Source organism: Kurthia sp. 11kri321, assembly GCF_001534765.1.
GTDB classification, from domain to species: Bacteria; Bacillota; Bacilli; order Bacillales_A; family Planococcaceae; genus Kurthia; species Kurthia gibsonii.
Genome location: NZ_CP013217.1, coordinates 2,036,619 through 2,151,961, shown reverse-complemented (window position 1 = coordinate 2,151,961; position 115,343 = coordinate 2,036,619). Strand labels below are relative to the sequence as shown.

Genomic DNA, 115,343 nt, shown 5'->3' with positions numbered 1-115,343 from the left:
ACGCATTATCATTCACAATATGATAATAATGACACGTACAATAAAAAAGTAATGAAATATCATATGAATATGTACGGTACATTAGCGATGGCGTATGACAAACAAGCTGTGACTCCGCTTCACTTTACAACACGTCTAGATGAAATGGAAAAAAGCGTGAAAGAAAAAATCTATACGATGAGCGATGTCGACGCTAAAACATTATTAAATGAATTAGCAGAAACGAAAAAAGTGGCGAAAGAACTGAATGCCAAAGTAGATGAAGTGAATGCTTCATATGAAAAAGCTCATGCAGCAGGTGACACGAAAGAAGCCGATCGTATTTATAAAGAGAATGAACAATTAAATGACGCATTGCTTGCAGCATTTAAATCAGCACAAGATGATTTTGTACGTCTTACTTGGGAAGATGAAGTGATTTTCCCACATGAACATGCACAAAATAATATCGAAGCACTTCAACAAGCTAAACAAGCATTAGAAAAAGGGAAGGCTTCAAAAGCATTAGATGAATCATTGTATAAAGTAGATAATAACTGGTATGCATATGATTATGATCGTGAAGTATATGACTATTTTACAAACTATGTAACAGACCAACCAGCAGACCGTTTAAAATGGGGTGCAGGACGCGTGATGGGACATGAAGATTTATATGATGTCATTGCATCATTACAAGCTAAAAAAGATGGTGCCAACTTCACAAAAGAGATTAAAGCAATTGATGCGGCAATTCAAACGCAACAACAATTGTTAAAGAAAACAAATGAACAAGAAGTAAAAGCAGTACAAGCACTGCGTAAACAATTAGAAGCGATGTAATATCCACCCTGAATTTCTGTCATGTTAAATAACGGAAATTCAGGGTTTCTTTTTTTAGATGCTGCGTTGTTTAAGAATTTTACGTTCCTTCATAAAACTACAAGCAAAATAAAACAGACCTATGCTATAATTAATCTATTATGCAAAGAAGGGTGTGACTGACCTTGGTGCGAAGTATGACTGGATTTGGCAGGGGTGTCACAACGACGGAACATTTTAGATTAACCGTCGAAATTCGCTCGGTGAATCATCGTTTTTTAGAAGTATCGACGAAGTTCCCGAAAGAATGGATGGAAGCAGAAATTCATACAAAAAAGCTCCTATCAACTTTACTATCACGAGGTAAGCTAGATGTTTTAGTGAATTTGAAAAAAGAAGAGCAGCAAGCACCGAAAATTAATGTCAACATTCCCGTTCTTCTAGCTTATAAAGAAGCGAGAGAACAGGTAAGTCAAGTATTGCCTGTGGAAGAGGAATGGTCGATGCAAGAAATTTTAGGGTTGCAAGATGCTTTTTTAGTAGAATCAGATGAAATACCCCATGAAACACTTTTACAAGCAGTAAGTGAAGCGGTAACTGAAGCTGCAACAGCGCTTATTCAAATGAGAGAGCGAGAGGGTCAGGAATTATATGAAGCATTACAAGGCTTCAAACAAGAACTGATGCAAGAGATTGAACAGATTCGCAGCGTATCTTCTCAAGCAGTTGAAAAATATCGCGAAAAACTCCTGCAAAGACTACAAGATATCACTTCCTCCGAAGAAGTGGAGAGCCGTATTTTAACGGAAGTTGCAGTGTTTGCAGAAAGAGTCGATATTGCGGAAGAACTCGATCGATTGTCGAGCCATTTTGAACAACTCGATGAAACACTACGAGACAATCAACCAATTGGGCGTAAATTAGAGTTTCTCTTACAAGAAATACATCGTGAAATTAATACGATTGGTTCTAAAAATCAATCGTCTGTCGCATCAATTGCAGTAGTTCAAGCAAAATCGGTACTTGAAAAAATGAGAGAACAGGTTCAAAATATTGAATAATTGTTTTTTTAGTAGTATCATTAATTATTTGTAACGATGAAGGAGACAAAATGAGAAAAGAACGTGGATTATTGATTGTTTTATCAGGTCCTTCGGGTGTCGGAAAAGGCACTGTACGAAAGGAACTATTTTCGCAGCCAGATACGAATTATGAGTATTCAATTTCGATGACAACACGTAAACCGCGCGAAGGCGAAGTGGACGGTGTTGATTACTTCTTTAAAGAAAAAGAAGATTTCGAAGCATTAATTGAGCAAGGTAAGTTACTTGAGTATGCTCAATATGTAGGGAATTATTATGGAACACCGATTGACTATGTCAACCAAACACTTGATGCAGGACGCGATGTATTTTTAGAAATTGAAGTACAGGGTGCTACACAAATTCGTGAAAAAGTTCCAGATGGTCTATTTATTTTCTTAGCGCCTCCAAGTTTATCTGAACTGCAAAACCGTTTAGTCGGTCGTGGAACAGAGACGGAGGAAGTTATTGCAAACCGTATTGAAGCGGCAAATAAAGAGCTTGAAATGATGAACTTATACGATTATGTCGTTGAAAACGATGAAGTTACATTAGCGTGTGACCGTATTAATTCAATTGTCGTTGCGGAGCATTGTCGCCGCGAACGCGTAGAAAAACAATATTTAGCAATGTTGAAGGGAGAATAATCTACATGTTATATCCATCAGTAGATGTATTAAAAACAAAAATCGATTCAAAATATTCTTTAGTAAGTTTAGCTGCAAAGCGTGCACGCGCAATGCAAGAAGGTAAAGAAGAGCGTCTATCTTCTTATAAATCAGTGAAAAACGTAGGGAAAGCTCTTGAAGAAGTAGCTGCTGGCGTTTTAACGAAAGAAAAACAAGACGAGTCAGCTATTTACGAAGACGAAGTATAATTTTCTTCCCAAAGCTTCCAGAGAGATTTATTCTTTGGGAGCTTCTTTTTTAGGATAGATTGTGCATAGAGGAGAGATAAGCATATGTTAACAAATAAAAAGATTTTGCTCTGTGTAACAGGTGGTATTGCTGTTTATAAGGCAGTCGCACTTGTTAGTAAACTGACGCAAGCTGGAGCAGAAGTGAAAGTCATCATGTCAGAATCCGCAATGGAATTTGTACAACCACTTAGTTTTCAAGTCATGAGTAAAAATGATGTTTTTTATGATACATTTGACGAAAAAGACTCATCTGTCATTGCACATATTGATTTAGCAGATTGGCCTGATCTCGTATTAGTTGCACCAGCGACAGCGAATATGATTGGCAAGTTAGCAAATGGTATTGCGGACCAAATGATTACGACGACATTACTAGCAACAACTGCACCTGTATGGATTGCACCAGCGATGAATGTTCACATGTATGATCATCCAGCTGTACTACGTAATATCGACCGTTTAGCACAAGATGGCTATTCATTTATTGAGCCATCTGAGGGGTATCTTGCATGTGGTTATGTTGGAAAAGGGCGCTTAGAAGAACCTGAAAAAATTACAGCACTTGTGTCAAAGTTTTTTGAACCAAAAGAACAGCCTTTAAAAGGAAAAAAAGTTGTCGTAACAGCAGGACCAACACGTGAACGAATTGACCCTGTACGTTATTTAACGAATTTTTCATCTGGTAAGATGGGCTATGCGATGGCGACAGCAGCGCGTGATTTAGGAGCTGATGTAACACTTGTTTCAGGGCCTGTAGATTTACCTGAACCAACAGGAATGACCGTTGTTCAAGTGGAGAGTGCAGAAGATATGCTACAAGCGGTATTATCTGTCTATGAACAAAGTGATTTAGCGATTAAAACAGCCGCAGTGGCAGACTATCGTCCGAAAAATGCAATGAATCAAAAAATGAAGAAGCAAGAAGGCGACTCGGTTATTGAACTTGAGCGAACAACCGATATTTTAAAAACATTAGGCGAGAAAAAGACGCATCAATTATTGATTGGTTTTGCGGCTGAAACGAATGATGTCCTTCATTATGCACAAGGTAAACTACAAAAGAAAAATGCAGACTATATCGTAGCGAATGATGTATCACAAACTGACCGCGGTTTTGGAACAGATGAAAATACGGTGACACTCGTTGGACATGGTGATTATGTGAAAAGCTTCCCGTCTCTTCAAAAAGAAGCATTAGCAAAACAACTCCTCTTGCATATTTTAGAACGAGAAGGCCAGATGAAATGATTGCACAAGTCATTGTCGATGTTGCGGCGTATCCAGTCGACCGACCATTTGATTATGAAGTGCCCAAACAGATGGAATCATTAATTGAGCCAGGTAGTCGTGTGAAAGTACCTTTTGGGCATCGCGATGTACTTGGCTTTGTCATTTCTGTAACAGAGGAGACAGAGATTGCATCGAATAAGATGAAGTCGATTTCCACATTACTTGATTTAGAACCTGTTTTAACAGAGGAAATGTTAGAGATGGCGAAGTGGATGACAAAGCAGACACTTTGCTATGAAATTGACGCACTACAAGCAATGCTACCATCTGCACTGAGAGCAAAATATGAAAAACAAGTGGAATGTTTAGTAGAAGTATCCATGTTACCACCGTCTTTACAAGCTCATTTTACGAAGAAGATGCGTGTTCCGTATAAGTTATTTGAAACGGAAGCACTCTTACTTGAATTGAAAAAAGCAGTGAAGTCTAAACAAGTACAAATTGTGACGGTTGTGAAGCAACAAGGGCGTATTAAATCAATTCGTAAGTTTGAAGTACATGCAGACCTTACTTTTTTACAGCAAAAACATGAGGAACTTTCTAATCGCGCACGCAAGCAAAAGCAAGCGATTGAATGGTGTATGGAACATGTGGGTGAGCGTTTTTTACCACAATACCTAGCAGATGAAATTTTTATATCCGCTTCTGTTCAAAAAGCACTTGTGGAATTAGGTGTTGGGAATTTTGTTGAAGAAGAGCTATACCGAGACCCTTTTACGCAGGAGATTACGCCTTCTTATGCTTTGCAACTTACGGATGAGCAACAAGTGGCGCTCGATGCGATTACAGAGAAAATGAATGAACAGCAACCAGAGACCTTCTTACTACATGGCATTACAGGTAGTGGGAAGACAGAAGTCTACTTGCGTGCGATTCAACATGCACTCGATCAAGGAAAAGAAGCGGTTGTACTCGTACCTGAAATTTCACTTACACCGATGATGACAGAACGATTTCGCGCGCGTTTTGGTGAACTTGTGGCAGTCATGCACAGTGGTTTATCACAAGGCGAAAAATACGATGAATGGCGAAAAATGCAACGTGGTGAAGTGAAAGTAGTAGTAGGAGCTCGTTCGGCAATTTTTGCACCGTTTACGAATATCGGTTTACTCATACTCGATGAAGAACATGAAACAACATATAAACAAGAAGATACGCCGAGATATCATGCACGCGATGTAGCCATTTGGCGTGGTATGCACTATCAATGTCCTGTTATTTTAGGAAGTGCAACACCTGCATTAGAGAGTTTTGCACGCGCGCAAAAAGGTGTGTATCATCTATTAACATTGAAACAACGTGCAAAAACACAAGCATTACCGACTGTCCAAGTCGTAGATATGCGTGAAGAATTGCATACAGGGAATCGCTCGATGTTCTCAAGAGCATTAGCAGATGCTATAAGAGAACGGTTAGAGAAAAAAGAACAAATTGTTTTGTTCTTAAATCGACGCGGATTTTCTTCATTCGTCTTATGTCGTGATTGTGGTACAGTTGTTCAATGTGACAACTGCGATATCTCCATGACATATCACCGAAGTAGTGAAAAGTTAAAATGTCATTATTGTGGTGATGAAAAGCCTGTTCCGACCGAATGTCCAGAATGTCAAAGTGAACATATTCGCTTCTTTGGAACGGGTACACAGAAAATTGAGAGTGAGATTTATAAAGTGTTCCCAGAAGCACGCGTTATTCGAATGGATGTGGATACGACACGTCAAAAAGGTGCGCATGAACGTTTGCTGAATGATTTTGGTGAAGGGAAGGCAGATATCTTACTCGGGACACAGATGATTGCAAAAGGTTTGGATTTTCCGCGTATTACATTAGTCGGTGTTATGAGTGCAGATACATCACTTCGTTTACCAGATTTCAGAGCAGCAGAAAAAACGTATCAATTACTCACACAAGTAAGTGGACGTGCAGGTCGACATGAATTACAAGGTGAGGTGATCATTCAGTCGTATGAACCAGAACACTACGCGATTGAACTAGCAAAAGAGCAAATTTTTGAACCTTTTTATGAACAAGAGATGCGCATTCGACATCGTTTTTCATATCCACCGTATTATTATGTCGTCTTAATTCAGGTGAGCCATGAAGATGTTATGCTTGCAGCAGAGTATGCGTCTTTAGTACATGAATATATTGGGCAGCATCTATCGAACCAAGTACAAATTATTGGTCCAACTGCTGCTTCCATTAGCAGAATACAAAATAGATATCGTTATCAATGTTTGATAAAATATAAAAGAGAACCACAACTACATGATGTATTAAAACAATTAATTAAGATATACCGTACAGATTGGATGAAGAAAGGTGTTCTAATGACCGTCGATTTAGACCCGACATCCATCTAGCAGTAGAAAAGAGGAAACAATGGCTATTTTACCAATTATTAAAAATCCAGCAGATGTTTTAACAACACCTGCAAAAGAAGTAACACAATTTGATGAAAAATTAGCGACGCTTTTAGATAATATGTATGAGACAATGGTTGATTCAGATGGTGTAGGAATTGCCGCGCCACAAGTGAATGAAGGCATTAAAGCAGCTGTACTTGAAATTGGGGAAGAACGTGAGATTTTAGAAATCGTCAACCCTGAAATTGTCGAGTACTCAGTTGATACAAATGTTGATGTAGAAGGATGCCTAAGCTTCCCAGGATTATTTGGCGAAGTAGAACGCTCTAATGGAATTCGTGTAGAAGCGCAAGATCGCAATGGTAATCTATTTGAAATCGAAGCATATGACTATGATGCACGTGTTTTACAACATGAGATTGACCATTTAAACGGTGTACTATTCGATTCGAAAATTACACGTATCTTAACGGAAGAAGAACTTGAAGCACTTTATGCAGAGGAGGAAGAATAAATATGACATCGATTGTATTTATGGGAACACCTCAATTTTCTGTGCCAATTTTACAGATGCTCCATGCAGAAGATTATGACATTAAAGCAGTTGTCACACAACCAGATCGTCCTGTTGGTCGTAAACGGGTGTTAACACCACCGCCTGTAAAAGCAGCGGCAGTTGAGCTTGGTTTACCGGTTATTCAACCAGAAAAATTACGTGGTTCAGAAGAATTACAACAGATTATTGACTTAGGTGCAGACTTAGTTGTAACAGCTGCATTCGGCCAAATTTTACCGAAAGCATTACTTGATGCACCGAAGCTTGGTTGTATTAATGTCCATGCCTCATTATTACCGAAATATCGTGGTGGCGCACCTATTCACCAAGCTGTATTGGATGGTGAACAAGAAACAGGCGTAACGATTATGTATATGGCTGAAAAGTTAGATGCAGGTGATATCATTTCACAAAAAGCCATTCCAATTCACGATACGCATACAACGGAGCAATTATTCGATGAATTAAGTATTGTTGGACGTGATTTATTAAAGGAAACATTACCAGCGATTATCGCAGGTACGAATGAACGTATTGTACAAGATGAATCACAAGTGACGTTTGCTTCAAATATCTCACGTGAACAAGAGCGCATCGACTGGACAAAATCAGCGCGTACAATTTTCAACCAAGTACGTGGATTAAACTCATGGCCGGTTGCTTATACAACATTAAACGGTGAGAATGTGAAAATTTGGGCAACAAAGCCTTCAGAGCAAACAACGAATGAAAAACCAGGTACGGTCATTTCAAAATCGAAAAAATTCTTTACGGTGGCAACAGGTGAAGGACAAGCGATCGATATTTTAGAATTACAACCAGCAGGAAAAAAAGCGATGCCAGCAGTCAATTATTTAAATGGTGTAGGGTCGAAATTGGAGATTGGGGATCACTTTGAATGAGTAAAGCAAAAACAGAAAAAAAGCGTGCACGTCAAGCAGCCAACGGAAATAAAGGCGCACAAGCAAAAAAAGGTAAACCAGCTATTTGGGATGGCAATGTACGTGATGCAGCGTTAACAATCTTACTCGCTGTTGATCAAAATCAAGCCTATAGTAACCTTTTGTTACATCAAACAATTGAAAAATATAAAATTGATGCAAAAGATCGCGGTCTTTTAACCGAGCTAACTTACGGTACATTACAATATAAAATGACACTTGATTACTATCTTGAACCGTATGTTCGTGGTAAACTAGATGACTGGGTTCGTTGGTTATTACGTCTTTCTTTATACCAAATTGTGTATTTAGACAAAATTCCAGACCATGCGGCTGTAAATGAAGCGGTTGAGATTGCTAAACATCGTGCGAGACATCGCGGTGTCAGTGCAACAGTGAATGGTATTTTACGCTCTATTTTACGTGAAGGTGTACAAGATACGACAAAAATTGAAGATGTGGCAACACGTATTTCAATCGAAACAAGCCACCCAGAATGGTTAGTTCGTCGTTATATCGATGCATTCGGTGTAGAAAAGACCGAAGACTTATTAATCGAGAATAACTTCCCGCCATTACAAACTGTACGTGTCAATGCAACGAAAGCAGACACGACAAAAGGTCTTGAAACATTATGGGAAGAAAAATATGCGGTGCGCCGTAGTCAAACTATTCCAGAATGTTTACACATTGTAGAGGGACAACCGGCAAAATCACAAGCATTCAAAGATGGTGTCATTACGATTCAAGATGAGAGTTCGATGATTCCAGCATATGCACTAGATGTCGAACCAGGCATGCGTGTATATGATATGTGTTCAGCTCCTGGTGGGAAAACAACGCATATTGCAGAGAAGATGAATAACGAAGGTGAACTCATTGCGACGGATTTACATCAGCATAAGATGAAGTTAATTCAGCAAAATGCAGATCGTCTTGGTTTATCAATCATTCAAACACAAGTAATGGATGGACGAAAAGCGACCGAAGCTTTTGAAAAAGAGTCGTTTGATCGTATTTTAGTCGATGCGCCATGTAGCGGTTTAGGCGTTATTCGTCGCAAACCAGATATTAAATATACAAAAAGTGAAGCGGATTTTGCTTCATTACATGTGATTCAACTTGATTTATTAGAATCAGCATATGAACTATTAAAAGTGGGCGGTAAGATGGTCTATAGTACATGTACAATAGACAAACTAGAGAACAATGGAACGGTAGAAGCTTTCTTAGAGAAGCATCCAGACCTTGTACTTGCGCCGGTAGTAAATGCACCAGAAGCCTTAACGGAATTACGTGAAACAGGCATGATGCAAGTATTCCCACAAGATTTTAATAGCGATGGATTTTTTGTAGCAGCCTTTGAGAAAAAAGCATAAATGAAGTGCTGAACAGGTTATAATACCTCTAAGCCAAAACGTTAGGAGATTCCAACAGTGGAACAAGAAAATTTAAAACCAGTAACAGAAACAAAACGTGTAAAAAAAGAAAAACCAGTCTTACGTGAATCGATCTATTCTCTTTTACCAGAGCAATTAGAAGATTGGTTAAAAGCCAATGGTGAAAAAGCATTCCGCGCGAAACAAATCTATGATTGGCTATATGTAAAGCGTGTCGGTACGTTTGAAGAGATGTCGAATTTATCAAAAGGTCTACGTGATAAATTAGCTGCAAACTTTGAATTAAGTACATTAACAACATTAGTAAAACAAGAATCAACAGACGGTACGATTAAATTCCTATTCCAATTACAAGATGGTTATTCAATCGAAACGGTATTAATGCGCCATAATTACGGAAATTCAATCTGTGTAACTACACAAGTAGGTTGCCGTATCGGTTGTACATTCTGTGCCTCAACACTAGGTGGGCTAAAACGTCATCTATTAGCAGGCGAGATTATCGAACAAGTTGTTAAAGTACAACGTCAATTAGACGAAGTAGATGAACGCGTATCAAGTATTGTTATTATGGGGATTGGTGAACCATTTGATAACTACGACAATATGATGCAGTTCTTACGTGTTATTAACCATAAACAATCATTAAATATTGGTGCACGTCACATCACTGTATCAACTTCAGGAATCGTACCAAAAATTTATGAATTTGCAGATGAAGAATTACAAATTAATTTTGCAGTTTCATTGCACGCACCAAACCAAGAAGCACGTCAAAAATTAATGCCAATCGCAAAAGCTTATAAATTAGATGAACTGATTAAAGCTGTAAAATATTACACGCAAAAAACAGGTCGTCGTGTAAGTTTTGAGTATGGTTTAATGTCTGAACAAAACGACTCAGTTGAAATTGCGAACGAATTAGCTGACTTAATCCAAGATGTAAAATGTCATGTGAATTTAATTCCGATTAACTATGTACCAGAACGTGATTATATCCGTACATCACGTAACCGTATTTTTGCTTTTGAAAAAGCCTTAAAAGATCGTGGAATTAATGTAACAATTCGTCGTGAACAAGGTTCAGACATTGCCGCTGCTTGTGGTCAATTACGTGCACAAGAACGTACAGAAGAAACTGCACACTAAATGAGGTGAAAGTTGTGAGGTATACCGTTGAAAGTGATATCGGGCAAAGAAGGTCAGTCAATGAAGATCGCGCAACTGTCATTTCCCGCAGCAATAATCAAATCCACCTAGCCATCGTAGCAGATGGCATGGGTGGACATAATGCTGGGGATGTTGCCAGTACATTAACTGTAGAAGGTTTTAAAGAAAGATTTGAACAAGTCAATGACGACGAATTTTCAACCGCAGCAAATCGTAAAGATTGGCTCTTTGAAACAGTTGTTGATTTGAACCGTCATGTATATCAATATGCGATGACACACGAAAATTGTACAGGTATGGGAACGACGCTAATTGCTGCTGTAATTGTAGGAAATGAAGCGTCTATTTGTCATGTTGGCGATAGTCGTGCCTATCATATTGATGACGAAACGATTGAAATGATTACACGAGATCACTCGTATGTGAATGTTTTAGTCGATAGTGGTGAAATTAGTGAAGAAGAAGCTGAAACGCATCCGAAAAAGAACTATATTATTAAATCATTAGGAACAGAAGATGTAATTGAACCTGATTTTTATGAATATACATTTAAGCCGAACGAATATTTACTCATTTGTTCAGATGGCTTAACGAATAAAGTAAATCAGCAAGCATTACATAAAGTCATTACCTCTTGGCAATCAATCGACGAAAAAGGAAAAGAATTAGTGCAGCTGGCAAACGATCATGGTGGTGAAGATAATATTACTGTTATCCTTGCACAGCCTCTAGGAGATGGAGGTGCCGAAGTTGCTGATAGGTAAGAGAATTAATGGTCGCTATAAACTTTTAGAAGTAATTGGTGGCGGCGGTATGTCGAATGTGTACTTAGCACACGATATGATTTTAAATCGAGATGTAGCAATTAAGATTCTACATAATAACTTTAGTAATGAAGAAGAAGCACATCGACGTTTTCAACGTGAAGCATTATCTGCTACAAGCTTAAATCATCCAAATATTGTTAGTATTTATGATGTAGGAGAAGAAGAGGGGCTTCAATATATTGTGATGGAGTATGTTAAAGGAATGACATTGAAGCAATACATCACGCAATATGCACCGTTAGAGCCAGCACGCAGCGTTGAAATTATGAAGCAATTGACGTCAGCAATTGCGATGGCGCATCAAAATCAAATCATTCATCGCGATATTAAACCGCAAAATATTTTAATGGATGAAGAAGGTAATGTGAAGATTACGGACTTTGGTATTGCGATGGCATTGACTGCTACATCCTTTACAAAGACAAATTCAGTTTTAGGAACTGTACATTACTTATCACCCGAACAAGCGCGTGGTGGTATTGCGACAAAGAAGTCTGATATTTATTCACTCGGTATTGTATTGTATGAATTATTAACAGGTGAATTACCGTTCTCTGGTGAGTCAGCCGTATCAATTGCACTCAAACATCTACAGTCTGAAACACCGTCTGTACGAGCGATTGTACCGACGATTCCACAGAGTTTAGAGAATGTCGTTTTAAAAGCAACAGCTAAAGATGCACAACATCGATATTTTACTGTGGAAAAGATGCACGAAGATTTAGAAACAGTTTTATCGCCTGAGCGTATACACGAACCAAAATTCATGATTCCAGAAGATCATGATGCAACACGAGCGATGCCTGCGATTAAAGAACGTCCTATTCCACAAGATGAAGATTTAGAAAAAACAATCGCTGTATCACCTGAACCGACAAAAGAAGTAACACCGAAAAAGAAGAAAAAGAAAAAAGGTTTGTATGTTACATTAACTATTTTGGCTCTTATTATTGCAATTGGACTCGTTTTATTCATGAATCCGAGTATTATAACAGGTAAAAATGTTGAAGTACCTGATGTTCAAAATGCAACATTAGACGAAGCGATTGATTCACTACAAACTGCTGGTTTTACAATTGGCACACAAACAGCGCAAACCTCTGATACTGTCAAAGAGGGGGACATTGTCGGAACAGATCCAGAAGCAGGTTCAAAGCTTAAAAAGGGCACAGAGGTTAATTTAATCGTAAGTTCGGGCAAAGAAAAAGTAGCGATGCAAGATTATACAGGTAAAAATGTAGATCAAGTGAAAACATTACTAGAGAAAAAAGGCTTTAAACAAGTAACGGTTAAAAAAGCATATTCAACAGAGGAGTATGATGACGTTATTAAACATACACCTGCAGCAGGTAAAAAAATTGTACCAAGTGCAACAAATGTTATTTTAACAATTAGTCAAGGTGAAAAACAAAATGTCGTATCGAATCTCATTGGATTTGATGAAGCGGCACTTAAAACCTATGCAGATTCATCAGGCTTTAATATTAAAATCACTGGTGAAGATTATTCAGAAAATCTAGAAGCTGGAAAAGTGATGTCGCAAAATATTGAAGCGGGTACGACGTTAAAAGTAGGTTCAACAATCAATGTAGTACTTTCGAAAGGTCAAAAAGAAAAACCAGTAAAACTTTACATGAAGAAACTTGATCTTGATTTTGACCCTGAAGAAGATGAGAACGGACAGGAAGCGAGTTATCAAGTCGTTCAAATCTATTTACAAGATCGTACACATAACGGAGATAAAGTAGCGCAAGAATTCCGTATTAAAGATGATATGGAAAAACGCATTACACTTGAAATTGAAGAAGGTAAAAATGCATCGTATAAAGTATTAATTGACGGTGAAGTTGAATATGAAGAAACAATTGAATATGATGATGTATAAAAAATAGGGAGGTGCTGTATGGCAACAGGCCAAATTCGAAAAGCACTTAGTGGTTTTTATTATGTGTATGATGATGGACAAGTCATTCAAACAAGAGGACGTGGTGTATTTCGTAAGCGTGGAATTACTCCTCTTGTTGGAGACTTCGTCACATACGAAGTAGAAGGTAACAATGACGGGACAATTATGGAAATTGAAGAACGGAAAAATGAACTTGTACGACCGCCCATTTCAAATGTCGATCAAGCAATTCTAGTTTTTTCTGTTAAAGAACCTAATTTTAATACGATTTTATTAGATCGTTTTTTAGTTGTACTTGAGTCTTTCCACGTGCAACCCGTTATTCTTTTAACAAAGATGGATTTATTAGAAGAAGATGAAGTAGCTGCAATTCAAAGTTATCAAAAACAATATGAGGCCATTGGTTATGATGTGATGACGACATTTAAAGATGATTCTTCATTATTAGATAAGATTACGCCTTTACTAGCAAATCGTACAACGGTTTTAGCAGGTCAATCGGGGGTAGGAAAATCTACGTTATTAAATACACTTATGCCAGAGCTGGATTTAAAGACAGGGATTATCTCAGAACACTTAGGACGTGGTAAGCATACAACGCGTCATGTTGAGTTAATTGAAGTAGCTGGTGGGTTAGTAGCAGATACACCTGGATTTAGTTCATTCGATTTTGATACAATTGAGAAGGAAGAATTAACAGGATGCTTCCCTGAGATTCAACGTACATCAGAAGCATGTAAATTTAGAGGTTGTTTACACGTGAAAGAACCAAAATGTGCTGTAAAAGACGCAGTAGAATCTGGAGAAATTGAAGCAAGCCGTTATGAGCATTACCTTCAATTTTTACAAGAAATTATCGATAGAAAGCCGAGGTATTAAGGATGATTAAAATCGCCCCATCACTTTTAGCAGCAGACTTTGCGAAGTTAGGTGAAGAAGTAAGAGAAGTAGAAGCAGCAGGAGCAACATTATTACACATTGATGTAATGGACGGACATTTCGTACCGAATATTTCATTTGGTTCGCTTGTTATGGATGCAATCAAACCTTATACAAACTTACCATTAGATGTACATTTAATGATTGAGAACCCAGACCAATATATTGAGCAGTTCGCAAAAGCAGGAGCAGAATATATTACAGTACACGTAGAAGCTTGTCGTCATTTACACCGTACGATTCAATTAATTCGTTCATACGGCGTAAAGCCAGGCGTTGTTTTAAACCCACATACACCAATTGAGACAATTAAACATGTGTTAGAAGATATTGACCTTGTTTTATTGATGACTGTAAACCCAGGTTTTGGTGGTCAAAAGTTCATCGATTCAGTTGTTCCGAAAATTGCTGAATTATCATATATGATTAAACAACGTAATTTAGATGTAGAAATTGAAATTGATGGTGGAATCACTGCAGAAACAATTGTACCATGTGCAGAAGCGGGAGCAACAATCTTTGTAGCAGGTTCGGCTATTTTCGGTAAAGAAGACCGTCAAACAGCGTTACAATCAATTTTAAAAGCAGGAGAAGACGCAATCAAATGACCATTGCCTATGTTGTAGCAGGTGGTCCAACAGAGGAAATCGTTTTAGACGATTTCCTTTTTGCGCATGAAGATATATTATACATCGGTGCAGACCATGGGGCCATCACTTTATTAGAAGCAGGAATTACGCCATACGCAGCGGTAGGGGATTTTGATTCGATGACGAAAGAAGAGTGGCTTACTGTAAAAGAGAGTGTTCAGGAGATAGAGGGTTTTCAAGCTGAAAAGAATGAAACAGATACTGAACTAGCCATCTTAAAAGCGTTAGAATTTTCACCAACATGTATTTACGTAACAGGCGTGACAGGTGGACGTTTAGATCATTATGAATCGAATCTACACACAGTATATCGTATGCAAAAACAATTTCCGCAAACGCCGATTTATATTATGAATAAAACGAATCGTTTACAGTTTTTATTTGCAGGTACACATCAAATTACAAAAGATGCATCATATGATTATTTATCTTTCTATCCATTTGGAGAAGCAGTTGAAAAAATGACTTTACGTGGTGTAAAGTATGAAACGACAGATTTAGATATCCCGATTGGTTCAAGTCGTTTTACAAGTAACGAAATTTTAGCAGACTTTGCGACAGCAACGTTCACAAAAGGGACTTGTTTGATGATTCAAAGTAAAGATGCTTAAAAAGACCACAAAAAAGGAAGTCGCTCAGCAGAGTGACTTCCTTTTTTAAATAGAATTAAACGCGTTCTACTTTACCAGATTTTAAAGCACGAGCAGAAACCCATACTTTTTTCGGTTTACCATCAACTAAGATACGAACTTTTTGTAGGTTAGCACCCCAAGTACGTTTGCTAGAGTTCATAGCGTGAGAACGGTTGTTACCAGTACGCGCTTTACGTCCAGTAATTACACATTGTTTTGGCATATTATTTCCCTCCTATTATAAGAAGTTGAAAGTTCATGTTTCACTTCGATATTTCACATACTTTAATAATTTAACATACACGATATTACATTGCAACTGATTTTCGCAGCCTTTCAAGAAAAAAACCTTTACACCTAAAAAAAATTCAAAACTTCTTCCCTTTTCCAAGCAATATCCATTTTCTGTAGCATAAATTGTGACGAACGTCTTGTTTTTTTAGAAATTACTTTACGTTCTGTATGAATAAGCTTAATATATAGTATTTAGTGATGTATAATAGTCACTGTATGTCTAGAAGTTGTTGAATGATTGAAAAAAAGGGTACAATGACATTAGTTAATTTTTAATTCAGGGGGCAAAATCATGTCAGTAGAATTACAAAATGAATTCGGTAACATCGAGATTTCAAATGACGTTGTGGCACAAATTGCAGGCGGCGCAGCAATCGAGTGTTATGGAATTGTAGGAATGGCTAGTAAACATCAAATACGTGATGGCTTAACAGATATCTTGCGTAAAGAGAATTTTGCTAGAGGTGTAGTTGTGCGTCAATCAGGAGAAGAACTACACGTAGATATGTATGTCATTGTTAGTTATGGAACAAAAATCTCTGAGGTCGCATATCAAGTGCAATCAAAAGTAAAATATACGCTCGATCAAACAATTGGTATGTCAGTAAGCTCAGTTAATATTTATGTGCAAGGTGTTCGTGTAGCGAACGTGTAAGAGGAGGAACTTATTCAAATGAAGTCATTAGACGGAATAAAATTTGCGGAAATGGTACAAATGGGGGCGCATCACTTATCTCAAAATGCAGACTATGTAGATGCACTAAACGTATTCCCAGTACCAGATGGTGATACAGGTACAAATATGAACCTATCGATGACATCTGGTGCAAAAGAAACAGCCGCAAAAGTAAATGCAAGTATTGGAAAAACTGCACAAGCATTATCAAAAGGCTTATTAATGGGCGCTCGTGGTAACTCTGGTGTTATTTTATCACAGCTTTTCCGTGGATTCGGTAAAGCAGTAGAACAAGAGGATGTTTTAGATGCAAAGCAATTTGCACAAGCATTCCAACACGGTGTAGAAACAGCATATAAAGCTGTTATGAAGCCTGTAGAAGGTACAATTTTAACGGTAGCACGCTTAGCAGCAGAACAAGCAGTCAAATCTGCTGAGCAAACAGATGATTTAATTCAGTTAATGGAAGAAATCGTTGTAGCTGCACAGGATGCTTTAAATCAAACACCAGAATTACTACCTGTTTTAAAAGAAGTAGGCGTAGTTGATAGTGGCGGTCAAGGGCTTCTATTCGTTTATGAAGGCTTTTTAGCAAGCTTAAAAGGTGAAGCGCTACCAGCTAAAACAGAAATGAAGTCAATGGACGACCTAATTAATGCAGAACATCATACAGCACAAGATTTCATGGATACATCTGAAATCGTTTATGGCTATTGCACTGAATTTATGGTTCGTTTTGAAGATGATAAAAAACCATTTGATGAAGCAAAATTCCGAGAAGATATGAGTCACTTCGGAGACTCTTTACTTGTGATTGCAGATGATGAAGTTGTGAAAATTCACATTCACTCTGAAACACCTGGTGAAGTCATTTCATATGGTCACCAATACGGTAGCCTTGTAAAAATTAAAGTAGATAACATGCGTTTACAACATACAGCGATTGTAGGCGAAGAACATAAAGCCGTTAAAAAAGTGCCTTATGCTGTTGTAACAGTAGCGATGGGTAAGGGAATTAAAGCTTTATTCGAAAGCATGGGTGCTTCTTATGTAATTGAAGGCGGACAAACGATGAATCCTTCAACAGAAGATATTGTAAAAGCAGTTCAAGAGATTGGTGCTGAAAAAGTATTAATCTTACCGAACAATAAAAATATTGTCATGGCAGCAGAACAAGCGGCAGAGCTATTAGAGATTGAAGCTGCTGTTGTGCCAACAAAAACAATTCCACAAGGATTAACAGCGTTACTATCATTTAATCCAGAAGCTTCTGTTGCAGATAATCAACAAACAATGTCTCAAGCAATGAAAGAAGTAAAAACAGGTCAAATCACATTTGCTGTACGTGATACATCAATTGACGGTGTGGAAATTCATAAAGATGACTTTATGGCTATGGAAGAAGGTAAGATTGTCAAAGCAACACCTTCTTTACAAGAGGCAGCACAACATATCATTGATACAATGGTAGATGAAGATGCTGAAATCGTTACAGTTATTCATGGTGAAGATGTAGATGAAGAACAACTAGAAGCAGTTGTTTCATACATTGAAGAAAATTATGAAGATGTTGAAGTGGAAGTACATGATGGAAAACAACCACTTTATCCATTTATTTTCTCAGTAGAATAAAATGAACGAAATCAGAGGGGGAATCGTGCAATTGTGCGATTCCTCCTTTGTATTCTTCATTCTTCGCAAAAATAAGTGATATTAAAAAATTAAAAAACATAACTGAATAGTCTGAAAAAGTAAAAAAACTGCACATAATAGCGAAAAGTATAGAAAAAAACGGATTTTTAAGACTGGATTTGTCTAAATTGTTTGGGTTTTAAGTGCATATGTTGTAATATGAGTAAGAGAATAGACATGTAAGGAGGAAAAATTATGAAGTTCACATCGGTTTTTGACGTAATCGGACCCGTTATGATTGGACCGTCCTCATCACACACAGCAGGAGCAGCTCGCATAGGACGTGTAGCAAGAGATTTATTTGGCAAACAGCCAACATGGGCAAAAATCCATCTTTATGGATCATTTGCTGAAACATACAAAGGACATGGAACAGATGTTGCAATTATTGGTGGTTTGCTTGACTACGATACATATGATGAGCGCATTAAAACATCATTTGAAGAAGCTGAGCGCTTAGGTTTAACATTTGAATTTATTCCTGAAACAGGCAGTGTGGAACATCCCAATACAGCACGCATCGAAATTGGTGATGGTGAAAAAGAAATGAGTATGGTCGGTGTATCTATTGGTGGCGGTTCGATTGAGATTGCTGAACTGAATGGTTTCCCATTACGCATGTCAGGCGGGATGGCTGCAATTTTAGTTGTACATGAAGACCGAGCAGGTACAGTAGCAAATGTTGCAGTATGTTTAGCAAAATATGCGATTAATATTGGACATATGGAAGTATCTCGTAAAGAGCGTGGCAATATGGCTTTAATGGTCATTGAAGTAGACCAAAATGTATCACCAGAAATATTAGCTGAAATTGAACTATTACCAAACATCACAAAAGTGACGAGAATTAAAAATTAGGAGGCGTTCATAATGGAAGTACTATTTCGTAATGTGCGTGATTTAGTTGAGCGCGCAGAAAAAGAAAATAAATTGATTTCTGAAATTATGATCGAGCAAGAAATAATTGTCTCAGAACGTACACGTGAAGAAATCATGGAACAAATGAGCCGTAATTTAGAAGTTATGGAAGCTGCAGTTGAACGGGGACTAAAAGGTGTTCAATCTGTAACAGGCTTAACAGGAAATGATGCGGTCTTAATTCAAAATTACATGAAGACAGGTAAAGCACTTTCAGGTGATTTTTTATTAGATGCAGTGAGTAAAGCGGTTGCAACAAATGAAGTGAACGCAGCAATGGGGACAATTTGTGCAACACCAACAGCAGGATCAGCTGGTGTTGTACCAGGTACACTTTTTGCGGTAAAAAATAAATTAAACCCAACGCGTGAAGAAATGATTCGCTTCTTATTTACTGCAGGAGCATTCGGTCAAGTGGTTGCAAATAACGCGATGATCTCAGGTGCAGCAGGTGGTTGTCAGGCTGAAGTAGGTTCAGCGGCAGCGATGGCAGCAGCAGCAATTACGGAAATGGCTGGCGGTACACCACAACAATGTGCACACGCATTTTCAATTTCTTTAAAAAATATGCTTGGTCTTGTTTGCGACCCAGTAGCAGGTTTAGTTGAAGTACCATGTGTTAAACGTAATGCGATGGGTGCAGCGAATGCGATGGTCGCAGCCGATATGGCTTTAGCAGGTGTTGAAAGTCGTATTCCAACAGATGAAGTGATTGATGCGATGTATAAAATCGGTCAAACGATGCCTGTCGCTTTACGTGAAACAGCACAGGGCGGATTAGCAGCGACACCAACAGGTAAATGGTTAGAAAAACGTATTTTCGGAGCAGCAACAGCGAGTCGTGGCTAACGAATTAACACAATCAGTTACTGAATTGAATGGTGTCGGAAAGGCAGTAGCTGAACAACTAGAACAAATGAATGTCCATACGATTGAAGATTTAATTTGGACATTCCCTTATCGTCATGAAGATTTTCGATTAAAAGACCTAGCAGAAACACCGCATAATGAACGTGTGACAGTGGAGGGGCGTATTGAAAGCGTCCCAACTGTCTTATTTTTAGGTCATAAAAAATCGCGGCTACAAGTACAAATGTTAGCAGGTCGACATTTAATTAAGGTCGTATTTTTTAATCAAGGTTATTTGAAAAACAAATTAGAGCCAGGTATGACGGTCACTGTAACGGGAAAATGGGACCGAGGTCGCCAAGTGATTAATGGCACGAAGATTACATTCGGTACAAAAGATGAACAAGCTGATTTTGAACCTGTTTATAGTGTGAAGGGCAAATTATCGCAGACGAAATTTAGACATTTCATGCGACAGGCGCTCGACCAATATGGCTGTTATATAGAAGAAACACTACCTACTGAATTACTAGAACAGTATCGTTTACAAACAATTCAACAAGCACTCGAAGGTATTCACTTTCCAAAACAACTCCAAGATACAAAACAAGCGAGACGACGTTTTGTTTACGAGGAATTACTTCATTTTCAATTGAAAATTCAAGCACTTCGTAAAACGCGTAAAGAAGACGAAAAAGGTATTGCTATTGCATATGATGTAGAAAAATTACGTGAATTTTTTGATTCACTACCATATGAATTAACAGGTGCGCAAAAACGCGTTGTTAATGAGATTTGTACCGATTTACGTACACCTCACCGAATGAATCGTCTACTTCAAGGTGATGTTGGTTCGGGTAAAACAGTCGTAGCAGCAGCCATGCTCTATGCCGCTGTTACAGCAGGTTTCCAGGGTGCATTAATGGCTCCAACTGAAATTTTGGCAGAACAGCATGCAGAGAATTTAGCGATGTGGCTTGAACCTTTCGGTGTAAGACTGGCATTATTGACAGGTTCTACTAAGGCGAAAGCGCGTCGTGAGATTTTAAGTCGTTTAGAGAGTGGAGAAATTGACATTCTCATGGGAACGCATGCGTTAATTCAACCAACTGTTATTTTTAATCGTCTCGGCTTAGTCATTACAGATGAGCAGCATCGTTTTGGTGTGGAACAGCGTCGCATTTTAAAAGAGAAGGGTGATAATCCCGATGTTCTCTTTATGACAGCAACACCTATTCCACGTACATTATCGATTACTGCTTTTGGCGAGATGGATGTATCGATTATTGATGAATTGCCAGCAGGTCGAAAACAAATTGAGACCAATTGGGTGAAGCATGAACAATTTAATCAAGTCCTACAAAAGATGGCACATGAATTACGAGCGGGAAGACAAGCATATGTCATCTGTCCTTTAATTGAAGAATCAGATAAGCTTGATGTGCAAAATGCGGTGGATGTCTATCAACAACTTGCAACGGTATTCCATGGACAATACGAAGTAGGGCTCATGCATGGGCGTTTGAAATCAGAAGAAAAAGATGCTGTGATGCGTGAGTTTAGTGAAGGAAAACTTAATGTATTAGTTTCTACAACCGTTGTCGAAGTTGGTGTGAATGTTCCAAACGCAACATTTATGGTCATTTACGACGCTGAACGATTTGGTTTAGCGCAACTCCATCAGTTGCGAGGACGTGTAGGGCGTGGAGAACATCAATCTTATTGTATTTTACTGGCTGATCCAAAAAGCGAAGAGGGTAAAGAACGTATGATTTCCATGGTTGAAGTGACAGATGGTTTTAGATTAGCTGAGAAAGATTTAGAGTTACGTGGACCAGGGGATTTCTTCGGACGTAAACAAAGTGGTTTACCAGAATTCAAAGTAGCAGACTTAGTACATGACTATCGTGCGCTTGAAACGGCAAGACAAGATGCAACAAACTTTGTAGCTTCTGAAGCTTTTTGGCAAGAAGAAGCTTATGCACCATTACGTCGTGTGATTGAATCATCTGGTATTTTAGAAGGCGAACGAATTGATTAAGCGAGAGAATGTTAGGTGTTTAAAAAACAACACTTGCATTCTCTTTTTTATATTTATATACTGATATTAGTACCAAGTGCTAAAATAAGGGGCGGAAAAAACAATGAAGTATTCAAAAAAAGAGCGACAAAAATTGTTGAAGCAAACCATTGAAGATAATCCATTCGTTACGGATGATCAATTGGCGAGTAAATTTAACGTCAGTGTCCAGACAATTCGTTTGGACCGTATGGAATTATCCATCCCAGAGCTACGCGAACGGATTAAAGATGTAGCAGCACATAATTTTGAAAATGAAGTCAAGACACTGCCGATTGATGAAGTCATTGGTGAGATTATTGATATTGATTTAGATGACCGAGCGATTTCGATTTTTGATGTAAAGGAAGAACATGTTTTTCAACGAAATGGTATTGCGAGGGGACACCATCTTTTTGCGCAAGCCAACTCACTAGCAGTTGCTGTCATTGACGATGATTTAGCCTTAACGGTAAAATCAGACTTAACGTACACAAAACCTGTACACGCTGGAAACCGTGTTGTAGCAAAAGCAGTTGTTACAAAGCAGGATGCGGATACGAACCGCACGTATGTAACTGTGACATCAACAGTTGAAGGAAAAACGGTATTTATCGGGAATTTTGAAATGTTCCGTACGAAAGGTAAGGGTGGAAACGAATGAAAATAGCAATTGATGCAATGGGTGGCGACCATGCACCAAAGGAAATCGTTGAAGGTGTATTTCAGGCAGTAGAAGATTTTAAAGATGTAGAGTTCTTACTATATGGTGACGAAGTGAAAATGGCACCTTATTTAAAACAACACGAACGTGTACAAGTCATTCATTGTTCAGAAGTAATTGAAGGAACAGATGAACCAGTACGTGCAGTTCGTCGTAAAAAAGATGCATCGATGGTGCGTATGGCACAAGCTGTAGCAGATGGCGAAGCAGATGCGTGTGTATCAGCAGGTAATACAGGTGCATTAATGGCAGCAGGGCTATTCATTGTTCATCGTATTGATGGTATTGACCGTCCAGCGCTAGCAACGACATTACCAACTTTAGATGGTGCAGGTTTTGACATGCTCGACTTAGGTGCAAATGCCGATGCTAAACCAGAAAACATTTTACAATATGCCATTATGGGTAGTATTTATGCAAAACAAGTACGCGGTATTGAAAAACCAACAGTTGGTCTATTAAATATCGGTACAGAAGATAAAAAAGGGAACGACTTAACAAAACAAGCGTTCAAATTGTTGAAAGAACAAAATGACATCAACTTTATCGGCAATGTGGAAGCACGTGAATTATTAAACCACGCAGCAGATGTCGTTGTAACAGATGGCTTCACGGGCAACATGGTATTAAAAACAATCGAAGGTGTTGCAGGGAATATTTTTGCGATGTTAAAAGAAGAGTTTTTATCATCGACAAAAACAAAAGTAGCAGCTATGATGATGAAAAATAATTTAAAGAATTTAAAAACAAAGATGGACTACTCAGAATATGGTGGCGCACCATTATTCGGTTTAAAAGCACCTGTTATTAAGGCGCATGGTTCATCGAAAGCACAGGCCATCTACAGTGCGATTCGTCAAACGCATATTATGGTCGAACACCGCGTATGCCAAACAATTGACCAAACGATTTCAAAGGAGAATGCATAATGACAAAAGTAGCGTTTATTTTCCCAGGACAAGGTTCACAAACAGTTGGAATGGGTGCAGAATTAATCGAAGCGAATGCATCAAGTAAAGCGTTTTACACAGAGGCAGATCAATTATTAGGTTTTGACTTATCAAAATTAATGTTAGAAGGACCACAAGAAGAATTAACATTAACATATCATGCGCAACCAGCTTTATTAACAACAGGTGTCATGGTTGCACAGCAATTAATGGATCATGGTATCCATCCAAACTTCACAGCGGGACACAGTTTAGGTGAATATGCTGCACTTGTTGCTTCAGGTGTTATGCGTTTTGAAGATGCAGTTGTAGCCGTACATAAACGTGGTCTTTTTATGAATGATGCAGTTCCAGCAGGACAAGGTTCAATGGCAGCTGTACTTGGTTTAGATGCAGAAGCATTACAAGCTGTAACAGATGCTGCTTCAGAAGAAGTGGGAGAAGTTGTACAATTAGCAAACTTGAACTGCCCAGGACAAATTGTTATCTCGGGTACAGCGAAAGCAGTAGAAGTAGCAAGTGAAAAAGCAAAAGAAGCAGGCGCGCGTCGCGTATTACCATTGGTTGTGAGTGGACCGTTCCATTCAGAATTAATGCGTCCAGCTGCTTCGAAATTACAAGAGATGTTAGCAGACATTCAGATGAATGATGCGAAAGCACCTGTAATTGCAAATGTCACAGCAAAAGCAGTAACGGATGCTACAGAAATTCGTTCACTATTAGTCGAACAACTATACTCACCTGTTCGTTGGGAAGAAACAGTACGTCAACTAGTAGCAGAAGGCGTAGATACATTCATTGAATGTGGTCCAGGTAAAGTATTAAGTGGATTAGTGAAAAAAGTAGATCGTAAATTAACAACATACTGTGTATTTGATGAAGCATCATTACAACAAGTTGTAGAAGCAGCGAAGGAGTGGAATACAAGTGAAGTTTAATGGACAAGCAGCAATCGTAACAGGGGCATCGCGTGGAATCGGACGCGAGATTGCACTTAAATTAGCAGAAGAAGGCGCTAAAGTAGTTGTAAACTATAGCGGTTCAAAAGAAAAAGCAGAAGCAGTAGCAGCAGAAATTATTGCAAAAGGTGGCGAAGCAATTGTACACCAAGCAAATGTTGCCAATGTGGATGAAGTAAAAGGTTTAGTTGATGCGACAATGGCTGCTTTTGGCTCTGTAGATATTTTAGTGAATAATGCGGGTATTACACGCGATAACCTGATTATGCGTATGAAAGAAGAAGATTGGGATGCAGTAATTGATACGAACTTAAAATCAGTATTCTTATGTACAAAAGCAGTAAGTCGTCAAATGATGAAACAACGCTCAGGTAGTATTGTAAACGTTGCATCTATCGTAGGTGTGGCTGGTAATGCAGGTCAAGCGAACTATGTAGCATCTAAAGCAGGTGTGATTGGTTTAACTAAAACGACTGCAAAAGAATTTGCAGCACGTCATATTCGTGTAAATGCAGTAGCACCAGGATTCATCGAGACAGAAATGACAGATGTACTACCAGAAGATGTAAAAGAAACAATGTTAACACAAATTCCACTTGCAAAATTAGGTCAAGCAAAAGAAATTGCAAATGTTGTTGCCTTCCTTGCATCAGATGAAGCAAGCTATATGACAGGTCAAACTTTACATGTTGATGGTGGTATGGTAATGTAACTTTTGCATTAAATGCACGAAAAAATATATTCAAAATCAATAGAGTAAGGTATACTACAAAAAGTGGTCATACCAGTTGTGACGAATATGCAAATTTATTGAGGGGAGGTGAGTATTTTGGCTACAGTACTTGAACGCGTAACAAAAGTTGTCGTTGACCGTCTTGGTGTTGACGAAAGCGAAGTAACATTAGAAGCTTCTTTCAAAGAGGACCTAGGTGCAGACTCACTAGATGTTGTTGAACTAGTAATGGAACTTGAAGAAGAATTCGATATGCAAATCGACGATGAGGATGCTGAAAAAATTTCTACAGTTGGATCAGCAGTAAGCTTCATCGAAAGCAAAATTGGCTAATTCGATTTTACATACTTCAGAAGTATGTATACTTATCATAAAGTCCCCGTTTCTTGAAATGGGGGCTTTTTTATGCAGATTGCTAAATAATTTTGCACTATTGAGCATAAACGAGTAAAATTGACTATGTACGTAAAGCTAAAAAATAAGAGGTTGATAAAATGAGAATAGAAGAATTATCTCAGAAAAACAGTGCGATTTCTGAGCATGCGAAAAAGAAGTTTGAAGAATTACAAAAGAATTTAAAAATCAGCTTCCACAATAAAAACCTACTATATAATGCTTTCACACATTCTTCTTACGTAAATGAACATCGACGTAAAGGATTTGAAGATAATGAAAGATTAGAGTTTTTAGGAGATGCTGTATTAGAGCTAACTGTTTCTAAGTTTTTATTCCTAATGTTTCCTAAGATGACAGAGGGTGAACTAACGAAATTGCGTGCTGCGATTGTCTGTGAGCCATCATTAGTAACTTTTGCAAATGAGTTATCCTTTGGTCATTATGTCCTTTTAGGAAAAGGTGAGGAACTGACAGGTGGTCGTGAACGTCCGGCATTATTAGCCGATTGTTTTGAGGCATTCATTGGTGCACTTTATTTAGACCAAGGTTTAGAAACAGTTGTTGCATTTTTGGAAAAAGTTGTTTTCCCAAAAGTTGAGCTCGGCACATTTTCTCATGTTGTAGATTTTAAAAGTCAGCTACAAGAAATGATTCAACAAGCGAATTCTGGTGTGTTGACTTATGAGATTATTAAAGAGCAAGGACCAGCCCATAATCGTACGTTCATTTCACGCGTTACATTAAACGGTGAAACGCTTGGAGAGGGTAATGGTAAATCGAAGAAGGAAGCTGAACAAAAAGCCGCACAAACAGCGATGCGCGCGCTAAAAGAGCAGTTCCCAAAAGGGTAGGTGAATTACGGTGTATCTTAAACGATTAGAAGTGATTGGATTTAAGTCATTTGCTGAACGAATTGGGATTGATTTTGTACCAGGTGTGACGGCGGTAGTTGGTCCGAATGGTAGTGGGAAAAGTAATGTAACCGATGCAATTCGTTGGGTATTAGGTGAACAATCAGCTAAATCACTTCGTGGTGCCAAGATGGAAGACATCATCTTCGCAGGAAGTGAATCGCGAAAAGCACTGAATTTTGCAGAAGTTACATTAATCCTTGATAACGAAGACGAGCGTTTACCAATTTCGTATAACGAAGTTAGTGTAACGCGTCGTGTTTATCGTTCAGGCGAAAGTGAATATTTATTAAATAAACAAACTTGCCGTCTAAAAGATATTACAGATTTATTTTTAGATTCTGGTTTAGGTAAAGAAGCGTTCTCGATTATTTCACAAGGTCGCGTTGATGAAATTTTAAATAGTAAGCCTGATGATCGTCGCGCTATTTTTGAAGAGGCTGCAGGTGTTTTAAAGTATAAAAAACGCCGCAAAAAAGCAGAACATAAATTGTTTGAAACAGATGATAACTTGAATCGCGTACTCGATATTCTACATGAATTAGATGAACGAATTGAACCACTTCAATTACAAGCTTCAACTGCTAAAGACTATTTAGAGATGAAGGACACACTACGCCAATTTGATATTGGTGTATTAATTCATGATATTGAACAAATCGACCACACCGTTGAGAAGTTATTACAAGATCAACATCAGTGGAATACGTCGCAACAAGAAAAACTTGTCGAAATTCAAAAGTTGGAGCAGCATATTGCGTCAATGAAAGACGAGTTACTTCAAGTTGGTCAAAAACTAGATGCAGATCAAAAAACAGTTGTAGAAGTGAGTGAAAACTACGCACGACTACAGGGCGAACAAAATCTATTTGCAGAAAAGCAAAAAAATGCTTCTGCGCAATTAAGTAAGCTAAAAGAATCTTTAAAACAAGCACAGTCTAAAAGAGATCAGTGGCAGAAGTCGCTTATTGAAAAAGAGCATGCTTTAAAAGAAGCGCAAAATCATGTCCACAAGTTACGAAAACATGTGAAACAATTAGAAACGGATTTAAATCGCTCAACAGATGAATTAGATGCAGAAATTGAAGATCAAAAAAGTACATATATCGAACGTTTAAATGAACAAGCGGCAACGAATAATGAACTGAAAAGTATCGAACAACAAATTCAACAGCAGCGTCAGTCCGATGAAAAAATCACATCAAAATCAAGTGAATTAACAACTGAGTTGCAACAAGCACAAGCAACGTTAGCAGAAGTAGAGCCGAAGTTAGATGCAATTCGATTAGAAATTGCAGAGCATTTAAAAGACTATGAAGCGACACAAGCCGAATTACAAAAAGCGAATACTCAATTAGCTGAAAAGCAAAAAATGCTTTATGAAGGTTATAATCACGTACAACAATTACGTTCAAGACGTGATACATTAGCTGAACTAGAGGCTGATTTTGCAGGGTTTTATCAAGGGGTTAAAGCTGTATTAAAGGCGCGTGAACAAAACCAATTACAAGGTGTACAGGGGGCAGTTGCAGAGTTAATTCATGCAAAAGGAGCTTATACACAAGCGATTGAAACAGCGCTTGGGGCAGCGATGCAGCATATTGTAACGGCAACAGATGAAGATGCAAAAAGAGCCATTCGTTATTTAAAACAAGTGCGTGCAGGACGTGCGACATTCTTACCGATGAATATTATGAAATCGCGTAAGTTATCACAAGCAGCGTTACAACCAATCCTTGATCACCCTTCATTTATTCAAACGGCTGATGAACTTGTTCAAGTTGATGAACGTTATCGTAGTATTGCAGAAAACTTATTAGGGCATATTCTAGTTGTAAAAGACTTAGATGGTGCAACGCAAATTGCGAAGTTTTTACAATATCGCTATCGTGTTGTCACATTAGATGGTGATGTTGTGAATGCGGGTGGTTCGATGTCTGGTGGCGGTGCGAATAAGCAACAAAATACCGTATTCAGTCGTAAAGCAGAACTGGAAACATTACAAGCAAATTTAGTCGAGATGGAAGAAACAATTCAGCAAGCTGAAAAGGTTGTGGCTGAATGGCAACAAAAAGCACAATCTGCTGCAACACTACTTGACGTACAACGTGATCATGGTGAGCAATTACGTGTTCAAGAGAATGAATTAGAAGCTACGTATCAGGCGACTGTGACGCAAGAGAAGATGTTACAACAAAGCTTATCTATTTATGGTTCTGAACAACAAGATACAACGTCACGCCATGCGATGCTTGTAACAAAGCAAGAAGCTTTAGTACAACAACTCGATCAAACAGCGAAAGAAATTCAACACTTAGAACAAGAAATTGAGCGTTTGAACGAATTGAAAGTTCAAATGAAGACAGCGCGTGATACATTATTAAATGAATTAGCGAATCAGCGTGAAGACCATGCACAAGCAATGGGTAAATTCGAAAGTATTCAAACTTCTACAGAAGAAACAAGAAGTTACTTTAATGAAGCAGCCGAAGAAGTATCTAAAATTCGACGTGAAATCGAATTTGTTACAAAAGGTGATGCAACTAATGGGCTTTCTGAAGAACAGTTCGAACAAGAGATTGCAAAACAATTAAAACGTAAGCAACAACTCGAAACAGCGATTGAACAATCCGTTGAAAAACGTGCTAACTTACAGCAACGCGTTGATGAAGAAACGACTACATTAAAAGAGATGCAGCGAATTCACCAACAATTTGTCAATGAACAAAACCAAGTGAAAATTCAACTTGGAAAACTAGAAGTAAAGCGCGCAAACGCTGTTGAACAATTACAACAAAACTATGATTTAACGTTTGAAGAAGCGCAACTAGAACCTGCATTAGAAGTGGATTTAGAAGTAGCGAAACGTAAAGTAAATATGCTATCTCAATCTATTAAGGAGCTAGGAGATGTCAATATTTCTGCGATTGAAGAATACGAGGCTGTTGCAGAGCGTCATGAATTTTTAACATCACAGCGTAATGATTTACTCGAAGCGAAAGACACATTGTATGAAGCAATTCGTGAGATGGATGAAGAGATGACGACGCGCTTTGGAACAACATTTAAACAAATTCGCATACACTTCCAGGAAGTGTTCAAAGAATTATTTGGCGGAGGTAAAGCAGATTTAATTTTGCTAGAACCCGATCAATTATTAACATCAGGTATTGAGATTGTTGCACAACCACCAGGGAAAAAACTGCAAAATCTAGGTTTACTTTCAGGTGGCGAACGTGCATTAACAGCAATCGCTCTATTATTTGCCATCTTGCGCACACGCCCCGTTCCATTCTGTATTTTAGATGAAGTAGAGGCAGCGTTAGATGAAGCGAATGTATCGCGCTATAGTCAATATTTGAAAAAATTCAGTGAAGATACACAATTCATTGTGATTACACATAAAAAGGTAACAATGGAAGGCGCGGATGTCTTATATGGTATTACGATGCAAGAACAAGGTGTATCTAAGTTAGTATCCGTTAAGTTAGAACAAGAAACAGTGTCCTAAAGGAGCGAATAAAACATGAGCTTTTTAAAGCGTATGAAAGAAAAATTGATGGGTGGACCATCAAAAGAAGAAGTGAAAGAACCAGAACAACAGGTAGAAGAAGTTGTTGAAACAGAAGAACCAGCTCAAGCGGAATTACCTGCTGTAGAAGAAGGAAAAGAGCAGGAAGTCGTTGAAGAAACAACAAAACCTGTTGAAGAAGAAACGGTTGAAACTGTACAAGAAGAAAAACAAGAAGTTGCCATTGTTGAAGAAGTAAAAGACGAACCAGAGGCAGAAAAAGAATCAAAAGGTTGGTTCCGTTCAGCTTTCTCAATTACTGAAAAGTTCAAATCAGGATTAACGAAAACACGCGACTCATTTACATCAAAAGTAAATGACTTAGTTGCACGTTATCGTACGGTAGACGAAGATTTCTTTGAAGAATTAGAAGAAGTACTTTTACAAGCCGACGTTGGTTTTGAAACGGTTATGGAATTAACAGAAATTCTACGCTATGAAGTACAGAAGAAAAATATCAAATCAACAGATGGAATCCAAGCATTAATCTCTGAAAAGTTAGTAGAGATTTATGAAAAAGCTGGAGACGACCATATTGAATTGAATTTACAACCAAAAGGCGAATTAACGGTGATTCTATTCGTAGGTGTAAATGGTGTTGGTAAAACAACAACAATCGGTAAATTAGCACACCGTTTAAAATCAGAAGGACGTTCAGTTATGTTAGCTGCTGGTGATACATTCCGTGCAGGTGCAATTGACCAATTACAAGTATGGGGCGATCGTGTCGGTGTTGAAGTGATTAAGCAATCGGAAGGTTCAGATCCAGCGGCTGTTATGTACGATGCTGTACATGCAGCGAAGAACCGCGGTGTGGACGTATTAATTTGCGATACAGCAGGTCGTTTACAAAATAAAGTAAACTTAATGAAGGAACTTGAAAAAGTACATCGCGTCATCTCACGTGAAGTACCAAATGCACCGCATGAAGTGTTGTTAGCACTTGATGCAACAACAGGACAAAATGCATTAATTCAAGCGCAAACATTTAAAGAAGCAACGAATGTTACAGGAATTGTCTTAACAAAATTAGATGGTACAGCTAAAGGTGGTATCGTAATTGCCATTCGTAATAAACTGCATATTCCAGTAAAATTCGTAGGGCTTGGTGAGAAGATGGACGATTTACAACCATTTGACCCAGAGCGCTATGTATATGGCTTATTTGCAGATGCGTTAGATGAGCAACTAAAAGAAGAAGAATAGGCTTCTCTTTGAATCCTAAGGTCTTGAGAATCTACGGATTTTCAAGACCTCTTTTTATGCCTTTTGCATGTGAGCGAAGGAATTTTCCTTTTCGATTGTCTAGGAAAATCCCCGACATGCTAGAGTCACAACCATCTCTTGATTGAAGACAAAAAGCGTCTTCAAGTCGAGCTGTTGAGTGCCTTCTGCATGTGAACGAGCCGATTTTACATTCTGATAGTCCAGTAAAATACGGCTACATGCCGACATCTCTTCGGTCATTCACTCAAAGTCAAAAAGCGACTTTGATTCATGCCCTGCAGAGCTGATAGCATGTGAACGAGCCGATTTTACATTCTGATAAGACAAGTAGTTTTACTTGACAGAAATAGGGTTTTTCATTAATATACAAAGGAATATGTCTACGAATGTATAAAAAATACTACACATGATAGAATAGATGTGTTAAGGAGAAGTTAACGATGCTTTTAGATAAAACAACACGTATGAATTTCCTTTTTGATTTTTACCAAGCATTATTAACGGATAAACAGAGAAGTTATATGCAACTTTACTATTTAGATGATCTTTCTTTAGGCGAAATTGCTGAATCGTATGAGGTGTCACGTCAAGCGGTTTATGATAACATTCGTCGAACGGAAGCGATGCTTGAGGAATATGAAGAGAAATTACAGCTTTTCCATAAATTCAAAAAAAGACAAAAGATTACAGACAAATTATCAGCTTGCTTACAAGATGACACAACAGAAAAGGCAGATTTATTGCCACTTGTTGAGCAATTGAAGCAAGACTAGGGGGCGACAATTATGGCTTTTGAGGGTTTAGCAGAGCGACTCCAAAGTACGATTCAAAAGATTAAAGGGAAGGGTAAAATTAACGAACAAGACGTTAAAGAAATGATGCGCGAAGTTCGTTTCGCTTTAATCGAAGCCGATGTTAACTTAAAAGTAGTAAAACAATTTGTTAAAACTGTAAGTGAACGTGCAATTGGTCAAGACGTCATGAAAAGTTTAACACCAGGTCAACAAGTTATTAAAATTGTACAAGATGAGTTGACGAATTTAATGGGTGGCGAACAAAGTCTTGTTAAATTTGCGACGAAACCACCAACTGTTATTATGATGGTCGGTTTACAAGGTGCCGGTAAAACGACAACTACAGGTAAATTAGCAAATCTATTACGTAAAAAATACAATAAAAAACCGTTGCTTGTAGCAGCCGATGTTTATCGTCCAGCAGCTGTAAAGCAATTAGAAACACTAGGTAAGCAATTAGGTATTCCTGTATTCCAAAAAGGTACAGAAGTATCGCCAGTTGATATTGCTAAAGAAGCATTAGAACATGCCAAAGAAGAACATCTCGATGTTGTGATTATCGATACAGCTGGTCGCTTGCACATTGATGAAAATCTCATGCAAGAATTAAAAGATATTCGCGCTTTAAAAGAGCCAGATGAAATCTTCTTAGTTGTGGATGCAATGACAGGTCAAGATGCTGTCAACGTTGCGAACAGCTTTAATGAAGCAGTTGGCATCACAGGTGTTGTTTTAACAAAATTAGACGGTGATACACGTGGTGGTGCGGCGCTATCTATTCGTACAGTAACTGAAAAACCGATTAAATTTGTCGGTATGGGTGAAAAAATGGATGCGCTTGAAACATTCCACCCAGAGCGTATGGCATCACGTATTTTAGGTATGGGTGATGTTTTATCATTAATCGAAAAAGCACAGGCACAAGTAGATGAAGATAAAGCAAAAGAATTAGAAGAAAAGTTTAAAACACAAACTTTTACATTTGATGATTTCCTAGAGCAAATGGCTCAAGTGAAAAAAATGGGACCATTAGAAGATATCTTGAAAATGATTCCAGGTGTGAATAAAATGAAGGGCTTAGATAATATTAATTTTGATGATAAACAAATTGATCATATCGAAGCCATTATTCAATCGATGACGATTGCAGAGAAAACCAACCCTGAAATTATTAACGCAAGTCGCAAAAAGCGTATTGCAAAAGGTTCAGGTTGTACGGTTCAAGAAGTAAATCGTCTCATTAAGCAATTTGATGAAATGAAAAAAATGATGAAGCAAATGACAGGTATGTCGACTAAGAATAAGAAAAAGTTCAAATTACCGGGAATGGATTCATTATTTAAATAAAATAATGTGTGTTAAGAAAAAATACTTTACAAGCTATTGTAATTTCATTTGATTTAAGGTAAAATAATGTGTGTTAAGAATAAACACTTTACAAACAATCGAAAGCTTGATATTATACTATCTTGTGTGAAACTTATTCGGAGGTGCAAAATAAACATGGCAGTTAAAATTCGTTTAAAACGTATGGGTGCTAACAAAGCTCCTTTCTACCGTATCGTAGTTGCTGATTCACGTTCACCACGTGACGGTCGTTCAATCGAAACAATCGGTACTTTCAATCCATTAACTTCTCCTGAGGAAGTTAAAATCGACGAAGCTAAAGCTTTAGCTTGGTTAGGTAACGGTGCGAAACCATCAGATACAGTACGTAACTTGTTCTCAAAACAAGGAATCATGGAAAAATTCCATAACTCAAAAAAAGGTAACTAATATTACTTTTTAAATAATCGGGGGTGACATTTGTGGAACAACTGATCGAAACAATCGTAAAACCTTTAGTCGATTTTCCGGATGATGTGAACATTACTGTTCAAGAGAGTTCGAATCGAATTGTTTATAAGCTTTCTGTAAATCCTCGTGATGTCGGAAAGGTCATTGGCAAACAAGGTAGCGTTGCAAAAGCAATTCGTGCAATTGTTTACTCAGCCGCAAGCAGTCACCGCATGAAGAAGACATACGTCGATATTCAAGATTAGCAGAAAAGGAGGGAGCTTATGTTCCTTCCTTTTTTGTTTAAAAAAATTAAAAGAGGTGTATCCAATGGAATGGTTTAACGTAGGAAAAATCGTCAATACACATGGTATTCGTGGTGAGGTACGTGTCATTTCGCAAACAGACTTCCCAGAAGAACGTTACGAAGTAGGCGCAGAATTAGGTATTTTTATTCCAGGTGAAAAAAAACCAACAATCGTAAAAGTGGCTTCTGCACGTGCGCATAAAAACTTTATCTTACTAACATTTGAAGGATATCCATTCATCCAAGATGTAGAAAAATTCAAAGGTTCGGAATTAAAAATTCACGAAAAATATTTAGATGATCTTGGTGATGATGAATTCTACTATCACGAAATCGTAGGTTGTACGGTATTCGATGAAGAAGATAATGAGATTGGTGAGATTACAGAGATTCTTCAAACAGGTGCAAATGACGTTTGGACAGTTAAAGGTGTAAATGGCAAAATGCATTATATCCCTGTCATTTTAGACGTTGTGAAAGAAGTCGATGTTGATGAAAAACGCATCACAATTGAACTGATGGATGGCTTATTATCATGATGAATATCCATGTATTATCGTTATTCCCTGATATGTTTGAAGGTGTTTTCGGTTCGTCTATTTTAAAGAAAGCACAAGAAAAAGGCGCTGTACAAATGAATGTGACAGATTTTCGTTCTTTTTCACAAAATAAGCATAATCAAGTAGATGATTATCCTTATGGTGGTGGTGCAGGAATGGTGCTGAAGCCAGAACCTCTTTTCCATGCAGTAGAAGATTTAGTCGCACAAGGTAAAAAGCCGCGCATTATTTTAATGTGTCCGCAAGGTGAGCGCTACGATCAAAAGAAAGCAGAAGAATTGGCTAAGGAAGAAGATTTAATCTTTTTATGTGGTCACTATGAAGGCTATGATGAGCGTATTCGAGAGTACCTTGTAACCGATGAAATCTCGATTGGTGATTTTGTATTAACAGGTGGCGAACTAGCCGCTATGACGGTCATTGATAGTGTCGTACGCCTTCTTCCAGGGGTTTTAGGACAAGAAGCTTCTCACGTCAATGATTCGTTCTCAACAGGATTACTTGAGCATCCACATTATACACGTCCTGCAGATTTTCGCGGCATGAAAGTTCCAGATGTATTAATGTCAGGAAACCATGCAAAAATTGAGCAATGGCGTATGGAACAATCGTTGAAAAGAACATTTGAACGTCGCCCAGATTTGCTTGAACACATTGAATTGACAAAAGAGCAACAAGCTTATTTAAAACAATTAAAAAATAATTCAAAGCTGTAAAGTATATTAGCTTGCAAGCGACTTTGAAGTATGATAGTATTTAAAATGCATTTCCTATGAGGAATGCCGTATTACGATGTTCCGCTGTAGCAACCAAGAGCGATCTATAAGAGCATCTGTCTAAGGAGAGAATAAAATGTCAAACATTATTACAGAAATTACTAAAGATCAATTACGTACAGACATCCCTGCATTCCGTGCTGGTGATACTGTAAGCATCGACGTTAAAATCGTTGAGGGTACTCGCGAACGTATCCAAAAATACGAAGGCGTTGTAATCAAACGTCGTGGTGGCGGTATTAGCGAAACTTTCACAGTGCGTAAAATTTCTTACGGTGTTGGTGTAGAACGTACATTCCCTGTACATACACCGAAAATCGCTAGCTTAACAGTTACTCGTCGCGGTAAAGTACGTCGTGCGAAACTATACTACCTACGTAACCTACGTGGTAAAGCAGCTCGTATCAAAGAAATTCGCTAATTTCTTAGCTGTTAAAGAGAGTACTATCCAATCGATTTCTTTTGGATAGTGCTTTTCTTTTTGCCTGTAAAAAGAAATCCTTGTACAATGAGTATAGAATGTAGAGGGAGGCGCGCTATGGAAACGAAACAAAAGAAAGAAAAGAATGAGCTATGGGAATGGACGAAAGCTTTAATTATCGCTTTTGCATTAGCAGCCTTCATTCGTTATGTGCTATTTACACCGATTGTCGTAGATGGGGAGTCGATGATGCCTACTTTACACAGTGGTGATCGAATGGTTGTGAATAAAGTTTCTTACAAGATTTCCGATATTCATCATAGCGATATTGTCGTTTTCCACGCTCCGGAGAAAAGAGATTATATTAAGCGTGTAATTGGTTTGCCGGGTGATACGATTGAATACAAGAATGATGTATTATATCGGAATGGTAAGGCGATTGACGAACCTTATTTACAACAATTTAAAAAAGCCATTCAAGATGGTGGCACATTAACAGAAGATTTTCAATTACAAGACTATGTACAAAAAGACAGAGTACCAGAAGGATATGTATTTGTAATGGGTGATAATCGACGTAATAGTAAAGATAGTCGACATATCGGACTCATTCCAGAGAACAAAATTATCGGTAAAGCGAGTATCGTTTTCTGGCCACTCGATCAATTTGGCTTAGTGAAATAGATGTAGGAGTGAGAGAATGACCATTCAATGGTTCCCAGGGCATATGGCGAAAGCTCGCCGTCAAGTAACAGAAAATTTAAAGCTAGTCGATATCGTATTTGAACTAATCGATGCGCGTTTACCCATGTCATCACGTAATCCAATGCTAGATGATATTATTCACCAAAAAAATCGTTTACTTATTTTGAATAAAGCAGATATGGCTGATGAAGTACAAACAAAGCGTTGGGTCCAATATTTCACAGATAAAGGACATCATGTTGTTGCGGTCAATTCGCTTGATTCAAAAGGTTTAAAGCGTGTTGTAAAGGCAGCAGAAGCAGTGCTGAAGCCAAAATGGGATCGTATGCGTGCAAAAGGTTTAAAAACACGTGCTATTCGTGCGATGATTGTTGGGATTCCGAACGTTGGTAAATCGACAATGATTAACCGTTTAGCGAAGAAAAATATCGCAAGAACAGGTAATACACCAGGTGTGACGCGTTCACAACAATGGATTAAAGTTGAAAAAGAACTTGAATTACTTGATACACCAGGGATTTTATGGCCGAAGTTTGAAGACCAAGAAGTAGGTTATAAGCTAGCTTTGACAGGCGCGATTAAAGATACGATTACGAACATGGATGATTTAGCGATTTATGGATTACGTTTCTTAGAAAAATACTATCCAACTCGTTTAGAAGAACGCTATAAAATTACAACTGTTGCAGAAGAAGTGGTGGAGACATTCGATCATATCGGACGTTTACGTAATGTAAAAGCAGCAGGTGGAGAAATCGACTATGATCAAGTATCAGAATTAATTGTACGCGATATTCGTAATGAGCATTTAGGAAAATTAACATTCGATTTCGTCGAAGATTATGAATAATGCAATCTAAGGCTGTTCTTTCGCTATAATAAAGCGAGAGGGCAGTTTTTTTATATAAAAATAAGAAAAAGAACCGATAGAAAAGTTAGATGAGAGGGAATTAGATGAAGACAATTAAAGCGATTAAAGAAGCGTTAGCACAAGAACATACATGGCAAGAATGGATGACGGAACTTGAACAAGATGAACGAGAAGGTGTAAAGAAAGGATTGCAATCTTGGAAACGTCAGCAAGAAAAAAGAGAGAAGCTACAACAAGAACATGAAGCGAAAATTCAATTTGATGATGCCTATCGTACACATGAAGGAGCATACATTGCAGGAACGGATGAAGCAGGTCGTGGGCCACTAGCAGGACCTGTTGTGACTGCGGCAGTTATTTTACCAGCAGAATGTGATGCATTAATTGGGTTAAATGACTCGAAAAAACTATCACTTGAAAAAAGAGAACAATTTATGCGACTCATTGAAGAACATGCTCTTGCAAGTTATATTCACTTTCAATCAGAAGAAGCAATTGATACATTGAATATTTACGAAGCGACAAGACAATCGATGAAGGCATCAATTGAAGGTTTATCAATTCAACCTGATTTTGTATTAGCCGATGCGATGACATTGGATATTACAATTCCACAAGAATCGGTTATTAAAGGAGATGCGAAAAGTTTAGCGATTGCTGCAGCTTCTATTTTAGCGAAAACCGCGCGTGATCATTATATGGAACAAATGGATGAAAAGTATCCAGGCTATGGATTTGCGAAACATGCGGGTTATGGCACAAAACAACATCTAGAAGCCATTCAACATTTAGGTGTGACACCGATTCATCGTAAGACATTTGAACCAATTAAATCGATGTTACAAAAGGAGTGAGAGAACTATGAATTTATCTGGTGTGAATGTGGGGCAAATTCAAGGAGCTGCGAATACTGCGCAACCTGTTTCGATGCAGGAAGGACAAGTGTTACACGGAACTATTAAAAAATTGTATCCAAATCAACAAGCTGAAATTAATATTGGCGGTCAGAAGATGATGGCGAAACTTGAAACACCAATGCAAGCAGGAAATACACATTTCTTTCAAGTAACCGCAACAACGCCCGATTTAACGTTAAAAATGGTTAGTGGTCCAGTTGATGAAAAAGCATCCTTAATGGATCAAACTAAACAAATGATTGATACGATGAAATTGCCACAAACAAAAGAGATGCAACAGATTGTGTCGCAATTAGTTAAAAATAATATTCCGTTTAATAAAGAGCAATTAATAGCAGCGGAACAATTATTAAAAGGTGCAAATGGTGCTGAAAGACCTCAAGCATTGGATGCTTTACAAAAGATGATTGAATTGAAACTACCCATGACATCAACAAGTTTACAAGCCGTTATGGAAGGGAGTTTAAAAGGTGGTTTTACAAATTTACTTGGAAATTTAGAGCAATCAATTCGACTAGATACACAATTAGCATCTCAATTAAAAGAAGCGATCTTACAACAGTTGGCACAGCTGAAGTCACCTTTAAGTGAACAAACTGGAAATATTGCACTTGGAAAATTACTTGGTAGTAATACACCAGAAGCAGGGCAAATTTTACAACAAGCGGGTGTTGGAGCAAAAGCGGAAACGACTGACATTGTAAAACAGTTATTTCAACAATTTAAGACGGAACCGAATGAAGCCATTCGTCAATTGTTACAACAGCCGATGACGAAAGAGAATTTGCAAAACTTATCGCAAGCGATTCAACAACATCCGACTTTAACAAAAGATCAACAACAAGCGATTCAGCAGGCGATTACGCGTATGCAATTAGCGCCGAGTGCATCGAATCAAGCGCAAGTCATTCAAGAAGTCACAACACAACTAGCAAGTGCGAAGGAGAGTATTCCTCAGTTGATGAGCCAACTGAAAAACGCAACAGCTGAAACGCAACCAGCGATTATTCAAAAATTAGCCACTGCTGTTGCAGAGAATCCAACTTTAACAATGCAACAAAAACAAGAAGTGATTGCACAATTAGGACAAGTGCAGAAGAATGGGGCTGAAAACGTCTTTAAAGCGCTTGTAACTGCTTTTTCAACACAAGTTGGTTTACAACCTACAGAAGAAGCAACAAGTCAATTAAGCCAATTACTAGGCGTTTCAAAAGACCAGTTAAGTTCACTTATGCAAAATCTAACACGTACATTGCAGCAACAATCGACACCTTTTGCACAGCAAATGTTACAAGATGTTGAAAATCTGCAAATGACCCAATTATCTGGACATGCTGTACAAGCTTCCATGAAAAAGACACTAAGTGAGCTTGGATTGAGTCTTGAAGCGAACATTTTACAATCGAACCCAGAGCAGGCGCAGCTCTCATCGACATTGAAATCACTCATGCATGCCCTTGTCCATGAAAATGTCACAAATTCGACAAGAAATTTAGCAGAGCAAGTAATTGGACGTATGAATGGACAACAATTACTGTCAATGGATCAAGGACAACAGCAACAAATCGTTATGCAAATCCCATTACAATTCTTCGGAAAACGAATTGATGCGACATTGCAGTGGTCAGGAAGCAAGAATAAAGATGGGAAAATAGACTCAAATTTTGCACGAATTATGTTCTATTTACATCTTGAAAATCTGCATGAAACGGTTATAGATATGCAAGTGCAAAGTCGCGTTGTGACGCTAAATATTTATACTGAAAATCAGCAAAGTCAAGGGATAATTGACCCTTTAAAAGAGGTGTTAAAGGCTCGATTAGCAGAGCAAGATTATCGCCTTTCAGGTGTTTTTCTGAAAAAGTTCGATGAGCCTAAACCAACTGTTAAACAACAGTCGAAAATCATCGGCAAAAGTGAAGATGGAGGGGTCGACTTTAGAATATGAAAAAAGAAAATCGTAAAGAAGCTGTCGCCTTATCATTTAATTCTGAACAATCAGAAGCACCAAAAGTCATTGCGAAGGGAAAGGGGCTTGTTGCGGACTCTATTTTGAACAAAGCACAAGAAAGTGGTGTGCCAATTCAAGAGGATCCAAACCTAGTACAGTTATTAGGACAGTTAAATCTAAATGAATCTATCCCTGAAGAACTGTATCAAGCTGTAGCGGAAGTATTTGCATTTATTTACAAATTAGACCAAATTAATGGTAAAAATAAATAAAAAAAACACTGATTTTTTATGCGAAAATCAGTGTTTTTTTACATTACTTTAGAAAAAAGACGTATATTGAATGATATTTTAGCATAAAATAGATTGTGGACAACTTTTTGAATATTTAATACAATGGAGGAGAAGTAGCAATGCTTTACAATTGAGATGGGAGGCAATTTGATGAATATCCATGAATATCAAGGTAAAGAAATTCTTCGCCAATACGGGGTGGCGGTTCCGAAAGGACGCGTAGCTTTTTCTCCAGAGGAAGCAGTGAATGTGGCGAAAGAACTGAGCTCAGATGTTATGGTAGTAAAAGCTCAGATACATGCAGGGGGTCGAGGTAAAGCAGGCGGTGTTAAAATTGCGCGCAACCTTGAAGAAGTACGTGCTTATGCGAAAGAGTTATTAGGAAAAGTTCTTGTAACACATCAAACAGGTCCACAAGGTAAAGAAGTGAAACGACTGTATGTTGAAGAAGGTTCAGACATTAAGAAAGAATATTACTTAAGTTTAGTCGTAGACCGTCAAACATCACGCGTTACATTAATGGGTTCCGAAGAAGGCGGTATGAACATAGAAGAAGTCGCTGAAGAAACACCAGAAAAAATCTTCACAGAAGTAATTGATCCAGTGGTAGGTTTAACAGGTTTCCAAGCACGTCGTTTAGCGTTCAATATCAACATTCCAAAACACCTAGTAAATAAAGCTGTGAAATTAATGCTTGGTATTTACGAAGCATTCATTGATAAAGATGCATCAATTTTAGAAATTAACCCACTTGCTGTAACAGGTGATGATGAGGTAATCGCATTAGATGCGAAATTTAACTTTGATAGCAACGCATTATATCGTCATAAAGATATCGTCGAGTTACGTGACTACGATGAAGAAGATGAAAAGGAAATTGAAGCATCAAAATACGATTTAAGTTACATCGCATTAGATGGTAACATTGGTTGTATGGTAAATGGTGCTGGTTTAGCTATGGCTACTATGGATACAATTAGTTACTACGGTGGTTCACCGGCTAACTTCTTGGACGTTGGGGGCGGTGCTTCTGCTGAAAAAGTAAAAGAAGCATTTAAAATTATCCTTTCTGACCAACAAGTTAAAGGTATTTTCGTTAATATCTTTGGTGGGATTATGAAGTGTGACGTAATTGCTGAAGGTGTAGTAAAAGCAGCTTCAGAACTAGGATTAGAAGTACCGCTTGTTGTGCGTTTAGAAGGTACAAACGTAACAAAAGGTAAAGAAATTCTAAATGAATCAGGCTTAAATATTACTGCAGCTTCATCATTAGCAGATGGCGCAGAAAAAATCGTAAAACTTGTTGGATAAGAGAGGCGGACTATAAAATGGCTATTTTTATTGATAAAGATACAAAAGTGTTAGTTCAAGGGATTACAGGCTCTACAGCTCTTTTCCATACGAAGCAAATGCTTGAATATGGAACAAAAATTGTGGCAGGTGTTACACCAGGTAAAGCAGGCACAGTAGTTGAAGGTGTTCCGGTATTCAATACTGTTTCAGATGCAGTTGCAGAAACTGGTGCAAACGTATCCGTAATCTATGTACCAGCACCATTCGCAGCAGATGCAATTTTAGAAGCTGTAGACGCAGAATTAGATATGGTGATCTGTATTACAGAACATATTCCTGTAATCGATATGGTAAAAGTGAAACGTTATATGGAAGGCAAGAAAACACGTTTAATCGGACCAAACTGCCCAGGTGTTATTACAGCAGATGAGTGTAAAATCGGTATTATGCCAGGATACATCCATACAAAAGGTCATGTAGGTGTTGTATCTCGTTCTGGTACATTAACGTATGAAGCAGTACATCAATTAACTGAAGCTGGAATTGGCCAAACGACAGCAGTTGGTATTGGTGGAGACCCAGTAAACGGTACAAACTTCGTGGATGTTTTAAAAGCATTTGAAGAAGATCCAGAAACATATGGTGTTGTAATGATTGGTGAGATTGGCGGTACAGCTGAGGAAGAAGCAGCTGAATTCGTTAAAAATCACATGACAAAACCAGTTGTCGGTTTCATCGGTGGTCAAACAGCACCTCCAGGAAAACGTATGGGTCACGCAGGCGCGATTATCTCAGGTGGTAAAGGTACAGCAGCTGACAAAATCAAGGCTTTAAATGAAGCCGGTATTGAAGTTGCACCAACACCAGCAGCAATCGGTGAAACATTTATTAAAGTTATCAAAGAAAAAGGTCTATACGAAAAGTGTAAAACACATTAAGATGTAAATAGATGAGCTAATTATTTTAGCTACGAGTAAACAGGAATCTTGCGCAAGCGGTTCCTGTTTTTCGTTGCTAGAAATCAGGTCATCTTTATATGAAGAGGAGGCGAATGCCATGCATTCATTTGACGCGGCACTTCACGCACTACATTATGTGCGTCAGTACCCACTGAATCGCTTGTACCCCTTATTACAAGTAGATCCAGAACTTGAAACCCTCCCTCATATGAAACCCTCACAACTTGCATACTATTTTCAAATTACATTAAAACAAGCAATACAACTTCATGCAGAATTTCATCAAGTTTACCAAACAGACTGGCATGCTTTTTATGCAAAACAGCAGATAGTCCCAATCCCATTTTATAATGAACACTATCCTATTTCTTTACTAAATGTGTATGATCCACCCGCGATGCTTTACTGTAAAGGTGACATAACGTTATTGCAAAAATATAAAAAAATCGCTATAGTTGGTTCAAGAAAAGCTACCAATTATTCACAAAAATGTTTAACAGCTATCATACCACCTCTTATTTCGCAAAATATCGCGATTGTAAGCGGTTTAGCGAGAGGGGCAGATAGAATGGCTCATGAGACAACAATCGCTCATTTAGGCAATACTATAGCTGTTTTAGGAAATGGTTTACATTATCACTATCCGAGGGAACATAAAACATTGCAGCTAGAAATGGAAAAAAAACATCTCGTTTTAACAGAATATCCACCGCATATGCCACCTCAAAAGTGGCAGTTTCCGAAAAGAAATCGCATCATAAGTGGACTGAGTGATGGTATTGTACTAACTGAAGCAGAATTAAAGAGTGGAACAATGAGTACAGTTGAATATGGTTTGGATCACGGTAGAAATATTTTTTCAGTTCCTGGAGATATTTTTTCACCCCTCTCTGCAGGTCCGAATAAGTTGATATATGAGGGTGCAACGCCTGTTTTACATGGGCAACAAATAATAGAAGAAATGAAGAATAATTCATCACGAAAATGAAAAATGGTTGCAAAACTTGATTTTCTGTTATACATTTTGCAACAGGTAATTGTTTTCAAAATATGAAACTTCACCTCTACAAGGGGGCAAACACATGTCGGATTATTTAGTTATAGTGGAATCGCCCGCAAAAGCAAAAACAATCGAGCGATATTTAGGAAAAAAATATAAAGTAAAAGCTTCCATTGGTCATGTGCGTGATTTACCACGTAGCCAAACAGGAATTGATACAGAGAACAACTATGAACCGCGTTATATTACAATTCGAGGCAAAGGTCCTGTCTTACAGGAATTAAAAACAGCTGCTAAAAAAGCAAAAAAAATCTATCTCGCAGCCGATCCAGACCGCGAAGGAGAAGCGATTGCTTGGCATTTAGCAACTGCTTTAAATATTGATATTGAATCAGATTGTCGCGTTGTTTTTAATGAGATTACAAAAGATGCAATCAAAGAATCATTCAAACATCCACGTCCAATCGATTTAGACTTAGTTGATGCACAACAAGCACGTCGTATTTTAGACCGTCTTGTTGGATATAATATTAGTCCTTTACTATGGAAGAAAGTCAAAAAAGGTTTGTCAGCAGGTCGTGTTCAATCAATTGCACTGCGTCTGATTATTGACCGTGAAAACGAAATTAAAAACTTCCAACCAGAAGAATATTGGTCAATCGAAGCTTCTTTTGAAAAAGGTAAAAAAGTATTCGATGCAGCATTCTATGGTACGACAAGCGATAAAATTAAATTAACAAATGAAGCCGAAGTTCAAAACATATTAAAACAAATCAAAGGTGAAGATTTTGAAGTAACAAAAGTTTTAAAGCGTGAGCGTAAGCGTAATGCAGCGCCGTCATTCACAACATCTTCTTTACAACAAGAAGCAGCGCGTAAATTAAACTTTAGAGCAAAGAAAACGATGATGTTAGCACAGCAATTATACGAAGGAATTGACCTTGGTAAAAAAGCAGGTGGCATTGTCGGGTTAATTACCTACATGCGTACAGACTCAACGCGTATTTCAGAAACAGCGAAAAAAGAAGCGCATGAATACATTCTTGAAAATTATGGTGAAGAATATACAACACCTGTTGAACAACAAGCGAAAAAATCTGAAAAGGCACAGGATGCCCATGAAGCAATTCGTCCAACATCAACAATGCGTCATCCGGATACATTAAAAACAGTTTTATCTCGTGACCAACTTCGTTTATACCGTTTAATTTGGGAACGATTCATCGCCAGTCAAATGGCTTCTGCTGTATTAGATACAGTAACAGCAGACTTACAAAACGGTGATTTACTATTCCGTGCAACTGGTTCACAAGTGAAGTTCCCAGGTTTCATGAAGGTATATATCGAAGGTTCAGATGACCAAAAAGAAGAAAAATCTAAAGATAAGTTATTACCACCGATGGAACAAGGCGATCTTGTTAAAACGGTTGAAATTGAACCGAAACAACATTTCACGCAGCCACCACCACGTTTTTCAGAGGCACGTCTTGTTAAAACGTTAGAAGAGCTAGGTATAGGTCGTCCATCTACGTATGCACCAACGCTAGATACAATTCAAAAGCGTGGTTATGTCACACTTGAAACAAAGCGCTTTGTACCAACGGAGCTAGGTGAAATTGTGCATAGTCTAGTGCTTGAATTCTTCTCAGACATTGTGAATATAGAATTTACAGCGAAGATGGAGAATGACTTAGACTTAATCGAAGAAGGACAAAAGCAGTGGGTAGAAGTCATTGATGAATTCTACAAAGACTTTGAAAAAGACTTGAAACATGCGGAAGTAGCGATGGAAAAAGTCGAAATCAAAGATGAACCTGCAGGAGAAGACTGTGAATTATGCGGTCATCCGATGGTATTCAAATTAGGTCGATACGGTAAATTCATGGCATGTAGCAACTTCCCAGAATGTCGTAACACAAAAGCGATTGTGAAGGAAATTGGTGTGAAATGTCCAACATGTAAAGAAGGCGAAATTGTTGAGCGTAAGAGTAAAACAAAACGTATCTTCTACGGTTGTAATCGTTATCCAGACTGTGACTTTGTATCATGGGATAAACCAATCAGTCGTCCATGTCCGAAATGTAACGAAATGCTTGTTGAAAAGAAAATCAAAAAAGGTGTTCAAATTCAATGTACGTCTTGTGACTACAAAGAAGAACCGACACAATAAAACAAAAGAAGGAGTCGTTTTTAAACGGCTTCTTTTTCTATGTTAGGAACAATATTTCGCGTAAATAACACTTTCAAGCTAAGCCATTTTTATGATACAGTAAGCAAGAACATTTTATTTTAAGAAGTAGAGAAAGTAGGTCGTACAATCCATGACATATGTAAATGTAATTGGTGCTGGTTTAGCAGGTAGTGAAGCAGCATGGCAAATTGCCAAACGTGGTATTCAAGTAAAACTTTATGAGATGCGTCCAGTAAAACAAACACCGGCACATCATACAGATAAATTCGCAGAGCTTGTATGTTCAAACTCATTGCGCGCAAATAACTTAACAAATGCAGTTGGCGTAATTAAAGAAGAAATGCGTAAACTTGATTCAATTATTATTGAAGCAGCAGATTCTTGTTCAGTACCAGCAGGTGGCGCTTTAGCAGTTGACCGTCATGAGTTTGCTGGCTATGTAACAGAAAAAGTGAAAAATCACCCGCTTGTTGAAGTGATTCATGAGGAAGTAACTGAGATTCCGAAAGATGGTATTACCGTAATTGCAACAGGTCCGTTAACATCACCAGAACTTGCAAAATCTATTCAAGAGGCGACAGGACAAGACTATCTGTACTTCTATGATGCAGCAGCTCCAATCATTGAAAAAGATAGCATTGATATGGATAAAGTGTATTTAAAATCACGCTATGATAAAGGCGAGGCAGCATACCTAAACTGCCCAATGAACGAAGAAGAATTTAATGCTTTCCAACAAGCTTTAATTGAAGCAGAAGTAGCACCTTTAAAAGAATTTGAAAAAGAGAAGTATTTTGAAGGGTGTATGCCAATTGAAGTAATGGCAGCACGTGGTCCGAAAACGATGCTATTTGGTCCAATGAAGCCAGTAGGTTTAGAAGATCCTAAAACGGGCAAACGTCCACATGCCGTTGTTCAACTTCGTCAAGATGACGCAGCTGGAACACTATATAATATAGTAGGTTTCCAAACGCATCTAAAATGGGGCGAGCAAAAACGTGTATTCCAAATGATTCCTGGACTTGAGAATGTTGAAATCGTTCGTTATGGTGTCATGCACCGTAATACATTCATCAACTCACCAAAAGTATTAGCACCGACATATCAATTAAAATCACAACCGAACGTATTCTTTGCAGGTCAAATGACAGGTGTTGAAGGATATGTAGAGTCAGCTGGTAGTGGTCTAATTGCAGGGATTAATGCGGCGCGTATGGCAATGGAACAAGATTTAAAAATCTTCCCTGCTGAAACAGCGCTTGGTAGTATGGCGCGCTATATTACAGAAGCAGATTCAAAACACTTCCAACCAATGAATGTAAACTTCGGTTTATTCCCAGCACTTGGTGAAAAAATTCGCTCAAAACAAGAACGCGGCGAAAAACATGCTGAACGTGCTTTAGCAAGTATTGAAGCATATATTGAGTCCGAAAAATTGTAAAAAAGTCCACCTAGTACGGACATTTGTTTGTATTAGAAAAAGATTTGATAAAGCCGAGCAAAGTTGATATACTTTGTTAGGCTTTTTTATTGTGTTTTTGACTTGTGTGCTATTTAATGGCATGTCCTTTTTTAGTACAGTTCACGAAAACGCCGTAAATCTACAGAAAATTAGCATAGTCAATATAATTTGAAGTGCTTTGACTTTCTTTTATTTTCTGATAATGCGAAAATAAAAGAAAGTATGGAAAACGAGGTGTTCAAATGCGTATTAGTCAACATGAAGCACTCCAACAATTTATTACATATATTCAGTTGGAGAAAAACTATTCTGCTCTAACATCTGAAGCGTATCAACAAGACTTACAAGAATTCTTTTCATTTTTAAAACAAGAACAAGTAACTACGCTAGAAGAAGTAGAATATGTACATGCGCGTTTGTTTGTCACACAACTATACAACGAAGAAAAAGCAAGGGCGACAATCTCACGAAAGATTTCGTCTATTCGTTCGTTCTTTCGCTTTTTAAACCGTGAGTTTCAGTTGAATGATGCATCTTTCCAATCGCTTTATCATCCTAAAAAAGAAAGTCGACTACCACGCTTTTTTTATGAGGAAGAATTGAAAATGCTATTTGAAGCAAATGAAGGGGAAACACCTAAAGAGAAAAGAGAACTCGCAATTTTGGAGTTATTATATGCAACAGGCATTCGCGTAAGTGAATTAACATCGATTCAATTAAAAGATGTTGATTTTTCATTAAGTATTTTACGCGTAATGGGGAAAGGGAGAAAAGAACGATATGTTCCTTTTGGACAATTTGCACACGAAGCTTTGCAACTGTATGTGACCGATGCGCGTCCTATTTTAATGAAGAAACAGCAACATGATTCGCTTTTTGTTAATATGAGAGGTGAGCCACTAACTGCTCGTGGTGTACGGTATATTTTGAATGAGATGGTAAAAAAAACAGAATTAACGACGACGATTTATCCACATATGATTCGTCATACATTTGCCACACATTTATTAAATCAAGGGGCAGACTTACGTACAGTGCAAGAGCTACTTGGACATGCAAGCTTATCATCTACACAGGTGTACACCCATGTCACGAAGGAACATCTTCGCAATACCTATATGAACGCTCATCCAAGAGCGTAAAATGACGAGGAGTGAGCAATATGGAATTACATGCAACAACGATTTTTGCAATCCAACATAAAGGGCAGAGTGCAATGGCTGGTGACGGTCAAGTAACACTCGGAAATTCAGTTGTAATGAAGCATACAGCAAGAAAAGTAAGACGATTGTTTAATGGACAAGTGCTTGCTGGTTTTGCAGGTTCTGTAGCAGATGCTTTTACGCTCTTTGAAATGTTTGAGGGTAAATTAGTTGAGTACAATGGTAACTTACAACGTGCAGCTGTAGAAGTAGCCAAGCAATGGCGCGGCGATAAAATGTTACAAAAATTAGAAGCACTTTTACTTGTAATGAACAAGGATACATTACTACTTGTGTCTGGTTCTGGAGAAGTAATTGAACCAGATGACGGGATTTTAGCAATCGGTTCAGGTGGGAATTATGCGTTATCAGCAGGTAGAGCTTTAAAACAATATGCAGGTGAACAAATGACAGCAAGAGAAATTGCAGAGGCTTCACTGAATATAGCTGCAGATATTTGTGTCTTTACAAACCATAATATTATTTTGGAGGACTTAGACATATGAATGAACAAACACCAAAACAAATGACAGAGTATCTCGATCGTTATATTGTCGGTCAAACGAATGCAAAAAAGTCTGTAGCGGTTGCATTACGTAATCGTTATAGAAGACAACTACTATCTGAAGAAATGCGCGAAGAAGTTGTACCGAAAAATATTTTAATGATTGGACCAACAGGTGTTGGTAAAACAGAAATTGCACGACGAATTGCAAAATTAGTTAAAGCACCTTTCTTAAAAATTGAAGCAACAAAATTCACAGAAGTCGGTTATGTGGGACGCGATGTAGAATCGATGGTACGTGATTTAGTCGAGGTGTCTGTTCGCCTTGTAAAAGAGGAAAAACGTGCAGAAGTAAAAGACGAAGCAGAAATATTAGCAAACGAAAAAATCGTGAAATTACTTGTACCAAGTCTCAAAAAGAAAAAGCAAGCAAATACGACGAATCCATTCGAAATGTTATTTGGTGGTCAACAACCTCAAGAAGAAGCTACTGAAGATGATCCACAAATTCGTGTTAAACGTTCTCAAGTGGCAGAAGATTTAAAAGCTTTGAAACTTGAACAAGAGATTGTAACGATCGAAGTGACAGAGCAACCTTCCAATATGCTAGGTGCTTTTACAGGTATGCCAGGTATGGATATGGGTGGTAATAATATTGGAGACTTACTGTCAAATATGATGCCATCACAGAAGAAAAAACGTAAAGTGACAGTGGAAGAAGCACGTCGTTTATTAACAATTGAAGAAGCAAATAAATTAATCGATGAAGATGAAGTATCGGCAGAGGCTGTTCGACGCGCAGAACAATCAGGAATTATCTTCATTGATGAAATCGATAAGATTGCTGTAAAAGGTAATAGTGGTGGTCCTGGTGTGTCACGTGAAGGTGTACAGCGTGATATTTTACCAATTGTTGAAGGTTCAACTGTGAATACAAAATACGGTAGTGTCCGTACAGACTTTATGCTATTTATCGCAGCAGGTGCATTCCACATGTCAAAACCATCTGATTTAATTCCAGAATTACAGGGACGATTCCCGATTCGCGTTGAATTAGATAAGCTGACAAAAGAAGATTTTGTACGCATTTTAAAAGAACCACATCATTCACTAATTACACAATATAAAGCACTTTTAGCAACAGAAGGTGTTGAAATTGACTTTACAGATGAAGCAGTTGATAAGTTAGCTGAAATTGCTTCAAAAGTAAATCAAGAGACGGATAATATTGGTGCACGCCGTCTGCACACTATTTTAGAAAAGTTATTAGAAGAATTATCATTTGAAGCTTCAGATATCTCACCAGCACATATTGATATCACGCCAGCTTATGTAGAGCAAAAATTAGGTGATATTGCTGAGGACAAAGATTTGTCAGAGTTTATCTTATAGTTTATAATGTAAATTGGACAAACAATTAAAAAACTTTTGAATTTTCTGTAAATAATAGAAAATTCATGGGAGGACATAAATCAATGAATTTATTAGAAAAAATCCGTAAAATTAACTCGATGCTACAAGCATCAGCTGGTAAAGCGGTTAACTTTAAGGAAATGGCGAATACTTTAGGTATGGTAATTGAAAGTAACGTATTCATCGTTAGTCGTAAAGGTAAGTTATTAGGTATTGAGATTAACCAACAAATTGAGAATGAACGTACTGCAAAAATGTTTGAAGAACGTCAATTCCCAGAAGATTATACAAAAAAACTATATGACTTTAGCGAAACTGTGTCGAATATCGACGTTGACGATGAACATACAGCATTCCCAGTTGAAAATCGTGATGTATTTAAAAACGGTTTAACAACAATCGTACCAATCAATGGTGCTGGTGAACGTTTAGGTACACTAATTCTTGCGCGCATTGATAACCGTTTTGAAGACGAGGATTTAATCCTTGCTGAGTACGGTGCAACTGTAGTTGGTATGGAGATTCTTCGTGAAAAAGCAGAGGAAATCGAAGAAGAAGCACGTTCAAAAGCTGTCGTACAAATGGCAATTAATTCATTATCTTATAGTGAGTTAGAAGCAATTGAGCATATCTTTGAAGAGTTAGATGGTTCTGAAGGTTTATTAGTTGCCTCTAAAATTGCAGATCGTGTAGGGATTACACGTTCAGTAATCGTAAACGCATTACGTAAGTTAGAGTCAGCAGGTGTAATTGAATCACGTTCTTTAGGTATGAAGGGAACATATATTAAAGTATTAAACGCAAAATTCCTAACAGCATTAGCTGAAATTAAAATGCGTTAATTAAAAGAATAAAAGCTTGAGGCACAAAGATGTTGTCTCAAGCTTTTTTTATTCCAAAGATATACAAATTTTTATTTTTGCGTTATATTTTGTTAGAAGGTAGAAGAATGGATTTTAAAAAAAACAATATATCCCTTTAAAGTGCATATTTTCAATATTAAAATATGTATTTTTTGTGAAGTTAAAAAAAGGGGTAACAAAAAATAGTTGATATACCAACCTTCTTTATTGTTTTTTTGATAATTATTAAAATCTCTGAGATAAAAAAGTAAAAAAATATACTTTTTGAAAAAGCTTTGAAATGTTATAGTATTCACTTGAGGACGAGGTAACAGTAATTTTCTCATATGTTACAAATCGAAAAAAAGTCGTCTAGTAAAAAAGTCTTTCTAATTTTATGATGAAGTTTTTCAAACAAATTAATTTAGATTTTGGAGATTATTTTTAAGTGTTTCTAAATGAATTGAAAAGGACTTAAGGTGGGTGTAGAAAGTAACATGGTGATAGTGTAAACTTTTGAAAACAACATTGAGATGATGGAAAAACTTTTGTATGCAATAAAACTAGCTCGTGAACAATAAAATGAGTATTTATACCTATTCTAATATATCTAATATCAATAGACACTTTGGATTATCTTTATTACAATTATAATAGCTAAAGAAAAATTTCCTACGTAAATGAAAAAGTAATGAGGTGAGTTAATTGGATCTTTTTGGAGGAACAATTAAAAATCTGGAAAATGGATTGAATTATGCAACGGTCAGACAAAAAACAATTGCACAAAATATCGCAAATGTAGATACACCGAACTATAAAGCAAAATCAGTTAGTTTTAAAGACTTACTACAAGAAGCAAATAATAAAGCTTTAACAGCAAATCGTACAGATGCAAGACATATTAACTTTACTGGTGAATCGACAACACCAGGCGTATATAGTTATGCAAATTTAAAATACCGTCAAGATGGTAATGGTGTTGACATGGATACAGAACAAGCTAATTTAGCTAAAAACGCAATTTACTATAATGCTCTAATTGAACGAGTAAGTAGTAAGTTCAACACATTACAAACTGTGCTCAAGGGAGGTAACTAGAAATGTCGATTTTTCAAAGTTTAGATACGACTGGTTCAGCCTTAACAGCGCAACGTTTAAGAATGGATGTTATTTCATCTAATATGGCAAATGCTGAAACAACTCGCGCACGTCAAGTGAATGGTGAGTGGGAACCATATAGAAGAAAATCAGTTGTCCTGACAGCGCAAGAAGGTTCAGGGTCTTTTGCAAGCCATTTGAATGCAGCGATTGGCTCAAGTAGTAAGTCAGCAGGAAATGGCGTAAAGGTAACACGAATTTCAGAAGATAATGAAACACCTTTTAAATTATCATATGATCCAAGTAATCCAGATGCTGATGAACAAGGCTATGTGAGGTTGCCAAACATTGATTCTTTAAAAGAGATGACAGATTTAATATCAGCAACACGATCGTATGAAGCAAATGTAACCGTATTTAATGCAAATAAAGCAATGTTAACAAAGGCTCTGGAAATAGGAAAATAATAAAAAATAGAAGGGGTGAATCCGATGGATGTTTCACAAGTAGGTCTTACACAACCGATTGCACCAACACTGAGTCAAGCTGCACCAACCAATCAAGTTGAATCAAAAGTAAGTTTTGGAGACACATTGAAACAAGCGATTAATTCGGTAAACGAAGCACAACAAAAATCCGATTTAATGACGAATAAACTAATTGCAGGCCAAGACGTTGAACTATCAGATGTTATGATTACTGCTCAAAAAGCAAGCGTCACATTAAATACAGCATTGCAAATTAGAAATAAAGCAGTAGAAGCTTATCAAGAAATTATGCGAATGTCTGTTTAATTTGTAGCAAAGACGTATTTAATGTAATCGGAGGCCAAACATGATATGAATGAAAGAATAACCAAACTAAGAACCGATTTGACTAATTTTTGGAAGAGTAGGTCAAAACGACAAAAAGGAACAATGATTGGTTTATTAGCAGCCATTATTATTGGTGCAGCACTCATTACATACTTTATGACACGTGTAACGTATTCACCATTATATTCAAATTTGACAGCGGCAGAAGTGGGTCAAATCAAAGCACAATTAGATACACAGGGTGTTAAGTATGAAATTACTGCAGGTGGTACAGCTATTTCAGTACCATCAGATAAAGTAGATGAATTGGTAGTAAACTTAGCTGCTCAAGGTCTTCCAAAGAGCGGTGAAATTGATTATTCATTTTTCTCACAAAATGCAAGTTTTGGTATGACGGATAATGAATTTAATGTTATTAAAGTAGCATCTATTCAAACTGAATTAGCGAATTTAATGAAAAACATCGATGGTGTTAAAGATGCTAAAGTTATGTTGAACTTACCAGAACAAAGTACATTTGTTAGTGAAAGTGATAAAAATAAAGATGCGAGTGCTTCTATTGTTTTAAATACAGCACCTGGACAGCAGTTTAGTGAAGAACAAATTCGTACATTATACAACCTAGTAGCTAAAAGTGTGCCGAATCTAAGTACTGATAATATTGTCATTACGAATCAATACAATGAATATTTTGATTTAGCAGGTGGCGATGCAGAATCATCGAATGTAGCGAATGCAGGAAATCAATTGGCAGTTAAAAAGCAAATTGAAAGAGATTTACAACGTCAAGTACAAGGTCTACTAAGTAATATTATGGGTAACGGAAAAGCAATTGTAACAGTTACTTCTGATATTGACTTTACAAAAGAGAATCGTGAAGAAAATTTAGTTGAACCAGTAGACAAAGAGAATATGTCCGGTATCGAAATTAGCGCTCAAAAAATCAATGAAACATATACAGGGAATGCAGCTGGTGCAACTGGAACACCAGAAGCTGAAACAAATACAGATAATTTTACAAACTATCAAGAAGGAACAAGTAATGGTAATGGTGATTACGAAAAAACTTCTGAAACAGTAAATAAAGAAGTGAATCGAATTAAACGTCAGATTGTAGAAAGTCCATATCGTATTCGTGATTTAGGCATTCAAGTGGTAGTTGAACCACCAACAGCCGATGATCCAGCTTCATTAGATCCAGCAACGCAAAATGATATTAAAACGATGTTAGATTCAGTTGTTCGTACATCGATTGATAAGAGTTCGGCAGGAACATTATCTGACGAAGCAGTTGACCAAAAAGTAACCGTTTCTGTGCAACAATTAAACGGTAAACCAGATACAACACCGAATACAACACCAGCAATTCCTTGGTGGGTATGGGTAATCGGCGGTATTTTAGTTGTTGTAATTGCATTATTAGCATTCTTCATTATTCGCTCACGTCGTCGTCAAGATGAAGAGGAGTACGAGGAGTATGATGAAGAATTTGATGAAATTAATGTAGATGATATATCAGATGAAAAAGAAACAGAAGGCACTGTGAGAAGAAAGCAACTTGAAAAAATGGCGAAAGAAAAACCAGAAGACTTCGCTAAGTTACTTCGATCATGGATTTCTGAAGAATAGGAATGGGAGGTTAATGCAGTGGCAACAAAGAAAGAGAAAGAATTATCTGGCAAACAGAAAGCTGCACTCTTGTTAATTTCTTTGGGACCTGAGGTGTCGGCATCGGTTTATAAACATTTAAATGAAGAAGAAATCGAACGTTTAACATTAGAGATTTCGAGTGTAAAGCGTGTTGAACCAGAAATTAAAGAAGAAATTATAGAAGAGTTTCATAATATTGCGTTAGCGCAAGATTATATTTCACAAGGTGGTATTGGTTACGCTAAAACTGTATTAGAAAAGGCACTTGGAAACGACCAAGCACAGGCGATTATTAATCGCCTAACTTCTTCTTTACAAGTAAGACCTTTTGATTTTGCTCGTCGTACAGATCCAGCGCAAATTTTTAACTTTATTCAAAATGAGCATCCACAAACAATCGCTTTAATTTTATCTTATCTCGAACCACAACAAGCGGGAACGATTTTATCGTCGTTACCACAAGAAGTGCAGGCAGACATTGCGAAGCGTATTGCAACGATGGAATCGACTTCACCTGAAGTAATTAGTGAGATTGAGTCTGTTTTAGAAAGAAAGCTATCATCTACAATGACACAAGATTACACAGAAACAGGTGGCGTAGATGCAGTTGTAGAAGTTCTAAATGGTGTAGATCGTCAAACAGAAAAAACAATTTTGGATGCACTCGAAATTCAAGATCCAGAACTTGCAGAAGAAATCAAGAAGCGCATGTTTGTATTCGAAGATATCGTCACATTGGACAACCGTTCGATTCAACGTGTTATTCGTGATGCAGAAAATGCTGATTTAATGTTAGCGATGAAAGTATCGAGTGAGGATGTAAAAAGTATTCTATTTAAAAATATGTCACAACGTATGGCAGAGACATTCCAAGAAGAGATGGAAGTTATGGGACCTGTTCGTTTACGTGACGTTGAAGAAGCACAAACAAGAATTGTTGCGATTACAAGACGTTTAGAAGACGCAGGCGAAATTATTATTGCTCGTGGCGGAGGAGATGACGTCATTGTCTAGAATTATTCGTTCCACAGCTGAAGAATCAAATATACGTGAAATTAAAATTCGTAACTTTTCTTTTACAGAAGAATTAGAAACAGATGAAATAGAACGAAATATGTCTGTGACCTCTATTTTAGATGAACAAAATCGTATTCGACAAAGCTTTGAAGAGGAAGTAGCAAGTACGCGTGCACAAATGGCACAAGAACAACAAGCGCTTCAAGAAAGCTTGGCACAACAACGTCAAGATTGGGAACTAGAAAAACAACAATTACAGCAACAGGCATATGAAGAAGGTTTTCAAAAAGGCTATGTAGATGGCGAAATTAAAATTCGTGAAGATTTGCAACAAAAAGTAAATGAAGCAAATGAGTTAGTTCATGCAGCTGTTGAAAATGGAAATGTATACTTACAAGAACAAGAACGTATTATTTTAGATTTAGCAATTGAATCTGCAAATCGAATAATCGGACGCAAAATTGAAGAAAATCCAGATGTGTTTTTAGATATTGTGAAGCGTGCATTGGTAGAAGTAAGGGAATCTGAGTTTATTAAAGTATTTACTTCAAGTACATACTATTCATATGTAACAAGTAAGCGAGATGAGCTCGAAACACTGTTACCACCGAACTTATTATTTACAGTGTTTGTCGATGATCAATTAGACGAAACAGCATGTTATATCGAAAGTAATCATGGGCGTATGATTGTTACGCTAGATGAACAGTTAAATGAATTAAAAAAAATATTATTAGCAATTTTAGAAAGTGAGGATTGAACGTGAATGAAAGCAGTCGACTTATTAAAACGAATTACCGAAGTACCGACGTTTAAAAAGTACGGTCGTGTGTCAAGAGTTGTCGGCTTAATGATTGAATCCAATGGACCAGCTAGTTCGATTGGGGATGTCTGCAAAATTCACGTACATTCTTCTCATACAGGTCATCAAGAAATTTTGGCTGAAGTTGTCGGTTTTAAAGACGACATCGTTGTTCTAATGCCATTTACATCATTAAAGGATATCTCGATTGGTTGTTTGGTAGAAGGTACGAACCAACCACTTGAGATAAAAGTAGGTCCAGAACTCATCGGGAAAATTTTAGACTCAATGGGGCGACCAATCGACGGGTCATTATTACCACGAGGCCTAGCTACGGTACAAACGGAAGGAGAGCCACCTAATCCTTTAACAAGACCACCAATTAATGACACATTAGAAGTTGGCGTAAAAGCGATTGATGGAATGTTGACGGTTGGGAATGGTCAGCGTATAGGTATCTTTGCCGGCTCTGGTGTTGGTAAAAGTACATTATTAGGTATGATTGCACGCAATACAAAAGCTGATTTGAACGTTATTGCGTTAATTGGTGAGCGTGGTCGTGAGGTGCGTGAGTTTATTGAGCGTGACTTAGGGCCTGAAGGTTTAAAACGTTCCATTGTGGTAGCTGCAACGTCAGATCAGCCTGCATTGATGCGTATTAAAGGTGCTTTTACAGCAACAGCTATTGCAGAATATTTTAGAGAACAGGGCTTAAATGTAATGCTTATGATGGACTCTGTTACACGTGTAGCGATGGCGCAACGTGAGGTTGGACTGGCAACAGGGGAACCCCCAGCGCAAAAGGGTTATACCCCTTCTGTTTTTGCGATTTTACCAAAACTCTTAGAACGAACGGGTACAAATGAAAAAGGCTCAATTACAGCTTTTTATACGGTCTTAGTAGATGGTGATGATATGAATGAGCCGATTGCTGACACTGTACGAGGTATTCTTGATGGCCATATCGTATTAGACCGGAACTTGGCAAATAGAGGGCAATATCCTGCGATTAATATTTTAAAATCAGTTAGTCGTTTAATGAATCATATTGCAACACCTGAACACGTGGTAGCCGCAACAAAATTGAGAGAACTTTATTATACGTATATGAAAAATGAAGATTTAATTAATATTGGTGCATATAAAAGAGGCTCTTCACAAGAAGTTGATCAAGCGATTCAATATGAACCAATCATTACGTCGTTTTTAAAACAAGGTTTTATGGACCCCGTTTCAATGGAACAAACTGTGAATGAATTAACGAATCTTGCAAGAGGTGTTATGTAGTGGCGAATGCTTATCAATATCGTTTTAGTCAAGTAATGGACATAAAAGAGCAAGAAAAGAATGAAGCCGAAATGGCTTATAAAGAATCAGTTACTTCTTTTGAAGAAATCGCTACACATATGTATGACGCATTAAAAAAGAAAGAAGACTTACTTGCATTTCAACAAGAAAAAATGCAGTCGGGTCTTAGTATTTTAGAAATGCATAATTATGCGAATTTTATTGATAGTATGGAAAAAAAGATTGCTGATTTACAAGAAAAAGTTATTCAAGCACGTTCGAAAATGCAATGGTTTGAAGAAAAACTTTTAGAAGTATCGCTTGAATTTAAAAAATATGAAAAAATGCAAGAACGTGATTATGAGGCCTATCAAAAAGAAGAAGATCGTTTAGAAATGATTCAATTAGATGAGATTTCGCAAATTGCATTTTATAACAAGGAAGTATGGTGAAGTCATGGCAAAGAAACCTGTAGCGTCTAAAAAACCGCGTAAAAAACAGTCTGTGATGGATCCGAATGAGCAAAATTCTGAACCAAAAGGACCAGGGAAATTACAAAAACTATTCTTTTGGGTCATTATTCCTGTGCTATTTGCACTGGCCGTTGGATTAATTGTAGCGGAAGTAACAGGTACGAACGTATTTGAAAAAGCAAAAACACTCGTGGGGAAAAATTCGGACCAAACAGAGCAAACAACAGAGCAATCAATTGAAGATTATAATAAAGAAATTGTGAAATTGCAGGCGCAAGTAAAAGAAAAAGAAGCTCTTGTAACGAAATTACAATCACAAATTGATGCCAATAAGACAGATACATCAAAATTAGAAGTAGAGAAAAAGCGATTAGAAAAAGAAGTCAAGAAATTACAAGATGGTAAAGCAGATAATAAAACTGACTCCACACTTCTAACGAAAACATATGAGCAAATGGCTCCTAAATCAGCGGCAGCAGCGATTTCAGCAATGAAAAATGAAGAAGCTTTAAGTATCTTAAATAATTTAAAGCCTGCAACACTGGCACCAATTTTAGAAAAAATGACACCTGAAAAAGCAGCTTATTATACAGAAGCAATATCTAAAGGTGAAAAATAAAATGGTTTGAAGGGAGGTGAATATATGGTAATGGTCGGGTCTTTAGATCGTGTTGCAATAGGAAAGTCAGATGCGAAATCGGTTGCGAAGTCTAGAAGCAATACAACAGATTTTTCATCTACACTAAATAAAGCGCAACAAGCGTCAAAAAACGAAACAAATCAAAGTACTTCTTCAAAAAGCGGTGTGACAACTGCACAAAAGCAAAAAAATGAGGTTCAAACACCTGCAACAAATACAGAAAGTCAACAAAATAAAGTAGAAGAAATAAAAGAAGATGTAGTAAATGAGCAGTCTTCATCTCAACTAACACTTGAGTTTTTATTGCCCACTCAAAAAGTAGATGAACAAGTAACTAAAGTAGAAGAAGTTGATTTTTCATCTTTACTACAAGCAACGTCTGTTCAGCAAATTATTGAGATGATGGGTGGACAACCTTTAGTTGAAGGCGAACAATTAAATTTAGATCAAGTAGCAAAAGCTTTAGGGATGCAAACACAAGATTTACAAAATTTAATTACCAAGCTCACAAATACAAATCAACAAAAACAGCCATCAGGGGCTAACGATTTGTGGACAGAGTTAGGAAAAGTAGATCAAAAAGTAATGGCTGCTCTACAGCAAATTGCTGCTGCAATTAATGGGCATGGAGATGCAAAATTAACAAAAAAAGAAGCGCAACAAGCAGTTGCTTTGTTTAAGTTAATTGATTTAGCAGCACCTAAAACAGATTTGACTTTAAAACAAGAATCACAAGCAGCACAAATGAAGAATTGGTTATCAAATTTGGCAGGACAAATTTCTGAAAAGACGGCTGAAAAAGAAACTATGTTACCTTTTGCGAAAGCAACCATTCGATTCTCAGTACCTAAAGCAGTAGAAGTACCTACAAATCAAGTTACAACTGCCGCAACATTACAAAGCACAAAACCTTCTGTTGTTACAATACAATTGCCAAGCAATGGAACTTCACAAACACAATCTGCTAAATTCGTAGAAGAATTTCAGAATGTACTAAATCGTGCTCAATTTGCAAGTAATGCAGCTGGAACAAGATTATTAATTAAGTTATATCCAGAACATCTAGGAACGATTCGAATTGAATTAGTTCAAAAAGATGGGATGTTATCTGCTAAACTATTAGCTTCTAACACAGCAGGAAAACAAATGATTGATAGTACATTACACCAGTTAAAACAAGGTTTTGCAAATCAAAATATCCAATTGGATCGCTTAGATGTAGCGCAGGCACTTACGGAACCAAATAAGAGTGATCGTGGCAATCAATTCGGGCAACAGTCACCTCAATCACAGCAAACTGAACAGGATGAAACAAACGAAGGTAAACAAGACGAGTTGAAAAGTTTTGATGAAATATTAGCTGAAATGGAGGAGTAGGAAATGGCAGACGTTAAGGGAATTACAGCAGATTATTATTTACCGACAACTGAAAAGAAAACAGGTAATAGTAATCTAGGTAAAGATGACTTTTTAAAAATTCTTATTACACAACTACAAAACCAAGACCCTACAAGTCCGATGGATGATAAAGAATTCATTGCGCAAATGGCTCAGTTTTCTTCATTAGAACAAATGAGTAATATTGCGACAGGTATGAATAATTTGACTGCTATAACGCAGCAATCACAATTAATTCAATTCAATTCATTCGTTGGTAAAACTGTGACATGGCATGAAGCTTCAAAAGAGTTAGATGAAGCAGGTAATCCAATTGTGAATACAGGAACTGAGAAGGTAGTCAAGGTTCAATATGATGGTGCAGAAGCAAAATTTGTTTTAGAAAGTGGTAAAGTAATTAGTGCTTCAAATATCTCAGAGGTAACAGAAGCAACAAATGCTGGTGGCTCTAATTCATTGATTGACGCGAGTATGTTAATTGGCAAGAAAGTAAGCTTTTTAGATGATGAGGGTAAAACAACAACAGATACAGTAACCTCTGTATCAAAAAAAGATGGCAAAATTCAATACGCTTTATCGAATGGTCAAACAATTACAGCAGACCAAATGACAGCTATTTCAGCTTAATCGAGGAAGATTTTGAATCCTATTAGAATTGTCCAACCACCCATCACATATAATAATAAGCTTACACAACCAAAAAATAATGAAACAGCAAATACGCATTTTCAAAATTTACTAAATGAAGCACAACAAAAGCTCAAAATTAGTAAACATGCATCACAGCGAATTACACAACGTAATATTAACATCAGTGATGTGGAGTGGAATAAGATTGAAGAAAAGATGCAAGTTGCTAAAAGTAAAGGTTTAAATGAATCCTTATTTTTAACACAAAATGCAGCTTTAATTATAAATGTAAAAAATGCGATTGTTGTAACCGCATTGGATCGAACAGAAGCCGGTAATCAAATATTTACGAATATTGACAGTGCTATTTTAATTTAAATCTGGCGGGACCTTGTAAAAGGGCGCCTTCTGTACTATCGACTGACTGAGATAGTACACTTGAAAATCGAAGGGAGAAAATCAATTATGCTACGTTCTATGTATTCAGGTATCAGTGGTTTAAAGAATTTCCAAACTAAGTTAGATGTCATCGGGAACAATATCGCAAATGTTAACACATATGGCTTTAAAAAAGGCCGTGTTATTTTCAAAGACTTAATTTCACAAACTGTTGCAGGTGCCAGTGCGCCAACAGATAATCTAGGGGGGACGAATGCAAAACAAATCGGTTTAGGATCGAGTTTGGCTGCAATCGATACAATCCATGATAAAGGTTCAACACAAAGTACAGGACGTACGCTAGACGTCGTAATTAACGGTGATGGCTACCTATCATTTACAGATGGGGATAATACGTTTTATACACGTGCAGGTAACTTATATTTAGACCGTGAAGGAACGCTTATCGCACCAGACGGTAAAAAATTAGTTTCTGCAGACGGGAACCAAATTCAAATTCCTGCTGATGCTACGAATTTGACAATTGGTCAAGATGGTACAGTTTCTTATACGCAAGCAGGAGCAATTGTAGCCGCTGGTCAAATTGGTATCACACGCTTCCCTAACCCAGAAGGTTTAACAAAAGTAGGCGGTAACTACTACCAAGTGTCGAATAACTCAGGTGATCCATCAGATACAAAAACACCTGGAGCAGATGGTAATGGTACAATTGAATCTGGTTTTGTTGAGATGTCAAACGTTGACTTATCAGAAGAATTTACAGAAATGATTGTTGCACAACGTGGTTTCCAAGCAAACTCTCGTATCATCACAACATCAGATGAGATCTTACAAGAGTTAGTTAACTTAAAACGTTAATTTTTGATATTGTTTAATTAAAAAGGAGGGGGGCTGGGCTGGCTCTATCCAGACTAGCCCTATATTCCTATGATTCATGTAACAAGATTAAATGGAAAAACATTCACTTTAAACGCATTATACATAGAATCGGTCGAGGAGTTTCCTGATACAACCATCACGTTAACGACCGGACGAAAATATGTTGTGTTGGAAAAAGCGATGGAAGTAGAAAAACAAATAGTCGCATTTTATAGACAAGTACAACTCCTATCAAACCCGCATTTAAGAGGTGAAAATGAAGATGAAGAAGAATAAATTATTAACCATTATGCTTATAATTTTAGTATCTATTACATTGATTGGTGTGGTTGCACTTGTTGTGGTAACACAGCTTTCAAAAGATGGTGGTGCTAATGCTGAACCGAGTATCGACGAAATAATTGAACAATCTGTAGATGTACCAGAGATTAGTACAAATCTAAATGACCGTCGTTATGTGAAATTATCTTTAAAAATTCAAACAGATAGTAAAGAAGCAGCTGAAGAATTAACAAAACGAGATTTTCAAATTAAAGATATTCTTGTAGAGGTTCTTTCAGATATGAGTAGTAAAGATTTACAAGGTACAAAAGGTAAGGAATTATTAACGAATGCATTAAAAGCTAAGTTTAATGGCTTAATGCAAAACGGGGAAGTACAAAAAGTATATATCACCTCATTTGCAGTATCGTAATCGATGAATTAAACAGGAAGAGGAGGTGAGCAGATGGCTGGAGATGTTTTATCACAATCCGAGATTGATGCGCTCTTATCCGCATTGTCGACAGGAGAAATGTCGGCAGATGATATTAAAAAAGAAGAAGAAACAAAAAAAGTAAAAGTATATGATTTTAAAAGAGCTTTACGTTTTTCAAAAGATCAAATTCGTAGTTTGACTCGTATTCATGAAAATTTTGCTCGCTTATTAACTACATTCTTCTCTGCTCAACTTAGAACATATGTACAAATCACAGTAGCATCTGTCGATCAAATACCTTTTGAAGAATTTATTCGTTCTATTCCAAATATGACATTAATTAATGTCTTCGAAGTACCACCTTTAGATGGAAATGTCTTGATGGAGATTAATCCTAATATTGCCTACTCTATGTTGGACCGTTTAATGGGGGGAGAGGGATCAAGTCATAGTAATGTTGATAATTTAACAGAAATTGAAACGAAAATTATGACGAACCTTTTTGAGCGCTCTTTTGATAATTTAAGAGAAGCATGGGTAAATATAGCGGATATTGATCCAATCATGACGGAATTAGAAGTTAACCCACAGTTTTTACAAATGATTTCACCAAATGAAACAGTTGTTGTCATTTCTTTCAACTCTATTATTGGTGAGACGAGTGGTATGATTAATATTTGTATTCCTCATGTTGTATTAGAACCTATTGTACCGAATTTATCTGTACGCTATTGGATGCAAGCTAATACGAAAGAGGTATCGCCAGAACAAAAAGCAATTATCGAAAATAATGTAAATAAATCTGTACTGCCATTAGTTGCTGAATTAGGTACTGCACAAATAAGTATCGAGGATTTCTTATTATTAAGAGAATCGGATGTTTTACAGTTAGATAAATTAATTACAGATCCACTTTATTTAAAAGTAGATGAAGTACCTAAATTTATTGTGCAACCTGGTAAAGTGAAAAAGAGAATGGCTGTTCAAATTTTAGAGTCTCTGGAAGGAGGAGATGGTGATGATGAGTGATGAGATGTTATCACAAGAAGAAATTGAGGCACTATTACGTGGTGAATCATTAGATAAAAAATCAGATGAGGATGTTGAAGATCCTTTAAACAGTGACTCAGAAGAGTATAAAATAGAAGACTATTTAGATGATATGTCACGCGATGCGCTAGGTGAAATAGGAAATATTTCATTTGGTAGTTCGGCTACAGCATTATCGTCACTTCTTGGTCAAAAGGTTGATATTACAACACCTTCACTTAGTATGATTAATCGTAATAAATTAGAAGAAGAATTTCCACATCCGTATGTGGCTGTACAAGTCGAGTATACAACAGGATTAATGGGAATGAATTTATTAGTTATTAAACAATCAGACGCTTCGATTATCGCAGATTTAATGCTTGGAGGAGATGGATTAAATCCTGCAGAAGAATTGAATGAGATTCACTTAAGTGCTGTACAAGAAGCGATGAATCAGATGATGGGGTCGGCAGCGACGTCAATGTCTACAATCTTCAATAAAAAAGTGGATATTTCACCACCTTCAATTGATTTGATGAATTTTTCAAATAATGAAGGCACTGAAAATATTCCAGATGATGACTTATTAGTAAAAGTTTCGTTTAGATTAAAGATTGGTACACTAATTGATTCAAATATAATGCAATTATTACCTTTAAATTTTAGTCAAAACTTAGTAAAATCATTGATGAACCCTGATGCGGAAGAACCAGTTGAATCTGTTGAAGAACAACCGACTCCAGAGCCAGAGCAACAAATAAGCCCACAAGCTTCAGCAAATGGACAAACTACTTCACAAGAGCAACAGGTACAACAACCGATGTATCAACAACCTGATCCAATGCAACAAGCACAACAACCAATGTATCAGCAGCCAATGCAGCAGCAACAGCAACAGCCGATGTATCAGCAACCGATGCAACAGCAACCAATGTATCAACAACAACCTGTACAACAGCCACAAATGAATGTACAGCAAGCGCAGTTTGTTGATTTTGAACAGGCTAATTTAAAACAAACTGAAGCGCGTAACCTAAATATGTTGATGGATATTCCATTACAGGTAACAGTAGAACTAGGTCGTACGAAGCGTTCAGTAAAAGAAATTCTTGAATTAGTAAGTGGTTCAATTATTGAATTGGATAAATTAGCAGGTGAACCTGTAGATGTGTTGGTAAATAGTCGTCTAATTGCAAAAGGAGAAGTAGTTGTAATTGATGAAAACTTTGGGGTTCGAATTACGGATATCTTGAGTAAAGAAGACCGTTTAAATAATTTAAGATAGATTTTATTGGAGGAATATACAGATGGCAAAAAAAATATTAATTGTAGATGACGCAGCATTTATGCGTATGATGATCAAAGATATACTAACAAAAAATGGTTTTGAAATTGTAGGAGAAGCAGCCGATGGTGCACAAGCAGTTGAAAAATATGCAGAATTAAAACCAGATTTAGTTACAATGGATATTACAATGCCAGAAATGGACGGAATTGCAGCCTTAAAAGCAATTAAAGAAACAGATCCAGGTGCTACAATTATTATGTGTTCAGCTATGGGACAACAAGCGATGGTAATTGATGCAATTCAAGCAGGTGCAAAAGACTTTATCGTAAAACCATTCCAAGCAGATCGCGTAATTGAAGCAATTCAAAAAGCGTTAGGTTAAATTCAATGTTCAAGCAATCATTCAAAAAACGCTATTTATTGGCTTTAATCGTAATGATTTCTGTATTCTCTTTTTCAGCATGGAGCACACCTGTTGCTTATGCTGAAAAAGATGGTATGGTAAGCGATAATTTCGAGCAAAATAACAAAGAAAATCAAAATAAAGCTGAAGTAAATAAGGCAGACTCATCTGAAGATTCGACAATTAGTTCTGGGATGACTGCATGGGAATACTTGAAAATTTTGTTAGCCTTAGCTTTTGTTGTAGGGCTTTTATTCTTTGTGCTTAAATTAGTCAATCGTAATAATAAAAAGTACCAATCGAACCAAATGTTACAAAATTTAGGTGGAGTATCTTTAGGCCAACAAAAATCAGTGCAATTACTCAAAGTGGGAAATTCGCTATTTTTAGTGGGTGTTGGTGAAGATGTTCAAATGATTAAAGAGATTACAGATCCAACAGAGCAAGAGGCTTTAATAAAAATGCATGAAGAGAAGCATAATCTAGCTGTACAAACACCTTATATCGCTGAAATGTTTCAAACAGTCAAAGATAAATTTTCAAAGCAGCCTGTAGAACCAGCTACAAGCGATTTTAAAGAAGCATTAGATGAAAAACTTAACAAAATAAAAAAGAATCGTCAGCAACAATTAGATGATTGGAGTCAAAAGGAGAAGAAAGACGATGAGTGATTTACTTCAAGCTTTTTCCGATGGTAGTGGCTCAACCGTCTCAACTTCTGTGAAATTAATGCTGTTGTTAACTGTTCTATCATTGGCACCGAGTATTTTAATTTTAATGACATCGTTTACGCGAGTTGTTATCGTACTATCCTTTGTTCGAACATCTTTAGCAACACAACAAATGCCACCGAACCAAGTCATTGTCGGTTTAGCCTTGTTTTTGACATTCTTTATAATGGCTCCTACATTCCAAGAAGTAAATAAAGAAGCACTACAGCCGTTATTTAAAGAAGAAATTACATTAGATGAAGCATATGATAAAGCAAGTGTTCCATTCAAAGAATTTATGAGTAAACATACGCGTCAAAGTGATTTAGATTTATTTTTAAGTTATGCAGGTGAAGAAAAGCCTAAATCTGTACAAGATATCTCTTTAACGACGCTTGTTCCAGCTTATACTCTCAGTGAATTAAAAACAGCATTCCAAATGGGATTCATGATTTTTATTCCATTTTTAGTTATTGATATGATTGTCGCCAGTGTTTTAATGTCGATGGGTATGATGATGTTACCACCGGTTATGATTTCATTACCATTTAAAATTTTATTATTTGTACTTGTAGACGGATGGTATCTCGTAATGAAGTCTCTATTACAAAGCTTTTAAAGAAAGGGGAAGGATTATATGTCACAAGAGTTTGTTATATCAGCAGCTGAAAAAGCAATCACAGTTATTTTAATGGTTTCCGGCCCCTTACTATTAGTTGCTTTGATTACGGGATTACTGGTTAGTATCTTCCAAGCTACAACACAAATTCAAGAGCAAACACTTGCTTTTGTACCTAAAATTGTTGCTGTATTAGTTGCCTTAGTTTTCTTTGGTCCTTGGATGTTAACGCATATGTTATCTTATACACGTGATATTTTTGCAAATTTAACGCGGTTTATAGGGTGAGTATATGACAGAGATTATACCTAAGCTTCCGGTATTCTTTTTAGTTCTAATTCGTTTAAGTGCCTTTTTTGTGACAGTACCTTTCTTCTCATATAAAACAATACCTGTAAAAGATCGCATCTTTTTAGCTGTAGTACTTGCTTGGATTATGAGTTATACGATGGAAGAAACGGTTATTAAAATTGATGATGCTTACGCGATGCTTGTTTTAAAAGAAGCGGTAGTAGGACTTTCACTTGGTTTACTTGCATATATTATTATATCGGCCGTGCAAATTGCTGGTAGTTTTATCGATTTTCAGATTGGCTTTGCAATTGCTAATATTATTGATCCAATGACAGGAACTCAAAGTCCATTAATTGGTCAGTTTTTCCAAACAATTGTACTTTTATTATTAATTACAACAAATGCACATTATATGTTGCTAGATGGAATATACTATAGTTATGAATATATTCCATTACAAAGTGTATGGCCGAACTTTGGTGATCCAGCAGCAAGTACATTTATTATGAAGACATTTACAGCCGTATTTGCAATTGCTTTTCAAATGGCAATTCCAGTTGTTGCAACGGTATTTTTAGTCGATTTAGCTTTAGGGATTACAGCAAAAACAGTACCACAATTAAACATTTTCGTTGTAGGTTTTCCGATAAAAATTGGTGTTAGCTTTATCATTATGATTGTTACAATGGGCGTTATGGTAGCAGTTATGCAAAAGCTATTCCGCGTGATGTTTGAAGCAATGCGAGATTTTATGGTGATATTAGGTGGTGGATAGTCAATGCTTTTAAAATTAGATCTACAGTTTTTCGCAGGTGAAAAAACAGAGAAAGCAACACCGAAGAAAAGGCAAGATGCACGAAAAAAAGGTCAAGTTTTAAAAAGTCAGGACGTAACCAGCGCGTTTGTCTTGCTTGCCATCTTTATGTACCTCTTAATAATGGGGTCATATTTAAGAGAAAATTTATTAACATTTTTTAGAGAAACATTTACGCATACCGTGTTAATTGAATCGATTTCTGTTGAGTCGGTTATGGAAATGTTCAAAGATATTTTAGTCGAAATGGCTATAATCCTCTTACCTATTATGGCAATAGCAATGATTGCCGCAGTTGCAGCGAACTTTTTTCAATTCGGTTTGCTTTTCACAACTGAAACGTTAAAGTTTGATTTGAAAAAAATTGATCCTATTAAAGGATTTAAACGTATTTTTTCAATGCGTGCGATTATTGAATTGCTTAAATCAATTTTAAAAATCTCTTTTATCGGAACAGTTACAACGGTTATTATCATTTTAAATTTGAGTGATGTACTTAGTTTATCGTTTAAGACACCAGGAGATTCTTTAACTACAATCGCTAAGTTGACGGTATTAATGGGATTAACAGCAAGTGTTGTATTAGCATTTATCGCTGTTTTAGATTATTTTTACCAAAAATTTGACTATGAAAAAAATCTGAGAATGTCGAAGCAAGATATTAAAGATGAATATAAGAATACAGAGGGAGATCCCCTCATTAAATCAAAAATTAAGCAACGCCAACGTGAAATGGCGATGCGCCGGATGATGCAAGAAATTCCAAACGCAGATGTCGTTATTACAAACCCGACACACTACGCGATTGCATTAAAATATGACGATGTGACAATGGAAGCACCAAAAGTAGTTGCTAAAGGTACAGATTATGTAGCGCAAAAAATTAAATTAATTGCGAAAGAACATGATATTGTGATGGTAGAAAATCGACCGTTGGCTCGTGCAATGTATGATCAAGTTCAAATTGATCAACGCATTCCAGATGAGTTTTTTAAAGCAGTTGCTGAGGTACTCGCATATGTTTATCGTATTAAACAAAAAATTTAGGGAGGTACAACAATGAAAATTCGCGATATCGGTGTTTTAAGTGCAGTCATCATGATTGTCGCAATGCTTGTAGTACCTTTGCCACCTTGGTTAATTAGTTTTTTAATCATTGTGAACTTAACATTGGCCTTACTCGTATTACTAACTTCTATGACGATGAAAGAAGCTTTACAGTTCTCGATTTTCCCATCTCTACTACTATTATTAACCCTATTTCGATTAGGTTTAAACGTGTCTACAACGCGAGCTATTTTATCACATGGTGACGGGGGTAACGTAGTAGAAACATTTGGTACATTCGTTGTCGGCGGAAATATTCTCGTTGGTCTCGTTGTGTTCGTCATCCTCGTAATTATACAATTTATTGTTATAACGAAAGGGTCAGAGCGTGTTTCAGAAGTTGCAGCTCGTTTTACATTGGATGCGATGCCAGGGAAACAAATGGCCATTGATGCTGATTTGAATGCGGGATTAATTTCTGAAAAAGATGCACGCGAACGACGTGAAAAAGTAAGTAATGAAGCAGATTTCTATGGTTCAATGGATGGTGCGACAAAATTCGTAAAAGGTGATGCCATTGCTGGTATTATCATTGTATTAATCAACTTAATCGTTGGGATGATTATTGGGATTGTTCAAATGGATATGGATTTTACAGAAGCAATTACACATTTCTCTACATTAACTGTAGGTGATGGTCTTGTTTCACAAATTCCAGCTTTACTTATTTCAACTGCTACAGGTATTGTGGTAACACGTGCTGGGTCAAAAGGTGACTTAAGTGAAGATATCACAGGTCAGTTATTATCAAACCCTAAATTGTTATACATAGCAGCAGCTACAATTTTACTTCTTGGTTTTGTAACACCGATTCAAATTATCTTTACAGTACCGGTAGCGGCAGTTGTGGCATTTATAGGCTACCGTATTCAAAATATGAATAAAGAAACAGAAGAAGCTATTGAGGAAATTGAAGAAGAAGTGACAACAGATAACTTGAAGAGCCCAGAGAATGTGGTGAACTTATTAAATGTAGATCCGATTGAATTTGAATTTGGTTACGGATTAATTCCATTAGTAGATGCATCACAAGGTGGCGATTTACTAGATCGTGTTGTGATGATTCGTCGTCAATTAGCGTTAGAGTTAGGTATTGTCATTCCGGTAGTGCGTATTCGAGATAACATTCAATTACAGCCGAATGAATATCGAATTAAAATTAAAGGGAATGAATTAGCAAAAGGTGAATTATTATTAGATCACTATTTAGCGATGAGTCCTGGTGATGATGATTCAATTGATGGAATTGATACAATTGAGCCTTCATTTGGTTTACCTGCTAAATGGATTAATGAGCAAGTAAAAGAAGATGCAGAAATGCTAGGTTATACAGTAGTCGATCCGCCTAGTGTCGTATCAACTCATTTAACTGAAATTATTCGTGCGAATGCCTCTGAACTATTAGGTCGTCAAGAAACAAAACAATTAATTGATCACTTACGAGAAACTTCTCCAATTTTAGTTGAAGAATTAACACCTACACCAATGAGTATAGGGGAAATTCAAAAAGTATTATCTAAATTATTGGATGAAAGTGTATCTGTACGTAATTTGCCAATTATTTTTGAAACACTGGCAGATTATTCGAAATTAACATCAGATGTAGATGTGTTAACTGAGTATGTACGTCAATCTTTAGCACGTCAAATTACGACACAATATGCTGGAAATCAACAAGAATTGAAAGTACTAACGGTTTCAGCAAAGATTGAAAAAGCGATTGCAGATAGTATTCAACAAACAGATCATGGGAATTATTTAGCTCTCGACCCACAAATGTCACAAGCCATTTTAGAATCGATTGCAGCTGAATTAGAGCGTGTATCATTTATTGATCAGTCACCGGTTATTTTATGTTCACCAGCAGTAAGAATGTATGTACGTCAATTAACCGAACGTTATTTCCCACAAATTCCGATTTTATCTTATAATGAATTAGATGCTTCAATTGAAATTCAAAGTGTTGGAGTGGTGAATGTAGAATGAAAATGAAGAAATATATAGCTCAAACAATGCCAGAAGCCATGAAAAAAGTTAAAAATGATTTAGGAGATGACGCAGTTGTCGTTAGCTCCAAAGTCATTTATACAAAAGGCTTTTTAGGTCTATTTAAGAAAAAACAATTTGAAGTACTTGCAGGTGTTGATGCGGTTGAAGTAGCCGATACAAGACCTGATTTAGATGTGTTTGAAAAACAACGTGATTTTGAAGAAAAATACGCGTTGAGTCAACAAAATGAAGCTATTCAAAAGCAATTAAATGAATTAAAAAAAATGATTAAGCAAACATCAACTCAGAAAACGATTAATCATATCCCTGCGATTATTCAACCAATTTATATGCACTTACAAAAGCAAGAATTGAATGAAGAACTCATCACAGAAATTTGTGATGAGCTTTTTGACATCGTACGAAATGAGCCGGCTACAACATATGAGCAATTATTGATGCATGCACAAGAATCAATGTATAAGAAATTATCGAAGTACCCAATGGGTGGCGTTAATTTTGAACGGAAATTTGTAAATATTTTAGGTCCAACAGGTGTAGGGAAAACAACAACAATTGCTAAAATTGCTGCTCGTGCCGTATTAGAAAAAAAGAAGAAAGTGGCATTTATTACAACAGACACGTATCGTATTGGAGCAATTGAACAGTTAAAAACGTATGCTAATTTATTGCATGCGCCCGTAGAAGTTGTTTATACAAAGGAAGACTATGAACGCGCAATTAAGCAATTCTCAGGTCATGATCTCGTATTGATTGATACGGCGGGTCGAAATTATAAAGAAGCGAAATTTATCGCCGATTTAGAAGAATTAATTGATACAAAACAAAATGTTCAAAATTATTTAGTACTCGCTTTAACGGCGAAACAGCTTGATATGGCAACGATTATTGAACAATTTTCGACATTTGACATCCAACAACTCATTTTTACAAAGATGGATGAAACAAATACTATTGGCTCAATGGTGAATTTAATGGTTAAATATAATAAAGGACTTGCTTACTATACGGATGGTCAAGAAGTACCAGAAAATATTGAAGAAGGTTCTGTGTCTAAACTCGTGGAATTAATTTTTCAAGGAGTTGAATCATAATGGATCAAGCAGCCCTATTGAGAGAAAAAATGCAACAACAACAGACGACAGTTTGTAAAACAATTGCTGTCGTCAGCGGTAAAGGCGGTGTAGGAAAAAGTAACTTTACTACAAACTTTGCACTTACTCTAGCACAACAAAATCATCGTGTCCTAATTGTAGATATGGATATTGGTATGGGGAATATCCATATCTTATTAGGAAAAACAGCTAGAAATAGTTTAACGAACTATTTACAAGGAGAGTGTTCCATACAAGAGGTTATTCATCAAGATGAAAAGAATTTAGATTTTATCGCTGGTGGTTCCGGAATGTCTTCGCTATTACAATGGTCAGACTTTATGTTTGAGCGTCTTATTTTTGCTTTTAATGAGCTACAAAAGAACTACGACTTTATTCTCTTTGATATGGGAGCGGGTGCTACAGAATGGTCATTGCAATTTATGATGTCTGTCCATCATATCGTAGTAGTGTCTACAACAGAACCGACATCCATTACAGATGCTTATTCCATGATGAAGTATATACATATGAAGGATGAAGAAAAAGATTTTTACCTAGTATGTAATCGTGCATTATCAAAAGATGATGGACTCTTAACGTTGGAAAGGCTGAAAACAACGATGTCTCGTTTTTTAGCAAAAGAGGTATTAGAATTAGGAATGATTCCAGAAGATTTACAAGTTCGTAAAGCAATTAATCAACAGATTCCTTATAAAAAGCGATATCCTACTTGCCAAGCCTCTAAAGCAATGGACGGAATTGTCGAACGCTATTTGACGAATGATTTAAATAATCCAATTCAATTGACGCAAGAAAATCAATTTATTTCAAAATTAAGAGGTCTATTTTCTAAAAGGAGGTCCTGAGTCCATGAAAAAATTGCTCATCGTAGATGATTCAGCCTTTATGAGAAAACTAATTACAGAATTTTTTTCAGAAAATGCACATATAGAAGTGGTTGGGACTGCACGTAATGGTAGAGATGCTTTAGAAAAAGTGAGAATACTAAATCCAGATGTTTTGACAATGGATGTTGAAATGCCAGAAATGACAGGTGTTGAGGCCGTAAAGCAGTTAATGATTGAAAATCCAAAACCAGTCGTCATGCTTTCATCTACTACGACAGCAGATGCAGCTATTACGATGGAAGCAATAGCGAATGGTGCAGTAGATTTCATTGCCAAGCCAAGTGGTACAATTTCACTTGATTTAGACAAAATTAAGGATGATTTAATTGAAAAAGTCATTGCTGCATCAAATATACCAATAGAGAAGTTACGCAGAAAAGAACGTATATCAAAAATACCAATCAAGAAACCGATATTTGAAAAACCTATAATGGTAGAAAAGAGAATACAAGAAAAGACAAATCAAGTTTGGCATAAAAATCATAAAAAAATTATTTTGATTGGTACATCTACAGGTGGACCAAGAGCACTTCAAGAAGTTTTAACACGATTACCAAAAGATATAAAGGCACCCATCCTAATCGTACAGCATATGCCACCAGGTTTTACAAAATCTTTAGCAAAAAGATTGGATCAACTATCCGATATAACAGTTAAAGAAGCTGAGCAGGGTGATTTATTACAACCAGGCACAGCTTATATTGCACCTGGAGGTTATCAAATGACCGCTAGAAAAGTAGGTATGACATATTCAATTCATATTGATGAACATGCTCCAGTCGTAGGCGGGCATAAACCAGCAGTAGACGTGTTATTTGATAGTGTAGCTACATTAACAGACATTGATCGTATCGCTGTCATTATGACCGGTATGGGTGCAGATGGTTCTAAGGGAATTAAAATGTTAAAGCGATCTGGGAATACACGTGTTATTTCAGAAGATGAGCGTACGTGCGTAGTATATGGTATGCCGAAATCGGCAGAAAAAACGGGGTTAGTTGATCGCGTTGCACCATTAGACGAAATACCTCAAGCTATTTTGAATTATTTATACTAGGAGGGGAACTATGGATACAAATCAATATTTAGAGGTATTCATTGATGAAAGTAATGAGCATCTACAATCATGTAGTGAAAGTTTATTAGTATTAGAACAAAATCCAGACAATATCGAGATTGTAAATGATATTTTCCGTAACGCACATACATTAAAAGGTATGTCAGCGACGATGGGATTTGAAGATATTGCCGATTTAACACACAAAATGGAGAATGTTTTAGATGCAATACGTAATCATAAAATTCAAGTAACAGCTGAGTTATTAGATGTAGTTTTCGAATCAGTAGATCACTTAGAAGAAATGGTGTCTGATATTTCAAATGGTGGAGACGGTAAAAAAGATGTCACACAAACAGTTGAAAAGTTAAAACGCTTAGAATCAGGCGAATCAATCGAAAATATTGAAACAGTCGTAGCTGCACCTTCTGAAAGTGTAACTGAAGTAGCTGAATCAAAACTCATCTTTGATGACTTTGAACAAACAGTTTTAGAACAATCAATGGAACAAGGATTTTCAGCTTATGAAATCAATATCTCATTACGTGAAGACTGCCTATTAAAAGCAGCGCGTGTATATATGGTATTTGAGATTTTAGAAAAGTTAGGTGAGGTTATTAAATCTACACCGACAGTTGAAAAATTAGAAGAAGAAAAGTTTGATACGGACTTTTCAGTTGCTTTTGTAACAAAAGAAAATCAAGACGATTTAAAACAAAAGCTTATGAAAGTTTCAGAAGTAGATGTTGTTAATGTACAACCTGTTCAATTGAAGAAGATGGAAATGCCAAGTGATGTAGTAGAAAAGAAAGTGGAAGAAGTAGCGGCAGTAGAGACGCCAAAGCCAACTCCTACAAAAGCCACACCGACAAAAACAGAAGCACCAAAAACCGTGAAAAATAATAATTCAAGTAAAACAATTCGTGTCAATATCGAGCGTTTAGATATCTTAATGAATCTATTTGAGGAATTGGTTATTGATCGCGGACGTTTACAATCCATTTCAATGGAATTAAACCATAACGAATTAAACGACACAGTAGAGCGTATGACACGCGTGTCGGGCGATCTTCAAAATATTATTTTAAATATGCGTATGGTTCCTGTAGAAACGGTATTTAACAGATTCCCTAAAATGGTTCGTCAATTATCGCGAGATTTAAAAAAGAAAATCAATTTAGAAATTATTGGTGCTGAAACAGAATTAGATCGTACAGTGATTGATGAAATTGGTGATCCACTTGTTCACTTAATCCGTAATGCATTGGATCATGGTATCGAATCGCCAGAAGAGCGTTTAGCAGCTGGAAAACCAGAAACAGGTTCAGTCGAATTGCGCGCATATCATAGTGGTAACCACGTATTTATTGAAATTGAAGATGATGGTGCTGGTATTGATCGTGAACGCGTATTACAAAAAGCAATTTCTAAAGGTGTCGTAACTGAAGAAGCAAGTCATTCTATGACAGATAATCAGATTAATGAGTTGATTTTAGCTTCTGGTTTCTCAACAGCTGAAGTTATCTCAGATGTATCAGGACGAGGCGTTGGTTTAGATGTTGTGAAATCAACAATTGAGTCATTAGGTGGAAGTATTAGTATTGAGTCTGAACATGGTAAAGGTTCATTATTCTCAATTCAGTTACCATTAACATTATCAATTATCTCAGTTATGCTTGTTGAAATCGAAAAAGAAGTGTATGCAGTGCCGCTATCTTCAATTATTGAAACATCGATTATTAAACGTAGCGATATTTTAAATGCACATAATCAAAAAGTCATTGATTTCCGAGGTAAAGTTGTGCCACTTGTTTTCTTAGATGAAATCTTTGAAGTACCGCGCGAAAATCATGAAGATGATGGATTCCTATCTGTTGTTTTAGTGCGTAAGGGCGATCGTATTGCAGGTTTAGTTGTGGACTCATTTATTGGACAACAAGAAATTGTATTAAAATCTTTAGGAAACTACTTAACGAATGTATTTGCGATTTCTGGAGCAACAATTTTAGGAAATGGACAAGTTGCATTAATTGTTGATTGTAACGCACTTATTAAATAGAAAGAGGTGTCAGCTATGACAGAATTATTAGATACAGAAGTCGTAAAAGTCATCGTCTTTCAATTAGGCGATAAGGAATATGCTATTCCAGTATCACAAGTACAGGGGATCGAAAAAACGGTCTTTATTACACGTGTGCCAAGTACCGTACATTATGTAAAAGGTGTTATTAATTTACGTGGTGTAGTAACACCGATTATCGATTTACGTGAGCGTTTTGGTATTCATTCAGATGTTCAAGGTGAGGATACACGTATCATTATTATTTCATACGCAGATATGGAAGTTGGATTAATCGTTGATGCAGCAAATGATGTAATGGACTTACCTAAAAATGCAATCGAACCACAACCAGAAGTGGTTGGATCATTAGAAGAAGAATTCATTGCTGGCGTAGCAAAAATTGATAAACGTTTGCTTATTTTATTAAACTTAGAAAAAGTACTAAATACCTTAAAGTAAAGAAGGTAGATGAATATGACAAATATTACTTCATTTCATTTAGATGTATTAAAAGAGATTGGCAATATCGGTGCAGCACACGCAGCAACTGCATTATCAGGATTATTAAATACAAAAATTGATATGCGTGTACCAGCAGTTGAGATGGTTTCGTTTGATGAAATGGTTGAACGTGGCGGTGGTGCTGAACAAGTAGTCGCAGGAACTTATTTACAAATTGATGGAGATGCAGAAGGTGGTATGTTCTTCATCCTACCAATTGAACAAGCAAATCGTTTTATACGTCGTTTAATTCATGATGAACATTTTGATTTACAGAAACAAAATAACTTGGAGCTAGGCGTATCAGCAATGCAAGAGTTAGGAAATATTTTGTCAGGTTCATATCTATCTGCATTGTCAGATTTTACAGGGCTTAAAATTTATCCCACTCCACCCGCTTTAAGTGTTGATATGTTCGGTGCCATCATTAGTTTTGGATTAATTGAACTGTCACAAATAAGTGATCATGTAATTGTGATTGATACATCGATTTTTGAAGAAACGATGACAGAAGATGAACAAGTTAATGGACATTTCTTTTTACTACCAAACCCAGAGTCTTTTAAAGCCATTTTTAAAGCATTGGGAGTGTCGTAAAATGATTATTGGAAGTCAAAGTGTTGTCAAAGTGGGCATTGCCCAAATGGACATCGTAACAGCACCCTCAACAATTCGAACATCAGGACTTGGTTCATGCGTTGGGGTGGTTGTTTACGATCAATCTAAAGGTATTGCAGGACTTATTCATATTATGTTACCAGATTCAAAAGTAGCTAAAAGTGGAACGATGAATATTGCGAAATTTGCAGATACAGGCATTCCAGCATTAATTGAAGCATTAAAAAAAGCTGGAGCTTCATCTTATAAACTAAAAGCAAAAATTGCAGGCGGCGCGCAAATGTTTCAGTTTACATCTTCAAATGATACGATGCGTATCGGACCTCGTAACGTAGAAGCAGTAATCGAGCAATTAAGAAAATATATGATTCCTGTATTAGCACAAGATACAGGTGGGAATAGTGGAAGAACAATTGAATTTAATCCTGAAACGGGTTTGTTAAATATTAGAACAGTAAATCAAGGGGTGAAAGATCTCTAATGTTTGGTTCAATATTTTATAACTTTTGGTTTGCTTTAGCAGGTTTCACAATTTACTTTTTTGCGCGATTTCAAAGTAATCAAGCTCCTCTAACAACTATTTTATACGGTTTAATGTGGGCAGCTATTGCTTTTATAGTGGCTTATATTGTACGTGCATTAATTGCTTATATTATAGCGACACCTTCAGATCAGTTAGAACAGCCTGATGAAGGTGTTGAATCAGGTACAGAAGCTATAGCAAAAGAGGAAAGAAGTAGCGAAGAGTCATTACCTTCACCAGAACCGACTGTTGAGTTTTCAGATGAACAGTCAGAGGAGATTGCTAAAGCGATTCAAACAATGATGCAAGATGGAAAATAAAAAAGAAGAGGCTAGGAAACATGTTATCTTCCTTTTTTAGAGTTCGCAACGAAAAACTGGAACCGCGCCACAGCGCGATTCCAGTTTTTCTTATGCTCATGTGGGATGTGTTTTTTGTACTTATGTCCCAACCTCTTCTTTTTATCTTATGAATTAGTTACAGCTTGTTTTGAGACATTTACTTGTTGAGCTAGCCACTGCATCGCAATATGTGCGTGTAATGCTGCACCGTATTTAAAAATTTCTTCCTGCTGTTGCATACGTGGGTTATGGACAGGCGCATTTCCTTCTTTTCCTGTTCCTAACACGATGAATGTAGCAGGTACTTCTTGTGAGATATGTGAGAAGTCTTCTGAACCACTCAACATACCTAAATCTACAACTTGTTCTTTTCCAACAATCTCTTCAATGAATGGAGTAAGTAACTTTACCATTGTTGGATCATTATAAGTTGTTGGTGTATGAAACTCAGTTACTGTGTAATCACCGCGCCATGCTTTTACTGTATGGTCAATCATTTCTGGGATTCGTTTACATAAGTGGTCACGAATTGTTTGGTTATAACTACGCATATTTCCTTGTAATACAGCTTTATCAGGAATAACATTCGTGACAGTCCCACCGCTCATCGCACCAACTGAAAAAGTAACGTGCGCGCTCGGGTCAGCCTCTCTTGTAAATAATAGATTTAAACTTGTATATAGTTGATTCATAATCATATTCGCATCAATTGTCTTATGAGGTTGCGAGCTATGACCACCATTTCCTTGAATATCTACAATATAAGAATCCATCGCTTGGGAGACGATTCCCTCGTGAATTGAAACTGTACCCGCTTCTTGATCAGGCATGATATGAATAGCAAAGGCGGCGTTCACTTTTGGATGTTCAAGCAATCCATCATCTAACATGAGTTTAGAACCGAATCCCCATTCTTCACCAGGTTGGAACATCAATTTAACAGTACCTTGTAAGTCAGCTTCATGTGCTTTTAATATTTGCGCCGCACCAAGTAGCATCGCAACATGGGAATCATGTCCACATGCATGCATTTTCCCAGGTCTTGTTGATTGATAAGAAACGTCTACTTCTTCCTCAATCGGTAAAGCATCCATGTCAGCACGAAGTAATATACAAGGTTCACCCTGTCCGATTGTAGCTACAACCCCTGTACAATGTGCTTGCTCTGGGAACCCAGCACGTGCATATTTTTCTCTTACCTCATCTGGTAGTACACCACAAGGCTTCCCTTCAATCCCCATCTCCTGTAAACGATTTAAGATGTATTGCTGTGTTTCAGGTAATTCAAATCCTAATTCTGGATGTTGATGCAAATGGCGACGGTCAGAAATAATTTGTTGTTCAATTTTTTCGGCTTGTTCTAAAATCGTATGCATATTAAATACCTCCTTCATTTGTTATGGTTGTTGTTTCAACTGTTAATTCCTCATCTGCTTTTGGTTTTGTTTTAATTGCGACTGTAAATAAAATGATTTCTGCAACAGTTAATCCAAGTAATACATAAATTAATAAATCGTATGATTGATTAATTGAATAAATGGCACCTGATACAATCGGTGTAATCGCTGCTCCAAGTGATGTGAAGATCGCAACGATTCCATATTTTGCACCATAGTCTTTTTCGCCGAATAAAGCGCCTGTTAAATAAGCAGGTGTTACTGTAACAGCAGTGCCGCCAATACCCATACCAATCGTGAATAAGATACCTGGGATCAGTAGGTTTCCGTGCATCATAAAGAATAATGCTGCGAAAGAGCCAATACAAATAATCGTAATTGTAATAAATAAGCCGAGTGAGTCATATAATTTACCAATTAGTAATTTACCACCGATGACCATAATAGAACCAAGTGAAAGAAGTAGTGCCGCATGTTGTGGTGAAGCACCTAAGTCGGTTAAATATGGAACCATGTTGATAATCAATCCATTGATAACAATACCTGCAACTAAAATAGCTAGACAGAAGCACCAGAAAGATAGAGATAAAAATGTTCTCTTTTGTGAAACACCTGATATAGGTTTGTGAGCGTTTTCATTTGTTGGTATATCTTTCGCGCCTAAAGGTAACAAACCTTTGCTTTCAGGTGTAAGTGTGACAATGAAAAGTGTAAATGGAATAATCGCTACAATGATGATGATCCCAATTGTTAAGTAAGCTGTGCGCCATCCAAAGTCTGTAATTAACCAAGAGGTAATCGGACTTAAGATTGCACCACCTAAACCTGTACCTGCTAAAGCAATACCAAGTGCTAGACCTCGTTTTTCAACGAACCAGTTTGTAATTAATACAGACACAGGAATCATTGCAGCACCAGCAAGAGCAGCTCCCATAGGAATTGCGAATAAATAGAATTGCCAAGCAGTTGAAGAAAATGAAAAACCAATATAAGAAATAGCACCGAATAATGTGAAAGTCGTTAAATAAATACGAATTGGAATACGCTTCATTAAACGACCAGCAAGAGGAGCAGCAACCATCGATGCGAGCGCCATAATCGTGTAATAATTCATAAAATCAGCACGTTCCATTTTTAAATCTTCCGTAACAGGTTTAATAAACAAGGATACTAAGTTTGCAATTGGTGCGTATAAAAAATTCATAATCATAATTGAAGCGAGTAAAATCCACCAACCGTAAAAAATCTTCCCATCTTTTTTCATAAGTATTTCCCCTTTGTTTTAAAATGGCGAATATTCAGTTTTTTAATTGCAATTATGTTTCAAGAAAGTGTTGCTTTATAATATTAGCTAAATTATATATTATATATTATATATAATTTTATAAAATGTCTACTTGAAATAGAAGATTTGGTAAAATTAAATTATCTTTAACGTGAGAACGAAAAAATGAGGGGCTGACAAGCTGTGGAATTAAAAAATTATTATATGTTAGATGAAGAACAAAAAGAGTTATTACCTTATACAATAGCTAATCAAATTTTACTTAAAGTATTTACAGGAGAACTAAAACATGGCGAACGAGTGAAAGAATCAAATGTTGCAATGGCTCTTGGTGTAAGTAATATTCCTGTTAGAGAATCGTTTTATATTCTAGAAAATTTAGGTGTATTAGAACGCTTACCCCGTAAAGGCGTACGTGTAAAAGAATTTACGGATAAAGAATTTATTGCCTATACAGATGCCTTAGTAGAATTAACGTGGATTATATTGACATATGCACAACAACTTTGGACAACTGAGCAAATTGAAAACTTAAAACAATTAGCAGTAGAAGCAAAATCTAGTTTAAACGAAAGAAATATTGTGGCATATATTTTAGATTGTGATCGTATTCTACGTTTAATGACAGAAGTAGCAGATAATCTAGCATTTAAAAAGATGTACAATGATATTTCTTGTATCACACTAACATACTGCCGTGTGTATTGGAAGGACTTCAATCGTTTAGAAGAGCGTTATGAAAGTTTGTTGCAAACAATCGAAGCGATTGAAAAAAATGATATTGAGATGGCAAAAGAACAAGTGGAAATTTTCATTCGAAAGCAAGAACCTTCACTATATCGTTACAAAAAAGTATAGAAGGTTAAGAAGTTCCTTGTTTAAGTTCCCATTTGTAAAAAGTATTTGTTATAATATTTCATAAGTATTGAACGAAGAAATGGAGGGCGTAGCAGATGCAATCGGCTTCAACGCAAGAAACGAAACTATGGCAAGATTGGTCCGCTCACAAAGATCCTCGTGCTGGCGATTTGCTCATGAAAAAATATAAATCTTTAGTGTCATATCATGTGCAACGAATTAGTACAGGATTACCTAAAAGTGTATCAAGAGATGAACTAATGAGCCTCGGGATGATGGGACTTTTTGATGCGCTTAATAAATTTGACATTACACGCGACTTAAAATTTGATACCTATGCATCTTTTCGCGTGCGTGGTGCAATCATTGATGGTTTAAGAAAAGAAGATTGGTTACCAAGATCAGCACGTGAAAAAACGAAAAAGTTAGATGCGAAAATTGAGGCGATGGAACAGCGTCTAAAGCGTCATGTTACACCAGAAGAAGTAGCAAAAGAATTGGATGTACCAATCGAAGAAGTATATCAAACGATGCAAGAGCATCTTTTTTCGAATGTCTTATCAATCGATGAACAACTACAGGACTTTGATGAAGTCGATAATAAAAGTTTCGTCATTCGAGATGAAGTAACAAAAACACCCGAACAGCAAGCGGTTCAAACAGAGTTGTTGCAAGATTTAGCAGAAAGTATTAAGCATCTTAACGAAAAAGAACAGCTTGTATTAAGTATGTTTTATACAGATGAATTAACATTAACTGAGATTGGTGAAGTATTAAATTTATCGACATCACGTATTTCTCAAATTCATTCTAAAGCGTTATTTAAACTAAAAAATTTATTACAGGATGAAATGAATAATACGTGATTTTTTAGTGTGTAGAGGAGAGATGAGCGATGAGTTTAAAAGGCATAGAGTTACAAATTGCGATACCTAAGACTTTTGATGCGGGAAAACAAGTTGAACAAGCGCAGCAACAAGTAAATGCTGGGCAAGACTTGGCAAATGCAGCTTTGAATAAACAAATCGAAAAGAATCACACCTCTTTGTTAGAATCTGAAAAGCTCAAAGAATTGCGACAAGATGAACCGAAAGATCAAGAGAGAGAAAGAAAAGAAAAAGAAGAACGCGAAGAAAATGAAAAACTAAATAAAAATCGAACAAAGCATCCCTATAAAGGAAACTTTTTTGATTTTAGTGGATAAGGAGGAGAGAATGAGATGGTAATCATAGTGACGATTCTATTCATTCTCCTTTTACTTTGTTTTTATTTTTTAGTATTACTCAATATGAAGATGAATCGTTTTAAACAAAATGAACAACGACAAGAGCGATTAATTGAAGAGATGGAAGCGTCAATCTCGTCGTTCTTAGTGGATATTGAAGATGAGAATGCGCGATTGATTGAAGCTTTAAAGAAACAAGCATCACCCTCTAAACAAGCGCCAAATGATCAAGTAACTGAAAAACGACAAGTAAAAGAAGAAGTAATAATTGACGTGCAAGAAAAAGATACGAAAGAACCAACGTTCACACTACCAAAATCTTATGCAAAAAAAGCATATGGCGTACAAACTTCAAAACAGCCAGTACCAGAAGAAAAGCTTCAAACGATTGATGAACGGGTAAAGGAAATGTATATGCGCGGTAAGTCAATTGATGAAATTGCAAAAGAACTAAACCGAGGTAAAACCGAAGTGGAGTTAATGATTAAGTTCCAAGAAAAAAACAAGTAAAATAACTTGTCACACTGTTAATATTATGGTACTATTACAAACGGTGTTAAATACACACGTATTCTGATGCAATGAGTGGTGCTCTTTCAATGAAGGAGTTCTCATGCAGTGGATGAATGCGGAGGAAATCAAATACAAAACCTTTAGGAGGCAATACAAATGTCAGTAATTTCAATGAAACAATTACTAGAAGCTGGTGTACATTTCGGTCACCAAACTCGCCGTTGGAACCCAAAAATGAAAAAATTCATCTTTGTGGAGCGTAACGGTATCTACATCATCGATTTACAAAAAACAGTTAAAAAATTAGAAGAAGCTTACGACTTCATGCGTCAAGTTGGTGCAGACGGTGGTAAAGTTCTTTTCGTTGGTACTAAAAAACAAGCTCAAGAAGCAATTAAAGATGAAGCTGAACGTTCAGGTAACTACTACATCAACCAACGCTGGTTAGGTGGTACTTTAACTAACTTCGGTACAATCCAAAAACGTGTTGCTCGTATGAAACAAATCGAGCAAATGGAAGAAGACGGTACTTTCGCTGTACTTCCTAAAAAAGAAGTTGTTCAACTTAAAAAACAACACGAACGTCTTGTGAAATTCTTAGGCGGTATCCGTGATATGAAAGCTATTCCAGATGTAATGTTCGTGGTTGACCCACGTAAAGAACGCATCGCTGTAGCTGAAGCTCACAAATTAAACATTCCACTTGTGGCAATGGTTGATACTAACTGTGATCCAGACGAAATCGATTACGTTATTCCTTCAAACGATGACGCAATCCGCGCTGTAAAATTAATCACTTCTAAAATGGCTGACGCTTTAATGGAGTCTAAACAAGGTGAAGATGAAGCTCAAGTTGAAGCTGAAGAAGCTGCTGAGTAATTTCTAGGCAAGTTTGAAATAGGTGATAAGCGGCTAAACCCTCTTATCACCTTTTTTTGAGAATATAATAGGATAGATATTAGGAGGAAAAATATCATGGCAATTACTGCTCAATTAGTAAAAGAATTACGTGAAAAAACTGGTGCTGGTATGATGGATTGTAAAAAAGCATTAGTTCAAACTGATGGTGACATCGACGCTGCTGTAGACTTCCTTCGTGAAAAAGGTCTTGCTGCTGCAGGCAAAAAAGCTGACCGTGTTGCTGCTGAAGGTACTACTTTCATCGCAGAAAAAGGTAACACAGCTGTATTATTAGAAGTAAATGCTGAAACTGATTTCGTTGCTAAAAACGAAGGTTTCCAAGTTTTAGTAAAAGAATTAGCTGACCACTTACTAGAAGTACAACCTGCTGACGTAGAAGCTGCTTTAGAATCTACAATGTCTAACGGTGCAAAAGTATCTGATCACATTTCTTCTGCAATCGCTACAATCGGTGAAAAAATCAGCTTACGTCGTTTTGTAATCGAAACTAAAACAGACGCTGACGCTTTCGGCGCTTACCTACACATGGGCGGACGTATCGGTGTATTAGCACTTGTTGAAGGTACTACTGATGCAGAAGTAGCGAAAGACGTTGCAATGCACATCGCTGCTTTAAACCCTAAATACATCTCTCATGACCAAATCTCTGCTGAAGAAGTAGAACATGAGCGTAAAGTATTAACTGAACAAGCACTTAACGAAGGTAAACCAGAAAACATCGTTGCGAAAATGGTTGAAGGTCGTCTTAACAAGTACTTCAAAGAAATTTGTGTTCTTGACCAACCATTCGTTAAAAACCCAGATGTAACTGTTGGTACTTTCTTAACAACTGCTGGTGGTAAATTAACTTCTATGGTTCGCTTCGAAGTAGGCGAAGGTATTGAAAAACGTGAAGATAACTTTGCTGAAGAAGTAATGAGCCAAGTTAAAGGTAACTAATTTCAATAAACATACAATATGTCATTTCTAGGGAGCACAAGCTAAACTTCGTGTTCCCTATTTTTCAATAAAAAAGTATGATGGAGGTCCAGAAAATGCCGCAATATAAACGCGTTGTCATTAAATTAAGTGGGGAAGCTTTAGCAGGAGATCAAGGTTTTGGCCTATCGCCACAAATCGTTAAATCGGTTGCCCAACAAATTAAAGAAGTAGTAGATCTAGATGTGGAAGTTGCCCTAGTAGTAGGTGGCGGAAACATTTGGAGAGGTAAAATTGGTGCCGAAATGGGCATGGAACGAGCAAATGCCGATTATATGGGTATGTTAGCAACCGTAATGAATGCACTAGCACTTCAAGATTCATTAGAGAACCTAGGAGTCGAAACGCGCGTTCAATCATCGATTGTGATGACACAAGTTGCAGAGCCGTATATTCGTAGAAAAGCAGTTCGTCATTTAGAGAAAAAACGCGTTGTCATTTTTGCTGCAGGTACTGGGAATCCATATTTCTCAACAGATACAACAGCTGCATTACGTGCTGCTGAAATTGAAGCAGATGTCATTTTAATGGCTAAAAATAATGTAGATGGCGTATATTCAGCAGATCCAAAATTAGATACAACTGCTGTGAAATATGATCAACTAACATACTTAGAAGTTATCCAACAAGGTCTACAAGTAATGGATTCTACAGCATCTACTCTATGCATGGATAATAATATCTCATTAGTTGTATTCTCATTGATGGAAGATGGAAACATTAAGCGTGCTGTATTAGGTGAACCAATCGGTACAGTTGTAAGTAAATAATTATTAGGAGGAATTCAAATGTCTAAAACAGTTGTCGATTTAGCTTCAGAAAAAATGTCAAAATCAATCGCTGCTTTTTCACGTAATCTAGCAAGTATTCGTGCTGGTCGTGCAAATGCATCTTTACTTGATCGTATTAATGTTGAGTACTATGGTGCACCAACACCTTTAACTCAAATGGCAAGTATTACAGTGCCAGAAGCGCGTCTATTAGTTATTACACCATACGATAAAACAATCTTAGGTGAGATTGAAAAAGAAATTATGCGTTCAGATATCGGTATTACACCAACAAATGACGGTAATGTAATTCGATTAACAATTCCAGCATTAACAGAAGAACGTCGTAAGGAATTAGTAAAACAAGTAAGCAAAGAAGCAGAAGAAGCGAAAGTTGCAGTTCGTAATATTCGTCGTGATGCAAATGATGAGTTCAAAAAACTTGAAAAAGCAGGCGAAATTACAGAAGACGACTTACGTGGATACGGTGAAGACGTTCAAAAATTAACAGATCAGCACATCGCAAAAATCGATGAATTAACTGCTGAAAAAGAAAAAGAAATTCTTGAAGTATAATCATTAGAACTTTGTGGGTTTATAAGACGTCCTATTGACAAAGGGACGTCTTTTTTAAATCAATTGGAAAATACTTTTTAAAAGAGGAAATATATTCGTATTTTTGTTATGATAAGTTCAGTATACGTTCCGATTTGTAAGCTAGTGGAGGATTCTAAATGTTAGATAAACTTGGATGGAAGAAATCAGAAAAAGCAATTCAGTCAATCGATGAACGAGTGGCGAGTTTAAGCCAACAAGATGTACCGAATCATATTGCAATTATTATGGATGGAAATGGTCGCTGGGCAAATAAACGTGCGCTGCCGAGATTTTTAGGGCATCGTGAAGGCATGCAAAATATTCGACGTATTACGCGCGCAGCGAATCGTATGGGTGTTGGTGCGATTACTTTGTATGCTTTCTCAACGGAAAATTGGAAACGACCATCTAAGGAAGTAGAATTTCTTATGCGTTTACCGGAAGAGTTTTTAAATTCTTTTATTCCTGAACTCATGGATTTGAATATTCGTGTTGAGATGATTGGCGAGATGGATGGTGTACCAGAATACACAAGTCGCGCGATTCAACATGCAATGAAAGAAACAAAAAACAATACAGGTATGATACTGAATTTTGCATTCAATTATGGAAGCAGACGTGAAATTGTTTTAGCGATGCAACGTCTAGCGCAACTTGTCAAACAGGGCGATTTGCAACCAGAAGAAATTACAGAAGAAGTCATTTCGGATTATTTAATGACATCTAAGCTACCAGAGCCAGATTTATTAATTCGAACAAGTGGCGAAATTCGTCTAAGCAACTTTTTATTATGGCAGCTGGCGTATACTGAATTTTGGTTTACAGACGTACATTGGCCAGAGTTTACAGACGAAAAATTATTAGATGCAATTGAAGATTTCCAAAAGCGTAATCGTCGTTATGGTGGGTTGAAAGGAGAATAAAAAGTGAAACAGCGTATTATCACAGCCGTAATCGCTGCCGCTTTGTTTATTCCATTTGTTGTATATGGTCATTTACCATTTACGATTTTGGTCTATGCAATGGCAGCGGTAGGGCTTTTTGAAATGCTAAGAATGAAGGGACTTTCCTTTTTCTCAGTTCCGGGTTTACTCGGTTTTTTAGCAATGTGTGTTGTATTAATGCCTCGTGAATGGGCGATTAAAGTAGAGGATGCAACTTCCTTTTCACAGTTAGAATATCTGTCAATTTTCGTACTTTTACTATTAATTTATACAGTTGTAGTGAAAAATAAAGTAACATTTGATGCAGTAGCATTCATTGTAGCAAGTGTATTTTATGTTGGTGTCGGTTTTCATTACTTTATTTCAACAAGAACAGAAGGCATTGCTTATATCGTATTTGCCTTAGTTATTGTATGGTCTACAGATTCAGGCGCCTACTTTGTTGGACGTAAACTAGGAAAACATAAATTATGGCCTGAAATTTCACCGAAAAAGACAATTGAAGGTTTTGTTGGTGGTATTGTCATTGCAGTGATTGCGACAGTGATCTTCCAATACTTTGCACAATTAGATGTGAATTATGGCGTATTACTACTTGTTGCTGTTGTTGCATCGATGATTGGACAGCTTGGTGATTTAGTAGAGTCAGCAATTAAAAGACAATATGGTGTGAAGGATTCGGGGAATATTTTACCGGGACATGGTGGTATTTTAGATCGTTTTGATAGTTTGATTTTTGTTCTACCATTGTTACACTTCATTCATTTTGTTGGATAGGGGAATGAAACATGAAATCAATTAGTTTATTAGGTGCGACAGGGTCGATTGGTCAACAAACACTTGATATCGTAAAAGAACATCCAGAGTCATTTCAAATTTCAGCATTATCAGTTGGACGAAATATTGAAAAAACAAAAGAGATTATTCGAGAGTTTCAACCGAAATTAGTCTCTGTGTTACAAGAAGAAGATGCACGCGCATTACAAAAAGAGTTTCCAAAAACGGATTTTACATTTGGAAATCAAGGTTTAATTGATGTAGCTACATATGCAGACTCAACGTATTTACTGAATTCTGTTTTAGGTTCAGTAGGTTTAGAGCCTACATTAGCAGCAATTCGTCAAAAAAAAGCGATTGCGATTGCTAATAAAGAAACACTTGTAACAGCGGGACATCTTGTGATGGCAGAGGCGAAGAAATATGGTGCGCCAATTTTGCCTGTCGATAGTGAACATTCGGCCCTATGGCAAGCGATGGTTGGAGAAGATCCCAAATCGATTTCAAAACTGATTTTAACAGCTTCTGGTGGTAGCTTCCGCGACCAAACACGTGAGCAATTAAAAGATGTAACTGTAAAAGAAGCGCTAAACCATCCCAACTGGTCGATGGGTGCAAAAATTACCATTGATTCAGCTACATTAATGAATAAAGGTCTTGAAGTAATTGAGGCAGCAGTATTATATGATATGTCTTATGATGATATTGATGTTTTAATTCACCGTGAGAGCATCATCCATTCAATGGTTGAATATCATGATACATCGGTTATGGCGCAACTTGGTACACCAGATATGCGTACACCAATTCAATATGCACTAAGTTACCCAGAGCGCTTACCACGACCTAACGCACAACGTCTAGATTTAGCGAAAATAGGTCAACTTCATTTTGAAAATGTAGACTTTGAGCGTTTCCGTTGTCTTGGATTTGCTTATGAAGCAGGGCGTATGGGCGGCACGATTTTAACTGTAATGAATGCTGCAAATGAAGCAGCAGTAGATGCCTTTTTACATGAAAAAATTAAATTCTTGGAGATTGAAGATGTGATTGATCGTATGATGCAGTCTCATGAAAATATTTTAAATCCTGATTTAGAAACAATTTTACATGTAGACCAAGAAACAAGAAAATCTGTTCGAAGCATGATAAAATAAAAATGTAATACAACTTTTTAACTCGAAGAAGGTGGGAGAACATGCAAGCAGCAATTGCGTTTATTTTAGTGTTCGGTTCCATCGTATTCTTCCACGAATTAGGCCATTTTATTTTCGCAAAACGTTCAGGTATTTTAGTACGTGAATTTGCGATTGGCTTTGGACCAAAAATTATTGGGATTACAAAGGGAGAAACACTCTACACAATTCGTTTACTGCCGATGGGTGGATATGTACGAATGGCTGGAGAGGATATGGATACGACCGAGTTACAACCAGGTTACCGCATTGGTTTTTTATTAAATGATCAAGACGAAATGTCACGTATTGTGTTAAATCAGAATAAACAACTGCCCGATATGCTCTTTTTAGAAGTTGAAAAAGCAGACCTTTTAAAAGGATTATGGGTAGAAGGCTATGATGAAGATGAGAATTTAGTACGTTATAATGTAGCGCGCGATGCTGTCATTGAAGAAAATGGTCAACAGACGATTATTGCGCCTTATGACCGTACATTTAATGCGAAGTCATTAGGAAAGCGTGCAATGACGATTTTTGCAGGTCCTTTATTCAACTTTATTTTAGCGATTGTCTTCTTTATGATTATTGGTCTTGTTCAAGGTATTCCAACGAATGAACCAATTATCGCAAATGTTGTAAAAGACAGCCCTGCACAGCAAGCAGGCATGCAAAAGGATGATTTAGTCGTCTCTGTAGATGGCAAGTCCATTTCAAAATGGGAGCAACTATCAGAAGTGATTCAAAGCAGTGCGAATAAACCAATCGATTTAGAAGTAAAGCGAGATGGCAAAATCGTACCGATTGAAGTAACGCCAAAAGCAGCTGAAGTAAATAAAGAAAAAGTAGGGCAAATCGGTATTCAATATGCGAACACGTATGAAAAAAATCCGCTAAAAGCTATTCCTTATGGATTTGAACAGACGTATAATTGGATAGTGAAGATTGCTGAACTTCTAGGTCTGTTAGTGACAGGTCACTTTACGCTGGATGCTTTATCAGGACCGGTTGGAATTTATAAAGCAACAGAAGAAGTTGCAAAGTATGGCTTTATGACATTAATGAACTGGGCAGCCGTATTAAGTATTAACTTAGGTATTATGAATTTATTACCGCTACCAGCATTAGATGGCGGACGCTTATTATTCTTTGGATATGAAGCAGTTCGAGGGAAGCCAATTGATAAACAAAAAGAAGGTATGGTTCATTTTGTCGGTTTTGCATTGTTGATGGTATTAATGATTGCTGTGACATGGAACGATATACAAAAATTCTTCTTTTAATTAAAGAGAGAAAATAGAATAGCCAAAAGGTGAGGTTAACGAATGAAACAATCAAAAACATTTATTCCAACTTTACGCGAAACACCAGCAGATGCTGAAGTAAAATCGCATCAGTTGTTATTACGCGCAGGATTTATCCGTCAAAATACAAGTGGAGTATACTCTTATTTACCGTTAGCTCGTAAAGTGCTTTCTAAGATTGAAAACATTGTACGTGAAGAAATGGATGCTATTGGTTCAAATGAAATTTTAATGCCTGCTTTACAATCAGCAGAGCTATGGGAAGAGTCAGGTCGTTGGGAAGCATATGGTCCAGAACTAATGCGTTTAACAGACCGTCACAACCGTCAATTTGCATTAGGACCAACACATGAAGAAGTTGTTACATCACTTGTTCGTGACGAGTTGAAATCGTACAAAAAATTACCATTAACACTATATCAAATTCAAACAAAGTTCCGTGATGAAAAACGCCCTCGCTTTGGTTTGTTACGTGGACGCGAATTTATCATGAAAGATGCTTATTCATTCCACGCATCATATGACAGTTTAGATGAAACATATAACGATATGGTGCAAGCTTATACAAATATCTTTAACCGTCTTGGTTTGAACTTCCGTGCAGTAATTGCTGACTCTGGTTCAATTGGTGGTACAGCAGGTACACATGAGTTCATGGTACTTTCTGAAATCGGTGAAGATACAATTGCTTACTCAGATTCTTCAGATTATGCAGCAAATATTGAAATGGCTGAAGTAAAAGTAGAATATAGCCATTCAGATGAAGACATGAAAGAATTAGAAAAAGTAGCAACACCAGACCAAAAAACAATCGAAGAAGTATCAGCTTTCTTAGATATCGTATCTGAAAATATTATTAAAACATTAGTATTTAAAGTAGACGAAGAATTAGTTGTTGTTTTATGTCGTGGCGACCACGAAGTAAATGACATTAAATTAAAAAATGCATTAGGTGCAACTTCTGTTGAACTAGCAGAAGATGCTGAAATTCATGAATTACTTGGTAGCCATATTGGTAGCCTAGGTCCAATTAAATTACCAATCGGTGTGAAAGTCGTTGCAGACCATGCGATTAAGTCGATTCGTAACGGTGTAGCTGGAGCGAACGAAGATGGTATGCATTATATCAATGTAAATCCAGGTCGTGACTTTGCGATTGATCGCTATGAGGATATCCGTTTCATCCAAGTTGGGGACCCATCTCCAGATGGTGAAGGTACAATTAAGTTTGCAGAAGGAATCGAAGTAGGACATGTCTTCAAATTAGGCACAAAATACTCTGATTCAATGAAAGCAACATTTTTAGATGAAAACGGTCGTGCGCAACCATTCATTATGGGTTGTTACGGTATTGGTGTATCACGTATTCTATCTGCAGTAGCAGAACAATGCCAAGATTCATACGGGTTTGTATGGCCAAAACAAATTGCGCCTTATGATGTGCATTTAATCTCGGTTAATCCAAAAGATGAAGCACAATTAGAACTAGGTGAAGAACTGTACAAATTATTAAAATCATATCGTTATGATGTATTATTTGATGAACGTGCAGAACGTGCGGGCGTTAAATTTACAGATGCAGATTTAATTGGTTTACCTGTTCGTATTACAGTAGGTAAAAAAGCTTCTGAAGGTATTGTAGAAGTGAAAATTCGTCATAGCGGCGAAACATTCGAATGTGCAAAAGAAGAAGTTGTGGATCGAATCAACAACATTTTTCAAACACTATAAGTCGATTGAAAAATACGTTATAAACGAATGAAGGAGGAAGGTTGTCTCTAAAAGTCATGTGTATAGATGACTTTTCAGGGCAGCCTTTTCGACTTTTAAACGAAAGGAGATTTATATGTCACAAGAAGCAGCAGAAGCACGTCAACAGTTTCATATTTTGTTACAACAAATTGGTTTAACTGAAGACCAAGATCTTCACTATGTAGAAGGCGGTGAATTACAGCGCTTAACGGTTCAAAAATCAAAACGTGTATGGTTATTTGCTTTGAAACTACCTCGTATTTTACCATATAGCTATTTTGCGCGTTTTGAGCAACATGTGATGAATGCTTTTAAAAGTATTGCAACAACACAATTAGCCATTACAGTTGCACAACCTGAAATAGATGAGGAGCTTATTCGTTCTTATTGGACGCGCGTCGTACAAGACCAAGATGAATTATCGCCCCCATTACGTGAAATTTTATCGAAGCAAGTGCCTGAAATGATGGGACAGAAGCTGGTTCTATATTGTAACCAAGACTTTGAACAAGCAACACTACGTAATAAATATGCAGAAAAATTAAGCGAAACTTATCAGCAATATGGATTCCCATCATTACACTTTGATTTCCAAGTGAAAGATGTTACACAGGAAATGGCGGAAGCACAGCAAAAATTCTTAGAACAGCGTCGTATTGAAGAAGAAGAAATTTCGAAAAAAGCAGTGGAAGACTTACAAAAACGTGAGAAGGAACGTCAACAAAATCCAGATGGTATTGATGTATCAAATCAACCATTCCAACTAGGTATTCCAATTAAGAATGATGAGAACTTTATGGAAATCCATCAAATTCAAGATGAAGAACGTCGCGTCATTATCGAAGGATTTGTATTCGATGCAGAGGTGAAAGAGCTGCGTAGTGGTCGTTCATTACTGACATTAAAAGTTTCAGACTACACAGATTCGATTCTTGTGAAGATGTTTTCGCGTGATAAAGAAGATGCTGCTATTATGCAGATGGCGAAAAAAGGGATGTGGGTGAAGGTACGAGGTTCTGTACAAAACGATACATTCGTGCGTGATTTAATTGTGATGGCACAAGATATCGTGGAAACAAAACCAGTTATTCGACAAGATACGGCACCTGAAGATGAAAAGCGTGTTGAACTGCATCTACATACACCAATGAGTACGATGGATGCTGTTACACCAACGGCTGATTTAATTGCAGCAGCTGCAAAATGGGGACACCCAGCCATTGCAATTACCGATCACAACGTAGCACAGTCATTCCCTGATGCGCATAATGCGGGGAAAAAGCATGGCGTAAAAGTGATTTATGGTGTCGAAATTAATCTTGTAGATGATGGTGTACCAATCGCTTATGATGAACAACATATCGCTTTAGAAGATGCGACATATGTCGTCTTTGACGTTGAGACAACAGGTCTATCTGCAGCCTACGATACAATCATCGAATTAGCAGCTGTTAAGATTGTGAATGGTGAAGTAGTGGACAAGTTTGAGAGTTTTGCAAATCCACACCATAAATTATCTTCTACAACGATTGAATTGACAGGTATCACAGATGATATGGTACAGGATGCACCGGAAGTCGTCGATATGATTGCGAAATTCCATGACTTTATTGGTGATGGCATTGTTGTTGCACATAACGCATCATTTGATATTGGTTTCTTATACGAAGCATACAAACAAGCGAATATTGATGATTTCCATCACCCTGTAATTGATACATTAGAATTGGCACGTTTTTTACATCCAACGATGAAGAACCACCGTTTAAATACATTATGTAAAAAATTCAATATCGAATTAACACAACATCACCGTGCGATTTATGATACGGAAGCAACAGGTTACTTACTACTTCATTTAATGAAGGAAGCAACTGCAAAAGGAATTGCATATCACGATGACTTTAATAAGTATATCGGTGGTGGCGATGCTTACAAACGTGCACGACCAATGCATTGTACGGTACTTGCAAAAACAAATGATGGTCTAAAAAATATGTTCAAAATGTTGAGTGAATCTTACACAGAAACATTCTACCGTATGCCACGTATTAAGCGTTCAACACTACAGCGTTATCGCGAAGGTTTAATTGTAGGGTCAGGGTGTAGTAAAGGGGAATTCTTTACAGCAGTCATGCAAAAATCATTAGATGAAGCAATCGAAATTGCGAAGTTCTATGATTATTTAGAAGTACATCCACCAGCAGTGTATGCGCCACTTATTGAGTCAGAGTTAATTAAAGATGAGTGGAACATGCAAGATATTATCCGTAAAATTATTAAAGTTGGTAAGAAGCTAGATAAGCCTGTTATTGCGACAGGGAACGTGCATTACCTACACAAAGAAGATGCGATTTTTAGACAGATTCTGATTCGTTCACAGGGCGGTGCGAATCCTTTAAATCGAAATACACTGCCAGACGTACATTTTAGAACAACGAATGAAATGCTCGACGAATTTGCTTTTTTAGGTGATGACGAGGCAAAAAGAATCGTTGTAGACAATTCACGCGCACTAGCGGAACAAATGGATGAAGTTATTCCATTAAAAGATGATTTATATACACCAAAAATTGATGGTGCAGAAGATGAAGTACGTCGTATGACATATGAGATGGCCCATTATATTTATGGTGAGGAATTACCTGAAATTGTAGAAAAACGAATTGATAAAGAATTGAAGTCGATTATCGGTCATGGTTTCTCTGTAATCTATTTAATTTCACATAAGCTTGTAAAAAAATCATTATCTGATGGTTATTTAGTAGGTTCGCGTGGTTCTGTAGGTTCGTCACTCGTTGCGACCTTTATGGAGATTACAGAAGTAAATCCATTGCCACCACACTATGTCTGTCCAAACTGTAAAAAATCAGAGTTCTTCGATGATGGTTCTGTAGGTTCGGGCTACGATTTACCGAATAAAAATTGTCCAGATTGTCATGTTCCATACAGTAAAGATGGACAAGATATTCCGTTTGAAACTTTCTTAGGGTTCAAGGGAGACAAGGTACCCGATATTGATTTGAACTTCTCAGGTGAGTATCAACCACAGGCGCATAACTATACAAAAGTATTGTTTGGTGAAGACTATGCATTCCGTGCTGGAACAATTGGTACAGTAGCTGAAAAGACAGCATATGGTTATGTAAAAGGATATGGAACAGACCATAATATTAACTTTAGAGGAGCAGAAGTAGACCGCCTCGTTCAAGGTTGTACAGGCGTGAAACGAACAACAGGACAGCATCCAGGTGGTATCATTGTTGTACCGAACTATATGGATATTTTCGATTTTACACCGATTCAATATCCAGCAGATGATCAAGGTTCAGAATGGCGAACAACACACTTCGACTTCCATTCAATTCATGATAATATTTTAAAACTCGATATACTTGGACACGATGATCCGACTGTTATTCGTATGTTACTTGATTTAACAGGGATTGACCCGAAAACCATTCCAACAGACGATCCAGAAGTAATGGCAATCTTCCAAGGACCCGAACCACTTGGTGTAACACCTGAACAAATTAAAGCAAAAACAGGAACGTATGGTATTCCTGAGTTTGGTACGAAGTTTGTACGTGGAATGTTAGAAGAAACGAAACCATCTACTTTCTCAGAGTTAGTTCAAATTTCAGGACTTTCACATGGAACAGATGTATGGCTTGGTAATGCAAGTGAGCTGATTGAAAATGGAACGTGTGTATTATCTGAAGTAATCGGTTGTCGTGATGATATTATGGTTTATTTAATCTATCAAGGGTTAGAACCTTCATTAGCCTTTAAAATTATGGAGCATGTGCGTAAAGGTAAAGGGTTAACGGAAGATATGGAAGAAGCGATGATGGCTGAAAATGTACCGAAATGGTATATCGAATCATGTAAGAAAATTAAGTACATGTTCCCGAAAGCCCATGCGGCTGCCTATGTCTTAATGGCGGTGCGTATTGCTTATTTCAAAGTTCATTTCCCAATCGTTTACTACTGTGCGTACTTTACAGTTCGTGCCTCTGATTTTGATTTACTTGCGATGGTGAATGGCTCTGAAACAATCAAAGCACGTATTGAAGAAATTGAGAGCAAGGGATTAGAGGCATCGGTTAAAGAGCGCTCTTTACAAACAGTTTTAGAACTTGCTTTAGAAATGACAGAACGTGGTTTAACAATTCAAAAAGTGGATTTATATCGCTCAAAAGCAACAGAATTCGTCATTGATGGGGATTCTTTAATTCCACCATTCAATGCGATTCCAGGCTTGGGAAATAACGTAGCTGAAGCGATTGTACGCGCAAGACAAGATGGTGAATTTTTATCAAAAGAAGATTTACAAATTCGTGGTCGCGTATCGAAAACATTGATTGAGTATATGGATAAATTAGGTTGTTTAGAAGGTATGCCAGATGCCAATCAATTATCGCTATTCTAGGGTTTACTTGCATAAATCGTGAATTGATGCTAAAATAAAAACAATTACTTTGTTGATAGAACAGACGGCAAAAGAGTGGGGATTCCTCACTCTTTTCTGTTTGTATTTATCAGTAACTCTAAAGTCAGGAGGATTGTATGAGCAAAATTACTACGGAAATCGAAGAACTTGTAAAGCCAATCGTTGAGGAGCTTACATTGGAGCTAGTAGAGGTTGAGTTTGTAAAAGAGGGGCGCGATTGGTTTTTACGTGTATATGTTGATACTCCTGAAGGCAATATTGATATCGATCAATGCGCACAAGTGAGTGAGCGTTTAAGCGAAAAGTTAGATGAAAAAGATCCGATTTCACAAAATTATTACCTTGAAGTATCTTCTCCAGGAGCAGAACGCCCTTTAAAAAAGGAAGCTGATTACATTCAAGCAATTGGCCAATACGTTCACATCAAGACATACGAAGCAATTGATGGCAAAAAAGTATTTGAAGGTTACTTAACATCTTATACAGATGAAGGTGCCGCATTAGACATGTTAATCAAAACAAGAAAAGTAAAAGCATTAATTCCGAAAGAGAAAATTGCGACAGCTCGCTTAGCAATTGATTTTTCTAAAGAACAATAATCTAGGAGTGAAACAAAAATGGGCAAGGAACTAGTAGGTGCTCTTAAAGCGCTTGAAGAAAAAGGAATCTCACGTGAAATTATCGTAGATGCAATTGAAGCGGCATTAATTACAGCATATAAGAAGAACTATGACGAAGCGAATGTACGTGTTGACTTAAATCTTGATAAAGGAACAATGCATCTGTATTCACGCAGAGAAGTTGTTGAAAAGTCAGAAGATGATTTATTAGAAATGTCTTTAGAAGATGCACGCCAAATCAACCCAGCGTATGAGATTGGTGACATTGTTGAAACAGAGGAAGTGCCACGCGACTTCGGACGTATTGCAGCAACAACAGCAAAACAAATTATGACACAACGTTTCCGCGAAGCAGAACGTGGCTTAATTTATGAAGAGTATGTAGATCGTGCAGACGATATTATCAACGGTGTTGTAGAACGTCTTGATGCACGTAATATCTATGTAGGAATTGGCAAAATCGAAGCGGTATTATTACCGAACGAGCAAATTCCAGGTGAATCATATGAGCCACATGATCGTATTAAAGTGTACATTACAAAAGTAGAACGTTCTTCTAAAGGACCTCAAGTATTCGTTTCAAGAACACACCCAGGTTTATTACGCCGTCTATTTGAATTAGAAGTACCAGAAATTTTTGAAGGTACAGTTGAAATCAAAACAATTGCACGTGAAGCAGGAGATCGTTCAAAAATCTCTGTTATCGCGCATAACGATGAAGTAGATCCAGTTGGTGCATGTGTTGGTACAAAAGGTGCACGTGTCCAAACGATTGTAAATGAATTAAACGGTGAGAAAATTGACATTGTAGAATGGTCAGAAGATCCAGTTGAATTCGTAGCGAACGCACTTAGCCCATCAAAAGTATTAGATGTTCAAGTAAATGAAGAAGAAAAATCAACATTAGTTGTCGTACCAGATTACCAACTATCATTAGCAATTGGTAAACGCGGTCAAAATGCACGTTTAGCAGCGAAATTAACAGGTTGGAAAATCGATATTAAATCTGAAACAGACGCAACAGAGCAAGGCCTATATGACCCAGCGAATGCAACAATCGTTGTAAAAGAAGAGCCATCTGTAGAAGAAGATCTAGAAATCGATTTATATCACGACGAAGATTAATTGAAAGGTGTTTAGAAGATGCCAGTCAATCGAAAAGTACCATTAAGAAAATGTTGTGCAACAGGTGACATGTTACCGAAAAAGGACATGGTACGTGTTGTACGTTCAAAAGAAGGCGAAGTATCCGTAGACGAGACTGGTAAAAAGTCTGGTCGCGGTGCTTACGTATCGAAATCAGAAGCTGCAGTAGAAGCAGCAAAGAAGAAGAATGTTTTGAAAAATCAATTAGAAGTTGAAATTCCAGAACATATCTATGATGATTTGCTAGCAGTTATTCGAAAGGGTAAATAACATGACAACTGAACAAGCCATTTTAAATTTACTAGGAATTGCAGCGAGAGCAAGACAAGTAGTATCAGGCGAAGAACAAGTGGTGAAGGAAGTTCGAGGACAATCGGCTAAACTTGTGATTTTATCCACAGATGCTTCAAAGAATACGCAAAAAAAGTTGCGCGATAAATGTAACTCATTTCAAGTTGAATTGCATGAATTTAGTACACGTGAAGTACTAGGTCATGCGACAGGTCGAGAAACACGTGTATCCTTAGCAATTATGGACCGCGGTTTTGCGAAAAAACTGTCGGAGTTATTCCAACAACTTGAATCACAATAATGCAGTACATGAGGAATCAAGACAGAAGCTGTCAAATAAGATCCAAGTGTGAAAGTCCTTATTTCACCAAGTCATCAATGAGCGCCAAGGGACAGCCAGGAACTCGTCCTGCTATTAGTTCGATGACGATGTAAGAAATTAATAGCGAACACTCAAAAATTTCATATGAATAAGGATGTACTATGACAAATAACTCATCTAATAATAATAAAACAAATACTTCACGCCCGTCTTCAGGCGGCAATAACGCAGGTCGTGGCGGACAACAAAATCGTGGCGGACAAAACCGCGGAGGACAAGCAGGTGGTCGTCCACAACAACGTCGTCGTCCAGGAATTAACGGAGGTCAACGTCGTAAAAACCGTCCAGCTCCACAACCTGTAGCACCAAAAGCATTACCAGAAAAAATCACGTTTTATGAATCATTAACTGTAGGAGAGTTAGCGAAAGAGCTAGGTCGCGAGCCTTCAGAAATCGTTAAAAAATTATTCTTACTTGGTGTAATGGCAACAATTAACCAAGAATTAGATAAAGATACAATCGAATTAATCGCTACAGACTACGGTGTAGAAGTAGAAGAAGAAATTCGTATTGACCGTACTGATTTAGAAACATATTTCGAAGATGAAGAAGTAGTAGAAGATGCTGAAGCAGTAGAGCGTCCTCCAGTTGTAACAATTATGGGTCACGTTGACCACGGTAAAACAACATTACTAGACTCAATTCGTAACACAAAAGTAACTGCAGGTGAAGCAGGTGGTATCACACAACATATCGGTGCTTACCAAGTAGAAGTAGAAGGCAAAAAAATCACATTCCTTGATACACCAGGACATGCTGCATTCACAACAATGCGTGCACGTGGTGCGAAAGTTACTGATTTAACAATTCTAGTTGTAGCAGCTGATGATGGTGTTATGCCACAAACAGTTGAAGCAATCAACCATGCGAAAGCTGCAGAGGTTCCAATTATCGTTGCAGTAAACAAAATGGATAAACCTTCAGCGAACCCAGATCGTGTTATGCAAGAATTAATGGAACATGGTTTAGTAGCAGAATCTTGGGGTGGCGAAACAATCTTCGTACCAATTTCTGCACTAAAAGGTGAAGGAATTGATCAACTTCTTGAAATGATTTTATTAGTTTCAGAAGTAGGCGAATTAAAAGCGAATCCAAAACGTAATGCAATGGGTACTGTAATTGAAGCACAACTTGATAAAGGTCGCGGTTCAGTTGCAACACTTTTAGTACAAAATGGTACATTAAAAGTAGGTGACCCAATCGTTGTAGGTCATGCACATGGTCGTGTACGTGCGATGATTAATGACCATGGTCGTCGTGTAAAAGAAGCAGGTCCATCAACACCAGTTGAAATCACAGGTTTAAGTGATGTGCCACAAGCGGGCGATCGTTTCGTTGTATTCGATGACGAGAAATCTGCACGTCAAGTAGCCGAAGCACGTGAAATGACAGCAATCCAAGAACAACGTGGCGAAGGTCAACGTGTAACATTAGATAACCTATTCGAACAAATGAAGCAAGGCGATATGAAAGAATTAAACTTAATCGTAAAAGCTGACGTACAAGGTACAGTAGAAGCGATGGCTGCTTCATTAATGAAAATTGAAGTAGAAGGCGTTAACGTGAAAATTATTCACACAGGCGCAGGTGCGATTACAGAGTCTGATATTTCATTAGCAGCAGCATCAAATGCAATCGTAATTGGTTTCAACGTACGTCCAGATACAAATGCAAAACGTGCAGCAGAACAAGAAGGCGTTGATATTCGCCAACACCGTATCATCTACAAAGTAATCGAAGAGATTGAAGCGGCGATGAAAGGGATGCTTGACCCAGAATACGAAGAAAAAGTTGTGGGTAATGCAGAAGTACGTGAAACATTCAAAGTATCAAAAGTGGGTACAATTGCAGGTGGTTACGTTACAGACGGTAAGTTAGTACGTGACGCAGGTGTACGTGTTATTCGTGAAGGTATCGTTATTTTCGAAGGTGAATTATCTTCATTAAAACGATTCAAAGACGATGCAAAAGAAGTAGCAAAAGGTTACGAATGTGGTTTCACAATTGCAAACTTTAACGATATTAAAGTGGGCGATGTAATTGAAGCATACGTAATGGAAGAAATTAAACGCTAATGATTGTTTATGTGGAGTGTGAATTTATGATTCCAGCCGCACATTCATTAAAAGAAAAAAGAGCTGTGTTAGAAAAGATGAAAGTCCGGACCAAACAGCGTTATAATATAGCTATCTCAGAGATTGATCATCAAAATGTTTGGCAAAGAACACGCTTAGCAATCGTGACCGTTTCCTCGAATAAGCAAGCTGCTGATCGGGAAATGGATCACGCCATTGCACATTTAGAGTCGAATCCTGAGTGGGAACTTCTTGATTTATATCGAGAATATTTATGAAACTGAGGTGAATCGATTATGTCATTACGTTCAAATCGAGTAGCTGAGCAAATTAAAAAAGAGCTTGGCGATATTATTGGTCGTAAGCTAAAAGACCCTCGTGTAGGATTTGTTACAGTTACAGATGTAGAAGTAACAGGCGATTTACAACAAGCGACAATTTATATTACTAGTTTAGGTACAGAACGAGAAAAACAGGAAACATTAAAAGGGCTCGAAAAAGCAAAAGGCTTTATTCGCTCTGAAATTAGCAAGCGTATCCGTTTACGCATTGCTCCTGAACTATTTTTCGAATTTGATGCCTCAATTGAGTACGGTAATCATATTGACGATTTGTTACGCAAACTGCACGAATCTGATAGATAACAATCGTAAAAAAGAGGCTGTCCTTTATTGGATCAGCCTCTCTTTTTTATGTAAATGGAGGTATATAAATGCACGGGATTTTACCATTATGGAAAGAAGCAGGCATGACATCTCATGACTGTGTATTTAAATTAAGAAAAATTTTAGGCACGAAAAAAGTAGGGCATACAGGTACACTTGATCCAGCAGTAGAAGGTGTGCTACCGATTTGTGTAGGCAATGCAACACGTTTAGCAGAATATATTACAGACGCAGGAAAAGTATATGAAGCGGTTGTATCGATTGGAACTGCAACAACGACAGAAGATGCAGAAGGTGAAGTCGTTGCACAAGATCACACGCATAAAGTGATTACACGTGAAGCAATTGAACAAGCTTTGCACTCACTAACAGGTACAATTGAACAAACACCGCCAATGTACTCTGCTGTTAAAGTAAATGGTCGTAAACTATATGAGTATGCACGTGCTGGTCAAACAGTGGAACGTCCGACACGACTTGTCGAAATCAAAGAATTAACATTACTTGAGCCGCAAGAAGTATATGAAGGTGAAGAAGTAGCATTTTCTATTCGAATTGCTTGTGGAAAAGGAACTTACATTCGTACGCTTTCAGTTCAAATCGGTGAGATCCTTGGCTACCCAGCTCATATGAAACAACTTGTACGTACGATGTCAGGGAGTTATACACAGGATGAATGTAAAACACTTGGTGAATTACAAGAGATGAAAGAACAAGGAACATTGAATGAAGTGATTCGCCCGCTTGAAACCGCATTAACAGAATACCCACAAATTGCGATTACAGATGCAAATCGAAAAGAAATTTCGAATGGACAAGTGCTTCCAGTACACCCTTCTCTAAAAGAATCTGATAAGATAGTGTACGTGGAAAATAATCAGGCTGTAGCTATTTATGTAGTACATCCAACTAAAACAGGATTAATGAAACCCGAAAAGATGTTTCCTAAAGTAAACTAGGAGGTTACGACATGCAAGTTGTACAATTATCATATCCAAACCAAATTACTTCAGAACAATTAACAGGTCCTTACTCACTTGCGCTAGGATTTTTTGATGGCGTACATAGAGGGCATCAAGCGGTGATTAATAAAGCGAAAGAAAAAGCGGAAGAAACGGGGACAAAATTAGCAGTTATGACATTTGACCCTCACCCTTCAATTGTTCTTGGTCAAAGTAAAGAAAAAGTATTTTACATTACACCACTACAACAAAAAATCGCGATTTTAGAAGAATCGGGTGTTGATACGTTATTCGTCGTTCGGTTTACATCTGACTTTGCACAATTATCACCAGAGGAATTCGTCCAACTATTTATTAAAGACTTAGGTGTACAACATGTCACAGCAGGTTTTGATTATACATTTGGACGAAAAGGTAGTGGAACGATGACGGATATGCCCGCGCTATGTGGTGAGGACATTACCGTGCAAGTAGTTGAAAAACAAATAAAAGATGATGAGAAAATCAGCTCTACTCGTATTCGTACATTATTAAAAGAAGGGAATCTAAAAGAGGTTCACGCATTATTAGGTAGACCATATCGTACACCGGGAGTAGTAGTACATGGTGATAAACGTGGACGCACAATTGGATTCCCAACGGCAAATGTACAAGCAGATGAAGGTAGTTTTATTCCAGCAAATGGTGTCTATGTAGTCAAGGTGCGTGTACAACAAGAATGGTTTGTTGGTGTATGTAATATTGGGTACAAACCAACATTTAAAAATCCAAACGAGAAAAACTTAACAATCGAAGTGCATATCGTAGATTTTGATAAAAATATTTACGGAGAAGCAGTAGCGATTGATTGGTACGATTGGGTACGTCCAGAGCAAAAATTCAATGGAATTGAAGCACTTGTTGCACAACTCACAAAAGATAAACAAGCCGCAATCGATTTCTTTAAAGAAGCGGAGTAAGGTAGAGAGAATCGTTTATTTTACTGTGATTTTAGTTGCGTAGAGACCTTCTTTATGTTACTATTTCATAAGTGACTTGATAAAAGCACAGAACCTTTACTTGGTATTTCGATTCTCCAACGAATCACTCAGTAACAGGGGATATTTTATAATTTGGGAGGTGTATTCAAGATGGCATTAACACAAGAACGTAAAAATGAAATCATCGCTGAATACCGTACACATGAAAGTGATACTGGATCTCCAGAAGTACAAATCGCTGTACTAACTGAAGATATCAACAACTTAAACGAGCACTTACGTACTCATAAAAAAGATCACCATTCACGTCGCGGTTTATTCAAAATGGTAGGTCGTCGTCGTAACTTACTGAAATATCTTCGTGAAAACGATGTTCAACGTTACCGTGAATTAATTAGTAAACTTGGCTTACGTCGATAAAATGCAACTTGAAAAAGCGGGCTAGTCCCGCTTTTTCTTTATGTTACAGAAAAAAAGAATCACACGCCAATCCCAAAATATGAAAAATTGCTTCATCAAGTATGAAATGTTTCGCAATGAAAACACATTTTTGATAAACTAGCTAGTGATTACATAAATAAAATAAATGGCAATACGGTTTTTGAGAGAGGAGTTCAATAAATGAACGAAAAAAAGGTATATAGCTATGAGTGGGCAGGTAAGCCATTAGTTGTAGAAGTAGGTCAATTAGCAAAACAAGCAAACGGTGCAGTTATGGTACGCTACGGTGACACAGCAGTACTTTGTAACGCAACAGCTTCAAAAAAACCAAAGCAAACAGATTTCTTCCCATTAACAGTAAACTACGAAGAAAAAATGTATGCTGCTGGTAAAATTCCAGGTGGATTCGTTAAACGTGAAGGTCGTCCTTCAGAAAAAGCCGTTTTAACATCTCGTTTAATCGACCGTCCAATCCGTCCGCTATTCCCTGATGGTTTCCGTAATGAAGTACAAGTAATCTCTATGGTTATGTCGAATGATCCAGATTGTAGTTCAGAAATGGCTGCAATGCTAGGTTCTTCACTTGCATTAATGGTATCAGATATTCCATTTGATGGCCCAATCGCAGGTGTAACAATCGGTATGATCGATGGTGAATTCATTGTCAACCCAACAGTGGAACAATTAAAAAATTCAACAATTGATTTAACAGTTGCAGGTACAAAAGATGCCATTAACATGGTTGAAGCTGGCGCACTTGAAGTACCAGAAGAAACAATGTTAGAAGCGATTGTTTTCGGTCATGAAGAAATCAAAAAAGTAATTGCCTTCCAAGAGCAAGTTGCTGCTGAATGTGGTAAAGAAAAAATGGAAGTACAGTTACAAACAATCAATGAAGAATTATATGAAGAAATTAAAGCTGCACACGAAACAGAAATGAATGCAGCCATTCAAACACATGAAAAACATGCACGCGATGAAGCAATCGAAGCTGTTAAATCAGTTGTAGTAGCTGCATATGAAGAGAAATTAGCAGACGCAGAAGATTGTGATGCAACATTAAAACAAGTAAATGAAATTTTAGATAAAATGGTGAAAGACGAAGTACGTCGTTTAATCACAGAAGATAAGGTACGTCCTGATGGTCGTAAATTAGACGAAATTCGTCCTCTATCATCTGAAGTTGGTTTATTACCACGTACACACGGTTCGGGTCTATTCACACGTGGTCAAACACAAGCACTATCAATTTGTACACTAGGTTCATTAAGTGATGTACAAATTATCGATGGTTTAGGTGTAGAAGAAAACAAGCGCTTCATGCACCACTACAACTTCCCACAATTCTCTGTTGGTGAAACAGGACCAATGCGTGGACCAGGTCGTCGTGAAATTGGTCACGGTGCATTAGGTGAACGTGCATTATTAGCAGTTATTCCAGATGAAGCAGACTTCCCTTACACAATCCGTTGTGTATCTGAAGTATTAGAATCAAATGGTTCAACTTCTCAAGCGTCAATCTGTGGTTCAACACTTGCGATGATGGATGCAGGTGTACCTTTAAAAGCACCGGTAGCAGGTATTGCAATGGGCTTAATCAAAAAAGGTGAACACTACTCAATCTTAACAGATATTCAAGGTATGGAAGACCACTTAGGCGATATGGACTTCAAAGTAGCAGGTACAGCTAAAGGTGTAACAGCACTACAAATGGATATTAAAATCGACGGTTTATCACGTGAAATTTTAGAAGAAGCATTAACACAAGCAAAACACGGTCGTATGGTGATTCTTGAGTCAATGTTACAAACAATTGCTGAACCACGTGAGCACTTATCTGCATATGCACCAAAAATTAAATCAATTCATATTAAACCAGATAAAATCCGTGATGTTATTGGACCTGGTGGTAAACAAATCAATAAAATTATTGATGAAACAGGCGTAAAAATTGATACGGAACAAGATGGTACAATCTTTATCTCATCAGTTGATGAAGAGATGATTCAACGTGCACAAGATATGATCGAAAGTATCGTACGTGAAGCAAAAGTAGGCGAGTACTACTTAGGTAAAGTAAAACGTATCGAGAAATTCGGTGCTTTCCTTGAAATCTTCCCAGGTAAAGATGGTTTATTACACATCTCTGAGATTCAAGATGAGCGCACGAAAAATGTTGAAGACGTATTAAAAATCGGTGACGAGCTATTTGTAAAATGTATCGAAATCGACCGTCAAAATCGTGTCAACCTTTCTCGTAAAGTCGTTGTTCAAGAAGAAAAAGAAAAAGCAGCTGATTAATTTTTAATGTAATGAGTTGAATGCAGAAAGAGGTATGCCTTGTCGCTTTTCGAACGTAATTGAAAAGCAAAGGGTATACCTCTTTTTTAAAATAGGAGTGAAAAAATGTTAGAAAAATATACAGCTAAAAATGGTTTGCGTATTGTAGCAGAAAAAATGCCTTACGTTCGTTCTGTATCTTTTGGTATTTGGGTAAATGTCGGTTCGCGTTATGAAACACCAGAAGAGAATGGTTTAACACATTTTATTGAGCATATGCTATTTAAAGGAACGAAAACACGTAGTGCTAAACAAATTGCAGAAGACTTTGATCGCATCGGTGCCCAGACAAATGCTTTTACATCAAAAGATCAAACATGTTATTACGTTGTCGCGATGGATCAACAAATTGAAGAAGCTGTGACGATATTAGCGGATATGTTTTTCCATTCTGTATTTGATCCAGAAGAAATGGAAAAAGAAAAACAAGTGATTGCAGAGGAGATGGCAATGACAGAAGATGCACCTGATGATGATGTAGATGAACGTTTGTGGGCTGCGATGTTTGAAGGACATCCACTTGGCGCACCAATTTTAGGAACTGAGACGACATTACAATCTTTCACGCAGCAACAAGTAAAGGATTTTATTCGTACGCACTATACTCCAGATCAAGTAGTGTTATCAGTTGCGGGGAATTTTGATGATGCACTCATTTCAAAACTACAAACATTATTTAACCAATTTGAAAATGAAGAATCACGCGGTGTGATTACATTCGATCAGCCTGTTTTCCATGCAGTAGAAACAACGAAGAAAAGCCAAGTTGAGCAAGCACATGTTGTCATTGGCTTCCCAGGTCTTGCTGTAACAGATGAGCAAACAATCCCGTACCTTGTCATGAATAATATCTTTGGTGATTCGATGTCGTCGCGTTTATTCCAAAAAGTACGCGAAGAAAAAGCGCTTGCTTATACGGTATATTCATATTACGCAGCTTATCAAGATACAGGTGCATTCATGATTTATGGTGGTACATCGGTGAAACAGCGTGAACTAATGGAAAAAACAATCTTTGAAGTAATTGAAGAGTTTAAACAGACAGGTATTACAGAAGAAGAATTAATTTCAGCGAAACGTCAGTTGGAAAGTGATTTATTGTTAGGGCTTGAAACATCGTATGATTACATGACACGCAACGCGAAGAATGAAATTATTTATGGTCGTGAGCGTACAATTGAAGAAGCGCTAGAATTATTAAGCCATGTAACAGTTGAGCAGGTGAATGCTCAAATTGCAGCAACTTTTAATCAACCACATGCGAAATCAATCATTAGTAGTGAATTTTAAAAAATCTCCCTTATTGGGAGTTTTTTTATTTGGATATGAATCGATTGTATTTTAAAAACCATTTAATACCTAAAAATAAAAAAAGAAAGAAAATGATATTTCAATAGCCTTTTAAGTTGAAAAAAGATTTAATATACTAAATAATTGAATTATTATACACAATTCAATTGGGGTATGGTACAATTACGCCATTATATATTGGAATAGGGAGAGATGTTTGAATGGCTAAAGAATTAACAGTAGCTGTTGTAGGAGCTACAGGTGCAGTAGGAACAAAGATGATGGAGCAGCTTGCGAAGCGAAAGTTTCCAGTTGGTAAGCTGAAATTACTTGCATCAAAGCGCTCAGCAGGGAATACACTGGATTTTGCTGGTCAAACATACACAATTGAAGAAGCAACACCAGAAGCTTTTGAAGGCGTAGATGTTGCGTTATTTAGTGCAGGAGGTTCGGTTTCAAAAGCATTAGCAAAAGAGGCTGCAAAACGTGGTGCGGTTGTGATTGATAATACAAGTGCATTCCGTATGGACCCAGAAGTACCACTTGTTGTACCAGAAGTGAACCGCGCGGATTTAAAAGAACACAATGGAATCATTGCGAATCCAAACTGTTCAACAATCCAAATGGTTGTCGCACTAGAGCCAATTCGTCAAGCATTTGGTTTGAAAAATATTATTGTATCTACATACCAAGCCGTATCTGGTTCAGGTGTCAGTGCAATTGAAGAATTACATCAGCAAAGTCTTGCGTGGGACGAAGGTAAAAATGTAGAAGCCAATATTTTACCTGTAAAGAGCGACAAGAAGCATTTCCCAATCGCACGTAATGTACTACCACAAATTGATGTATTCACAGAAAATGGTTTTACGTACGAAGAAATGAAAATGATTAACGAAACGAAGAAAATTATGCATGATGATGCATTAGCAGTTGCAGCAACATGTGTACGTGTACCAGTTGTAGCAGGTCATTCTGAGTCTGTATTTGTAGAAGTAGATAAAGCGGGTGTAACAGTAGAAGAATTCCGTAAAGCATTAGAAAATGCACCAGGCGTTGTTGTACAAGATGATATCACGAATCAACAATATCCAATGCCGTTATTTGCAGAAGGCGAAGATCCAACATTTGTTGGACGTATTCGTAAAGACTTAGCAAATGATCGCGGATTCCATCTATGGATTGTAGCAGATAACCTATTAAAAGGTGCTGCACTGAATTCAATTCAAATTGCGGAAGCCATGTTAGAAGACGGACTACTATAATATAAAAATAATAAAGGGGTTGGATTTTTTATGAATATTGGTAATATTGGGACGGCAATGGTAACACCATTTACAAAAGACGGCGGGATGGTTGACTATAAACATTTAGCAGGCATGATTGAACATTTAATTAAAACAGGTACAGATACAATTGTTGTATTAGGTACAACAGGGGAAGTACCAACACTTTCGACAGAAGAAAAATTAGATGTATTAAAATACACAGTCGATCAAGTAAATGGACGTGTACCAGTTATCGCGGGTGTAGGTGACAACGAAACATACTACTCAAAAATTATGGCACAAAAAGCTGAAGTTGCTGGGGTAGACGGGGTTATGCTTGTAGCACCTTACTATAATAAGCCGAACCAACGTGGCATTTATGCTCACTTTGCGGATATTGCGCAATCTGTTTCAGTTCCTGTCATGCTTTATAATATTCCAGGACGTACTGGAATTAATATCGAACCAGATACAGTAGCAAAATTAAGTAAAATTCCAAACATCCAAATTATTAAAGAAGCAAGTGGTGATTTAGATCAAATGACTGAAATTCTTTCTTTAACAGATGATGACTTCACAGTATATAGCGGTGATGATGGTATTACATTACCACTTCTTGCAGCAGGTGGTCATGGCGTTATTTCTGTAGCAGCACATGTTGTTGGGGAAGATATGCAGCGTATGATTTCTTTATTCAAAGAGGGCCGCCATGCAGAAGCAGCAAAAATTCACCAAGCATTATTACCATTAATTCGTGCTCTATTTGCACAACCAAGTCCAGCGCCTGTTAAATATGCATTATCGAAACTAGGTTTATGTAACGAAAATGTTCGTTTACCAATCGTTAGTTTAACAGATGAAGAAAAAGTAGCATTTGATCAAGTTTGGGATCACTATTTCCAAACACAAAAAACATTTGCTTAATTCAATAATTATAATGAGCTGTTCATCTGAAACGCATAGATGAACGGCTTGTTTTTTATTTTTTAGAAATAGAGTCTAGATTTTTTCTGAAATAAAAATAGAAGGAACCGTCATTTCTTAATTGTGAAAAACGGTTTCAAGCCTTATAATGAATGTAAGTGGTTGCTGTACGGGATTATTTTAGGAGGAAAAGAAGTGGCTAAAACTAAAAATGAAGTTATACGCGTCATTCCACTAGGTGGCGTTAGTGAAATTGGCAAAGCGATGTACGTCGTAGAAATTGACGAAGATCTATTTGTCGTAGATAGTGGATTAATGTTCCCAGAAGATGATATGTTAGGAATCGATTATGTTATTCCAGATATGTCGTTCTTAGTAGAGAACAAAGAACGTGTGAAAGGTATTTTCTTAACGCATGGTCATGAAGATGCGATTGGCTCAATTGCTTATTTATTAAATAAAGTAAATGCACCAGTTTATGGCTCTAAATTGACGATTGCTCTTGCAAAAGAACATTTAAAAGAGAAGCCTGCTCCACATCAAGTGAAGTTCTTTGAAGTAACAAATAAAAGTCGTATGAATTTTAAAACAACCTATGTAACATTCTTTAATACAACACATAGTATTCCAGATTCATTAGGTATTGTGTTCCATACATCAGAAGGTGCAATTGTACACACAGGTGAGTTCAAATTCGACCAATCTGCACAAGGAAAGTATCGTCCAGATATTTCAAAAATGGCGCAACTAGGAGACGAAGGCGTATTTATTTTGATGTCAGATTCTACAGAAGCAGAACGTCCTGGTCATACAATTTCTGAAAATGTTGTAAAAGAAAGACTAGAAAAAACATTCCATCAAGCAGAAGGACGTATTTTAGTTGCTTGTTATGCTTCAAACTTTATTCGTATTCAACAAGTCTTTGACCAAGCAGTAGCACTTGAGAAAAAAGTAGCGATTGTTGGTAGAAGTTTAGAAAATACATTTGAAGTTGGAATGCGCTTAGGTTATTTATCAATCGACCCAGAATACGTAATCCCGGTAAGTAAGATGAACGATTATGAAGACCAAGAAATTGTAGCAATTATTACAGGAAATCAAGGTGAACCACTAGAAGGTTTAGAAAAAATTATCCGTAAACATCACCGCGATATCCGTTTAAAACCATCAGATACGGTTTTAATTACATTCACTCCATCTCCAGCAATGGAAGTGCAAATTTCTGAGACAATGAACACATTAGCAAAAATGGGCGTAAAAGTAATGGCTGCTGATAAGAAAGTACATGTATCAGGTCATGGTTCTCAAGAAGATTTAAAAATGATGATCAACTTAATGCGACCAAAATATTTCATTCCAATTCAAGGTGAATACCGCATGTTAATTTCACATTCGAAATTGGCACAAGAATTAGGTATGAATAAAAAACAAATTTTCATCGCAGATAAAGGCGATATCGTTGAATATAAGAACGGTAAAATGCGTATGGCAGGTCGTGTCAATGCAGGTAACGTTCTAATTGATGGTATTGGTGTCGGTGACGTAGGTAATATCGTATTACGTGACCGTAAACTATTAAGTCAAGATGGTATTTTTATTGTCGTTGTGACAATCAATAAAAAATCAAAACAAATTGCTTCAGGTCCAGAAATTTTATCTCGTGGTTTCGTATATGTACGTGAATCAGAAGAATTAATGGATGAGTCTGCGAAATTAGTTCGTGGCGTTGTAGAGAAGTATGTAAGTAAAGGTTCATATGAATGGACTGCAATCAAACAAGAGATTCGTGATACGTTGAATAGTTATCTATTCCAACAAACGAAGCGTCGTCCAATGATTATCCCAATTATTATGGAATACTAAGAAGCAACGAATAAAAGGATTTCCTTACCAATACGGGTAGGAAATCCTTTTTTGTTTTATAATAGAGAAAAGGAGGTGGAATCATGGCAACTTCAAGAAAAACAACAAAAAAACCAACTACGACAAAAAGGCAAACTACGCGAAAGAAAGCGGCACCTACTAAACGAAAAGTGACGGCAAAGAAGAAGGTACTTTCGCCTTTAATATATGAAATTATAGGACTCGCCATTATTGCGATTGCAATTGTTTCTTTTTTTAGATTAGGAATTGTCGGTGATAGTCTACAAGCGGTCATGAAATTTTTATTTGGTAATTGGTATGTGGTGGTTCCGTTTCTAATGACGGGATATGCTGTATATATGATGATTATTCGCGCATTACCAGAATTTAAAAATCGTTTTGTATGGGGATTTTCCATTTTATTAGCAAGTGCAACATTATTTAGTCAAATTGCTTTATTTAAAGAGAGTATGTCTGAAAAACAATCTGTACTAGTTCAAACATGGCGTGTATTAGTAAGTGAGAGAGGTGTACTTGAACTAGATGCATCGCTTGGTGGTGGCATGGTAGGTGGTTTATTATTTGCATTTTGCCATGTTTTATTTGATACAACGGGTGCTACAATTATGGCGTGGTTACTCGGTGTTGTCGCATTTATTCTGATTACAGGACGTGCATTAGTACCCTATCTTATGCAGCAATGGCCTATTTGGAAAGAGTCTATTGTAAGTCGTCGCAAAGAAGTAAGAGAAGCAAGAAAATATCGACGTGCTGTCAAAAAACAATTACAAGATCAAAAAGTAGAAAAAGAAACAAAAACTACAATCATTCCAATGCCTGAAAGAGAGCAAGAGCAAGCTGTAGAAGAAGTAGTAGAAGAACAACCACCTTTACCGAAAAAAGAACCGAAAATCTCTGCTTTTACGCAGCGCGTAGAGGAGACTCTTATGGAAGAACCAACAGCTGAGCAATTAGTAGAAGAAGAATTAACAGATGGTGTGGTGCTACAAGAAGAGGGAGAGCTTGAAAATAAACAATATAAATTACCTCAAATGACACTACTAAAAATGCCGAAACCAACGGATCAAAGTGGCGAATTCTCTGTTATTCAAGAAAATGCGATGAAGCTAGAGCAAACATTCCAGTCTTTTGGTGTGAAAGCAACTGTAACAGAAGTACATCTCGGTCCTGCTGTAACAGAATATGAAGTATTACCAGATCGCGGTGTAAAAGTCAGTAAGATTGTTAATTTACAAGATGATTTGGCTTTAGCACTTGCCGCAAAAGATATTCGAATTGAAGCACCGATTCCAGGAAAATCTGCTGTAGGAATTGAAGTGCCGAATAAAGAAGTGGCGATGGTCGGTTTACGCGAAGTATTAGAGGCAAAAGAAAACAATCAACCAGATGCCAAATTATTGATTGGTTTAGGACGTGATATTTCAGGTGAAGCGAAACTTGCGCAACTCAATAAGATGCCCCATTTACTTGTAGCAGGGTCTACAGGTAGTGGTAAATCGGTTTGTATTAATGGGATTATTGTTAGTATTCTAATGCGTGCAAAACCACATGAGGTTAAATTAATGATGATTGATCCAAAAATGGTGGAACTGAATGTGTATAATGGTATTCCTCATTTACTTGCCCCTGTTGTAACAGATGCACGAAAAGCTTCACAAGCATTAAAAAAAGTTGTGTCAGAAATGGAACGTAGGTATGATTTGTTCTCACATACGGGTACAAGGAATATAGAAGGGTATAATAATCATGTGGATCGATTTAATGCAGAAAATGATGAAAAGCATCCACACCTACCTTTCATTGTTGTTATTGTAGATGAATTGGCAGATTTGATGATGGTGGCTTCCAATGATGTTGAAGATTCTATTACACGTTTAGCACAGATGGCACGTGCAGCAGGAATTCATTTAATCATTGCGACACAAAGACCTTCTGTAGATGTCATCACAGGTGTTATTAAAGCCAATATTCCATCGCGAATCGCTTTCGCTGTATCTTCAGCGATTGATTCGAGAACGATTTTAGATATGGGGGGTGCTGAGCGCTTACTTGGACGAGGAGATATGTTGTTTTTACCGGCAGGTGAATCGAAGCCTGTACGTGTACAAGGTGCTTTCGTATCGGATGAAGAAGTAGAAGAAATCGTGAATTATGTAATCGGTCAACAAAAGGCACAGTATCAAGAAGAGATGATTCCAAGTGAGGAAGAGGAAGCAACGGATCACGAAGATTTAGATGAGCTTTATTTACAAGCGGTGGACTTAGTTATTGAACAAGATACAGC

114 protein-coding genes (2 of these 114 cut by a window edge) are annotated in these 115,343 nt (G+C 37.1%); 111 read left to right on the top strand and 3 right to left on the bottom strand.

Annotated elements, in window-relative coordinates:
- From ASO14_RS10880 to ASO14_RS10810, 15 genes are all read left to right on the top strand, one after another.
- A protein-coding gene (locus tag ASO14_RS10880) for a M28 family peptidase (RefSeq protein ID WP_068455020.1) crosses the window boundary here: on the top strand, nt 1-822 show its final stretch. 1,317 nt of this gene lie to the left of the window's left edge; 822 of the gene's 2,139 nt are visible here — the last part of the coding sequence; its start codon lies beyond the left edge, outside the window; its stop codon occupies nt 820-822.
- Between the two features lie 176 nt (nt 823-998).
- Nucleotides 999-1,862, top strand: a complete 864-nt coding sequence (locus ASO14_RS10875; RefSeq protein WP_325942923.1) for a YicC/YloC family endoribonuclease — start codon at nt 999-1,001, stop codon at nt 1,860-1,862.
- A 50-nt stretch (nt 1,863-1,912) separates the two neighbouring features.
- Nucleotides 1,913-2,530 carry a guanylate kinase gene (gmk, locus tag ASO14_RS10870; RefSeq protein WP_068455018.1) on the top strand — a complete coding sequence of 206 codons (618 nt, stop codon included), beginning with the start codon at nt 1,913-1,915 and terminating at the stop codon, nt 2,528-2,530.
- 5 nt (nt 2,531-2,535) lie between these two features.
- On the top strand, nt 2,536-2,760 hold the full coding sequence (rpoZ, locus tag ASO14_RS10865; protein WP_068455013.1) for a DNA-directed RNA polymerase subunit omega: 225 nt from the start codon (nt 2,536-2,538) through the stop codon (nt 2,758-2,760).
- 84 nt (nt 2,761-2,844) lie between these two features.
- Nucleotides 2,845-4,050 carry a bifunctional phosphopantothenoylcysteine decarboxylase/phosphopantothenate--cysteine ligase CoaBC gene (gene coaBC, locus ASO14_RS10860; protein ID WP_068455011.1) on the top strand — a complete coding sequence of 402 codons (1,206 nt, stop codon included), beginning with the start codon at nt 2,845-2,847 and terminating at the stop codon, nt 4,048-4,050.
- On the top strand, nt 4,047-6,455 hold the full coding sequence (gene priA, locus ASO14_RS10855; protein WP_068455009.1) for a primosomal protein N': 2,409 nt from the start codon (nt 4,047-4,049) through the stop codon (nt 6,453-6,455). The genes coaBC and priA overlap by 4 nt, the downstream gene beginning before the upstream one ends.
- A 19-nt stretch (nt 6,456-6,474) precedes the next feature.
- Complete coding sequence (gene def, locus ASO14_RS10850) at nt 6,475-6,972, top strand: peptide deformylase (RefSeq protein ID WP_068455006.1); 498 nt, start codon at nt 6,475-6,477, stop codon at nt 6,970-6,972.
- Nucleotides 6,973-6,974: 2 nt separating this feature from the next.
- The gene (fmt, locus tag ASO14_RS10845; RefSeq protein ID WP_068455003.1) at nt 6,975-7,916 is read left to right on the top strand and encodes a methionyl-tRNA formyltransferase; all 942 of its coding nucleotides are present in this window, start codon (nt 6,975-6,977) and stop codon (nt 7,914-7,916) included.
- Nucleotides 7,913-9,334: a 16S rRNA (cytosine(967)-C(5))-methyltransferase RsmB gene (gene rsmB, locus ASO14_RS10840; RefSeq protein WP_082701461.1), complete on the top strand. Its 1,422-nt coding sequence runs from the start codon at nt 7,913-7,915 to the stop codon at nt 9,332-9,334. The genes fmt and rsmB overlap by 4 nt, the downstream gene beginning before the upstream one ends.
- Nucleotides 9,335-9,391: 57 nt before the next feature.
- Entirely contained in the window at nt 9,392-10,504 is a 1,113-nt protein-coding gene (gene rlmN, locus ASO14_RS10835) for a dual-specificity RNA methyltransferase RlmN (RefSeq protein WP_068455000.1), read from the top strand.
- Between the two features lie 14 nt (nt 10,505-10,518).
- Nucleotides 10,519-11,289, top strand: a complete 771-nt coding sequence (locus ASO14_RS10830; protein WP_068454997.1) for a Stp1/IreP family PP2C-type Ser/Thr phosphatase — start codon at nt 10,519-10,521, stop codon at nt 11,287-11,289.
- On the top strand, nt 11,267-13,237 hold the full coding sequence (pknB, locus tag ASO14_RS10825; protein WP_325942921.1) for a Stk1 family PASTA domain-containing Ser/Thr kinase: 1,971 nt from the start codon (nt 11,267-11,269) through the stop codon (nt 13,235-13,237). Before ASO14_RS10830 ends, pknB begins: the two co-directional genes overlap by 23 nt.
- Nucleotides 13,238-13,255: 18 nt before the next feature.
- On the top strand, nt 13,256-14,137 hold the full coding sequence (gene rsgA / locus ASO14_RS10820; protein ID WP_068454991.1) for a ribosome small subunit-dependent GTPase A: 882 nt from the start codon (nt 13,256-13,258) through the stop codon (nt 14,135-14,137).
- Between the two features lie 2 nt (nt 14,138-14,139).
- On the top strand, nt 14,140-14,805 hold the full coding sequence (rpe, locus tag ASO14_RS10815; RefSeq protein ID WP_068454988.1) for a ribulose-phosphate 3-epimerase: 666 nt from the start codon (nt 14,140-14,142) through the stop codon (nt 14,803-14,805).
- Entirely contained in the window at nt 14,802-15,458 is a 657-nt protein-coding gene (locus ASO14_RS10810) for a thiamine diphosphokinase (protein ID WP_068454986.1), read from the top strand. The genes rpe and ASO14_RS10810 overlap by 4 nt, the downstream gene beginning before the upstream one ends.
- 55 nt (nt 15,459-15,513) lie before the next feature.
- Here the strand turns inward: ASO14_RS10810 and rpmB are convergent, their stop codons facing one another.
- A complete protein-coding gene (rpmB, locus tag ASO14_RS10805; RefSeq protein WP_068454984.1) occupies nt 15,514-15,702 on the bottom strand; it encodes a 50S ribosomal protein L28 in 189 nt (62 codons plus the stop codon).
- 363 nt (nt 15,703-16,065) lie between these two features.
- On the opposite strand from rpmB, the gene ASO14_RS10800 reads away from it, so the two are divergent.
- From ASO14_RS10800 to ASO14_RS10475, 66 genes are all read left to right on the top strand, one after another.
- Complete coding sequence (locus ASO14_RS10800) at nt 16,066-16,428, top strand: Asp23/Gls24 family envelope stress response protein (RefSeq protein WP_068454983.1); 363 nt, start codon at nt 16,066-16,068, stop codon at nt 16,426-16,428.
- Between the two features lie 18 nt (nt 16,429-16,446).
- Complete coding sequence (locus tag ASO14_RS10795; protein WP_068454982.1) at nt 16,447-18,081, top strand: DAK2 domain-containing protein; 1,635 nt, start codon at nt 16,447-16,449, stop codon at nt 18,079-18,081.
- Between the two features lie 255 nt (nt 18,082-18,336).
- The gene (gene sdaAB / locus ASO14_RS10790) at nt 18,337-18,999 is read left to right on the top strand and encodes an L-serine ammonia-lyase, iron-sulfur-dependent subunit beta (protein WP_068454981.1); all 663 of its coding nucleotides are present in this window, start codon (nt 18,337-18,339) and stop codon (nt 18,997-18,999) included.
- 12 nt (nt 19,000-19,011) lie between these two features.
- Nucleotides 19,012-19,908, top strand: a complete 897-nt coding sequence (gene sdaAA, locus ASO14_RS10785) for an L-serine ammonia-lyase, iron-sulfur-dependent, subunit alpha (protein ID WP_068454979.1) — start codon at nt 19,012-19,014, stop codon at nt 19,906-19,908.
- On the top strand, nt 19,901-21,949 hold the full coding sequence (recG, locus tag ASO14_RS10780) for an ATP-dependent DNA helicase RecG (RefSeq protein WP_068454976.1): 2,049 nt from the start codon (nt 19,901-19,903) through the stop codon (nt 21,947-21,949). The genes sdaAA and recG overlap by 8 nt, the downstream gene beginning before the upstream one ends.
- Nucleotides 21,950-22,052: 103 nt before the next feature.
- Nucleotides 22,053-22,631: a transcription factor FapR gene (gene fapR, locus ASO14_RS10775; RefSeq protein WP_068454973.1), complete on the top strand. Its 579-nt coding sequence runs from the start codon at nt 22,053-22,055 to the stop codon at nt 22,629-22,631.
- The gene (gene plsX / locus ASO14_RS10770) at nt 22,628-23,620 is read left to right on the top strand and encodes a phosphate acyltransferase PlsX (protein WP_068454970.1); all 993 of its coding nucleotides are present in this window, start codon (nt 22,628-22,630) and stop codon (nt 23,618-23,620) included. The genes fapR and plsX overlap by 4 nt, the downstream gene beginning before the upstream one ends.
- Complete coding sequence (gene fabD / locus ASO14_RS10765; RefSeq protein ID WP_068454967.1) at nt 23,620-24,579, top strand: ACP S-malonyltransferase; 960 nt, start codon at nt 23,620-23,622, stop codon at nt 24,577-24,579. Before plsX ends, fabD begins: the two co-directional genes overlap by 1 nt.
- Complete coding sequence (gene fabG / locus ASO14_RS10760) at nt 24,569-25,312, top strand: 3-oxoacyl-[acyl-carrier-protein] reductase (RefSeq protein ID WP_068454964.1); 744 nt, start codon at nt 24,569-24,571, stop codon at nt 25,310-25,312. Before fabD ends, fabG begins: the two co-directional genes overlap by 11 nt.
- Nucleotides 25,313-25,429: 117 nt before the next feature.
- Complete coding sequence (gene acpP, locus ASO14_RS10755) at nt 25,430-25,666, top strand: acyl carrier protein (RefSeq protein ID WP_068454961.1); 237 nt, start codon at nt 25,430-25,432, stop codon at nt 25,664-25,666.
- A 161-nt stretch (nt 25,667-25,827) separates the two neighbouring features.
- Complete coding sequence (rnc, locus tag ASO14_RS10750) at nt 25,828-26,580, top strand: ribonuclease III (RefSeq protein ID WP_068454959.1); 753 nt, start codon at nt 25,828-25,830, stop codon at nt 26,578-26,580.
- Between the two features lie 10 nt (nt 26,581-26,590).
- Entirely contained in the window at nt 26,591-30,151 is a 3,561-nt protein-coding gene (smc, locus tag ASO14_RS10745; protein ID WP_068454957.1) for a chromosome segregation protein SMC, read from the top strand.
- 15 nt (nt 30,152-30,166) lie between these two features.
- Complete coding sequence (ftsY, locus tag ASO14_RS10740) at nt 30,167-31,417, top strand: signal recognition particle-docking protein FtsY (protein ID WP_068454955.1); 1,251 nt, start codon at nt 30,167-30,169, stop codon at nt 31,415-31,417.
- Nucleotides 31,418-31,878: 461 nt separating this feature from the next.
- Nucleotides 31,879-32,211: a putative DNA-binding protein gene (locus ASO14_RS10735; RefSeq protein ID WP_068454951.1), complete on the top strand. Its 333-nt coding sequence runs from the start codon at nt 31,879-31,881 to the stop codon at nt 32,209-32,211.
- A gap of 12 nt (nt 32,212-32,223) precedes the next feature.
- Nucleotides 32,224-33,579 (top strand): signal recognition particle protein, encoded by a 1,356-nt coding sequence (gene ffh / locus ASO14_RS10730; protein WP_068454948.1) that lies wholly within the window; start codon nt 32,224-32,226, stop codon nt 33,577-33,579.
- A gap of 156 nt (nt 33,580-33,735) precedes the next feature.
- Nucleotides 33,736-34,008, top strand: a complete 273-nt coding sequence (gene rpsP, locus ASO14_RS10725) for a 30S ribosomal protein S16 (RefSeq protein ID WP_068454945.1) — start codon at nt 33,736-33,738, stop codon at nt 34,006-34,008.
- A 32-nt stretch (nt 34,009-34,040) separates the two neighbouring features.
- Nucleotides 34,041-34,274, top strand: a complete 234-nt coding sequence (locus ASO14_RS10720) for a KH domain-containing protein (RefSeq protein WP_068454942.1) — start codon at nt 34,041-34,043, stop codon at nt 34,272-34,274.
- A gap of 64 nt (nt 34,275-34,338) precedes the next feature.
- Nucleotides 34,339-34,854 carry a ribosome maturation factor RimM gene (rimM, locus tag ASO14_RS10715; protein ID WP_068454939.1) on the top strand — a complete coding sequence of 172 codons (516 nt, stop codon included), beginning with the start codon at nt 34,339-34,341 and terminating at the stop codon, nt 34,852-34,854.
- Nucleotides 34,854-35,591, top strand: a complete 738-nt coding sequence (gene trmD, locus ASO14_RS10710) for a tRNA (guanosine(37)-N1)-methyltransferase TrmD (RefSeq protein ID WP_068457516.1) — start codon at nt 34,854-34,856, stop codon at nt 35,589-35,591. Before rimM ends, trmD begins: the two co-directional genes overlap by 1 nt.
- Nucleotides 35,592-35,727: 136 nt before the next feature.
- Entirely contained in the window at nt 35,728-36,072 is a 345-nt protein-coding gene (gene rplS / locus ASO14_RS10705) for a 50S ribosomal protein L19 (protein ID WP_068454936.1), read from the top strand.
- A 117-nt stretch (nt 36,073-36,189) separates the two neighbouring features.
- On the top strand, nt 36,190-36,756 hold the full coding sequence (gene lepB, locus ASO14_RS10700) for a signal peptidase I (RefSeq protein WP_068454933.1): 567 nt from the start codon (nt 36,190-36,192) through the stop codon (nt 36,754-36,756).
- A 16-nt stretch (nt 36,757-36,772) separates the two neighbouring features.
- On the top strand, nt 36,773-37,627 hold the full coding sequence (gene ylqF / locus ASO14_RS10695; RefSeq protein ID WP_068454930.1) for a ribosome biogenesis GTPase YlqF: 855 nt from the start codon (nt 36,773-36,775) through the stop codon (nt 37,625-37,627).
- Nucleotides 37,628-37,731: 104 nt separating this feature from the next.
- Nucleotides 37,732-38,502, top strand: a complete 771-nt coding sequence (locus ASO14_RS10690; protein WP_068454927.1) for a ribonuclease HII — start codon at nt 37,732-37,734, stop codon at nt 38,500-38,502.
- A 7-nt stretch (nt 38,503-38,509) separates the two neighbouring features.
- Nucleotides 38,510-40,513: a hypothetical protein gene (locus tag ASO14_RS10685; RefSeq protein WP_068454924.1), complete on the top strand. Its 2,004-nt coding sequence runs from the start codon at nt 38,510-38,512 to the stop codon at nt 40,511-40,513.
- Nucleotides 40,510-40,788: an EscU/YscU/HrcU family type III secretion system export apparatus switch protein gene (locus ASO14_RS10680; RefSeq protein ID WP_068454921.1), complete on the top strand. Its 279-nt coding sequence runs from the start codon at nt 40,510-40,512 to the stop codon at nt 40,786-40,788. Before ASO14_RS10685 ends, ASO14_RS10680 begins: the two co-directional genes overlap by 4 nt.
- Before the next feature lie 171 nt (nt 40,789-40,959).
- Complete coding sequence (gene sucC / locus ASO14_RS10675; RefSeq protein WP_068454917.1) at nt 40,960-42,120, top strand: ADP-forming succinate--CoA ligase subunit beta; 1,161 nt, start codon at nt 40,960-40,962, stop codon at nt 42,118-42,120.
- A gap of 17 nt (nt 42,121-42,137) precedes the next feature.
- The gene (sucD, locus tag ASO14_RS10670) at nt 42,138-43,040 is read left to right on the top strand and encodes a succinate--CoA ligase subunit alpha (RefSeq protein WP_068454914.1); all 903 of its coding nucleotides are present in this window, start codon (nt 42,138-42,140) and stop codon (nt 43,038-43,040) included.
- A gap of 118 nt (nt 43,041-43,158) precedes the next feature.
- Complete coding sequence (gene dprA / locus ASO14_RS10665; RefSeq protein WP_068454911.1) at nt 43,159-44,049, top strand: DNA-processing protein DprA; 891 nt, start codon at nt 43,159-43,161, stop codon at nt 44,047-44,049.
- A gap of 94 nt (nt 44,050-44,143) precedes the next feature.
- The gene (gene topA, locus ASO14_RS10660; protein WP_068454908.1) at nt 44,144-46,231 is read left to right on the top strand and encodes a type I DNA topoisomerase; all 2,088 of its coding nucleotides are present in this window, start codon (nt 44,144-44,146) and stop codon (nt 46,229-46,231) included.
- Nucleotides 46,232-46,382: 151 nt separating this feature from the next.
- A complete protein-coding gene (gene trmFO / locus ASO14_RS10655) occupies nt 46,383-47,693 on the top strand; it encodes an FADH(2)-oxidizing methylenetetrahydrofolate--tRNA-(uracil(54)-C(5))-methyltransferase TrmFO (RefSeq protein ID WP_068454905.1) in 1,311 nt (436 codons plus the stop codon).
- Between the two features lie 263 nt (nt 47,694-47,956).
- Entirely contained in the window at nt 47,957-48,856 is a 900-nt protein-coding gene (gene xerC, locus ASO14_RS10650; RefSeq protein ID WP_068454902.1) for a tyrosine recombinase XerC, read from the top strand.
- Nucleotides 48,857-48,876: 20 nt separating this feature from the next.
- Entirely contained in the window at nt 48,877-49,422 is a 546-nt protein-coding gene (hslV, locus tag ASO14_RS10645; protein ID WP_068454899.1) for an ATP-dependent protease subunit HslV, read from the top strand.
- Nucleotides 49,419-50,813: an ATP-dependent protease ATPase subunit HslU gene (gene hslU, locus ASO14_RS10640; RefSeq protein WP_068454896.1), complete on the top strand. Its 1,395-nt coding sequence runs from the start codon at nt 49,419-49,421 to the stop codon at nt 50,811-50,813. The genes hslV and hslU overlap by 4 nt, the downstream gene beginning before the upstream one ends.
- 83 nt (nt 50,814-50,896) lie before the next feature.
- On the top strand, nt 50,897-51,676 hold the full coding sequence (gene codY / locus ASO14_RS10635; protein ID WP_068454893.1) for a GTP-sensing pleiotropic transcriptional regulator CodY: 780 nt from the start codon (nt 50,897-50,899) through the stop codon (nt 51,674-51,676).
- Nucleotides 51,677-52,381: 705 nt separating this feature from the next.
- Entirely contained in the window at nt 52,382-52,774 is a 393-nt protein-coding gene (flgB, locus tag ASO14_RS10630; protein WP_068454890.1) for a flagellar basal body rod protein FlgB, read from the top strand.
- 2 nt (nt 52,775-52,776) lie between these two features.
- Nucleotides 52,777-53,241, top strand: a complete 465-nt coding sequence (gene flgC, locus ASO14_RS10625) for a flagellar basal body rod protein FlgC (RefSeq protein ID WP_068454887.1) — start codon at nt 52,777-52,779, stop codon at nt 53,239-53,241.
- Between the two features lie 24 nt (nt 53,242-53,265).
- Nucleotides 53,266-53,568, top strand: coding sequence for a flagellar hook-basal body complex protein FliE (gene fliE / locus ASO14_RS10620; RefSeq protein WP_068454884.1), 303 nt, complete (start codon nt 53,266-53,268; stop codon nt 53,566-53,568).
- A 45-nt stretch (nt 53,569-53,613) separates the two neighbouring features.
- Nucleotides 53,614-55,218, top strand: a complete 1,605-nt coding sequence (gene fliF / locus ASO14_RS10615) for a flagellar basal-body MS-ring/collar protein FliF (RefSeq protein WP_068454881.1) — start codon at nt 53,614-53,616, stop codon at nt 55,216-55,218.
- Nucleotides 55,219-55,236: 18 nt separating this feature from the next.
- Nucleotides 55,237-56,253, top strand: a complete 1,017-nt coding sequence (gene fliG, locus ASO14_RS10610; protein ID WP_068454878.1) for a flagellar motor switch protein FliG — start codon at nt 55,237-55,239, stop codon at nt 56,251-56,253.
- On the top strand, nt 56,246-57,016 hold the full coding sequence (gene fliH, locus ASO14_RS10605; protein WP_068454875.1) for a flagellar assembly protein FliH: 771 nt from the start codon (nt 56,246-56,248) through the stop codon (nt 57,014-57,016). The genes fliG and fliH overlap by 8 nt, the downstream gene beginning before the upstream one ends.
- A gap of 6 nt (nt 57,017-57,022) precedes the next feature.
- The gene (gene fliI, locus ASO14_RS10600; RefSeq protein ID WP_068454872.1) at nt 57,023-58,345 is read left to right on the top strand and encodes a flagellar protein export ATPase FliI; all 1,323 of its coding nucleotides are present in this window, start codon (nt 57,023-57,025) and stop codon (nt 58,343-58,345) included.
- A complete protein-coding gene (gene fliJ / locus ASO14_RS10595; RefSeq protein WP_276309720.1) occupies nt 58,345-58,797 on the top strand; it encodes a flagellar export protein FliJ in 453 nt (150 codons plus the stop codon). The genes fliI and fliJ overlap by 1 nt, the downstream gene beginning before the upstream one ends.
- 4 nt (nt 58,798-58,801) lie before the next feature.
- Nucleotides 58,802-59,437, top strand: coding sequence for a MotE family protein (locus ASO14_RS10590; protein WP_082701459.1), 636 nt, complete (start codon nt 58,802-58,804; stop codon nt 59,435-59,437).
- A gap of 24 nt (nt 59,438-59,461) precedes the next feature.
- Nucleotides 59,462-60,835 carry a flagellar hook-length control protein FliK gene (locus ASO14_RS10585; RefSeq protein ID WP_068454869.1) on the top strand — a complete coding sequence of 458 codons (1,374 nt, stop codon included), beginning with the start codon at nt 59,462-59,464 and terminating at the stop codon, nt 60,833-60,835.
- Between the two features lie 3 nt (nt 60,836-60,838).
- Nucleotides 60,839-61,483, top strand: a complete 645-nt coding sequence (gene flgD, locus ASO14_RS10580) for a flagellar hook assembly protein FlgD (RefSeq protein ID WP_068454865.1) — start codon at nt 60,839-60,841, stop codon at nt 61,481-61,483.
- 12 nt (nt 61,484-61,495) lie between these two features.
- Nucleotides 61,496-61,864 carry a TIGR02530 family flagellar biosynthesis protein gene (locus tag ASO14_RS10575; RefSeq protein ID WP_068454863.1) on the top strand — a complete coding sequence of 123 codons (369 nt, stop codon included), beginning with the start codon at nt 61,496-61,498 and terminating at the stop codon, nt 61,862-61,864.
- 87 nt (nt 61,865-61,951) lie between these two features.
- Nucleotides 61,952-62,743 carry a flagellar basal body rod protein FlgG gene (flgG, locus tag ASO14_RS10570; protein WP_068454860.1) on the top strand — a complete coding sequence of 264 codons (792 nt, stop codon included), beginning with the start codon at nt 61,952-61,954 and terminating at the stop codon, nt 62,741-62,743.
- 69 nt (nt 62,744-62,812) lie between these two features.
- On the top strand, nt 62,813-63,040 hold the full coding sequence (locus tag ASO14_RS10565; protein ID WP_068454857.1) for a flagellar FlbD family protein: 228 nt from the start codon (nt 62,813-62,815) through the stop codon (nt 63,038-63,040).
- Nucleotides 63,027-63,458: a flagellar basal body-associated protein FliL gene (fliL, locus tag ASO14_RS10560; protein ID WP_068457502.1), complete on the top strand. Its 432-nt coding sequence runs from the start codon at nt 63,027-63,029 to the stop codon at nt 63,456-63,458. The genes ASO14_RS10565 and fliL overlap by 14 nt, the downstream gene beginning before the upstream one ends.
- A 33-nt stretch (nt 63,459-63,491) precedes the next feature.
- The gene (gene fliM, locus ASO14_RS10555) at nt 63,492-64,490 is read left to right on the top strand and encodes a flagellar motor switch protein FliM (RefSeq protein ID WP_068454854.1); all 999 of its coding nucleotides are present in this window, start codon (nt 63,492-63,494) and stop codon (nt 64,488-64,490) included.
- A complete protein-coding gene (fliY, locus tag ASO14_RS10550; protein ID WP_068457493.1) occupies nt 64,483-65,778 on the top strand; it encodes a flagellar motor switch phosphatase FliY in 1,296 nt (431 codons plus the stop codon). Before fliM ends, fliY begins: the two co-directional genes overlap by 8 nt.
- A 22-nt stretch (nt 65,779-65,800) precedes the next feature.
- Entirely contained in the window at nt 65,801-66,163 is a 363-nt protein-coding gene (locus ASO14_RS10545) for a response regulator (protein WP_068454851.1), read from the top strand.
- 5 nt (nt 66,164-66,168) lie between these two features.
- Entirely contained in the window at nt 66,169-66,855 is a 687-nt protein-coding gene (locus ASO14_RS10540; RefSeq protein ID WP_068454848.1) for a flagellar biosynthetic protein FliO, read from the top strand.
- Nucleotides 66,848-67,513, top strand: coding sequence for a flagellar type III secretion system pore protein FliP (gene fliP, locus ASO14_RS10535; RefSeq protein ID WP_068454845.1), 666 nt, complete (start codon nt 66,848-66,850; stop codon nt 67,511-67,513). The genes ASO14_RS10540 and fliP overlap by 8 nt, the downstream gene beginning before the upstream one ends.
- Nucleotides 67,514-67,531: 18 nt before the next feature.
- Nucleotides 67,532-67,801 (top strand): flagellar biosynthesis protein FliQ, encoded by a 270-nt coding sequence (gene fliQ / locus ASO14_RS10530; RefSeq protein ID WP_068454841.1) that lies wholly within the window; start codon nt 67,532-67,534, stop codon nt 67,799-67,801.
- A gap of 4 nt (nt 67,802-67,805) precedes the next feature.
- The gene (gene fliR, locus ASO14_RS10525) at nt 67,806-68,582 is read left to right on the top strand and encodes a flagellar biosynthetic protein FliR (protein WP_068454838.1); all 777 of its coding nucleotides are present in this window, start codon (nt 67,806-67,808) and stop codon (nt 68,580-68,582) included.
- 3 nt (nt 68,583-68,585) lie between these two features.
- Nucleotides 68,586-69,668 (top strand): flagellar biosynthesis protein FlhB, encoded by a 1,083-nt coding sequence (gene flhB, locus ASO14_RS10520; RefSeq protein ID WP_068454835.1) that lies wholly within the window; start codon nt 68,586-68,588, stop codon nt 69,666-69,668.
- Between the two features lie 12 nt (nt 69,669-69,680).
- Nucleotides 69,681-71,714 carry a flagellar biosynthesis protein FlhA gene (gene flhA / locus ASO14_RS10515; protein WP_068454831.1) on the top strand — a complete coding sequence of 678 codons (2,034 nt, stop codon included), beginning with the start codon at nt 69,681-69,683 and terminating at the stop codon, nt 71,712-71,714.
- Nucleotides 71,711-72,832 (top strand): flagellar biosynthesis GTPase FlhF, encoded by a 1,122-nt coding sequence (gene flhF / locus ASO14_RS10510; protein ID WP_068454829.1) that lies wholly within the window; start codon nt 71,711-71,713, stop codon nt 72,830-72,832. Before flhA ends, flhF begins: the two co-directional genes overlap by 4 nt.
- Nucleotides 72,832-73,701, top strand: coding sequence for a MinD/ParA family protein (locus ASO14_RS10505; RefSeq protein WP_231726951.1), 870 nt, complete (start codon nt 72,832-72,834; stop codon nt 73,699-73,701). Before flhF ends, ASO14_RS10505 begins: the two co-directional genes overlap by 1 nt.
- Nucleotides 73,702-73,705: 4 nt before the next feature.
- Nucleotides 73,706-74,800, top strand: a complete 1,095-nt coding sequence (locus ASO14_RS10500) for a protein-glutamate methylesterase/protein-glutamine glutaminase (protein ID WP_068454824.1) — start codon at nt 73,706-73,708, stop codon at nt 74,798-74,800.
- Between the two features lie 10 nt (nt 74,801-74,810).
- A complete protein-coding gene (locus tag ASO14_RS10495; RefSeq protein WP_068454821.1) occupies nt 74,811-76,859 on the top strand; it encodes a chemotaxis protein CheA in 2,049 nt (682 codons plus the stop codon).
- Nucleotides 76,860-76,874: 15 nt separating this feature from the next.
- Nucleotides 76,875-77,321 carry a chemotaxis protein CheW gene (locus tag ASO14_RS10490; protein ID WP_068454818.1) on the top strand — a complete coding sequence of 149 codons (447 nt, stop codon included), beginning with the start codon at nt 76,875-76,877 and terminating at the stop codon, nt 77,319-77,321.
- 9 nt (nt 77,322-77,330) lie between these two features.
- Nucleotides 77,331-77,960: a chemotaxis protein CheC gene (locus ASO14_RS10485; protein ID WP_068454815.1), complete on the top strand. Its 630-nt coding sequence runs from the start codon at nt 77,331-77,333 to the stop codon at nt 77,958-77,960.
- A gap of 1 nt (nt 77,961) precedes the next feature.
- Nucleotides 77,962-78,462: a chemotaxis protein CheD gene (locus tag ASO14_RS10480; RefSeq protein ID WP_068454812.1), complete on the top strand. Its 501-nt coding sequence runs from the start codon at nt 77,962-77,964 to the stop codon at nt 78,460-78,462.
- On the top strand, nt 78,462-78,824 hold the full coding sequence (locus ASO14_RS10475; RefSeq protein ID WP_068454809.1) for a hypothetical protein: 363 nt from the start codon (nt 78,462-78,464) through the stop codon (nt 78,822-78,824). The genes ASO14_RS10480 and ASO14_RS10475 overlap by 1 nt, the downstream gene beginning before the upstream one ends.
- A 146-nt stretch (nt 78,825-78,970) precedes the next feature.
- Here the strand turns inward: ASO14_RS10475 and ASO14_RS10470 are convergent, their stop codons facing one another.
- Both ASO14_RS10470 and ASO14_RS10465 read right to left on the bottom strand, forming a co-directional pair.
- Complete coding sequence (locus tag ASO14_RS10470) at nt 78,971-80,221, bottom strand: M20 metallopeptidase family protein (protein ID WP_068454806.1); 1,251 nt, start codon at nt 80,219-80,221, stop codon at nt 78,971-78,973.
- 1 nt (nt 80,222) lies between these two features.
- Nucleotides 80,223-81,506 (bottom strand): MFS transporter, encoded by a 1,284-nt coding sequence (locus ASO14_RS10465; RefSeq protein ID WP_068454804.1) that lies wholly within the window; start codon nt 81,504-81,506, stop codon nt 80,223-80,225.
- A gap of 204 nt (nt 81,507-81,710) precedes the next feature.
- Here ASO14_RS10465 and ASO14_RS10460 point away from each other — a divergent pair, with 204 nt between their 5' ends.
- From ASO14_RS10460 to ASO14_RS10315, 30 genes are all read left to right on the top strand, one after another.
- Nucleotides 81,711-82,385, top strand: a complete 675-nt coding sequence (locus tag ASO14_RS10460) for a GntR family transcriptional regulator (RefSeq protein ID WP_068454801.1) — start codon at nt 81,711-81,713, stop codon at nt 82,383-82,385.
- 95 nt (nt 82,386-82,480) lie between these two features.
- Entirely contained in the window at nt 82,481-83,251 is a 771-nt protein-coding gene (locus ASO14_RS10455; RefSeq protein ID WP_068454799.1) for a FliA/WhiG family RNA polymerase sigma factor, read from the top strand.
- 29 nt (nt 83,252-83,280) lie between these two features.
- Nucleotides 83,281-83,589 carry a hypothetical protein gene (locus ASO14_RS10450; RefSeq protein ID WP_068454795.1) on the top strand — a complete coding sequence of 103 codons (309 nt, stop codon included), beginning with the start codon at nt 83,281-83,283 and terminating at the stop codon, nt 83,587-83,589.
- A gap of 15 nt (nt 83,590-83,604) precedes the next feature.
- The gene (locus ASO14_RS10445) at nt 83,605-84,120 is read left to right on the top strand and encodes a DUF6115 domain-containing protein (RefSeq protein ID WP_068454792.1); all 516 of its coding nucleotides are present in this window, start codon (nt 83,605-83,607) and stop codon (nt 84,118-84,120) included.
- Nucleotides 84,121-84,279: 159 nt separating this feature from the next.
- On the top strand, nt 84,280-85,002 hold the full coding sequence (rpsB, locus tag ASO14_RS10440; RefSeq protein WP_068454789.1) for a 30S ribosomal protein S2: 723 nt from the start codon (nt 84,280-84,282) through the stop codon (nt 85,000-85,002).
- Between the two features lie 96 nt (nt 85,003-85,098).
- Nucleotides 85,099-85,983, top strand: coding sequence for a translation elongation factor Ts (tsf, locus tag ASO14_RS10435; protein WP_068454787.1), 885 nt, complete (start codon nt 85,099-85,101; stop codon nt 85,981-85,983).
- A 95-nt stretch (nt 85,984-86,078) separates the two neighbouring features.
- On the top strand, nt 86,079-86,792 hold the full coding sequence (gene pyrH, locus ASO14_RS10430) for a UMP kinase (RefSeq protein WP_068454784.1): 714 nt from the start codon (nt 86,079-86,081) through the stop codon (nt 86,790-86,792).
- Nucleotides 86,793-86,810: 18 nt separating this feature from the next.
- A complete protein-coding gene (gene frr, locus ASO14_RS10425; protein ID WP_068454781.1) occupies nt 86,811-87,368 on the top strand; it encodes a ribosome recycling factor in 558 nt (185 codons plus the stop codon).
- Nucleotides 87,369-87,526: 158 nt separating this feature from the next.
- Complete coding sequence (locus tag ASO14_RS10420) at nt 87,527-88,312, top strand: undecaprenyl pyrophosphate synthase (RefSeq protein ID WP_068454778.1); 786 nt, start codon at nt 87,527-87,529, stop codon at nt 88,310-88,312.
- Nucleotides 88,313-88,315: 3 nt separating this feature from the next.
- Nucleotides 88,316-89,110 (top strand): phosphatidate cytidylyltransferase, encoded by a 795-nt coding sequence (locus ASO14_RS10415; RefSeq protein ID WP_068454775.1) that lies wholly within the window; start codon nt 88,316-88,318, stop codon nt 89,108-89,110.
- A gap of 11 nt (nt 89,111-89,121) precedes the next feature.
- Nucleotides 89,122-90,267 (top strand): 1-deoxy-D-xylulose-5-phosphate reductoisomerase, encoded by a 1,146-nt coding sequence (gene dxr, locus ASO14_RS10410; protein WP_068454772.1) that lies wholly within the window; start codon nt 89,122-89,124, stop codon nt 90,265-90,267.
- Between the two features lie 41 nt (nt 90,268-90,308).
- The gene (gene rseP, locus ASO14_RS10405) at nt 90,309-91,568 is read left to right on the top strand and encodes an RIP metalloprotease RseP (protein ID WP_068454769.1); all 1,260 of its coding nucleotides are present in this window, start codon (nt 90,309-90,311) and stop codon (nt 91,566-91,568) included.
- Nucleotides 91,569-91,610: 42 nt separating this feature from the next.
- Nucleotides 91,611-93,320: a proline--tRNA ligase gene (locus ASO14_RS10400; protein WP_068454766.1), complete on the top strand. Its 1,710-nt coding sequence runs from the start codon at nt 91,611-91,613 to the stop codon at nt 93,318-93,320.
- A gap of 115 nt (nt 93,321-93,435) precedes the next feature.
- Nucleotides 93,436-97,773 (top strand): PolC-type DNA polymerase III, encoded by a 4,338-nt coding sequence (locus ASO14_RS10395; protein ID WP_068454762.1) that lies wholly within the window; start codon nt 93,436-93,438, stop codon nt 97,771-97,773.
- A gap of 137 nt (nt 97,774-97,910) precedes the next feature.
- Complete coding sequence (rimP, locus tag ASO14_RS10390; RefSeq protein ID WP_068454760.1) at nt 97,911-98,393, top strand: ribosome maturation factor RimP; 483 nt, start codon at nt 97,911-97,913, stop codon at nt 98,391-98,393.
- Between the two features lie 18 nt (nt 98,394-98,411).
- Complete coding sequence (gene nusA / locus ASO14_RS10385; protein ID WP_068454757.1) at nt 98,412-99,539, top strand: transcription termination factor NusA; 1,128 nt, start codon at nt 98,412-98,414, stop codon at nt 99,537-99,539.
- Between the two features lie 18 nt (nt 99,540-99,557).
- Nucleotides 99,558-99,830, top strand: coding sequence for an RNase P modulator RnpM (gene rnpM, locus ASO14_RS10380; protein WP_068454754.1), 273 nt, complete (start codon nt 99,558-99,560; stop codon nt 99,828-99,830).
- A gap of 1 nt (nt 99,831) precedes the next feature.
- On the top strand, nt 99,832-100,152 hold the full coding sequence (locus tag ASO14_RS10375) for a YlxQ family RNA-binding protein (RefSeq protein WP_068454751.1): 321 nt from the start codon (nt 99,832-99,834) through the stop codon (nt 100,150-100,152).
- 182 nt (nt 100,153-100,334) lie between these two features.
- Nucleotides 100,335-102,308, top strand: a complete 1,974-nt coding sequence (infB, locus tag ASO14_RS10370; protein WP_068454748.1) for a translation initiation factor IF-2 — start codon at nt 100,335-100,337, stop codon at nt 102,306-102,308.
- Complete coding sequence (locus ASO14_RS10365) at nt 102,308-102,586, top strand: DUF503 domain-containing protein (protein ID WP_068454745.1); 279 nt, start codon at nt 102,308-102,310, stop codon at nt 102,584-102,586. The genes infB and ASO14_RS10365 overlap by 1 nt, the downstream gene beginning before the upstream one ends.
- An 18-nt stretch (nt 102,587-102,604) precedes the next feature.
- Complete coding sequence (gene rbfA, locus ASO14_RS10360) at nt 102,605-102,952, top strand: 30S ribosome-binding factor RbfA (RefSeq protein ID WP_068454743.1); 348 nt, start codon at nt 102,605-102,607, stop codon at nt 102,950-102,952.
- Between the two features lie 68 nt (nt 102,953-103,020).
- Entirely contained in the window at nt 103,021-103,932 is a 912-nt protein-coding gene (gene truB / locus ASO14_RS10355) for a tRNA pseudouridine(55) synthase TruB (protein ID WP_068454740.1), read from the top strand.
- A gap of 11 nt (nt 103,933-103,943) precedes the next feature.
- Nucleotides 103,944-104,894, top strand: a complete 951-nt coding sequence (gene ribF / locus ASO14_RS10350) for a riboflavin biosynthesis protein RibF (protein WP_068454737.1) — start codon at nt 103,944-103,946, stop codon at nt 104,892-104,894.
- A 171-nt stretch (nt 104,895-105,065) separates the two neighbouring features.
- Nucleotides 105,066-105,335, top strand: a complete 270-nt coding sequence (gene rpsO, locus ASO14_RS10345) for a 30S ribosomal protein S15 (protein WP_068454734.1) — start codon at nt 105,066-105,068, stop codon at nt 105,333-105,335.
- A gap of 201 nt (nt 105,336-105,536) precedes the next feature.
- Complete coding sequence (gene pnp / locus ASO14_RS10340; RefSeq protein WP_068454732.1) at nt 105,537-107,657, top strand: polyribonucleotide nucleotidyltransferase; 2,121 nt, start codon at nt 105,537-105,539, stop codon at nt 107,655-107,657.
- 105 nt (nt 107,658-107,762) lie between these two features.
- Nucleotides 107,763-108,986, top strand: a complete 1,224-nt coding sequence (locus ASO14_RS10335; RefSeq protein WP_068454729.1) for a M16 family metallopeptidase — start codon at nt 107,763-107,765, stop codon at nt 108,984-108,986.
- Nucleotides 108,987-109,207: 221 nt separating this feature from the next.
- Nucleotides 109,208-110,248 (top strand): aspartate-semialdehyde dehydrogenase, encoded by a 1,041-nt coding sequence (locus ASO14_RS10330; RefSeq protein ID WP_068454726.1) that lies wholly within the window; start codon nt 109,208-109,210, stop codon nt 110,246-110,248.
- 30 nt (nt 110,249-110,278) lie between these two features.
- Nucleotides 110,279-111,175 carry a 4-hydroxy-tetrahydrodipicolinate synthase gene (gene dapA / locus ASO14_RS10325; RefSeq protein WP_068454723.1) on the top strand — a complete coding sequence of 299 codons (897 nt, stop codon included), beginning with the start codon at nt 110,279-110,281 and terminating at the stop codon, nt 111,173-111,175.
- A 195-nt stretch (nt 111,176-111,370) separates the two neighbouring features.
- The gene (locus ASO14_RS10320; RefSeq protein WP_068454720.1) at nt 111,371-113,038 is read left to right on the top strand and encodes a ribonuclease J; all 1,668 of its coding nucleotides are present in this window, start codon (nt 111,371-111,373) and stop codon (nt 113,036-113,038) included.
- An 83-nt stretch (nt 113,039-113,121) separates the two neighbouring features.
- Nucleotides 113,122-115,343 carry the 5' portion of a DNA translocase FtsK gene (locus ASO14_RS10315; protein ID WP_068454717.1) on the top strand. The gene runs 139 nt beyond the window's last position, so the window shows 2,222 of its 2,361 coding nt (coding positions 1-2,222); it begins with the start codon at nt 113,122-113,124; its stop codon lies off the right edge, out of view.

Coding starts and splice junctions, on each gene's coding strand:
- ASO14_RS10810 (WP_068454986.1), top strand. CDS start 14,802: ATGACCATTGCCTATGTTGTAGCAGGTGGTCCAACAGAGGAAATCGTT.
- sucD (WP_068454914.1), top strand. CDS start 42,138: ATGGCTATTTTTATTGATAAAGATACAAAAGTGTTAGTTCAAGGGATT.
- fliY (WP_068457493.1), top strand. CDS start 64,483: ATGAGTGATGAGATGTTATCACAAGAAGAAATTGAGGCACTATTACGT.
- fmt (WP_068455003.1), top strand. CDS start 6,975: ATGACATCGATTGTATTTATGGGAACACCTCAATTTTCTGTGCCAATT.
- truB (WP_068454740.1), top strand. CDS start 103,021: ATGCACGGGATTTTACCATTATGGAAAGAAGCAGGCATGACATCTCAT.
- rsmB (WP_082701461.1), top strand. CDS start 7,913: ATGAGTAAAGCAAAAACAGAAAAAAAGCGTGCACGTCAAGCAGCCAAC.
- sdaAA (WP_068454979.1), top strand. CDS start 19,012: ATGGAAGTACTATTTCGTAATGTGCGTGATTTAGTTGAGCGCGCAGAA.
- nusA (WP_068454757.1), top strand. CDS start 98,412: ATGGGCAAGGAACTAGTAGGTGCTCTTAAAGCGCTTGAAGAAAAAGGA.
- ftsY (WP_068454955.1), top strand. CDS start 30,167: ATGAGCTTTTTAAAGCGTATGAAAGAAAAATTGATGGGTGGACCATCA.
- ASO14_RS10585 (WP_068454869.1), top strand. CDS start 59,462: ATGGTAATGGTCGGGTCTTTAGATCGTGTTGCAATAGGAAAGTCAGAT.
- pyrH (WP_068454784.1), top strand. CDS start 86,079: ATGCCGCAATATAAACGCGTTGTCATTAAATTAAGTGGGGAAGCTTTA.
- ASO14_RS10495 (WP_068454821.1), top strand. CDS start 74,811: ATGGATACAAATCAATATTTAGAGGTATTCATTGATGAAAGTAATGAG.
- ASO14_RS10680 (WP_068454921.1), top strand. CDS start 40,510: ATGAAAAAAGAAAATCGTAAAGAAGCTGTCGCCTTATCATTTAATTCT.
- ASO14_RS10450 (WP_068454795.1), top strand. CDS start 83,281: ATGAGTTTAAAAGGCATAGAGTTACAAATTGCGATACCTAAGACTTTT.
- fliR (WP_068454838.1), top strand. CDS start 67,806: ATGACAGAGATTATACCTAAGCTTCCGGTATTCTTTTTAGTTCTAATT.
- gmk (WP_068455018.1), top strand. CDS start 1,913: ATGAGAAAAGAACGTGGATTATTGATTGTTTTATCAGGTCCTTCGGGT.
- ASO14_RS10375 (WP_068454751.1), top strand. CDS start 99,832: ATGACAACTGAACAAGCCATTTTAAATTTACTAGGAATTGCAGCGAGA.
- rbfA (WP_068454743.1), top strand. CDS start 102,605: ATGTCATTACGTTCAAATCGAGTAGCTGAGCAAATTAAAAAAGAGCTT.
- fabD (WP_068454967.1), top strand. CDS start 23,620: ATGACAAAAGTAGCGTTTATTTTCCCAGGACAAGGTTCACAAACAGTT.
- flgC (WP_068454887.1), top strand. CDS start 52,777: ATGTCGATTTTTCAAAGTTTAGATACGACTGGTTCAGCCTTAACAGCG.
- ribF (WP_068454737.1), top strand. CDS start 103,944: ATGCAAGTTGTACAATTATCATATCCAAACCAAATTACTTCAGAACAA.
- ASO14_RS10800 (WP_068454983.1), top strand. CDS start 16,066: ATGTCAGTAGAATTACAAAATGAATTCGGTAACATCGAGATTTCAAAT.
- fliL (WP_068457502.1), top strand. CDS start 63,027: ATGAAGAAGAATAAATTATTAACCATTATGCTTATAATTTTAGTATCT.
- ASO14_RS10480 (WP_068454812.1), top strand. CDS start 77,962: ATGATTATTGGAAGTCAAAGTGTTGTCAAAGTGGGCATTGCCCAAATG.
- def (WP_068455006.1), top strand. CDS start 6,475: ATGGCTATTTTACCAATTATTAAAAATCCAGCAGATGTTTTAACAACA.
- ylqF (WP_068454930.1), top strand. CDS start 36,773: ATGACCATTCAATGGTTCCCAGGGCATATGGCGAAAGCTCGCCGTCAA.
- sdaAB (WP_068454981.1), top strand. CDS start 18,337: ATGAAGTTCACATCGGTTTTTGACGTAATCGGACCCGTTATGATTGGA.
- flgG (WP_068454860.1), top strand. CDS start 61,952: ATGCTACGTTCTATGTATTCAGGTATCAGTGGTTTAAAGAATTTCCAA.
- rpoZ (WP_068455013.1), top strand. CDS start 2,536: ATGTTATATCCATCAGTAGATGTATTAAAAACAAAAATCGATTCAAAA.
- dxr (WP_068454772.1), top strand. CDS start 89,122: ATGAAATCAATTAGTTTATTAGGTGCGACAGGGTCGATTGGTCAACAA.
- flhB (WP_068454835.1), top strand. CDS start 68,586: ATGCTTTTAAAATTAGATCTACAGTTTTTCGCAGGTGAAAAAACAGAG.
- ASO14_RS10485 (WP_068454815.1), top strand. CDS start 77,331: ATGAATATGACAAATATTACTTCATTTCATTTAGATGTATTAAAAGAG.
- rpsB (WP_068454789.1), top strand. CDS start 84,280: ATGTCAGTAATTTCAATGAAACAATTACTAGAAGCTGGTGTACATTTC.
- pnp (WP_068454732.1), top strand. CDS start 105,537: ATGAACGAAAAAAAGGTATATAGCTATGAGTGGGCAGGTAAGCCATTA.
- ASO14_RS10500 (WP_068454824.1), top strand. CDS start 73,706: ATGAAAAAATTGCTCATCGTAGATGATTCAGCCTTTATGAGAAAACTA.
- rsgA (WP_068454991.1), top strand. CDS start 13,256: ATGGCAACAGGCCAAATTCGAAAAGCACTTAGTGGTTTTTATTATGTG.
- fliF (WP_068454881.1), top strand. CDS start 53,614: ATGAATGAAAGAATAACCAAACTAAGAACCGATTTGACTAATTTTTGG.
- rnc (WP_068454959.1), top strand. CDS start 25,828: ATGAGAATAGAAGAATTATCTCAGAAAAACAGTGCGATTTCTGAGCAT.
- flhA (WP_068454831.1), top strand. CDS start 69,681: ATGAAAATTCGCGATATCGGTGTTTTAAGTGCAGTCATCATGATTGTC.
- rpe (WP_068454988.1), top strand. CDS start 14,140: ATGATTAAAATCGCCCCATCACTTTTAGCAGCAGACTTTGCGAAGTTA.
- ASO14_RS10445 (WP_068454792.1), top strand. CDS start 83,605: ATGGTAATCATAGTGACGATTCTATTCATTCTCCTTTTACTTTGTTTT.
- ASO14_RS10395 (WP_068454762.1), top strand. CDS start 93,436: ATGTCACAAGAAGCAGCAGAAGCACGTCAACAGTTTCATATTTTGTTA.
- fliM (WP_068454854.1), top strand. CDS start 63,492: ATGGCTGGAGATGTTTTATCACAATCCGAGATTGATGCGCTCTTATCC.
- fapR (WP_068454973.1), top strand. CDS start 22,053: ATGAAGTATTCAAAAAAAGAGCGACAAAAATTGTTGAAGCAAACCATT.
- ASO14_RS10875 (WP_325942923.1), top strand. CDS start 999: ATGACTGGATTTGGCAGGGGTGTCACAACGACGGAACATTTTAGATTA.
- infB (WP_068454748.1), top strand. CDS start 100,335: ATGACAAATAACTCATCTAATAATAATAAAACAAATACTTCACGCCCG.
- flhF (WP_068454829.1), top strand. CDS start 71,711: ATGAAAATGAAGAAATATATAGCTCAAACAATGCCAGAAGCCATGAAA.
- ASO14_RS10490 (WP_068454818.1), top strand. CDS start 76,875: ATGACAGAATTATTAGATACAGAAGTCGTAAAAGTCATCGTCTTTCAA.
- rnpM (WP_068454754.1), top strand. CDS start 99,558: ATGCCAGTCAATCGAAAAGTACCATTAAGAAAATGTTGTGCAACAGGT.
- ASO14_RS10475 (WP_068454809.1), top strand. CDS start 78,462: ATGTTTGGTTCAATATTTTATAACTTTTGGTTTGCTTTAGCAGGTTTC.
- dapA (WP_068454723.1), top strand. CDS start 110,279: ATGAATATTGGTAATATTGGGACGGCAATGGTAACACCATTTACAAAA.
- ASO14_RS10540 (WP_068454848.1), top strand. CDS start 66,169: ATGTTCAAGCAATCATTCAAAAAACGCTATTTATTGGCTTTAATCGTA.
- rimM (WP_068454939.1), top strand. CDS start 34,339: ATGGAATGGTTTAACGTAGGAAAAATCGTCAATACACATGGTATTCGT.
- rpsP (WP_068454945.1), top strand. CDS start 33,736: ATGGCAGTTAAAATTCGTTTAAAACGTATGGGTGCTAACAAAGCTCCT.
- ASO14_RS10365 (WP_068454745.1), top strand. CDS start 102,308: ATGATTGTTTATGTGGAGTGTGAATTTATGATTCCAGCCGCACATTCA.
- ASO14_RS10465 (WP_068454804.1), bottom strand. CDS start 81,506: ATGAAAAAAGATGGGAAGATTTTTTACGGTTGGTGGATTTTACTCGCT.
- tsf (WP_068454787.1), top strand. CDS start 85,099: ATGGCAATTACTGCTCAATTAGTAAAAGAATTACGTGAAAAAACTGGT.
- ASO14_RS10335 (WP_068454729.1), top strand. CDS start 107,763: ATGTTAGAAAAATATACAGCTAAAAATGGTTTGCGTATTGTAGCAGAA.
- rseP (WP_068454769.1), top strand. CDS start 90,309: ATGCAAGCAGCAATTGCGTTTATTTTAGTGTTCGGTTCCATCGTATTC.
- hslU (WP_068454896.1), top strand. CDS start 49,419: ATGAATGAACAAACACCAAAACAAATGACAGAGTATCTCGATCGTTAT.
- ASO14_RS10545 (WP_068454851.1), top strand. CDS start 65,801: ATGGCAAAAAAAATATTAATTGTAGATGACGCAGCATTTATGCGTATG.
- rplS (WP_068454936.1), top strand. CDS start 35,728: ATGTCAAACATTATTACAGAAATTACTAAAGATCAATTACGTACAGAC.
- trmFO (WP_068454905.1), top strand. CDS start 46,383: ATGACATATGTAAATGTAATTGGTGCTGGTTTAGCAGGTAGTGAAGCA.
- rpsO (WP_068454734.1), top strand. CDS start 105,066: ATGGCATTAACACAAGAACGTAAAAATGAAATCATCGCTGAATACCGT.
- topA (WP_068454908.1), top strand. CDS start 44,144: ATGTCGGATTATTTAGTTATAGTGGAATCGCCCGCAAAAGCAAAAACA.
- lepB (WP_068454933.1), top strand. CDS start 36,190: ATGGAAACGAAACAAAAGAAAGAAAAGAATGAGCTATGGGAATGGACG.
- ASO14_RS10795 (WP_068454982.1), top strand. CDS start 16,447: ATGAAGTCATTAGACGGAATAAAATTTGCGGAAATGGTACAAATGGGG.
- fliE (WP_068454884.1), top strand. CDS start 53,266: ATGGATGTTTCACAAGTAGGTCTTACACAACCGATTGCACCAACACTG.
- ASO14_RS10455 (WP_068454799.1), top strand. CDS start 82,481: ATGCAATCGGCTTCAACGCAAGAAACGAAACTATGGCAAGATTGGTCC.
- trmD (WP_068457516.1), top strand. CDS start 34,854: ATGAATATCCATGTATTATCGTTATTCCCTGATATGTTTGAAGGTGTT.
- ASO14_RS10735 (WP_068454951.1), top strand. CDS start 31,879: ATGCTTTTAGATAAAACAACACGTATGAATTTCCTTTTTGATTTTTAC.
- ASO14_RS10685 (WP_068454924.1), top strand. CDS start 38,510: ATGAATTTATCTGGTGTGAATGTGGGGCAAATTCAAGGAGCTGCGAAT.
- flgD (WP_068454865.1), top strand. CDS start 60,839: ATGGCAGACGTTAAGGGAATTACAGCAGATTATTATTTACCGACAACT.
- ASO14_RS10690 (WP_068454927.1), top strand. CDS start 37,732: ATGAAGACAATTAAAGCGATTAAAGAAGCGTTAGCACAAGAACATACA.
- ASO14_RS10505 (WP_231726951.1), top strand. CDS start 72,832: ATGGATCAAGCAGCCCTATTGAGAGAAAAAATGCAACAACAACAGACG.
- ASO14_RS10590 (WP_082701459.1), top strand. CDS start 58,802: ATGGCAAAGAAACCTGTAGCGTCTAAAAAACCGCGTAAAAAACAGTCT.
- sucC (WP_068454917.1), top strand. CDS start 40,960: ATGAATATCCATGAATATCAAGGTAAAGAAATTCTTCGCCAATACGGG.
- rpmB (WP_068454984.1), bottom strand. CDS start 15,702: ATGCCAAAACAATGTGTAATTACTGGACGTAAAGCGCGTACTGGTAAC.
- fliQ (WP_068454841.1), top strand. CDS start 67,532: ATGTCACAAGAGTTTGTTATATCAGCAGCTGAAAAAGCAATCACAGTT.
- ASO14_RS10420 (WP_068454778.1), top strand. CDS start 87,527: ATGTTAGATAAACTTGGATGGAAGAAATCAGAAAAAGCAATTCAGTCA.
- ASO14_RS10470 (WP_068454806.1), bottom strand. CDS start 80,221: ATGCATACGATTTTAGAACAAGCCGAAAAAATTGAACAACAAATTATT.
- ASO14_RS10400 (WP_068454766.1), top strand. CDS start 91,611: ATGAAACAATCAAAAACATTTATTCCAACTTTACGCGAAACACCAGCA.
- frr (WP_068454781.1), top strand. CDS start 86,811: ATGTCTAAAACAGTTGTCGATTTAGCTTCAGAAAAAATGTCAAAATCA.
- fliI (WP_068454872.1), top strand. CDS start 57,023: ATGAAAGCAGTCGACTTATTAAAACGAATTACCGAAGTACCGACGTTT.
- ffh (WP_068454948.1), top strand. CDS start 32,224: ATGGCTTTTGAGGGTTTAGCAGAGCGACTCCAAAGTACGATTCAAAAG.
- hslV (WP_068454899.1), top strand. CDS start 48,877: ATGGAATTACATGCAACAACGATTTTTGCAATCCAACATAAAGGGCAG.
- xerC (WP_068454902.1), top strand. CDS start 47,957: ATGCGTATTAGTCAACATGAAGCACTCCAACAATTTATTACATATATT.
- plsX (WP_068454970.1), top strand. CDS start 22,628: ATGAAAATAGCAATTGATGCAATGGGTGGCGACCATGCACCAAAGGAA.
- priA (WP_068455009.1), top strand. CDS start 4,047: ATGATTGCACAAGTCATTGTCGATGTTGCGGCGTATCCAGTCGACCGA.
- ASO14_RS10565 (WP_068454857.1), top strand. CDS start 62,813: ATGATTCATGTAACAAGATTAAATGGAAAAACATTCACTTTAAACGCA.
- coaBC (WP_068455011.1), top strand. CDS start 2,845: ATGTTAACAAATAAAAAGATTTTGCTCTGTGTAACAGGTGGTATTGCT.
- dprA (WP_068454911.1), top strand. CDS start 43,159: ATGCATTCATTTGACGCGGCACTTCACGCACTACATTATGTGCGTCAG.
- ASO14_RS10330 (WP_068454726.1), top strand. CDS start 109,208: ATGGCTAAAGAATTAACAGTAGCTGTTGTAGGAGCTACAGGTGCAGTA.
- fliP (WP_068454845.1), top strand. CDS start 66,848: ATGAGTGATTTACTTCAAGCTTTTTCCGATGGTAGTGGCTCAACCGTC.
- codY (WP_068454893.1), top strand. CDS start 50,897: ATGAATTTATTAGAAAAAATCCGTAAAATTAACTCGATGCTACAAGCA.
- rimP (WP_068454760.1), top strand. CDS start 97,911: ATGAGCAAAATTACTACGGAAATCGAAGAACTTGTAAAGCCAATCGTT.